Below are 115,343 nucleotides of genomic sequence, written 5' to 3'. Positions count from 1 at the left end.
CAGCCACAAACCACTAGCCCAGTTTTTCATCCTGTGCCAACCGGTTGAAAATAGCTGGGCTTTTTTAAGAAGCCAGCTTGTGTGCCAACGCATTAACGTGTGCTTCGATAGATGATTCTGAAATTTCTTGTATGCCGAGTTCTTCCCACAGGATGGTTGCTTGGTGGTGCACTTCTTGTTGCGCGGAATCTTGTGGGGGTGAAATCACTGCAACTGTGGGAGCCTGTGCAGAAATTTCGACAGCGCCACCATCCTGGATGAGAGTGCCTCCTTTTTCGCGGAGATTCTGTACGTGAAAACTCCACGCATGGGCACGCTCTAGTAGCCGTCGGTGATCAGAGCCTGCGAAATTAAAAGCAGTGCTGAGCTCGTAGGCTGCACCATCTTTGACAATGGCAAAATCTGTGGGTGTATTCAATGGGCCGAAGTACGTGGTGGGTTTGACCAAAAGATTGCGAGTAATCTCTTCATGCGCGCCATATGCTGCACGCAGCCTTCCCCTAAGGCGTGTTAATCCTTGCTGGCGTTGTGGTGAGCGGGGGAGGACAAATGTTTCGAAAAGGTGCTGAGTGGCTTCGTGGAGTGAATTCTGGGCGGACATCAATCGGGCGGGTTCGACGCTGATTGCATTGTTCCAGTGGTTTGTCAGCAGCGAAATGGTGGAGCTGAAGTCTTGTGGCCGATTGTTTTCCACGGTGTTGTTTACGCCACGCGGCAAAGCGTCGAGGGTATCTCGGAGAATGCGTAGCATAGCTTGGGTGGTTCGATAATCGCCGGAAATGTAGCTTTGGCGGGATAGCTGTTGAACGTTGATGATCCGGAAATCGAAAGTATTCGTTGCAGTATCTTCAGCTACGACACCAATGCCGAAGCGATTGATGCAGGTCGGGTGGGGTGACAAAGCAATTGTCCAATAGCGGACTCTCATGATTCACCTCCTGTGATGTTCGTCCCTGATGTGCTCACGTTTGCGATAATAACCCTCATGAAAGACTCCGACGTTGAGGGACTTAGGTTCGTAGAAACTTCTCGTTTTCTTCCGGGGTACCGATCAGATCTTGTGTGGGGTCTGTGAAGTGACGTGAAATGAGTATTGTGCATGAAAAAGGCTGGTTTCCCCAGTGTTCTCGGGAAAACCAGCCTCGATGAGATTAAGGCTTAAGCCTTCGTTGGGTCAGTCAGATTGAAGCGCTGTGCAGCCTCAACTGCAACACTCTTATCAATCTTGCCCTCACGCGCAAGCGCATTCAACGCAGCAACAACAACCGACTCAGCATCGATGTTGAAGAAACGACGAGCCGCAGCGCGAGTATCGGAGAAACCGAAACCATCCGCACCCAAAGTAGTGTAATCACCAGGCACAAACGCGCGAATCTGCTCCTGCAGGTCAGTCGCGAAGTCCGAAACAGCAATGTATGGGCCGGAACCCTTCTTCAGCTGCTTCGTAGCAAAAGCCTCCTCAACCTGGGCACCAGGATTACGCAGCTGCTCCTTCGCCTTCTTATGGCCATCGCGAGCCAACTCAACCCACGAAGTCACAGAGAAGATATTGGCATCAACATCGAACTGCTCCGCCAAAATCTCCTTCGCGCGAATAGCCTGCTGCATACCAATACCAGAAGCCAAAAGCGAAACCTCAAGGGACTTGCCGCCAGCAGCTTTATCCCACAGGTAAATACCCTTGTGCAGACCCTCAACATCCAAATCTTCAGGCTCAGCAGGCTGAGACACAGGCTCGTTGTAAATCGTGATGTAGTACATCACATCTTCACCACGGCCAGGACCATACATACGATCAATACCCTCACGCAGCAAATGCGCAATCTCGTAAGCAAAGGCAGGATCGTAAGAAATAACAGCAGGGTTGGTCGACGCCAAAATCTGGGAATGACCATCCATGTGCTGCAAACCCTCACCCGTCAGGGTGGTGCGGCCAGCGGTAGCACCCAAGATGAAACCGCGAGCCATCTGGTCACCAGCAGCCCAGAAAGAATCACCGGTGCGCTGGAAACCGAACATCGAATAGAAGATGTACAGCGGGATCATCGGCTCGCCATGAGTAGCGTACGAAGTACCAGCAGCAATAAACGCGGCGGTCGAACCAGCCTCGTTAATGCCCTCATGCATGATCTGGCCATCCACGGCCTCCTTGTAGGAGAGCATCAAATCGTGGTCAACCGGCACATAGTTCTGGCCATGAGGGTTGTAAATACCCATGGTTGGGAACCAGGAGTCCATGCCGAAGGTACGAGCCTCATCAGGGATGATCGGCACGAAACGCTTACCCAGCTCCTTATCGCGCATCAGCTCCTTGAAGCCACGCACAACAGCCATGGTGGTCGCAATCTGCTGCTTACCGGAACCCTTACGCAAGCTCTTGAGCTTATCCAAACCAGGAACCTCAAGCGGGGTGTACTCCTCGCGACGCTCAGGCACAAAACCACCAAGCTCACGGCGACGCTCCAACATGTACTTCAACTCAGGGGAATCCTCACCTGGGTGGTAGTACGGAGGCAAGTAAGGATCCTTCTCCAGTTCCTCATCGGAAATAGGAATGCCCTGCTTGTCGCGGAACTTCTTCAGATCGTCAAGGGTCAGCTTCTTCATCTGGTGGGTCGCGTTGCGGCCCTCGAAGTTGTGGCCCAAACCGTAGCCCTTAATGGTGTGAGCAAGGATAACCGTTGGGCGGTCCTTGATCTCCAATGCACGCTTGTAGGCAGCGTAAATCTTGCGGTAGTCGTGGCCACCGCGAGGCAGACGCCAAATCTCTTCATCCGTCCAATCCTCAACCAACTTAGCGGTGCGAGGATCGCGGTTGAAGAAGTGCTCACGCACATACGCGCCGTCGTTTGCCTTGAAGGTCTGGAAGTCACCGTCAGGGGTGGTGTTCATCAACTCAACGAGAGCACCATCCTTGTCAGCTTCAAACAGCTGATCCCACTCGCGACCCCACACAACCTTGATCACAGACCAGCCAGCGCCGCGGAAGAAGGCTTCCAACTCCTGAATGATCTTGGTGTTACCACGCACAGGGCCATCGAGGCGCTGCAGGTTACAGTTGATCACGAAGGTCAGGTTATCCAGGTTGTTCAGCGCAGCCATCTGGATCAGGCCACGAGACTCTGGCTCATCCATTTCGCCGTCGCCAAGGAATGCCCATACGTGCTGATCGGAGGTGTCCTTGATGCCACGGTTATGCAGGTAGCGGTTGAAACGTGCCTGGTAAATAGCATCCATTGGGCCCAAGCCCATCGACACGGTTGGGAACTCCCAGAAATCACGCATGCCATGAGGGTGTGGGTAGGAAGGCAGACCACCCTGAGGGCGGGATACTTCCTGGCGGAAGCCATCGAGGTCATCCTCGGTCAGGCGACCCTCCATGAATGCGCGGGCATACACACCTGGGGAGGCGTGGCCCTGGAAGAAGATTTGGTCGCCGCCACCTGGGTGGTTCTTGCCACGGAAGAAGTGGTTAAAGCCCACCTCATACAGTGGGGCAGCACCAGCATAGGTGGAAATGTGGCCGCCGACGCCAATGCCGGGGCGCTGAGCGCGGTGCACCATGATAGCCGCATTCCAGCGGATCCAGCGACGGTAACGCTTCTCCATCTCCTCATCACCAGGGAACTCAGGTTCCATGGTGGTAGGGATGGTGTTGACATAGTCGGTGGAGATCATTGGTGGCAGTGGTACGCGCTTGGCCGAAGCGCGCTCCAGAAGACGCAGCATAAGGTAGCGAGCGCGTTCTGGGCTGGACTCCTCCAGCAGACCGTCGAGGGATTCCATCCACTCGTGGGTCTCCTCTGGGTCAGAGTCATTTAGGTAAGACGCAACACCATCGCGGATTAATGCGAAGTTGGTGTCTTCCGTGTGCTTCCCGAAATTCGGGTCAGCCATTCCACACCTCCAAGGGGGTTATAGAGAATTTTTCGCCAGCTACACACGGCAAAGTCCAACAGCGGACTAGGCACAGTGCGAGCGACACTACCCCTCATACTTTACGTGGTGAATGGCACATTTTGTTTGTTGGGGCAAAGATCAGTGTTTTATCCTGCGAAAAAGGGGGAATAATGCCCACACATTGAGGGGGATGTGTGAGAAAGTATTTGCTCGGTTTCTCTGTACAATTCCCAAATTCCTTGTATCCTTATGCGTTGATGAACGTTCAAGAATCTATGGAGAACAACGCTGTCACCTTCGCTGCCCGCTTGGGCTTGGCTGAAGGCATGGCGGTTCAAGAAATTGGCTGGGATGACGATTGCTTTACCGAACTCAGTGAGGCAATCGAAGACATTATTGACGCCGAACTTCTCGATGAAGACACCGATGAAATTTGCGACGTCGTACTGCTGTGGTGGCGCGAAGACGATGGGGATCTCGTTGACGCGCTTGTCGACGCCGTGCGCCCACTGTCCGGTTCCGGCCGGGTGTGGCTGCTCACCCCGGGTGCTGGAAAGCCAGGGGCACTCGAACCTGGTGTGATCCCAGAATCCGCCCAACTTGCCGGCATGGTGCAAACCAAAGCTGAGCGTTTGGGCACATGGCAGGGTTCATGCTTGGTACCACGCGCAAAATAGGGCACTGAACTGCTGTTTTGTGTTCTGGTGGGGATTGCTGTTATTGTTATTTCTCGTTGCAGCAAGCAACACCACAAAGCGCCTTTAGCTCAGCTGGGAGAGCAGCTGGTTTACACCCAGCAGGTCGGGGGTTCGAGCCCCTCAGGGCGCACAATGGTATAAGGTTGGCGGTCATGTCTTTAGCAATTATTGCGGGCATGGCCGCTGATCGCGTTCTGGGGGATCCGGGGGGATCATGTCATCCTGTTGCCCTGTTTGGGCGCTATGCCGCATGGCTGGAAAAGCACATGTATTCGGCGTCGAAAAGCGCGGGCGTAATCTATGTTGCTGCGTGTGTGCTCCCGCCTGTTGCCGCCAGTGTGCTGTGTGCACGCAGGTATCCGAAGGCATCGTTGGGAGTGTCGCTGTGTGTGGCGTTGGGGGGATCCACGCTGGAGACAATCGGTGAGCGCATGGCAACGCGCCTTGAACGCGGCGATGTTGAGGCAGCACGGGAATTGGTGCCGTGGTTGTGTTCGCGCGACCCGAAGCTGCTCGATGCCGATGGTATTGCGCGCGCTACGGTGGAATCATTGGCGGAAAACACCTCTGATGCGGCGATCGCGCCGATCGTCTGGGCGCTTGGTGGTGCGCCAGGGGTGGTGCTGCATCGCACGGTGAATACTTTGGATGCCATGGTGGGTTACCGCAACGAACGCTATGAGCAATTCGGGTGGGCGGCAGCGAAATTCGACGATGTTCTCGCCTATATTCCTGCGCGAGTCACTGCTGTAGCTCATGTAGTGCTGGCGCGTGGCCGATGGCGGGAAGCAGTGCGTGCGTGGCGTGAGGATGCGTGCGCACACCCTTCTCCTAACGCAGGCCCGGTGGAAGCAACCGCAGCGGCCGCATTGGGGGTGCAGCTGGGTGGGAAAACGCAGTACGCGCACGGGGTGGAGATGCGCCCAGTGTTAGGCATTGGTGCGACGCCAACGGTTGCCGATGTGCGTAAGGCAGTGCGGCTTTCGCGCAATACTCAATTTTTGGTTGCCACAGCGGTCAGTACCGTGCGCTGGGTTGTTGTAACCAGCCTGCGTCGTACCACACGTTCAAGCGCAGGCTGATGTGTGCTCCCCGTGAACAACCACGGGAGCGCATATGCTTTTAAGAGCCTTTGGTGAAATAGTTTTTGTGCTGGTTGCCGTAGCGCGAACGCATTTTCAGCTCTGGTTCTGGGTCTGGTCCTGCGCCAGATTCAACATGGGCAGCCATTTGCTCTTCTTCTTCCCTTGCCCGGCGGCGTTCCTTCGACTCGGAATAAATCATGTAGCCCAACCCCAGTGGAGCCATGATGCCGAAAGCAATCCATTGGAAACCGTAGGAGAGGTGGTTGCCGCGATCGAGTTTCGGAATAGGGATGTAGTTGACCTGGCCCGGCTGGTCCTGGGCTAGTTGAGCGTAGTCGGTGGAAAGATCAAGCTGGGTGAGTGAGGCAATCTGCTCGGTATTGATCCCGTACACCTGCACCGGTTGGGTGGTGGTCATGGGTGCGGTTTGAGGGGTGGGCTCGTTTACCCGGGCATGCGCAATCAGGGTGACTTCCTCCTGCGGTGCGGCAGGCATGTGCAGTTCTTGACCGGCAACACTGGGTTCAAAACCACGGTTAATCACAATGATTTCCCCGCTGCTGAGCTTAAAAGGGGTCAGTGCATGGTACGCGGGCGTCGATTCCACGGGGCGCAGGCGCAAAATCACTTCCTGATCGGCCAGATAGTGGCCGGTGAGTTGGATGCGCATCCATTCTTGATTGCCACGAATTTTCCCCTGGGCATCAAAAACTTCACTGTATGACTTGGGGTTGTCTTTGAATGCGTTTTCGATATGCTCGTTGCGCTCAACAATCTGTGCGTCTTTATTCAACTGCCACGGTGACAAAATCATAAACGCTGAATAAGAAAATGCGACAACGAGCAGGATGGTGATTATCCAACCAGGGCGCACAAAAGCTTTGACACCGGTGGTGGTTTTCTTCGAACGCATTTATCCTCGTTCCTTGAGGTTGAGAGCGGTGGTAATCCATTCCATAATGCCCGGCACTGCTGCCTCAATGTGGACTCGGGTTACTTCAAAGTCAGACGCGTAACCGTAGTAGGGGTCTTCGACATCGTCGCTGGTAGCCAAGGGGTCGAAGCTGCGCAGAAGCCGGATTTTGGTGGCTGGAATGCCGTAGCGCAACAAAGCTTGTTCATGTCCACGATCCATGGCGATGATCAGGTCGGCGGATGCGTGGTCGTCGCACAGCTGGGCCGCGCGGTGCGCGCTGCCGTCGTAGCCGGCTTTTGCAAGCTCGGTGATGGCGCGGCGGTCAGCTTTTTCACCAACATGCCAGCCCCCGGTGCCGCAGGAATCCACGCTCACAAGGTGGTCGAGTCCGGCTTGGGTGATGGCATGGTTGATGATGACATCACCCATGGGGGAGCGGCAGATATTGCCGGTGCACACTACTGTGATCCGAAGTGTCATGGGATCAGTCCTCTCAAATCCGCAACGGTGGGGGCGAAGGCTTCGCCACAGCTCCACTCATTAGCATTACCATAACCCCAGCCGACAACAATAGTGGGAATGCTGTGGCTGCGTGCCCCCTCAACATCATGCAGACGATCCCCGATCATCACCGTGGTGTCGTGGCGGGTCAGTTGACTAAGCACATCACCAATGATCGCCGCTTTTGAATTCAACGTCGGCGTTGTCCCACCGATATGGGAAAAGTGGTGCTTGATATCGAAGTGGTCCAGCGCTAAATGCGCGGTGGTGAGTTGTTTGTTGCTGGCTGTGGCAAGCGTGTGTCCGGCGTCGACAAGCTCAGCGAGCAGCTCAGCAATGCCGGGGTAGAGGCGGGCTTGGCTTATCCCGTTTTTCACGTAGTGCTCACGGTAGTGCGCAACAGCATCCGCGCCGAGGCCGAGACTTGCGAAAGTGTGCTCAATCTTCGGGCCCAAGACGCTGCGAAACCAGTCCGGCTCAGGGTGGGGGATGGAATATGCAGAAAGTGTGCGCCGAATACTAGCTTCGATGCCGGGCTGGGAGTCGATGAGGGTGCCATCGATGTCGAAGATGAGCAATGCCATGCATTCTATCCTGCCATGAAACAGTAGACTTAACCGCATGCTTTCGAGAATCCATGGCGATGTTGATGCTGCTGGTGCGCGTATAGATTTCGCCGTCAATGTAGTCCAAACCCAACCCTCCTGGCTTCTCGACGCCCTCGTCCACGCCCTCCCCACACTCACGGCATACCCCTCTGCCGCGCAGTTAGAGACAGTGCAGCAGATGATTGCGCACAAACATGAGCTCCCAGCAGATCATGTGCTGGTGCTGTGCGGGGCTGCGGAGGGGTTTTCCCTGCTGCCAAAGCTTGCCCCGCAGCATCCTGTTGTGATTCACCCCGGTTTTTCCGAACCTGACATTGCGCTTGTCGACGCCGGATATAAGGTCGAACGAATTGTTCTCGACCCGCCGTTTCACCAACTTCCACCTATCCCGACGTCGTGCGACCTGGTGGTAATCGGTAATCCTACAAACCCCACGGGGGTTTTATGGACAATCACGCAACTGGGTGAATTGCGCGCGCCGGGCCGGATCGTGGTGGTCGATGAGGCGTTTTTAGATGTCTCAGGTGAGGAAGAATCCATGGCGCAGCAGGTGGTTGACAAAGATGTTGTGGTGGTGCGTTCGTTGACCAAAAGCTATGGTCTAGCGGGGCTGCGCGTGGGATATCTGTTGGCTGCCCCTGAGCTTATTGAGGTCTTAGCGCACGGGCGTGCCCACTGGGCGGTAGGGACACTGCAGATGGCGGCGATTGAAGCTGTGTGTTCTTGTGGTCAGCCAGAAAAGTTGCGAGAAAAGATTGCGCGCGACCGAGACATCATGCAGCGGATGTTAGCGGAGGTGGGCCTTCAGGTGGCAACGGAGTCGAAGGCACCGTTTGTACTGGTTACAGGTGGTAATGAGCGGGTACGGCAGGCGTTGCTGAAGGAGGGGATTGCGGTGCGTCGATGTGATACTTTCCCCGGTTTGGGTAGTGAATACTGGCGGTTGGCGGTGCGTGATCAGCAACAGGTTGCAGCCTTGAGTGAGGCGTATAAAAGAATCTGCTGTGAATTGTCTCAGGATTGATGTTTTTGCTGGGGAGCTTCGCTAACGTGAAAGTGATCGAACATTCATACCAATAAGGAGTAAGCCCCAATGTCGCGTACATTCAGCGCCACCACTGTATTCGATGATTCCGGACTTGATATCGCTCTTGCGCCAGGATTAGGGGTTGAAGGGGTGGAGGTTTCACCGAGTTTTTTCCACGGTTTTGCCACACACCCTCAAGTTTTGGCGCGTGGGTTGGTTACCTTGGCGGATATTACTGCCACGCGTTATTTCAATTATGTTCCCACCAATGAGCGTGATCCTATTCTTTCCGCTCATGGTGATCGCCTGCGTGCTGAGTGCTTTTCTGCGTGTAATGGGGTTTATGCCTGCTTGGAAATCAACGAGAAGGGCCTCGATGGTGGTGAGATTGGCCGCGGCACCACGAACGTGGATTTGAGCCCAGCGTCGCGGGCGGTTTTGTCGGCTATCCCAGCACGTTCCTTGCTGCATGTTGATGTGGGTGCGGAGGGTCTTACGGCTTCCACCTTGGAAGAATCGCTTACAGAACGCCCCGTGGAGATGCCGGAGCGTTGGGTGCGTGCTTTAGGCAATGCTTCTAGCATGCATAGGGAGTTTCACGAGGTGTTCAGTGTTCCGCAGTCGGGTGCGCGGGCTTTCTTAGCAAGCCTGCCTTCGGCAACCGGTACAGGTAAAGCGGGGTGGCTGACCAATCAACGTGGCATGGTGAAGGTGTCGGCTAGGAAAACTCCTAGTGCGGTGTATGTTCAAGGCCTCCACCGATTGAGTGCGATGAAACGCCTGCTTACCCACGTGCAAAGTATGAGTTTCCACGCCCCGGTGGAATCGAATTCTACGGCTGGCGCGATGGTTTCTTTGGAGCTGCCAGGGGCACGTTTAACCTTGGGGCTTACCGATGAGGAGTGGCGTGGGCATTCGGGTGAGGGCTCACTTTTGGTTGATTTGGCACAACCGCAAGTAAAAGAAGATGCGGCGTTGCTCAGTGCGTTGTTGTCGTTTGAGCCAATTATTGATGTGGATCGTCTTGCCCGCGAGGCGGCGTTAAGTCCGAAGCGGGTGGAGGCTGCTCTCGCGGTGCTGGCGGCCTCTGGTCGTGTTGGGTGGGATATTCACGATCACGCGTATTTCCACCGTGAGCTTCCCGATAATCCGGATGCTATTGAGAAGGCGAATCCTCGTTTGGTGTCTGCGCGGAAGTTGGTGGCTGATAATGCGTTGCGGCCTTTGGAGGGTTCGCCACGGACGTGGATTGTGCGTTCGGGCGATGCGGAATATCAGACCACCTTGGGGGAAAATCCTGAGGTTCCTGAGGATGGTGCACGGTGCACCTGTTCGTGGTATCTCGCACACGCAGGTAATCGTGGTCCGTGTAAGCATGTGTTGGCTGCCAGCATGATTTCCTCGGGCTCTGATATTCAGCCGGAGAAGCACTCTCTTACGCTCACAGGTTCAGAAGCGGCGAAAGCTTAAATCCTGTCGCATTTGATTCCTTCTTCCACCTGCCTGTGCAGGAAGTGGTTTCGAGGGATAAGGATTGTACGACGAAGGAAAATGATTGCACGAAAAGGCTGACCGCCAACAGGTGCCTGATCGCTATGAGTTAAGAGCTACTGTAACGGCTTGCTTCAACGCGAAAACCACAGAGATGGAACTGGCGTGTTAAGGGCAGGTGAGAACGTGAAAAACTGTGAAGCCGCACAACATAACGCGAAAAGGAGAGCATAATGGTTTCCACAACGCCCACCCTGGAAGATTTTGAGCAGGTAGACCAGCAACTAGTAGCCCTCGGGTGGAAGGAAGCTACCTATTCCAACGCTGGTGAGTTGCCATTGGGTACAAAAAAGTTCAGCGCTCAAGTGTGCTCGTTGCTTTTTTCGGGTGCTGAGATTCCCGAAGATTTCCTCAACCCCAACCACGATTTCCGGACGATCTATGCCACCCGTGCCGGCGCCTCCCCGAAACGGTTTCACACCCTGACATATGAAGGACCGCCGGAAGTTTTATGTGCTGCAGTAAAAGAACGTGGGACGAAATTTGCGCTCACATGCATGAACACCCGAGAGTCACGGTTCGGTGATTCTTTTTGTTGCACCTTTCCCGATGGTCCACTAGTAGCCGTAATCCTGGCTATCTGCGACCCGGAGTTTCACTGCCCCATCCCGCGAAAGGCCGACTATCTTGTGGATTGGGCGGCCATGGTCGCAGACCTAGTGGTCAAAATTGACACCATTCGGTGGACCGCACGGCATAAATACCTTCACGTTATAAGCCCAGAACTGCTCGAAACCCGCTTGGAGGAGCATCTTAACACCGCCATTGAGGAAAACATTTCACTGGTCGGACCCTTAGGGTTTGTGCTGGTGCACCGCGCACTCAACAACCGCTTCGACCGTGATCGGCTGATCGCTATGATCATCGCCGAAATGGAAATAGTGCCCAGGCGCAGAGATCGCCAACAGATGGTCACACTCCTGATGGAAACCCTTGGTTTAAGCGATGCAGATTTATTAGCCCAGAAAACCCAACTAGGCCCATTATTGAGCACTGGCGAGCCGAGCGTTATTGAGGCCATTGGCACGCGGCTGATCCCACTAGTCGCAGACGTTGATCTTGTCGATGTGGCTCTTGGGGCGTTGTACACCAAAACGAACAAAGCACTCAAGCAGGTTCTTCACGCTTTAGCTCAGCGACACACACCGGCCCTTGAGATCGTTGAAGAATTCGCCCCAGCTCTTGTGCCCCTGTTAGATTCCACCGATAGTCACGTGCTGCAGTATGCACGCGAACTGATGCAAGCATGGGGTATTGAGGCGGCGTCGACAAGCGACAAACCAGAAGCGCAGATGTGGCAGGAAACCCCACCGCTGTGGGAAGTACCACGCTACGATGCGGGGAGCGTAAGCGTAGAGTCAGTGATGGAAGCACTTGGCAAATTGCCCAAGGAAAACTTCTATTCCGATGTGGACGTGGAGATATTCTTAAGCCGCTACTTCGCGCTGGTCCACCACGATCCCGACATGGCACAACGCGCCGTCCAAGGTGCGCCCTACGGTGCCCGCCAGTGGCTATTCCCCAATTACTTCAACGGGGATATGGACACCTACATGTGGCTATACGAGAAAAAATACATCGTGGCGAGCCGCGACGCCACCGTCGTGGTGCATGCAGCGCAGATGCCGAGCATCCTGTCCGAACCTTCTTATATTGACCTGCGCATCACTGTTGATGACTTTGTCCAACGATTAGAAAAGTACCACCAATGCGGTGCACCCGTGTATGAACCCGACTTCGTACTTGCGTTGCTGCGGTTGGATCTTTCCGGCATAGATCAACGCAGTGTACAGAAACGCCTCAGCGAGTTCACCATGCCAGTGCACACATGGCAAGGCGAGGCACTCGAACAGAATGCAGGACAGATAGCGGCAGCCTATATCGCTCACCCCTATGCGGAGCCAGCACTAGAGCCACATTTTGGCAGGTGGTTCCCGATGGCGTTGCAAGCCCCGCCTGCGCTGAAGCACCTGCCGCGACGCTTCACGCCCTCTGCTTGGCATGACGAAACAATTGACCCCGCAACCGTACCTAGCTGGGGTGATGGTGCATGGACGCTACTTCGGCGGGAATCATCGAGCAAAGGGCCCACGCTGGGACGCATCGCTGCACAAGCAGCCCGCTCGCAACGCCCCTTCGGGCCAGGGTTAGCCATCAACATGCTGAACATTCAGCGCCCGACCACCGCTGGTGAGTTGGAAGGAGTCTACGAGGCGCTCATGCATTCGTGGGAGCGCGGCCTCTTGCGCCCCGGGGTGGCAGATGTGCGCTACTTAGGTTGGAAAGATGACCTCACCAGCTGCCGTGGCATTGCGCAGACATGGGAGCAGTTAGCCCGTGAAGGTTTGCTCTCTGTAATTTGGCCGCTTTACGACGCCCTCCTTGCGCAGGCTTTTATCCGCAAGACCACCCCAGCTGGTGTTAGTGAAGTGGCTGCGTCGATGGCAAGGCTCGCCCCGCATGTTCTGGCCGCAGTTTCGGCTGGGCGCGCACCGAAATCCGCGCTTATGGCACTGGGGGCACGGGCGTGGGCTGAACGCACGGGGACGTCGAAAGTGATTGAGGCGGCCCAAGAAATCGTGGCGGTTTTAGGAGAGTGCGAAGCTTCTGCTGAGCAGCTCACCAGCGGAGCTCAAGGGAATAATTCCTTAAGCTCTGAGGAATTCCAAGCATTATGGTGTTTGCCCAAGCCCGCCCCAGGGGTTGTGTTAGACACTACGTCGGTGAGAATTTTACGTGGTGAAACCCCTCTGGTGGCGCACCAGATATGGACTGAGTTCCAGCTACGCGACTACCCTGGGCGCAGTTTCCTTCTAGCAGAGCCCAGTTGTCTTCGAGACTGGATTTTCCACGATCGGTGCACCATTATTGAACGCACTGAAACACCCCTTCGGATTAGTCATGCTCCACGACGATTCATGTATTGGAATGGGGAAAAGTTCGTTATTGAGGATTATGACCCGAACTATAGGTCGAAAAAAAGGCCCTCCAGACTACCCGATGTGGCAATAGTGGCAATGTTTGCTGGACTGCAGAATACACACAATGACGAGTATGGGTCCGCGTGTTATGCGGTGAAGAATCTCTTAAGCTCTATGCTGGTTGATCCTGATTCAACCCACTCTGCCATGCAGGTGCTGCTCAATCACACTGATCTATTTAGCCCCGGTAAAGTGATCGGTTTTGTTACCAAAAACCCAGCCTCGCTTCCTTCTCTGTGGCCTTTCATTACCGATTCTTTAAGCTTCGCGGCGAAGCAAGAAAAAAATCCACACTGGCTCAACCGGGTTCTCGATGCTGCGCTTGCGCATACTGACTTGCTCAGATATGGCATTGAGCATGGATTTATTCATCCTGAAGACTTCGCGGCACTTGATAGTATCGCAGGCCAAGCCAAGGCGAGTGCAGCGCGAAAGAAAGCACGAGAATTACACGCTATCCTCAACCTTGCATCAGGCCCGAAGGAAGATTTCCTGCGCTGAACATGCCACAGTCAAAGCTGTCAACCCACCCCAAGCACAACAAATTCTGGTGAGAAAACTTCACGAAATCCTGGGAAGAAAATTGTGTGTTCAGTCATTGAGATTTTCTCATCGGGGAAATGCGTATGAAACGCTAACCAGTGGTTATGGGGGTTTGGTGGGTGGAACGTCAACAGAAAGCACGCGGGGTTCCAAGTTCAGAATGGTTTTTGAAAAGGAAAATCAAACTGAAAGGAACACCGCGTGCTTGCGTTTTTGCTTCACTTTTTCTCACCCATCACCACTGCATGTACCATCAGCGCTTGGTGTCACACTCATCGCCGTCGACATGACCTTCGCCCCCTATACCCCAAGACCATCACACCCATCGCAAAAGCTGCTTTAGTCGTTCTACACCTTGGCCACAAAATACTCTGGTGAGAAAACCTCATTGAGTATCAAAACTATCTGAAGCGAAAATCACGGTATGAGCTTGTTACCCTGAAGCGATGTCCTTTTCCGTCGTTGCATAAGGCCTGTGATTGTATCAACGTCATTGGGTCGCATCCCTAGTTCTCGACACTTTACTCGTACTTGTTCTACAGTAACGGGTGCCCATCGGTCTGGGCGATTCATCATGTCGGCCTTGAGTTTTTCTTCCTCGTCCCATTTCAATCCGCTGGAATAACCTTGTGTCCAATGGGCGAGATATTCTAGGAACTCTTTTATGTCTTTTGGAAAGGGTTCAAGATTGAGGTTTTCTCACCCGCCCTAGTGAAAAATGGGGTGGTTAAGGTGGCGGTGGCGGACTTATGCCACCGCCATAGGTGTTATTTGTCGCGTTCGTGGCGGGGTTTGAAGACGTCTGCGCCGATGACGCGGGGGACTACTTTGGGTGCTTCGCCTAGAAGGTCGAGGAGGTTTTTATCGCGTTCTGCTTGTTGGAGTACTCCTTTAACCGCTGTGCGTCGTGTCCGGTTGGTTGTACGCTTGCGATTATTCGCTTGCTGCCCACCACCAGCACCGCCTGCACCACCCATGGGTGCCCCGCCTGCCATCGTTGATCCACGACCACCAGAACCACCAGCACCGCCAGAACCAGCACCAGTATTGGGATTGTTTCCTGTGCCTTGTCCGTTGTTGTAGGGGCTGTGACCCCGATGGGACCCACCACCCGAACCCGAACCAGTGCCAGAGCCGGTGCCTGTGCCTGTGCCGGTTGGGTTATGTCCCCTCCCGGTGTGTGAGCCACCCGAGCGATGAGAACCACCAGCACCAGCACCTGCACCATAGCCACCAACACCAGCACCATACCCACCTGCACCTGCACCTGTGCCTCTGCCACCACCGGTGCCGGTGCCGGTGGTGGTGTTGGTTCCTCCAACATGGTTGCTACCAGATTGGTGCGGCATCGTATGCGACACCCTATGATGCTGCGTGTTTCCACCGGTAATGTGTGACTGTGCTGTGCCACCAGCATAAGATCCACCACCATAGCCTGCACCTGCGCCTGCACCCCAACCAGTAGCATTACCAACACCACCATGTGTGGTTGGGTGTTGATGGGCATTAAGTGGGTTAATAGTTGCAGGATCAAGCCCTAGCGCGGATTGCTGGGTTGCTACCTGATCTAACACCCGTTCAGCAAGTTCGTGGGGTTCAAGGTCAAGCTCCCTAGCTGCTTGTTGGGTATTCTGTACCCAGTTGGTGGTAGTGATTGTGCTGGTTGCTTCGTTTGTGCTTCCTCCGCCTGCGCCTGCGGGTGCAGGTTCCATCAGTGGCGTGTTACAGGCATTGCTGCTGTTGCTGCGGTTGCAAGGGCTGTACGGAAGCCTTGGAGGAAAAGTTGTTCTGCTTGTTGGGCAACAACGATGCCTCCTTGGGTGGTGCGGAGTGCGTTGACTTTAGCAACTGCTGCTGTCACCTGTGGGGCAAACCCTGGTGCGATTGCTGATAGCGCGGTGGTAGATTGTGCCATCAGCGCAGCATTCTGAGCGAAGTTCATGCCCGATTGCGCCATGGTAGTAATAGCGGTGTTTGCTTTTTCAAAGGGGGTGCCTTTGTTTGCTGCGATCAGTTCACTGGCCACGCTGTTTAACCGGTCACTGATCGCAGTGGCATCACGTGCCAAAGTAGCCCAGAGGTCTGCAGCTTCTATCGCTGCAGCGTTGTTGGTGGAAGCAAGAGCTGAAGCGAGTTGTTCTAAGCTTGCTGCTTGATTCACAACTGGTGGTGGGAAGTTGAATCCTTCGAATCCTAGGTCAGGGCGGGTAGGGAAATAGACCCTGGGAAACATTGGGACTCCGGTTTCTTCCAGGATGCGATCGAACTCATCGGTGGCAAACCGGTTCATGCCTGAAAGTGAGTAGTAGTTGGCATAGAGGTTTTCTTCCAACCATTTCACCTGACGTTCAAAGGCTGTGAGCATATCAAAAGCACTCCCAGCCCCACCATGAAGAACCCGACCGTGTTGTTCCCCGAGCTGGTCTAAACCACTCACCGAAGAAAAACCACCATCAAGTGGATTTCGTGCAGAGTACAAAGCAGCATTGCCAGATTCTTTGCTGAGTTGTTCAAGGGTGTGAACGCTGTCGATGATTTGTTGTTTATCCATGAATAGGGTCATTGGAATCCTCCTTTGGTACGTAGTTTTTCAAGGGTTTCATACGCCTTCCAACACAACTCATCCTTCGTTGGTGTGGCTTTACCAGTGTGTGAAAAAGCGATACTGATTCGCCCATGGGGCGTGCTAATAGCAGCATCACAGTATTTGTCATCATCAACTTGAGGCAGGTTGCTGAAGTAGATGCGCTCATCAATACCGGGGAAAGTCGCATCAATAACCAACCCGTGATCACGCATCCAGGAATAGCGCGCAAAATGGGTTGATACACTGAAGGCTCCATGGATGCCGTCGGTTGTATGAATTTCGCTCATGCCACAATCAATCATCGGAGTTGAGTCTCTCCTCGTCATCGAGATTTTCTTTAATCCGATTTCTGCGAGTTCTTCTGGGGTGAGTGTGTCGCACAGATCGTACAGTGTGTTGTTGGGGTCAAACTTGTCGAAGGCCTCAACATATTCCCTGTCTGGTGGCAGGGGGATCATGCTGGGTTTGGGTGGTGACTCCCAGGTTTCAAAAGGATAGGTTTCTTCTGTAGTAGTGGTGTGGGCAGCCCCGGTGTCCTGTGGTGGTGCGCAGCCAGATACCGCCACACCACAGGCAACGAGTGCTGTGAGAATACGTGTGCGCATAAAGTCCTCTCTTAAAACACATGTGCTGGGGTAGGGTTTTATTCCCTTATATATAAAGACTGGAAAATCAGGGTGTGCGTTCCCAAAATTTTTTCCACCCCACGCTCTCCACCCCTATGCGGGGGTAAATGATGGTTGGCGCTGAGGGTTTTAGGTGAAGTTGCCTTTGGTGAGTAGTTTTTCAAGGGTTTCATACGCCTTCCAACACAACTCATCCTTCGTTGCTTTCGCTTTACCTGTGTGCCCGAACGTGACACTGATTCGTCCGTGCTGAAGCCAGCTTCAGTAACATAATTTCTTGTACCCAACACGTTGCGGCCCGTTGAAGCGTACGACGGTCGTGGCGTTTGCGGTGGGTGAGGCCATGTGCTGATGGTACGTACAGTAGAAATTGGGGCGAAAAAGTGTGGTACAAACGCAAGTACGCGGGAGTTCCTTTCAGTCTGATTTTCCTTTTCAAAAACCATTCTGAGTAAGGACCCCACGTGCTTTGCGTTGACGTTCCACCCATCACGCCGCTTAAACCACAGGTCAGAGTTTGATACGTATTTCCCCGGTGAGAAACCTCATCGTCAAACCGCAATTTCACCGCGTATGTGTGCAGCCACGAGCGGAGGTACACAACCGCCCTTGGGGTGGGTGTTTATCTTGGATCGCCACCGGTGGTTCGAGGGATGTTTTTGGTATAAATCTATCGCGGTTAACAGAGGAAAATTGTGCTGTGGTGAATACGGTTTCCGGGGTGAAAAGTGGAAGAAAAATGGGCGAAGGGGGTATGCGTTGATCCTTGCGGAGCGGTGATTGTGTGGTTTAGACGGGGGATGACCAATGGTGTTGGTGGGAGTGTCTGGACGACCTAGGGTTGGAGGAAAAGTGCACTCAGCTGCAGAATGTGTGCAGAATTACATTCTTCATTTTCATTTCATTTTCATTTCATAACCGCCGGTCATGGGGTTGGAGGCGAGATGGATAAAAAAGCTGAGATTATTTTGACAACTGCATAAATGTGCAGATCAAGCTTGGTGAATCCGCAATCTATTTCATGAGGGGGATCGAGCAGTTTTTCATTATCGCCCAGCGCTTATTTGCAGGCCAGCAAAAAATCTACCTAAGCTGAAAAAGATACGTAAGTAGGGATAAAACAAAACAACAAATTTGCATTTTTTCTCTTTTCTCTTTCCCTTGCCCATAAGTGGTCAAGGATATTTTAGGTAAGGCTTAATACCATGACTATCACCCCGACACGGGTGCTGATGTACAGCCATGATTCGCAAGGGCTAGGGCACGTCCGCCGAAATTTGGCACTCGCACACCACATCGCGCAAGCGATCCCGAATGTTTCCGGCCTGCTCTTGTCTGGGCTTACGCCCACCAATCTGTTTACCTTGCCGGCAGGTTTCGATTGGGTTGCAGTACCTGGCATTGCTAAAGGTGAGGGCGGCTACCAAGCCCGCAACCTCAACGAAGATACCCCGCATCTGATCCAGCTGCGCTCAGCTATCATCGCATCCACCTTGCTGAGCTACCAGCCAGATATCGTCGTGATCGACCGTCATATTTTTGGCGTGTGGGAAGAACTCAAAGAGCCTTTGATCGCGCTGAAGCAAGAACACCCCCATACCCATATCGTGCTGGGTTTGCGTGAAGTACTCGACTCGCCGGAGGTGGCCCGCGCGGAATGGGATCGACTCGGCGATATCACTTTGATCCATGATCTGGTGGATTCCATCTGGGTGTATGGGGATCGAAATATTCACGATCCCATCGCAACTGGTGAAATACCAGTTGAGTTGGCCGATAAAATTAAATACACCGGCTATCTTTCCACGGGGCGACAGATTATCGACCGCAAAGCAGACATAGCACCGTCGCCTTTTATTCTCACCACCGTGGGTGGGGGCGAAGATGGATTCGATCTTGCCCGTATAGCAGTGGACATGAAAGTGCCAGCCGGGCATCGGCATGTGATTGTGGCGGGGCCACAACTTGATGATTACCGCTTCCAGGTTTTATCCCGCGCCGCTAATATGCGTCGGGATGTCGAGGTAATCAAGTCCTGGCCGGGGCTGGCCAGCCAAATTGCGCGCGCTGCTGCGGTGATCTCCATGGGTGGCTACAACACCACTGCTGAAATTCTTGCAACCGATACCCCCGCAATGATTGTTCCCCGTGAAGTACCACGGCGCGAACAGCTAATCCGGGCGCGCTCGCTGGCTGCGGTCGGGATGGTGGAATACACCCGAATGCAGGATTTAAGTAGTCAGGTATTAGGCCGATGGGCGGCGCGGGCGGTGGGGAAGAAGATTAACCGTGCTCCGATTGCCCGACATGGTTTAGCAACGGTTGCCCAGTTTGCTTTAGATTGTGTGCGCGATGCACGGATTGAGGTGCTGTCATGAATACTCGAATTGGTTATATTCTTAAGGTTTATCCGCGCTTTTCGGAAACGTTTATTGTGACGGAAATTTTAGCGCGCGAAGCGATTGGCGATGAGCTGACAATTTTTGCTCTGCGCCCCACCACCGATGCGCGTTTCCACCCTGAATTAGCGAGAGTGCGTGCTGAGGTGAAGTGGATCGGACGTCCTTTTGGGGCGGAAGATTTGTGGCAACGAATCACTGGCATTGTAGAAGAGAGCGAAATCGTGAAAAATTTCGCCGCTATTTTGCCGGAGCTTTCCACCTTGGGACATACCGAAGTAGCACAAGGCTTGGAGCTGGCACTGAAAGCTAAACACGAAGGCATCACCCACTTCCATGCCCATTTCGCTGCACTGTCAGGTCGGATGGCGTGGGTGGCCTCGAAGCTGACGGGCATTCCCTACACCGTGACCACACATGCGAAGGATATCTTTCACAACAGTGTTGATATGCAGTGGCTGCGCCGGATTTGTGGTGATGCTACGCGCGTGATTGCTATTAGCCAGTACAACTACAACTATCTGCAGCAGGTTTTGTCTGGTACAGGGGCAAATATTAGCTTGCAGTATAACGCCTTGGAGCTTGAGCGCTTCCCGTATCACAAGCCCCCAACGTTAAGTGAGCCGCTTGAAATTGCGGCGGTGGGCAGGCTGGTGCCGAAAAAGGGATTTGGTGCTCTGATCGAAGCGGTTGCGATTGTCAAAGCAAAAGGTATTCCGGTGAAGGTTTCGCTTGGCGGTGCTGGTGAACTCAAAGAGGAGCTTGAGCAAAAGATCTCCGATCTTGATCTCGACGATACTGTCACCATGCTAGGCCCGCTGAACCAAGAGGAAGTACGTGAGCTACTGCGTCGCAGCCATGTATTTGTTGCCCCCTGCGTACCTGGGGCGGATGGCAACGTTGATGGTTTGCCCACGGTGATTTTAGAGGCCATGGCCTGTGGAACCCCAGTGATTGCAACTTCGGTGACCGGAATCCCTGAGGTGATTCGTCATGACGACACCGGCATTTTGCTTGAACCTGGACATGTACCCGCCCTTGCCCAAGCACTGGAAAACTTTGCCCGTGGAACCATCGATGGCCTCAGCTTGAGCAGAAACGCCCGGAAGTTCGTCGAAAAGCACTTCGATAGCTTGAGCCAGGCCCGCACATTGTCAGGGTGGGAATCCGCCCAAGGAGTGTAAAAAGTGAAAATTGCCTATGTTTGTGTCGACCCCGGCATTCCCGTCTTTGGTACCAAAGGCGCAAGCGTGCACATCCAAGAAGTGATCCGGGAAATGCGTGCGCACGGACACGACGTCACCGTCTTTGCCACCAGGCGGGGCAAGGACGTACCCGCTGATCTTGCAACGCTGAATGTTGTGGAAATCCCCGTGGGACAAGGGCCTGCCGCTGTGCGCGAGCAGGAACAAATCAAGGCCAGTCAACGTATCAGTGAATTGATTGCTGAGGGTGACTTCGAGTGCATTTATGAACGATACTCGCTGTTTAGTGAGGTGATCGCAGATTCTGCGCTGCCAGCGATCCTCGAAGTGAATGCGCCGCTGATCGATGAGCAGCGCACACATCGCGAACTCGTCGCCGAAGACTACGCCTACCGCGCTTTATCGCGCCAAGTCACCGCCGCTTTAGCCACCGTTTGTGTGTCTGAGCCGGTGCGTGAGTGGGTAATTGCGCTAACTGGTGCCACAACCGTGCACACCGTGGCTAATGGGGTTAATGTGCATCGCATCACCCCGCAACCGGTGGATGAGCACGCCGCACCACTCGTGGTGTTCGTGGGCACCCTCAAGCCTTGGCATGGGGTCGATGTTTTGATTGAGGCTTATGCGCATGCGCAAAGCCAGTGGCGTCTGCGCATCATCGGGGACGGCCCGCAGCGCGAGAACTTAGAGCGCACAGCCGCACAGTTGGGGCTGGACGTGGAGTTTGTCGGTGCCGTGGCGCCGGAAGAAATCCCAGCTCACCTTGCCGGTGCCAGCATTGGGGTTGCCCCTTATCCGCACGATCAGGCGTATTTTTCACCGCTGAAGGTCTACGAGTACATGGCAGCAGGGCTTGCTGTAGTGGCTTCAGAAATCGGGCAAATCCCCAACGTGCTTGCCGACGTCGGCATCCTCGTTCCCCCATCGGATCGGCAGGCATTGGCCACGGCGATTGACCAGCTTGCCACCAACCCAACCACCTGCGCTGAATTAGGGGCGCGGGCTCGGGCACGGGCGGTGGAAAAGCACAGCTGGTCGAGTGTTGTTTCCACCATGTTTGCGTTGGCTGGTCTGTCAAAGGCAGGCCGCTGATGCCGAAACGAATGAAGAAAATTGCGATTAAGCGCACGTTAAAACTCATCGCACCAGATGTGAAACCCCAACGAAAACTGATCGTCGGTGGAGTGACAGTGCTGCTGCTCGAAGTGGTTTTTCGTGTGTTAGAGCCGTGGCCGCTGAAATTTGTTATCGATGCATTGTCGGTGTCCATCGGTGCAGATATTGCTGAAGCCCCAGCTTCGTTGCGCTTGCTGCTGATTTGTGGTGCTGCCTTTTTGCTCGTGGTGGCCATGCGGGCACTGTGTAACTATCTTGCCACTGTGGCTTTCGCCTTGGTGGGTTCGCGGGCATCGACATTGTTGCGTGCCCGAATTTTCCAACACGTCCAGGGGCTCAGCCAGCAATTCCACTCAAAAAATCGCAGCGCGGATACTGTGCAGCGCCTAGTGTCTGATGTCAACCGCATGCAAGAAGTCGCGGTGACAGCCGGCCTGCCACTATTAGCTAATGTGATCACACTGGTGGTCATGCTCATCATTATGGTGGTGCTCGACCCCCTCCTATCTTTGGTGGTGGTAGCAGCCATGCTTGTGTTCATGGTGACCTCACGCGGGGCTTCACACAAGATTGCTGTGGCTGCACGCACTACCCGTAAAGCGGAGGGGCAGCTGGCAAATACGGCACAAGAATCACTGTCCTCAATCAAAATTGTTCAGGCCTACGGCTTGGAATCGTTGATCTCCGACCGCTTTGTTGGTGCAAACACCACCTCATTAAAAGCGGGTGTGAAAAGTAGGCGCCTTGCTGCCCGATTAGAGCGCAGCACCGATGTGCTGGTGGGTTTGGCGCAAGCAGCCGTGCTGGTTGGTGGCGGGCTGCGGGTGCTCGAAGGGGAAATGACCTTAGGTGATCTCGTGCTGTTTACCACCTATTTGCGCACCACCATGAAACCTTTGCGAGATATGGCGAAATATACCGGGCGTATCGCCCGCGCCACCGCCTCCGGTGAACGTGTCGCTGATCTGATGGAACTGCAATCCGATATTGCTTCGCCTCACAACCCCACCCCACTCGGTGATGATGTGACTGGTTTAGTCACCTTCGAGAATGTGCACACCAACTACGAATCAACAAAGGTGCTGCGCGGGCTCAACCTCACCATTAACCCTGGGGAAACAGTAGCAATTATCGGCCCATCCGGGGCGGGTAAATCCACCCTAGTCTCCCTGTTAGTGCGTGCCCTCGACCCCACACATGGGACCGTGAGCATCGATGGTATCCCACTGACCAGTGTGGATCTTGCCGATCTGCGCTCCCATGTCTCACTTGTGCACCAAGAGGCCATCCTGTTTAGCGGAACCATCCGTGAAAACATCCGCTACGGGCGATTCGATGCCACCGACGCCGAAATCGAAGCAGCCACCAAGGCCGCCAACGCGCATGATTTCATCACCGCCATGCCCAAAGGCTACGACACCGTTGTCGGGGAACGCGGCGGAACATTATCCGGCGGGCAACGCCAACGCGTGGCCATCGCCCGCGCCTTGCTCCGCGACACCCCTATTGTGATTCTCGACGAAGCAACCTCCGGACTCGACCCTGAATCCGCAGGTCTGGTGCTCGAAGCGATCGAGAAACTCGTCGAAGGCCGCACCACACTTGCTGTCACCCACGATGCTGAGGTAGCCCTGCGCGCTGATCGCGTGGTGTGGCTGGAAAACGGCCGCGTGCAACTCAACGGCGCCCCCTCAGACCTGTATTCCACCAGTGAAGAATTTAGAAACTGGGTCAATTCCAAAGAGGAGTTCGCCTCATGACCAACACAACCGCAACCTATATCGACCACCTCACCGACCCCAACTGGCTCTATGATCACCTCGGTAGTCACGTCACCGCCGAATGGATCCGGATCAAACCCGACACCTCCCTGATCGCCTCGATCACAGATGCCACAACGGGTATCACTGTTGGTTGGCTGCGACTGTTGTGGCCGAAAAGCCACATTAAGGCTACGAAGCTTCAACGCATTGCCCACAAAGCACAGATGAATGTGCGAACCCAGCAACTGAGTGAAAATATCATTCTCCAAACCGGCGATGTGATCAGTGACCCCAAACTGTTTACGCATTTAAGGCTGCTGCCGGAAGAAGTCACCACCGGTACATTGCTTCGCTATAACCCAGCGCGCCGAGTGATTTTTAGGGTGGGGGATCAGGTGTGGCGTGTCAGTAGGAAGAGTGTGCCTTCGCCGAAGGTGCATGAGTTGATGTCGGCGGTGGTTCCTATGCAGGCGCGTGTGGATGATGGTTCGAATCCGCATGTCAGTGTGATGGAGTTTGTGGGCGATACTGATTTGGCGCGTAGCCCTGATGTGGGTGCTGTGGCCCGGGTGGGTGGTTTGCTTGCTCGGTTGCATGGGGCTCGTTCGTTGGTGGATGGGGGCTGTGCGGTCAAGCGGCGGGATGTGCGTCGGCAGTTGAAGGCGCATGTGCGTATTTTGAGTGCTGTGGATCCTTCGCTTGCTGCTGCGGCGGCTGGTTTGGATGTGCCTGAGTATGAGGATTCGCGTGAGGTTGTGGTCCATGGTGATTTCACTCCGGATCAGGTGTTGTGTGATCACAGGCATGAAAAGGTGTGGTTGAGTGATTTTGATCGGGTGCATTTAGGTCCTGCTGCTAGTGATCTTGGCTCTTTTGTGTCTGCGTTGAATCCTTCCCACCAGGATGCGTTTTTGTGTGGGTATGCGCAGGTTGCCCCGTTGCCTTCGGATGCTGATATTCGCTGTGCGCAGGTTCATGCCCAGTTGTTGCGTTTGATGGAGCCGGTGCGTGCGGGTTCGCCGACGTGGCGTGATGATATCGCTGCGCGTATTGCGCAGGTGGGGCAGGTGGGGTGATGAGGGTGCGTGAGGTTTTATTTTCGTTGCCTTCTGTTGTGCGTGCGTGGCCGCAGCTGAAAACGAACAGTGTGGTTTTTGAGCAGATTATTGATGGTCAGTTGCGTGCTGGTGCGATTGATGCTGATGGTGTGGTGCGCCTTGTTCCTTTTGGTTGCGATGAGGCGTTGCCTGAGTTGGCGCCGCATGAGGGTTTGGTGGTGCACCGGTTGAATAAGCGTGCGGTTGTTGTTAATCGCGCTGCTGGTGTGGTGGTCAAGCATGTGCGCAAGGGTGTTGGTCCGGATTATTCTGCTCTGGCTAAGGCTGCGGGTTTTCGTGCAGCTTCTGTTGTGCGTTCTGCTGCTTCGGTGGTGGAGTATGAGCTTCTTCCCGGTGATACGTTGTGTGCCTTAGGTGATGCGTCGGTGCCGGGATGGGAGCGGTTTGTTGAGTTGTGGCCGAAGTTTGCGCGTGGTGCTGGTGTGGGCCTGTCGTCGCACGATGCCGGTGATGAGCTTGGTGTGCTGCGACACTGGCTGAATCAGGTTGAGCATTTTGGGATGCTCGATGCGCATTCGTGTCAGCGGCTTGCTCGTAGTGTGGATGCGCTTGCTGGTGAGTTGTTGAAACCTGCTGATCCTTGTGTGGTGTTGCATCGGGATTTGCATGATAAGCAGCTTTTGTGGGACGGGTCGCAGCTGAGTGTGTTGGATTTGGACACTGTTGCTTTTGGTGAGGCGGCTTTGGATGTGGGCAATGTGCTTGCGCATGTGGAATTGCGTGGGTTTCAGAAGGTGTATTCGGACAGTGTTCAGGCGCGCATTTCGCAGGCTGTAAGGGAGCTTGCGGATTCTTTAGTTATTTCGCCTAGCCGTTTGCAGGCCTATACCCAGGCTGCGCGGTTGCGGTTGTGTTGTGTGTATGCGTTTCGCCCGAGTGCACAACCTTTTATTAATCAGTGGATTTCCCATTCTGTGAAGGAGTGAAAAATTATGAAGATTTCTGTGATTGGCTGCGGCTATCTTGGTGCCGTGCATGCTGCGTGTATGGCCTCGTTGGGCCATGATGTGATTGGTGTCGACATTGATGCTGATAAGGTGGCTGTGTTGAATCGGGGGGATGTGCCGTTTTTTGAGCCTGGGCTTGAGCAGATTTTGCAGCAGAGCTTGGCGTCGGGCAGGTTGCGTTTTGCGGTTGCTCCTGCCACGGATGAGCTTGTCGACGTCGACGTCCACTTCGTTACTGTGGGTACTCCACAATCGGCTACCAGCGGTGCGGCGGATTTGAGTTTCGTGAACTCGGCTTTTGACATGATTGAAGCTGCAGTTAAGTCTTCCACGAAAAAACCTGTGGTGGTGGGTAAATCTACTGTTCCGGTGGGTACTGCCCACGCGTTGGCGAAGCGCATTGCCCCGCTGGGTTTGACCTTAGTGTGGAATCCTGAGTTTTTGCGCGAAAGTTTCGCGGTGGAGGACACGTTGCGCCCGGATCGGCTTGTTTATGGGCTTTCTGATGATCCCGCGCATGCTGTCCATGGGCAATCGGTGCTCGATGAGATTTATGCCTCCATGCTGGCGGCGGGGATTCCGCGGCTGGTGATGAACTATCCCACCGCTGAGTTGGTGAAAGTGGCGGCGAACTCGTTTTTGGCCACCAAAATCAGTTTCATCAACGCAATGGCTGAGCTGTGTGAGGCAACCGGGGGCGATGTAGTGGAGCTTGCCCACGCACTCGGCCACGATGTGCGCATTGGCAATCGCTTTTTAAGCGCCGGCGTTGGCTTTGGCGGCGGCTGTTTGCCGAAGGATATTCGTGCGTTTGTCTCCCGCGCGGAGGAGCTCGGTGTGGAGGATGCGGTCGGCTTCCTGCGTGAGGTTGATGAGATTAATCAGCGCCGCCGCGACCGTGTGGTGGATCTTTCCTTCGCCGCACTGGGGGGTGCGGTGGCAGGGAAGAAGATTACTGTTTTGGGTGCTGCTTTTAAACCGAATAGTGACGATATTCGCGATTCGCCCGCCTTGGATGTTGCCTTGCGCCTTCATGAGCATGGTGCGCAGGTGACGGTCACTGACCCTGAGGCGCTGGGCGCGGTGGAGAAGCGTTTGCCACAACTGCGCACGCAGGTAGAGACAATGGCGGCACTGAAGGGTGCGGACCTCGTGCTTTTGCTGACTGAGTGGGATGAATATAAGAATCTCGACCCTGCTGTTGTGCGGGGCATTGTGGCACATCCGAAAATCATTGATGGCCGCAACGTGTTAGATGCGCAAGCCTGGAAGGCTGCTGGCTGGGGCTACCGCGGCTTGGGCAGGCACTAGCATTGCTTGTCGACGCCGTTTCATCACCGCTTTTTCGGAAATGTCCAGCGCGAACAGCGCTCCTAGTAGCCCGCCTGTTAACTGAGGTGGTGTGATACTTCAGTAAACGGGCGGTAAAAACTGCACACACTTCCATTGATCCTCATTGCAAATAGGAAGCGTGTTTTATCAATTGCAGAAGAACATAAAATGACTGAAGTGGCGTGTCAGGCTTCCACCACGGCTGCAGACTGATGGGCGATTTTGTTGCACAGTGTGGAGAAAGTGCCTTCTACAGGGGTAAAGACTATTCTTTCCAATTCAAGGCTTAGCTTGATTGTTGTATACTCACGGCGATGTATTTTGACTTGCCCTAAGGATAAATTGGGCGTAACGAGCGGGTCGAAATTAGTAGACAATATCACGGAGAGAATACCTAGTGGCGAAGAAGCCGACCAAGAAGAATGAGCAAACCCTGGAGCAAAAGCTGTGGGCTACAGCCGACAAACTGCGTGGTAACCAGGAGCCAGGCCAATATAAACATGTCGTGCTTGGATTGATCTTCTTGAAGTACATCTCCGACCGCTTTGAAGAGCGTCGAGCAGAACTCAAGGAAAGTCTGTCCAACCCAGACAGTGATGGCTATATTCCCAACGAGGAGCGCCGCCTCAAGTTTCTAGAGGATCGCGACGAGTATCAAAAGCGCAATGTGTTCTGGGTGCCTGCCAATGCGCGTTGGCAGCAGATTCAGAACCAGGCCAAAAGCCCTGAAGTTGGCATCATTATTGATAACGCGATGGACGTTATTGAGAAGGAAAACCCTTCACTCAAAGGCGTGCTGCCTAAGGACTACGCGCGTGACGGCCTGGATAAGGAACGCCTCGGCGGGTTAGTGGATCTGATTGGTTCCATTGGCTTTGGTGAGAAGGACGACCACGGCTCCGATGACGTACTCGGTAGCGTCTATGAATACTTCCTTGGCCAGTTTGCCGGCAAAGAATCTGGTAAGGATGCCGGTGCTTTTTACACGCCCCGTTCCATTGTTCGCCTGTTGGTTGAGATGCTCGAACCTTATAAAGGTCGCGTTTACGATCCGGCTTGTGGTTCCGGCGGTATGTTCGTCCAAAGTTCCAAGTTTGTCGAAGCACATGGGGGCAACCTCAACGACATTTCTGTTTACGGCCAAGAGTTCACCGATACTACCTGGAAACTAGCCAAGATGAACTTGGCGCTTCGCGGTATTGAAGCCGACTTAGGTGCAAAGTCCGCCGATTCCTTTACCCAAGATCAGCACAAGGATCTGCGCGCAGACTTTATCTTGGCTAATCCGCCGTTCAATGTCTCTGATTGGTGGAGCCCGACGCTTGACGACGACCCTCGCTGGAAGTACGGCACTCCTCCGCAGGGTAATGCCAACTTTGCGTGGGTACAACACTTTATCCATCACTTGAGTCCAAAGGGTACGGCTGGTTTTGTTCTGGCCAATGGTTCCCTGAGTTCTAATAGCGGTGGTGAAGGGGAGATCCGGAAGAGGTTGATCGAGGAGGAACTGGTCGACTGTATTGTTGCCTTGCCTGACAAACTATTTTTCAACACGGGTATTCCTGCGTGTTTGTGGTTTGTGTCGAAGAATCGTTTTGGTAATGGCCATCGTGCTCGCGATGGGGAAGTGTTGTTTATTGATGCCCGCAAGATGGGCGCGTTGAAGACTCGACGCCTGCGCGAGTTCTCGGACGAGGATATCGCCAAGATCGCCGACACTTACCATGCGTGGCGCAACCATGACGGAAACTACGAAGATATCGCCGGATTCGTAAAATCCGCCAGCTTCGAGGAGATCGAGAAGAATAACTTCGTGCTCACCCCTGGCCGCTATGTGGGCCTTGAGGAAGCAGAGCTTGACGACGAGCCAGTCGAGGACAAGATCAAGCGTTTGACGAGCGAGCTGCTTAAGGAGTTTGAGCGCGGGCGGGAGCTGGAAGAGGAAATCTCGACTCAGATTGGAAATTTCTGTGGCTAGTTTTGGTGATTTGGTCGATATTGTTAAAGACACTGTAAAGCCGTCCGAATTGGGGCCGGACGAAAAGTATCTCGCATATGAACATATAGAACCTAGTGCCTTGAGAGTATCTAGGTTTGAGAGTGTCGATGGAATCACCAGTCAGAAAAGTCGCTTTAGCAAAGACCAGATCATATACGGAAGGCTCCGTCCATATTTCCGAAAGGTAATTTTTACTGGCGAGAATGAGGGGATTTGTTCATCTGACTTCTGGGTTTTTCGAGCGAAATCGGGCGTGCACCCCCGCTTTGCTTTCTATGTCGCGGCATTGAAAGAGTTTTCAGATATGGCAGCCTCCTCAAGTACCGGAACTCGGATGCCTCGTGCTTCTTGGGATGTTGTTAAGAACTTCGAAGTTCCTGATTTTTCATTTAAAGAGCAGCAAGAAATTGGACGAAAACTGGGACTTCTCGACGATAAGATCGAATCGAATCAACGAATGCTGAGGGCGAATTACGATTTAGTTGGGTTGTATTTTAGGGAACTCACCTCAAGAGTCCCAGTCAAGCGAATTCCTCTGAGTAATCTCGTGGAGATCACTAAGGGAGTATCTTACAAAAGTTCTGAACTTCAAGATTCCGATTGTGCTTTAGTTACGATTAAGTCGTTTGATCGTAATGGTGGATATAAGTCGGACGGGCTGAAAGCTTACACAGGCCATTACAAAGAGGGACAGTTAGTGGGGCGTGGTGAACTTATCGTCGCTCAGACGGACCTAACTCAGAACGCTGAGGTCGTCGGACGAGTGGTACGTCTTCCGGATATTACTGACTATAATCATATTGTTGCTTCACTCGATCTTCTAGTGATTAGGCCGTCTGACCCCCAGATATCTAACTCCTATCTTTACGGCATCCTATCTAGCAACGAGTTTCGGCAGTGGTGTCGCAATAGGGTTAATGGAACTACAGTCTTACATTTAGCGAAGGACGCAGTGCCAACTTTTGAAGCCCCTGTGATTCCCCGAGCGTATCGCCGAGAATTTGAGGCAGTGGTCTCAAAGATTTTTCAGAAGTCTGATTCCTTACGGCGTGAGAACGAACTACTCACTGAGCTCCGCGACACCCTCCTCCCAGAACTTTTGTCTAGGCGTATCACTTCTGAACAATTGGAGGCTGGCTTATGAGTAACAAACCTCGCCAGGTAGGGATTTCGTCGACAGGTCCGCTGTTGACATTCACCTCAGCTGATCTCGAACATGATTTATTGGTGCGATTCGATGAAGGCACAATCTGGTTGACGCAGGCGCTCATGGGTGAGCTGTTTGGCGTCGATAAGCGAACAGTGAGCGAGCACCTGACAAACATCTTTGCCTCCAGTGAACTGGAAGAGGATTCAGTTGTCCGGAAATTCCGGACAACTGCCGCTGATGGCAAAAACTACCAAGTAAAACACTACAATCTCGACGCAATTATCTCCGTCGGCTATCGAGTGAACTCCAAACGGGCAACGCAGTTCCGTATCTGGGCAACCAAGGTGCTGAGGGACTTTACACTTCGTGGGTTTGTCGTGGATAAGCAGCGCATGGCCCAAGGCGAAATTTTTGGTGAAGACTACTTTGAACAGCTGCTTCAAGAGATCCGGGAAATCCGCTTATCGGAGCGCCGGTTCTACCAAAAAGTAACAGATATTTACGCCACGGCCACGGACTATGACCGGGATGCACCGATAACCAAAACTTTCTTTGCCACCGTGCAAAACAAACTGCATTATGCAGTGCACGGACATACTGCTGCCGAACTTATTCGGAATAGAGCATCGGCGGACAAACCACACATGGGGTTGACCACTTGGGCTAAAGGCCCAGAAGGCAAGGTGTTGGCAGGTGATGTGACCGTCGGCAAGAACTACCTATCCAAAACGGAACTTAATGATCTCGGACGTCTGGTGGAAACATTCTTGAACTTGGCAGAAAGCCGAGCCGAGCGGCACATCCCTACAACGATGGAGCAGTGGGCCAGCTTGCTGGATCAGGTTTTGGCGATCGATGGACGTGAGTTGCTACAAAATGCGGGCAAGATTTCAAAGAAGCTTGCAGACAAGTTCGCGCTTGAGGAATACTCCAAGTTTCGGGTGGAGCAAGACAGGATGTTCACGTCGGATTTCGATGCATTCATGGAAGAAGGCGAGCATGTGATCGAAACCGCCAAGGAGGATCACGATGACTAACGCCAGCGCCAGCTTTAATGAGAACATTGTGGAGCTCGCCGCGCTGGACTATTTCGCGCAACTTGGTTACCAAACGGTCAGTGGTGCTTTCATCGCGCCGGGTGAACCGGCTGCAGAGCGCGAGGACTACTCCCAAGTGATTCTGTGGGATCGGTTGCGTGAGGCAGCAGCGCGGATCAATCCTAGGGTAAGCAGGCGCCAGATTGAACAAGCGATTGTAAAGCTGCAGCGGGCGGAATCCCAAAGTCTGATCGACGAAAACCTACGAGTACATGACCTACTGACCAAGGGCATCTCGGTGGAAAAACGTGAACGTGATGGCCGGTTGAGTTACGAGCATGTCTGGTTTATTGACTTTGGTAATCCAGACAACAACGACTGGGCTGCGATCAACCAGTTCACGATTATTGAGAACAAGAATCGCCGTCCGGATGTTCTAGTCTATGTCAACGGGTTGCCATTGGCGCTGCTCGAGTTGAAGAACCCAGTGACAGAAAATGCGACTCTAAGGTCGGCGTGGAATCAGATTCAGACATATCGGCGAGATATCCCATCAGTATTTATCACCAACGTGATGACGGTCATTTCGGATGGTACGTCAGCCGCGATGAGTTCATTCTCAGGTGCCTTTGAACATTATGCGCCGTGGAAAACTATTGACGGCCGAGATGTGGTGACTAACCGTCCGGCACTTGAGGTGTTGATCAAAGGCGTGTTTAACAAGCAGCGCTTCCTTGATTTGTTCCTCAACTTCACAGTGTTCTCCGAAGAGACCGTAACAGATAAGAAAACCAAGGAGAAATCTTTGGTCTTGATCAAGCGGATTGCCAAGTATCACCAGTACTGGGCGGTGAACGCAGCGATTGAATCCACAGTGATGGCCGCCGGTCCTGATGGGGATCGTCGTGGTGGTGTGGTCTGGCACACGCAAGGTTCGGGCAAGAGCTTTGAGATGGTGTTTTACGCCGCCAAGATCATGCGCGATCCACGGATGGCCAACCCGACCTTGGTGTTTATTACCGACCGTAATGATCTGGACGATCAGTTGTTCGCGGAAGTCTTTGCCCCAGCAAAGATATTGCCGGAGGTGCCGGTTCAAGCTGAGTCCCGAGAAGATTTGCGTGAGAAGCTGAAGCGCCGTTCAGGTGGGATCATCTTTACCACGCTGCAGAAGTTTGCCCCACCACTAGATGAAGAGAAAAACTTCCAGCTGTCGGGGCGAAGCAACGTGATCGTGGTTGCTGACGAGGCACATCGTTCCCAGTATGGATTGAAGCAGAAGTTAGACAAAGACGGCAAACTGAAGTCTGGCCTAGCCAAGCACATGCGCGATGTATTGCCGCAGGCTACGTTCCTTGGGTTTACTGGTACCCCGATTGAGTCAGGTGATAAGTCCACCCGCTTTGTCTTCGGTGATTATATTGATGTTTACGACCTGACCCGTGCGGTGGAAGACGGCGCTACAGTCAAGATCTTCTATGAATCACGGCTCGCCCGAGTGGCACTGTCTGAAGATGAATACGCCTCGTTGGACATGCTGGCTGATGAGATTACGGAGCAGGTCGAAGAGGCGGAAGCTTCAGCAGCTAAGTCTCGCTGGTCTCGCTTGGAAGCGATTGTAGGTGCCGATGAGCGCTTGAACTTGGTGGCCGAAGACATTATTCAGCACTGGGAGAAGCGCAAGGAAACGATGGTCGGTAAGGCGATGATTGTGACTATGTCGCGCCGGATCGCGGTGGAACTCTACAACAAGATTGTTGCACTCAGACCCCAGTGGCACTCTGATGACCATATGAAGGGAAAACTCAAGGTGATCATGACCGGATCGGCAGCTGATCCGGAGATTTTCCAGCCTCATATCTTGAATAAGGATCAGCAACGAGATATTAAAGCGCGGGCAAAAGATCCAGAAGATGAACTGGAGCTAGTGATTGTCCGAGATATGTGGCTGACTGGCTTTGATGCCCCAAGCCTGAACACTATGTATGTGGATAAGACCATGAAGGGTGCAGGATTGATGCAGGCGATTGCCCGTGTCAATCGGAAATTCCGCGACAAACCGGGTGGTCTGATCGTCGACTACATTGGCTTATTTTCCAACCTCCAGGAAGCGTTGGGGGAATATTCCCCATCTGACCAAAGCCAGGTTGGTGTCCCAATCGAGCAGCTGCTTGACGTGATGCTGGAGAAGTACGACGTGGTGAGAGGTATCGTCCACGGCGTGAAGTTTAATAGTTCGCCGGACTTATCCCCTTCGGAGCGTTTGGGGGAGTACGCCAAAGTATTAGATTATGTGATGGATGATCCGGATCGGACTAAGCGCTATCTGGATCAGGTATTGGCGCTGGTGAAGGTGTTCGCCTTGGTTGGTGGGCAGCCTCAAGCTCAACGAATTAGCAATGACGTGCGTCTGTTTACTGATGTGCGCTCAGCATTGCTGAAGATCCAATCGCCAGGATCTGGTTCGGGTGGCTTAGGATCAGTCGAAGTAGATACAGCACTGAGCCAACTCATTAATGAAGCTGTCACCGCTGACAAGGTCGTCGACATCTACGAGATGGCGGGTGTTACAACACCAGAAATTTCGTTGTTGTCCGATGAGTTCTTGGATTCCCTCGCGGTAAAGGAGAAACCGAATTTGCAGATGGGTTTGCTGCGTCGCTTGCTCAATGACGAGATCAAGACCATTTCGCGTGAGAATATTGTTCAGGGGCGGAAGTTTTCTGAGCAGCTGGAAGAAGCAGTCAACCGCTACACCAACCGCTCGCTCTCGACTGCGGAGATCGTGGCCGAACTTGTCCGTTTAGCTAAGGAAGTGCGCGATGAGTATCGCCGGTGTGAGGAAATGGAGCTGTCATATGCTGAGGTGGCGATCTACGACGCCTTAGCCCATCACGATACCGCAGTCCTCGAGATGGGGGACGAGACTCTGAAGAAGATCACGATTGACCTCGTCCATGCGGTGCGTGGCTCAGTAACCATTGACTGGAACGTCAAAAAGAGCGTCCAGTCTGAAATGCGCTCGAAAATCAAGCGGCTACTGGCCAAATACGATTATCCTCCGGACCAGGAAGAAATAGCAGTAGAGCTAGTGATTGCACAGGCCGAATTGTGGGCGAACACAGTTTCACTGACGGAGTAGGCTCATTAGCACTCGTCCAGCTCTTGAACGTGGGCATGATTGGTCGCGTTTTGCGACTATGCAATTGCCCACCGTGCCGCATGCGAAAAATCTGAGGTCATTGATGTTAATCATCGCAGGTCACAGGGATGGCATCATTCCCCGGCTAACCAGTGTGTAGTGCACTTTTGCTCACCGATGTAGGCAAAGTGCTAGGTGCTGGCAACATTTACTTCACGAGCACAGTGCACAAATAAGCGGGCGGTGAGTGGGCGTCGAAAAGCAAGCGCTAGGACAAATCTTGGCCAATTTTTTACTCAAAGCGTGATTATTTTTTCCTAATAATTAAGCTGTGTGTTGTCTCGGCGAACGCTTCTATCAATCAGAAAATTGGGGCACTGGGGGTGCCACTTAAGCGCAGGTTGCGTGCTTTTTGGCACAACCTTTGGGGCGCAAAACTGGATATGCGTGCGTCTTCATCGACGTTTAAGACTCGATTGATCCGAAACAAAAACGCTCGGAAGCAGCACGAAAACGGACTAGGGTAAAACAGGAGAATACTTCCATTTTCTTTGAACAAAAGCAGGTGTCTGATGCCCACTTTTTCTTCCCGCCCAGCCTTTTCCTTGATTTTCGCAAGCGTGCTGATGGTTGGGGTCAGTCCCGTTGTTTCTGCGCAGGAGTCGGCGGGTGCGATATTACAGCCCACGGTGCTGGTGTTGGACTCATCAGGCTCCATGCTGGAAATCGATGTTGATGGTCGCTCACGAATGGACGCGGCGAAACAGGCAGTCGGTGAATTTATCGACCACGTTCCACATGGTGCCCCACTCGGTTTAGTCACCTACGGAACCGGTACGGGTAGCAGTGAGGAAGAAAAAGACGCAGGGTGTCAAGATATTTCCGTCATCGCACGCCCCGGCGAAAAGGACAAGCAAGCATTAAAAGATGCGGTGGCACGTTTCGAACCGCGCGGATACACGCCGATTGGAAACTCGCTGCGTAAAGCCACCGAGCTGTTGCCGAAGGAAGGAGCACGCTCTGTTGTTTTAGTTTCTGATGGCATCGATACTTGCGCACCGCCGCCGGTGTGTGAAGTAGCGCAAGAACTGAAAAATCAAGGAACGGACCTCGTGGTGCACACCGTGGGTTTCAAAGTTGATGAGGCAGCACGCGCCGAACTGGAGTGCATTGCCCACGTTACGGGTGGTACCTATGCGGATGCATCAAGCGCGGAAAGCCTGAAAGCTTCCCTGACCACCGTCACCACCCGCACCGCAGTGGGCTACCAACTTCCCAGCACACGAGTAGAATTCAGTGCCGACAAGAAGCAGGCACCCACTCTGGATGTGGGTACTGTGGACACACCTGCCCGCTACCACGTGATAGCACCAACAACGGAGAAGGAACCAGCACACTTCACAATTGATGTGCCGGAAAACCACACGCTGCACATTGGGATGAGTACAGTACCGCCAGTGGGGACCAAAAAATTCCTTGAGGGGCATTACGGGATGACCATTTTTGCCGAAAGTTGCTCTGGTGAAACCATGGCAGCCAGCGACACAACCGCCGACATGCCCGCATCGGGGTATTTCATCGCTCAGGACTGCACCGGTGAACAAAGCTTCAATCTCCATCTCACCGGCTCACCAGTAAAAGACGTCGATTTCACCGTGGTGGCGGTCCCCAAGCCGACCGACCTTGGGGACGATTTCAACAAATCTCCCTCCACAGGACGCAGTGCGGAGGATCTCAGCCAGCCCGCACCAAGCGAAAACCCGCAGAACGTCACCCCAGCTTCGCAACCCGATGAGTCCGCACCGCTTATCAACGGAACAGTGGAAGCCGAGATTGTGGAAGGCGAAACCCAGTTTTTCGCCGTCCCCATTGAGTGGGGTCAAGCCCTCGACGTGACCGCCGAGGTTCTAGAGGACACCCTCACAGAAAGCGATAACTTCGCCACAAGTCTTCAGCGAAGCCTCGACGTTACTTTCAGCAATGCTATCCACGAAAAGATCGCGAGTGAAAGCTCAGGACCGCTGTTCACTAAGGATATTGGTAAGCCAGTAGTGATAGGCACGAAATTCCCCATCGCATACGCGAATGCGAGCGAAGCGGAATACCCAGGCCACTCGTCGTGGCTTGGTGGCACCCACTACGTGCAGGTCAGTGCCCGAAGCCATGGGCGCGACAGCAACACAGATGCCACCACGGAACTTAAACCCATAAAGTACCGACTGACCGCAAGCCCAGTAGGCCAAGCAGTAAAGGGGCCAACGTTCCCGAAAGCTTCTACCCAAACCCCCACAGTATCTTCGACCACCGCGAATGCAGCTGACTCTAATCAAGCTGCACCAGAAGAGAAAGAAAGCAACTGGCTAATTCCAGGTTTTATCATCGCCTTGGTCATCGCAGCCTTTGGCGCCGCAGGATATTCTCTGCAACGAAAGAAGTAACCACACTTCTGACTTAACGCCCCCGTCGCAGAAAACTCTCACATCATCACAGTTGAAGGCGCACGGTGACAGCCCACATTTCAGTTGAAGAAGCTCGCAAGACCATACGTGAAAATAACCGGTCTTATCGCCGTCGCCTGGCCATAACCAGTGCATTCTTATTTATAGTAGGTATCCTGTCAGGTTTCATTGCGATCCTTCTTCTAGCTTCCAGTACACTAACCCCGCTCATCCTCATCCCTGCGGGAATTGCGAATTTCGAAGGAGTACGTGGACTTATCCAAGCACAACACGTGCACGTTTAAACGAGAACTGCGTACATTGCAAAACTCATCTAAAAGTTTTCGGGCGGTGCTACTGAAGTGGGAGCGTTGACAAAAGTCACAGTGTCAGTGCGGTGAAGGGAACTACCGCAATATTATCTTCGATGCGGCGGTAGCCGAACCCGCCCGAGGTAATAATCATCTTTGATACATCATCGCGATTGAGCTTGTTTGCAAATCTATTCAATGATCGTGCAGCCTGTTCAACCACCGCATCGTTTTGCCCAAGCTTCACTTCTACTAACAGTAGTTTTCCATCGGGGTAGTCGATAATGGCGTCAACTTCTGCGCCAGAGTTGTCGCGTGCATGGAACACTGGCTGTCCACTGAGCACCCTTAAGTCGTGAACAACCTGCGATTCAAAAAGCTGACCAGTGTATTCCAACTGTTCAAGAAGGGTAGTAGGCGTTGCGGACAATGCTGCGACCGCTAAGGAGGGGTCAGCCAGATGCAGTTTTGGGGTTTTGCGCAGTTGTGCACGCGAACGCAAGTGTGAAGACCATGCCGGTTGTTCTTCAACAATGAACAGCTGGCGCAACACATCAAGGTACAGATTGGTCGATTTGTGGCCCGCACCTATATCACTGGCAATGGTGGACACATTCATTTCAGTTCCAATAGCCCTACCAAGGGATGTGAGTAACCGGCGCATTTTAACGCTGTTGCGCAAATTGAAATTTTGAACCTCAGCGAATGCGATGGTTTCAACGTAATCTTTGTTCATCTCCAGTGCGTCTTCGGTGTTGAGCGTAAGGTTCCCAGGCCACCCACCCACCGCGATACGAGTGATTAAGGTGTGGAAGTCTATGTGTTTATCACTCATCGCTTGGATCGGAGCATTATCGAGCACGTCGTGCAAGCTGATTTCTTCGGACGAGTGACCAGTCTCCACAAAAGTCATAGTTCTCATCGTAAGCCGAGCGAATCGGCCCGCCCCGCTATGGCGTGATTCTTCAGCTTGCGGGGCAGTGGAACCGGTGAGAATGAATTGGCCTGGTGTTTTTCGATCGTCTACAGCCCGCTTAACGTAATTCCAGATCTCAGGGTGGATTTGCCATTCATCAATAAGCCGTGGAGTGGGGCCCACAAGGAGTAAATGAGGATCAATGCTCATGAGACGGGATGCTTGGGGGTTAGTATCCATAGTGATAACAGAACCGGCCACTTGGAGTGCTGTTTCAGTTTTGCCACAGGCTTTAGCGCCCTGGATGAGCACAGCTCCGGCACGGTTGAGAGTGCTGTGAAGTTCTTGGTCGACTATCCGCTTGCGATATGATGCGCTCATTACATTTCCCCTGTTCAACCCGAAATTTTATTAAACTGCACATGTACTATGTCTAAAATTGTAAGTCCGCTACAGCAAAAATTATAAACTCGCTACGATCAAAATTGTAAGTCTGCTACGACCAAAAATGTAAATGGGGAGACTGAGCGCCGTCACGTCAAGTTACTGTCCTTTCAGTAGTCTTGGGGTCTTTTCCGCAGGGAATCGTGAATAACTGTGAACTGAGGCACTTCCGAATGTGGGGTAATGGCAGTAAAAGCCATCGGAAGATCCTCAAAAAGGGGCACCGTGGCAACTAAAAGTTCCAAGAAAAACAGTGTGAGAATTCAAAACCATCACGAAACAACGAACACGCCCGGGAGGCTGAAATATGGATTGGACAGGTGTGGGCGTCGGCAAGCTTAGAAGCGCAGAAGAAACCCTATAAATAACGCTGCCGCAGGACTACTGTGAATTCTTGACTGCCCCACACAATGCCAACCGTGAGATCGTGGCACTATTCTGCGCGCCGGGCAATGTCGACTGGTCGCAGGTTTTCCCTTCACCGCGAATACCCCTGTGTGCTGAGACCCGCTCACGGAAAATTTCGCCGCGTGGGAGGATAACGCCTTAACCCGGATTTTTCATGGGGCGTTAGGGTTTTCGTTTCTTTCTGCCTATATATTGACTTCAAAACATCACTATTCTAGCAGGTCAAGAAGCACTTGCTTTACTTTTTGTTCACTCCACATTCATGAAAAATCTGGGTTAGGTAAGTGGGTTGCGTTGACAAAAATCAAAGTGTCAACGCGGTGAAGGGCACCACCGCACTATTGTCCTGGAAGGAATAATGGTGGCGGAGGTTTCGGGCAAGCGGATGTGCACGAAACAGCGCTGTTTCGTGACTCGCAATCAGGTGAGTGGTTCCCGCAGGAGCAAGCAGTAGGGAAGCGGGGGGCAAAGGTGACTATGTTTTTCCTTGTGCGGGGCAAGAGGGTCAAGATTAGTGAAGAGCTGGTACGAAATGGCCAGTGTGCGACGTTTTCTGCTCAGTGAGAAATAAGAGAATCGAAGAAAAGAACGGCGCTGCATTTCACTGTACTTTTGGGCAAATCGTACAAATCGTACAAGCGGTCTGAAATCGTACAAATCGTACAAGCAGTGTGAAATCGTACAGGCACTAGCCTTGACGTGGGTTGATATAATGGCGGGCATGGTTGCTAACCCGTTTCGTCCAACTTTTGGGATAAGCCCCAGCGTTGTCGCTGGGCGAAAAAGCATTTTGCTTCACGTTGAGTACGCTCTGCGCGCAGGGGTTGGTTCTGCTGAGCGATTTAGTCTCGTCAGCGGCTTAAGGGGGTCAGGAAAAACCGTTTTTCTCAATGAAGCAGAGGCCACAGCCAAGCGTGTGGGGTGGGAAGTGGTGCAGGCAAGCGCGTCGAAAAGCATGATTGACAAACTGGAGCAGACCGCGCTTCCGGAACTGTTGCGTCGCATCGACCCAAGCGGCACCGCCGTTAAAATTAAACAGATAAACATTGGCAGGCTTGGCTCAGTGGGGATTGACAGCACGGAAAAATATGAGGTGAAGCACGACCTTCAGTCGATGCTGCAGTATGCTTGCGAAATTCTCACCGCGAGCAACAGCGGCGTTTTTATCACGATGGATGAAGTGCAGTCGGCATCGCCTGAGCAGTTACGGCAGCTGAGTGAAGCTATTCAGCATGTAGCACGTAAGAATCTCAACATTGCGCTATGTTTTGCTGGACTGCCCCACGAAATCAACGTACTTTTAGAACACCCCGGAACCACGTTCCTGCGCCGCGCTGTTCCACTTTATTGCGAAGAGCTTTCCGACGACGATGTTGCTGAAACACTGCAAGCAACAGCGAACTTGGGGGATAAAACATTCACCCCAGATGCACTGGCCCGCGCCACACAGTTATGTCACGGTTATGCCTATCTCATCCAGCTCATCGGATCCGTGGCGTGGCTTCTCGCTGAAACAAATGAGATCACAACCGAGACGGTTGATGCGGGCGTTCCCTTGATTATCGAACGGATGGGTACCCAAGTTCATATTCCCGCATTGCGCAGCGTCCCTGAACGTGAACTTGAGTTTCTCGTTGCGATGGCACAGCAGAAAGCAGAGATCACCTTCAATGCAGTAGTGGAGTCGATGGGTAAACCGGCTAATCAACTTTCCACTTACCGGCGCAGGCTGATCAACCGCGGGCTGATTAAACCTGTACGTCACGGGGTTCTTGATTTCACAATCCCGTTCATGCGGGAACATATCCGTGCACACCTGCACCGTTACCAGCCGTAAACTGTGTGTCTTGAGGTTTTCGCACGAGTGAATCTACCCACCGTTTGGGTACGAGTCGTTGAACGAGGGGAGTGTGGTGTGTTGCTGTGGTAGATTCCCCGTTTTCGGTCGCGAATTTTGATGGTTGGTGACACCGGATATGCTGCAGGTAGCAGCCTTTATTGAGGCTAACCAAAGAATGCGTTGAATTCACGAAAGATTGTTGTTTTTGTGCGGGAGCTTTACAAACGTGAAAGCGATCGAATATCCATTGCAATAAAGAGCGCTCCCCAACGGTTAATCGTCTTGATAAAGGCCATGTGCCTGACAAAGTCACAGAGTTAATGTGGCAAGCAACCCAGACAGGGAAGACGAAATCTTAAGGTATTTTGAACTCAATTTGTCTAGGCAGTGCTTCACGCACAGTAAACACGCAGTGAACGTGAGGTTATAATTCTGGTGTGGAGGTGAGCAATGAGCATTCGAGTGCCGATCAAACGACAACTCCTTGAATGGGCAATCGGAAAAACTGGTATGTCCACTTCCGAGCTCTCGAAGGTGCCAGAATTCAAGAGAATCACTTCGTGGCTTGATGGATCCCAGCAGCCTACACTTCGCCAAGCAGAAGCACTGGCAGCTAAAGCAGGTACTCTTTTCCCTTACTTGCTTCTCGATGAACCAATTGAAGAAAAAGTTGATCTTCCAGATTTTCGCACCGTAGGAAGTGTAGGACTTAAGAACCCAAGCTCCGACCTTAAACAAGTTATTGAAGACTGCCGTAGTCGGCTTGATTGGTATGTGGAGTACGCCCAAGAATTCGATGTTCAACAAGATAAACCGCTTCCGACGTACACTCTAGAATCAAACCCAGAACAAGCAGCCAAAGAAGTGCGCAACCACTTGGGATGGGAACCAGGGCACTATGCTTTGGGTGAAAAAGCGGTGGCACAACTTTCTAGACTTATTGAGAACACAGGCGTGCTCGTCATGCGAAGCTCTGTAGTTCGTAATAACACCCATCGCCCGCTTGACCCGGAGGAATTTCGAGGCTTTACCCTCATAGATCGCGGGTTCTCGCTGATTTTTGTCAATGCGCAGGACACCAAAAGTGCGCAGCTGTTCAGCTTGGCCCACGAGCTTGGGCATGTGCTCCTAGGGGAGCCCGGTGTGTCAGGGGAAGAAATAGACGGCGCTCCCGACATTGAACGGTGGTGCAATCGTTTTGCGGCGGAGTTTTTGATTCCAGCCAGCTACTTTAAGCACGTGTGGAAAAAATTTCCTCATCAACATCAAAAGGATGCAATTGCCACGATTGCACACAGGCTTGGGGTAAGCCCCGCAGCCACAGTATGGCGTGGAGTCGACCTTAAGCTGATCAACCGAGAAGATGCTCACGAGCTAATCGAGGAATGTAGTTATTTTGGGCCCATCAAAAAAACGAGTGGTGGGAACGGGATCAACAATATTCGTCCCAGAATCGGTGAGCGGTTCCTTTCGGCTGCTGCTGATGCTGTGGGGACGGATCTTTTGCCACTGAGGGATGCCATGTACTACCTAGGTGTAAAGAAGGAAGAGTCTGCACGTAGCCTCTTGGATTCTGTCAGAAAGGCTGCTGCCTAATGTATCTGATAGATGCGAATGTGCTTATGACAGCAGCGGATACTCACTATCCTGAAGATGTTGTTCCCAGTTTTTGGTTACAGATTCTCGATCTCCTGAACTCCGGTGAAGCCAAAATTCCCCAAGCCGTTTACAACGAACTGATTGCTTATCAACAAAAATGGCTATTTCAATGGGTAAAAAACAATGTTATTAGCGATAAGCATGTGCTTACAGAAGACCTTAATCAGATACTGAATCTGGCCAAAGTAACTGAGTGGGTAACGAACCAAAGAAAGCCCGAATACAGGATTCATCACCGAGAAAAATTCCTAGCAGGAGCTGATCCGAGAATTATTGCCGCTGCAATGTCTGAGAGGGCGCAAATCGTGACCTATGAGAAAGCCGCGAGTGACCCGAATAGCAGGAAAGTGAAGATCCCTGAGGTTGCAGCTGAGTTCAACGTTACATGTATTAGCCCCATCGAAATGCTGCGAGCCTGCAACAGAAGGCTATAGTTTCAGCTTTCTATAACCTCCTGTGCGTGGTGAACAACCTCCGCGTTCCCCGTCCGTGCTGCAAGCGCGTGGCGACCAGACTGGGCGCGTGCTGAATCAGGGACGTGGGGGAGATATGCATCGATAGCATCCACAGTAAGGATCAGGTGAGGGGGTAGTGAATACAGTGCAGCCTGCTCAAGCGAAGGCATACCGTGAGCGACCGCGTTGGGCAGCAAGTGCCCGAACGTCCCAACGGAGTAAAAAACCACGTGGAAAAACTCGACCAACCGGGCGCTTATTGTGCAAGAAATTTTTAGTTATTTCTCACGTACTTGGTTTGTGAGCCGCTACCTACTTTTTTTCGCGCTCCCCATCTCTATCAGCTCATTGAGTGCACGAATAGTTATGGCACGACTGATCCCTGCCAACGTTGCAATCTCAGAGCGGGATCGAGGGGTAATTGTGTCGAGGGTAGCTAATACCTTGGCTTGGTTCTCGTTTAGTGAATGCTGGTCTGAAAAAACAGGCAGGGTGATCGTGATCGCGGAATCGTATATGTCAAAGGCGGGTTGGACAACACTTGCTTGGTATAGGTGCTTAATCCTCGCGATTCCTGTACCAAAATTCTCAATATATCCAAGCCGAAAAAAGACCATTCCCACAATTGGATTTCGTAAAAGTGAAAAATGACCATTGACATAATCGTCCGCGGATACTCCGGGAGGCAACCCGCCAGGAGACGTTACAACTATTTTGTCAGGGTGCATGCTGACCTTGATCGGTGCCCTCACATCCCACACGCGGTGGACGAGTGCGTTTGCTAGTGATTCACGAAATGCTTCCGTGGGAATTGTCTCGACAGTTTGCCTCACAGTGCCTTCGATTTTCTCATAGACGTAATTGTGGTTGAAGATGTTGAGTGCTTCATGGAACTGTTTCAAGATAGAAACGCCCGTGAGATCATACCGCCCGTGAATTTCGTTGATAGTTGATCCGAAACGTGCCATGTCGATTCTAGCCCAGATTTTTCATGGGGTGGGTTTGGTGGTGGTGGGTTGGGGTGGTGTGTTTGTGGGGTTGGTTGGTTCACCTTCGCCCTTTGATTCGTGGTTTTTAGGGCAAGGTGTGCGTCCATAAAGTTGTGTGGGGTTTGGGGGTTGGGGTGTGCCTGCAGTGTGGCTGCCAGATCGCGTGTGTGGGCCTAGGGGTGTTAGGGTTTTCGTTTCTTCCAGCGTGGCTGTAGAAGGCTCTGGGTGTAGCCAATAAGCGTGACCAGTGTGTGGGTGTGGGGGTTGTGCTGGTCAAGCTGGAGGATGATGCGTCTGCTGCTTGTGGTGATTTTTGATGCAACCGCAACAAACCTTACACGGATAGTCTTCGGCACCCATGTCCACCAAGGCTTGCTTGTTTCTTGGTGTGAATGATCCTTGTGGTGGCAGGCGTCGATGAGTTTCGTCCAGGTAAGAAGTTGGTGGGATAGTGCAACGATCAAACACCAGATTTGGTTCGCCCCGAATTGTTTAAACGGCAGTTTACTAAGGCCTTGGTCTTTGGTGTCTTTGATGTGTTGTTCACATAAAGACCGATTACGGTAGCAGTAGTCAATGTGTTGAATATTCCCAATAAGGTTCGTTACGCACAGTTGGGCGCGAACACCATGTTGGTTGAAAAGACTGTGTTGGCACCCTGGGTGGGGTGGTTCGATTCGTGCGATAACACGCATATCCTCGGGGTAGTCAGCTAGAAGATTCACCAAAGGTTGGTGCTCATCTATATTTGCGGTGCGCAGTAGTCCGGTGATGTCTTCAAGGAAATGGTTCTCATCACAAACCAGATCCCCTGAAGCACGCACAATCGGCACCCGAGTATCCCACCGATCACAGTCTTTGCCTGTGTGAGCACTGGTTCCCAAGTGTTGTGTATCAGCGTTGGTTGTTTGTTGGGATTGAAGGTGATGGTCAAGGGTGATGCGCGCTGTCGGCGGGGCGGAATAACCCAGAACATACCCAAGGTTGTGATCGTTGAGGAAACTGATGAATTTCTTTGTCCCACCAGCACTGTCAGCACGGATGACTAATCGTTTGCCCCAGGGTTGACCATCACTGTGATCAGGCAGGGTGGCAAGAATCTCGTCAACAAGCTGGCAGTGATCACGAATTGTGTTTGCCCCGGCATTTCCTGGTCGAAGCAGGCAGTTAAGAAACTCCCCACCAGGCAGACCGATGCTGGTGTAATCAATAAAGGCACATAACGGGTGGAAACCAAAGCCTTTCTTATAGGTAGGCGTCGCGTTTTCCTTATCGGAATGTGCGGTAATCAACGTGGCATCAATATCGATAACCAGTGGTTGTTCAACTGTTGCCACCCGATGCGGAGCGTGATCACCTAACAAATCCCACACCCTAGTGCGAGCTTGTTTCGCTGCGTGGATAAACCCTTCTCGCACATGCTCGCTGGTATCTGCATATTCTGTGATCCGCCGCCATGCGGTTGTCACTGACGGTAACGATTTTGATGCTAACGCGGTTGAAACAGAAGAAAGCAAGGTGATGTCGTGGACATCATCCCCACCAGCAATCAACGATAAAGCCAGATTCACCCACACATCCCCTAACGTGTGCGTGAGCCCAGAACGCGGCAAAGCGGAATCAAGGCAGTCACTTATTCCCACCAATTCGGCTACGTGAGCAAACGGTAACACCCCCGCACCGGATACAAGATGAGAACAGCTAGCAACCCGTGGAATGTATGTGGTAGTCTTCACCTTGAAAGTGTTTCTTTCTGCCTAGATTATTGACTTCAAAACATCTCTATTCTAGCAGGTCAAGAAGCACTTTCTTTACTTTTTGCTCACCTTTTCACCCCACACCCATGAAAAATCCGGGCTAGGAAAATCGTTGGTATCGGCAAGTAATTCAGCTGCTTTGTTATATACGCCGTCTGGTGACAGTAATTGCAGCGTTTTCAAAATATCTGGGGAAAGTTCTTTGATCGAGTGTTTTTCTACGAGTTCGTCTTCCAAGATGGAAAACCTAAGATCCTAAACTGGAGCGGGTAGTGCCTCATAATCAAGACCAGATCCACCAAGGATAAGACGGTTTAACTCAAGATGATCGACTTCAACGGTCGATGTATCTGCTCGTTTGAATGCTTTGCCGCGATACTTGTAAGGCTTAAATAGTCCTTCTTTTACTGTCAAAATGATGACGTTGTCATCGGTTAAATCAAGCTGATAGTTCGGCTGGGGTTTGATAGTGGAGTTTATTTTATTTTCTATAGTGAGTAAATATTCTTCTGGATTCTTGATGTCGATAGTTTTTCCGTCATCGGTGATGCCGAAATAGATTTTCCCACCGGAATAGTTGGCAAATGCGCTGACGCTTTTAAGGAATGAATCTGAGATCTGTTCCTTAAATTCAACGGTGCGTGTTTCTCGGGTGACATGATGCTCATTCATGAGTTAATTCTGGCTATCGTTCCAATCGTTGTGCAACGATAGCGTCTATCGTTGCAATCGTCCTGTAACGATAGTGCCTATCGTTTCAATCGTTGTGTGACGATGGTGGCGATAGCTTGTATGGATTTCGTTTGCATGGTGGGAAATGGCAGTTCACAGTAACTCTGCTGGGATGAGTGTGAGTGTTTTTCGTGCAGCCTTGGTGGTGTTATTGGATTGTGGCTGGGCTGCATAGTGCTGCACACCGGGAAGCTTTAGCTGATTCGCATCAGCCTCACCACTAACAACAGCATGAATAACGGAAGGTACGAGTGAGAGAATTGCTTCCGCTATTTCCGATGTTCCGGCGGGGGATTTCGGTGCCTTCATCGTCCACTGAAGCAACGGGTCAAGGACGGGCCACACCAGCGATAACAATCCTTCATGTGCTAACTGTTCAAGAGTTTTTCCAAGCCCCTTAAGCTTCGTTGGTGAAACCGCCCATTCCACCAAAGTGGCATCCGCCACCCCCGGTATAAGAAGGCCACGATCCCAGGCATCGAAAAGCGCGCTTGCAGTTTTCTCGTGTACAGGTAGCGGTCCCGGTTGCTGGAGCGCGAGGAGATTCATCACAAACCCTGCCCCAAGCGGTTGTCGCGACCTGGCAAGCTGCGTAACATCGCAGGCGATTTCTGCAGCAGTCCAACGGCTTTTGCCGATCGACGAACGCACAAGGCGGGTTGTGGGTGCAACCCGCCACGCGGGAAACAGGCCTACGGGAATGCCTTTTTCTAAAGTGTAAATTCGTGAGAGTCGGTTTGGTAGATTCCTGATCGAACGTGGATACAACGGTGCGTCGGGTGCGTACGTATTACAACCTGTTGTCAATTCCCGAAAACTAGTTTCATCAAGTGGCGGCTCGGGCAGCGGATCACGGATATAAGCGGCAATGATGTCGCCCGCGGACTTTCGAGCTAGGCTCAAGTGCGTGCGCAGCACACGAACGGGAACAGTGCATTCCAAGGCAAGTTCGGGGTCGGCGGTATCAAGGTTGAGGCGAAACAGCGCTAATTGCAGGTCCGGTTCCATCGCTTCGACCCCAGCGGCCTGGTACTGGGCAAGGCGTTGCATGAGATCTGTGAAGTCGATCGAAAGGTCCTGATACGTGGGTTCGGACAAAAGCACGGGGATGGTTCCTAAATTATCCGCGATCGCCACGGCGCGTGCCTGCATCACTCCAAGCCGGCGCGCACTACCTCGCAGTATTTCCTCCCCGCGCGCCCACTGCTGGAACTCGTAGCATGTGCTTGTCGACGCCGCCCGCCGCGCCACCCCCATATCATCGTTGGCGAGTGCAACCAGCAGTGCGTCGCGCTTTTCAGAATGAATATCGACCCGCAAAGGGGTAAGTTGGCGCTCGGCGTCAATAAATCCTTCCAGCGTGACAGGGCCCTTATCAAATTTTGGGCAATTCCACAGCGGTGGGGTGGCCTGCCACGGAAGAAGCTCAGTGACTGCGTGTGGAGCTTGGCAGTGAAGATTCCAATGCTCAAGAAGTTTCCCCGCAAGCTTTGCCACGGTGGAGTTTCGGGAGCCTGCAAGTTCTCGGATTCGAGGCTCAAGCGTAGCGATCGTCTCTTGTGTAGGCACAGGTTTGTCAAGCAAGCTTTTAAGAGTCTTGTGCTGTCCGGTAGCGGTGGTCAAATGCAGGGGACCGATAGCGGCGTCGACAAGCTTAGGCTCAGGGGCAAGCGCTATAACTTTGGGGCCGAAAGCACTGCAATAAGTAGCATCGCTCGTGGCCAGTGCTGCGATGAATAAGTCGAGGTGGGCAAGCATTTCTGCGTCTGTTATGGCGAGATCAGTAACCAAATACTCCACCATGCGGTGACGTTCCACTGGGCGTTGGGCAGTTTCGAGGCGCTGCATAAGCAACGTCAACACCTCATCGCGTTCAAGAAGTCCCAGCAGTGCCCCAGCAACGAGGACTTTACCGAAGCTTCCCAGTATTGAAACATTGGTGGCAATGCCTTTTTCAACATGCTCACGGAACAGAGGCGCACATGTCTGAAAACTAATGTCTTCGTACATGTGCCACGGCTTAGACATCCAGTCAGTATCAGTAGGATCTAAGTGTTCAGGCAGGAGCGAAACCATAAAAGTGGACCAATCCTGAATGTAGCCCGCAACTGCCGGAACAGGCACAGAAAAACCGCCGAGACCAGCAACGAGACGAATACACGTTGTGTGATGTTCAAAGCTGGTATAAAAATCACTAGGTCGAGGCACACGGGTGCCGTATACAGCTTTGATGAATTGGGTGGCGAATTTCTCACCACGCTGCGCAATAAGAGGGAAAAGCACCGAAGCGGGATAACTGCGCACATGCTGATTCAGCAAAGAGACAGTCCGCGGTGCTGATACACCCATGCGGATTGCAAACAGTGCCAATTTCTGTAACTTCACCCCGGCGTGGTTGTAGGGGCGACGCAGATTCTCATCCCAAGTTTCCCACGCACCCGATTTCAACCCAGCAACCGCAACCGCACGCTGCTCACTCGTTCCGGTGGGCAATTCCATGAGGTTCTTCCTTGTTACTTCATTCCATCCGAGTTTGTGAAAAACCTTCACGGCGGCTTGAAGGTTGGGATTAACAGGCACTGTGGCAATCTCCTCAGTTATCACATGAGTGTGCGAATAATTGCATGTGAGTTTACACCTCATGGGTGTGTCGTACGTTACAAATCGAATAAAAAATCGCTGAAAAACGGTGAACTAGTAGCGGGATATTGAAGCATGGGAGCATTCGGCTCTTGCACATCGAGGCAGCCGCCCAAATGCAAGATGCACAGGACACGACGATGGCTCGTTGAAACTACCACAAACTTTTCGCTCGAACTCCACTTCCCGATGCACTCCTTTGGAGGATCACTGCAACATCTCCATCACTTCCACTGGCGGAGGTGAACGCAGAAAATCGAAACGCTTGAGCAGGGGAGATAAATCGGATAAGCTTCAGGTTTGCTGTTATTTATTTTAGGTGTGGGTTTTTGACTGAGGGCGCACGTTCTAAAACCTCACATTTTCAAGGGGTTCTTCGTATGCTTCCTCCGCGCCACTACAATCCAGCATCGAGCAGCGCGTGTGCCACCTTTTTCCCTTGTCTTGTACGTTAATCGGAGTTGTGTGTTTCGTGTTTAGTTGGCGTGGTGCGCGGCTGTATTATGTGGGGGAGGAAAGATTTTAACCCAGATTTTTCATGGGGTGGGTTTGGTGGTGGTGGGTTGGGGTGGTGTGTTTGTGGGGTTGGTTGGGGCACCTTCGCCTTTGGTTGTGGTTTTCAATGGCAAGGTGTACGTCCGTGTTTTTGTGGTGGGGTTTTGTGGTGGGGTGCCTGCGGTTGGCTGCCGGTGGTGGGGTCTGCTGCGTGTTGTGGTTGAGGGGGTTAGGTTTTTCGTTTTTTAAGGGGGCGTAGGAGGTTTTGGGTGTATTCCATAAGTGTCACCAGTGTGGGGGTGTGTGTGCTTTGTTGATCGAGGTGGAGGTATATGCGCCTGCTGCTTGTCGTGATTTTTGCAGAGATTGCAATAAACCTTGCTCGAATGGTTTTTGGTGCCCATGTCCACCACGGGTTGTCGGATTGATTTCGTTTCTTGTTGTTGCCGCTGTTGTGGTTGTTGTAGTGATGGTCGAGTAGTTTTGTCCAGGTGAGAAGTTGGTGGGCTAAGGTTATGATGAGACACCAGATTTGGTTAGCTTTGAACTGGCAAAACGGTAGTTTTGCAAGGCCTTGATCTTTGGCGTCTTTGATGTGTTGTTCGCATAGTGATCTTTGGCGATAGTACTGGTCAATGCGTTGAATATTGCAGTTGAGGTTTGTTGCGCATAATTGGGTGCGTATGCCGAGTTGATTGAAAATGCTGTGTTGGCACCCTGCGTGGGGGGGATTCTATCCGTGCGATCACGCGCATCGTGGTGGGGTAATCAGTAAGAAGGTTCACCAGTGGTTTGTCATCTTCTAGGTGTGCGGTTTGTAGTAGTCCGGTGATGTCTTCAAGGAAGTGTTGGTCATCAAAGGGCGCGACCCCCGAAAAGTAGACACATTTAAGCGGTGATTGCTGAGATAGATTTTAGCGCAAATGCTTGCGCTTCAAAAGTGTTGGGGGCGCAGTATTTCAAGTAACTGTGCCGACGTGTGGTGTTGTACCTGACACACCAAGAAAACACTTCTTTTCGACATTGGAGCATGGTGTCAAAGACCTTCCGATCTTGAAGGACTTCACGTTTTAATGTGGCATTAAACGACTCTGCAAGCGCGTTATCCGCACTCGTGCCAACACCACCCATGGACTGGGTCACTCCAAGAGATTTACATTGCTGTTGGAAAACCTGTGAGGTGTACACACTTCCATGATCTGAATGGAAAATCGCACCTTTTAGTGACCCACGCTGGTCTTTTGCCATGGCGAGTGCTTCACCAATAAGATCAGTGCGCATGTGATCAGCTAACGCAAACCCGGTGAGTTTACGGGAGAAACAATCAATAACTGTGGCCAGATACATATTCCCACCACCTTTAATCGGTAGGTAGGTGATATCACCCACATACACTTTATTCGGGCGATCAGCAGTGAAATTACGCGTGACCAGATCCGGGAAAACACTGCGATCTTTCCTGGAAATAGTGGTTTTGACCTTGCGTTTTTTGCTGTACCCACGCAGATTCATCGATGCCATCAACCTAGCAACACGTTTATGATTAACAGGCTCATACTGATCGGAAATTTCAGCCGCGATACGTTTCGCCCCGTAACAGCCATTGAACTGGTTGAACACAGAAAGAATACGCACCGCCAACAACGAGTCCTCGCACGTTTTAGTGTTACGAACAGCACGAGCTTTGCGCCACTTGTAAAACGATGAGGCATTAAGTTTCAGCACCTCACACATCCGCTTGACCGAATAATCGGTTCGATGGTCTTCGACAAACTGGAAGCGGATCACCAATTTGTCTCTTCCGCGAAATATTTAACAGCCTTACGCAAAATATCACGCTCTTCAGTCATTTTACGCAGCTCACGCTCAAGCTCACGGATACGTTCAGCTTCAGAAATTGCCTGAGCTTGCCGCTTTTGCACCGCAACACGAGAACGCTTACCAGTGCCCAAATCCTTGACCCACGTATGCAGAGATTGCCGATTAATCCCCAAATCAGCAGCGGCCTTCGCTAGAGACAGTTCCGAGTTCTCATAAAACGCAACAGCGTCACGCTTGAACTCATCTGAATAAAACCTTGGCATAAAACTACAGTACCTTCCTCCCACCTCATACAAGCGGGAAATCAGGTGTCTACCAAACGGGGGTCAGGTCCAAAGCTGATATCCCCATTGCCACGCACAATTGGCACACGGGTGTTACGTAATGATCGATAATCTGTGTGACTAGTTGCTTCGTTACCGGATCTGATGTGCTCATTGAGGAGGATACTTGCTGTAGGTGAGGGTGAAAAGCCAACAACATAACCGAGGTCATGGTCGTCTAAGGAGCTAAGGAATTGTTTTGTCCCACCAGCACTGTCAGCACGGATAACAAGTCGTTTGCCCCAAGGTTTGCCATCGCTGTGATCGGGGAGAGCGGTCAGGATTTCTTTGACAAGCTGGCAATGATCATTAGCGGTGTTTGCTCCCGCGTTACCTGGGCGAAGCAGACAGGTTAAAAATTCCCCACCAGTTAACCCTACGCTGGTGTAGTCGATAAAAGCACATAATGGGTGGAAACCAAACCCCTTCTTATAGGTAGGTGCGGCTTTTTCCTTGCCAGAATGCGCACAGATCAGTGTCGCATCAATATCTACTATCAGGGGTTTGTCTACTGTAGCGAGCTTATGTGGGGCTTGATCGCCCAGCAGGTTCCATAGTGTGCTACGGGCGTATTTGATCGCGTGAAGGAATTCTTCACGTATTTTATCGCTGGTGTCTTTATGCTCTGTCAGTCGCCGCCACAGGGTTGATACCGACGGCAATGGCTGAGACGATAATGCTGTCGAAACAGAATCTAACAAGTTGATGTCTTTAACATCGTCACCACCAGCAATTAACGATAACGCTAACCCAGTACACGCATCACCAAAAGTATGTGTTAACCGTTGCCGTGAGAAACACGATCAAGGCTGGCACCAATCCCGACTAATTGAGCTACATGAGCAAAGGGTAACACCCCCGCGCGGGAAACAAGACGGGTGCAGCTGGCCATCATAGGGGTGTATGTAGTAGTCTTCACCATGAAAGTGCTCCTTTTCTGCTTGGAATAAAGGCTTAACAACATCTCTATTCTAGCAGGTCAAGAAGCACTTTCTTTACTTTTTACACACCTTTTAAGCCCCACCCCATGAAAAATCCGGGTTAATGATAAACCAGAAGGGTACGTGCTGCGGAAAACCCAAGATTTGTCCATTTACATGTTCTATTACGCGTGGATACCGGGTGCTTTGGGGATTCTATTTGCCATCATAGCGGTAGCAAAGATTAAAAACTATCGGCCCCGACGGAGGCGTGGCATCAAACTTATCATTGGTGCAAGCCTTTCCATCGCCACCGTCTTTTACTACATCTACCTTCATTTTACCTACCTTGACCAGGGTAAACCCTGTGCAAATTATAGGGGTCTTGAGCGGGCTTACTGCCTCGACTTCCATGAAGCGGAAGAGAGGCACACTCGGTCATTGTGGAACTAGCGCCACGGTGCTTGATTGTTACAGCCGTAGGTGGTGGGGTTTCAGAAGAAATCTACCCAAATATGGGAGCTGAACTGTTTGTTCCTCAGTGCTTGGTGGTAGACACTGTAGAATAACGGGGAGGTTTTGGCTCGCACAACCCCCATTCCTGGATCATCACCATGTGCACAGTGATCATTGTTGGCTCCAGTACGTTCACTCACCACGGTTTTTCCTCACCGCGGGGCGAATATTCATTGGTTTATGCAGCGTAGTTTTTAAGGGAGAAAAATCTGTGCCAGCCAAAGAAATAGATATGAATAATGAATCTTCAAACCAAAGGAGCAAGGTGAGCGGAGTAACCGTTGGGGATGTAGTAAAGGTAATGGATCGGGCTTACCCACCCTATCTTGCCGAAAAATGGGATGCTGTGGGTTTGATCTGCGGCGACCCACTAGCCGCAGTGAAAAAGGTTGTGCTTGCCCTTGATTGCACCCTTGAAGTGGCGGAAAAAGCTGTGGCCATGGGCGCTGACATGCTCATCGTTCACCACCCGCTTTTGCTGCGTGGAGTGACCTCGGTTGCCGCAAATACGCCCAAGGGCAAGGTGATTCACACCCTTATTACTGGTGGGTGTGCGCTTTTTGCAGCGCATACCAATGCTGATTCCGCACGCCCAGGAGTCAACGATAAACTTGCTGAACTCGTCGGCATTGTTCCCGGTCGGCCAGTCGAACCCAAACTTTTCGGCCTGGATAAGTGGGGTTTTCACGTTCCAGCTGAGCATGCAGAAGAAGTGAAGAACGCTCTTTTCGCCTTAGGCGCAGGTGCCATTGGTGACTACAGTGAGTGCGCGTTTGAGATACACGGGCGCGGACAGTTTAAGCCGTCGACAAGCGCAACACCGTTTGTGGGGGAAGCCGGAAAGCGCGAATACGTGGACGAACTCAGGGTTGAGTTTGTGGCGCAACGCGGGCTACGGCAAAAAATTATGGGCACGCTGCGCGAAACACACCCCTATGAGGAACCAGCCTTCGATATCGTCGCTCTCGAGCCCACCGAAAAGCTCGACACAGCTTTTGGTTTAGGGCGCGTAGGTGAGCTTCCCGAGCCCATGACGCTGCGCGAGTTTGCCCAACAAGTAGCCAACGCACTGCCGGAAACAGAGTGGGGAATCCGCGCAGCCGGCGACCCCGACGCACTGGTGAAAACAGTGGCAGTGAGCTCAGGAAGCGGTGATAGTTTCCTTCAATCAGCACGCAAACTTGGTGTCGACGTGTACGTCACCAGTGATCTTCGCCACCACCCAGTCGATGAGCACTTGCGTGAAGGCAAACCCTACATCGTCGATACCGCACACTGGGCGAGCGAATATCCATGGACCGAGCAGGCGAAAGAAATTCTTGACCAGGGTTTAACTGGGGTTACTGTGGAGGTTCTGCGCATCCGCACCGACCCGTGGACAATCTCAGCGCATAAATGCGACAATAACTAACCCCTGGCTGCTACACAGTACTGTTATGTAGCGACCCACCCCACCCCACGTTAGATAAAAGGGAAATAAACTGTGAAACTCACACCTGAACTTCAGGATGCATTGCTCGAACTCGCCACCGCCGAACGTGTTGCAGCCACGGGTGTTGCGCCCAAAGAATCAGCAGAGAAAAAAGCACTCGCCACAGCCATCGCTGAGCGCGACCGCATGCGCAGTGCCCTATCCGCAGCACAGATGGCTGTCGACGACATGGAGTTGGAAATCCTGCGCATCCAGGAGGATGAGCGGAAACTACGACGCCGCAAAGATGATTCCACCCAGCAGCTCAAAGCAACCAGCGACCCTGAGCTGCGCAAAGACTTAGAAAAAGACCGCTATTCGGCAAAGTCACGCATCGCAGATTTGATGAGCGAACTCGCCGAAGCACACAACGAGATTCACGCGCTGCGCAATAACGCGGACCTGCACCGCCAGCGTCTCGCCGAGCTGGAAACCAAGGTCACCGCTGCACGTAACGCAGTGGAGGCACTGCCGGAAGACACCACCGACGCAGACCGCGCTGACCGTATCAACCAGCTGCGCGATGCGTTGCCTGCCGATGTGATCGAGGAATACGAGGCACAGCGCGCCGAAAATGAAGTTGGTGCAGCCATGTTCAACGGACGCTCCTGCGGCGGTTGCTTCATCGTGCTCCCACCTGCGGATATCTCCCTGATTCGCCGTGCGCCGAAAGATGAGTTGCCACAGTGCCCTGACTGCGGCTCCTACCTCATTAGAAAAGGTTAAGGAAGGGTTGTAAGTGCGATGAAGGTCATCATTGAAGCAGATGGGGGTTCCCGCGGAAACCCCGGTGTCGCCGGTTCCGGCACAGTTATTTACGACGCAAACAACAAAATTCTGCGCGAAATCAGCTACATCGTGGGTGAGGCAACAAATAACGTTGCTGAATACTACGGTCTGCTCAATGGTTTAGCCCAAGCGAAAAAGCTCGGCGCAACCGACGTGAGTGTGCGCATGGACTCCAAACTGGTTGTCGAGCAAATGTCAGGGCGGTGGAAAATCAAGCACCCTGACATGAAAGAGCTTGCACTCGAATGCCAAAAAATCATGCGCACATTCAACACGGTGGAGTTTGAGTGGATTCCCCGCAACAAAAACGCCGCCGCCGACGCGCTGGCAAACAAAGCGATGGATGCGCGGGAACAAGGCGCCGAACCCGGCTTCCTTGAGCGTGACGACGCCGACACCACGCCCGCTGGCAGCAGCAACGCATCCGATAACGCGGCAGGTACAGCAGGAGTTGAGCAAAGTTCGGCAAAGACGTGCCCCACCAGCTGGAATGGGGCGACAAGCCAAGCAACGCGCCTAATTTTGCTCAGGCATGGGCAAACACCCTATTCCGCAAAACGCCTCTACAGTGGGCTCAGCGACCCCGAACTGACCGACCTTGGGCTGTGGCAAGCTGAGCAAGCAGCCCGCCGTCTTGGGGAAAAAGGTGGGGTAGCAGCAGTTATCTCCTCCCCACTGCGCCGCTGTACCCAAACAGCCGAGGCGTGTGCACGCGCCCTAGGGGTTGAAGTAGTAACTGATTCTGGTTTGGTGGAAATGGACTTCGGCGACTGGGATGGGCTGAGCTTTAGCCAAGCATTTGAATCCGACCCGCAGCTGCACTCCCAATGGCTCAAAGACGTGCACACGGCTCCACCAGGTGGGGAATCACTGGTGAGCGCCCACAAACGGATTAAGAAGTGCCTCAATGAGCTTTTGCGCACCTATCAGGGCCAAACAATTGTGCTTGTCAGCCACGTCACCCCTATCAAGTCGATCCTCCGAGTGGCTTTGGACGGCAACGCAAGCATGGTGCACCGCATGCACCTTGACCTCGCGTCAATGAGCATTGCCGAGTTCTATTCCGACGGGCCTACCTGCGTGCGATTGCTCAATGATACTTCTCACCTGAAAGTGCGGTAAGGTTGGGTTCGCGAAATGAGCCAGCTGGGTGATCGCGGCGTACCGAACCACACATGAATGTGTTGGCGGGGTGTCGAGGAAAGTCCGGACTCCACAGAAAGCACGGTGGTTGCTAACGGCAACCCAGGGTGACCTGAGGGAATAGTGCAACAGAAAGTAAACCGCCACCTTTTTCTATGGTGGTAAGGGTGAAACGGTGTGGTAAGAGCGCACCAGCACCTGCGGTGACGCAGGTGGCTATGTAAACCCCACCAGGAGCAAGGCAAGAGGACGCACCTTGAAAGGTGTGTCTGCCGCGGACGTTTGAGGTTGCTTTCTGCCGATGTTCGCGGGGTAGCTGCTTGAGACCACCAGCAATGGTGGCCCCAGATGGATGATCGCCCCCTGATTTATTAGGGACAGAATCCGGCTTATAGGCTGGCTCATTTCGCGCCCTTTTTTGTGCGCATCAAAGCAGGAAACAATCCCGCTTCACGCGAGTGGGATTCGTTATTCCCAGAAGGTTGCGTAGCAGAGCAATACTAAACCAGTTTTTTCAATTCCCTCCGCCACTTTCGCCCAATAAGGGCTGGTGGTATTGCCATAAATGTGCTTCATATCGGCAACTACACCGGCAACGTTGAGGCCACAGTCGGGTAGACGTCGAAAAGCAAGCGTGCTCGCGCCCATACCCAGCAGTTTCAGACCATATTTTTTCGTTAATCGCTCGATAATGGTGACGTTGTGGAAGGGCGATAAATCGGCCGAGAAATACCCATTGGGCAGGCATGCAAGAAAATCCGTGGGATTATGGGTGGGGATTGCAAGGACGATATGTACAGGGTCGCAGAGCTCATCAAGATTGTCGTAAATACGCGCAAGGGTGGCAACGTCCTCATCAGTCGCAGGCAATCCTTCGTGCAGCTCATCCCAAGCCACCGTATGAGCGGGATCTGAAAAAGCTTTTTGTGCATTGTGGTAACACCACAGATCGTAGGCATCATCGTCATGCTCGTGAGCTGCCTTAAAGTTTCGATCAAAGCCGTTGTAATCTACCGCATGCCCAGAGGTGTAGAGCATTTGCGGCAAAAATTCGAGGGTGAGATAGCTGGTTCCGAACCTTTTCTGCTGCGCAGCGATAGTATCGAACGCTTGGAGCAGCTCGTTGAAACTTGGCGTATCCACAATAGCGTGCGTTTCCATAGCATTAACTCTGGCGATATTTTTATCAGGCAACGTGACAATCGTCATTATAAGAAAACCTTTCACTTCCATCACTGTGTGAACGTAAAAAACCTGCCCACTGCAAAAACACTAGGAACCATGCCATCATCACAAAGACAACAGGTGCTCAATCATTCCGCAGGAGAGGGGATAAGGCGTTGGCACAGTGGATGCTGTTAGGCGATGCGTTCGACGCGAGATTTTTCCAATAGCGGAGTTTCCGCCCGGTACTTGTCGGTGCAGTCGCACATGCTGTGAAAATCGGTGCCATAAAAGTATAAAGCGGTTTCTTTAGGGCCCTCCCAGTGCGACATAATGCGCCCATGTGGGCTCATCAATTCGTTCATATTTTCCACAATTTCGGCAAGATTAGCGGTTTCATACACCTCAACAGGAAGATCGGTACCGTTTAAATACAGTGCCATCCCCTCCAAGTGGCCAACCTCGTGAGTGTGTCGAGTACCGTTTTCTTCCCACACCACACGAGAACCTTTGGGCACCCACGGCAGATGAGAGATCATAGTGAGCGCCGCAGAAATTTTCTCAGGGCTCGGATTTTCCATGACAAAGTTAATATCGCAGCTCAAAAATTCGCCCTCAGAATTTAATAAGGTGCCACCGCCGTCGAGAACCCCAAGTTTGCTGGACGTAAGCTGTGATTCGAGATCATCCTCGAAATCGTGGCGGACATAGGGCTGGAGGCGGGCATTAAGGTTGAGCGTGAAGTATATGTGCTGCCCAGCAGGCGCTGTGTGTTCAGCACTATGCGGTGCGGGAGCTTTACTTTTTCTCTTGAAAAACATTGTCACCTTATTTCCTAGGGGAGTAGAAAGTGGGCAAAGTTATTGTTCAACATACACGGTGGTGTGTCCTTGTGGCAGAAAATCAAGCATCAGCAGTACACCTTTCCACAACGTGCAGGTAGATTGCGGGTAGTAGAGGGTTAAAACGCGACGCTAAAAATCACGTGCTGCGACTCCTGAGCGGCGAGGCCATAAAACGCCCGCAATTTTTCCAACCAACCCAACGCAGACGCACATTCCTGTGGGCCGTATTCGGGGTTGCGAAGATCAGTAGGCATTGCATTATAGGCGCGAGTAAATTGCTCATTGTTTAGCCCATCTAAGAAAGTATGCACTTCTTTCACCTGCGCGGGATCTAGGTGAGTAATCCAGCCCAATTGAACATCATCAAGCAGGCAGCGCGCCCCACTCACTACTCCCTTTGCGCCGAGCGGTTCATCCTCTTCGAAAGGGTTGAGCGAACAGTGAATAGGATCCCAAGCCTTATCCACTTCGCAGGCGAAATTCCAATACTGCTCCTCCAATTCACTGACGAACTGGACAAGTTCCTCCCCAGAACCTAAAAAGTTGAGCAGTGGGCCGACTTCATCGTCGCTGAGACGAAAAAATAAACCACGTGACATAGGTATCCTCTTCTCTTTAGTCCCACCAAAATGACCATACGGTATCGTCAACCTGCGCGACATATGCGGGGAAATCTGCACCACTTTGCTCGATATTGTCGGGGCAGAAGAAATAGTGTTCAAGGGCAATGGTGTGCTTTTTTCCAGTTGAGAAATTATGTTCGGGGAGAACTACAGTGAGTTCATCAAAATTCAGAATGGCTAAAAGCGCGCCGAATCTATCCTCCCAATTGCGCAGAACCGCACTAATCTCAGCGCCCGAATAGTCGTAATTGGCTGCACCATCCCATCCTAAAAGCGCAGGAGCGTCGGCGGGGCGAGCAACTGGAAGTACCACTACCGCATGCCCGTCATTCAGTGCCCACTCGGGTAATAAGACTTGGGTGTTTACTGTGTCATTGAGACTGGTGAAAAACTCCTGCTTCAAAGCATCTGTGAGTGGTGGGAACTTCAATTCGGCTAAGCGTTGAGCGGTTTCGTCATCCTCATCAAGGTTGAGATATGTCGCAATTGCTTGGTCAAAAAATTCGTGGGCTGAACCAATTTCACTCGTGGGCTCGAAAAGTTCATCTTCTAACCACGGTCGACCAAGCTCGCCTCGTAGCCCTGTGGTTTGTAGTGGCCACCAAGAAGTATCGGGGTAAGCATGTAAAAGCTTGTCATATACCTGATCCAAGCCCGATTGTGGTGCGAGAAAAAATCCCAACACTTGATCAGGGTTCGGGGCTTCTTCCGAACGAATAGGAGTAAATTCCATTCCGGCTGTGGATAGGAAGTGCTCAAGTTTCTTCATCGAATCAGCCGATTTCACATGGTGCGAGTTCATAGAACAATCGTAGGGTGATTGCACCTATCCTCAAGAGGAAAATTGGAGAAAACTTACCAACTTTTCAGATGGCTCTTCAAGAAGATGAGCAGCTTGATGCACTGTTCGAAAGATACATACTCTCCTAGCTGATGTTCTGCGAAATAGACGATGAAAAGTAAGCATGACTTCTGGTTGGGCTAGGGGCAGTTGTGGTCCCTAGACCATGGCTGGGGTCTCCACCCCCCCATGAGCGCCGTGAAAAGCGTTAGTGCCGTGGCTGAGGCAGAAAACAATACGCTAGTGATTTTTGTTTGATGCGTGATGATTTTGGCAGATCTTTCCTATTTATTCGTGAGAAAATGACTGCCATGGAATTACTGCAACGCCTTGTTGGGAAACAATTGGACAATGTGATCATTCCCGGCTACATGGAGCACAACTTCTTTCACCCCGAGCATTTCGCTTTGTGGATCAGTGTGTGGGACGGGCCGACTATTCGCCTCGGCTGGAAACTCGAAGAGATTCAGTATTCGGAAGTATCCACCATTTCCTATGAGTTTGATATTGACGCAGTAGTATGTGCCTTCGCTGACGCATTCACCATCGAGTTAGGGGTGATCGAAGAAGTTGAAAGCGAAGTGGATAGGGCGGAATTAAAAATCCGCACAACCCGTGGCGTACTTACCATCGATGCGAGACACCTCGAAGGTTTTCACTACTATTTCATTCCCTACTGCTAACCACCTGCGAGCGTCGAAGCAGGAATGATCTATAGCTGGCTTTTCACCACTGCGAAAACGTCGGCACATGAATAAGTGGAGGGTGCCACACATGTGTGCGGCACCCCTAGGTAAGTGCAGTGAAAGAAGGGCTTTTAAACCAGCGCAGCGCGGGCGTTGCGTGCGGCGGTGACAAGAACTTTCAGGCTTGCCTCCACCTCAGGCCACTTCCTGGTTTTCAGGCCGCAGTCAGGGTTGATCCACAACAAGGCGGGGTCAACGTTGTTGACTGCTGCGCTGACAAGATCATCTACTTCCTGTTGGGATGGCACACGTGGGGAGTGAATGTCCCACACGCCAGGGCCAACACCGAGGTGGAAACCGGACTGCTTCAACGCGGCGAGCACGCCCATGCCGTTGCGGGCTGCTTCGATGCTGGTGACGTCAGCGTCGAGATCGATGACGGTATCGATGAGCTCGTTGAAAGAGGAGTAGCACATGTGGGTGTGGATTTGCGTGGAATCCTTCACCCCGGCGGTGGCGAGGCGGAAGGAACCGACCGCCCACTCAAGGTATTCGGCGTGATCCTGCTTGCGTAGTGGCAGCAGTTCGCGGATCGCTGGCTCATCGACTTGGATGATGCGGGCACCGGCTTTCTCGAGGTCTAAGATTTCTTCACGTAGTGCTTCGGCGACCTGGTCGGCGGTGACGGCAAGGGGCTGGTCGTTGCGCACGAACGACCACGCAAGCATGGTCACAGGTCCGGTCAGCATGCCCTTGACTGGTTTGTCGGTGAGTTTTTGTGCGGCTTCGTACCAGCGCACAGTCATGGGTGCGGGGCGGGATACATCGCCGAAGAGAATGGGTGGGCGTACGCAGCGCGAACCGTAGGATTGCACCCATCCGTTGCTGGTGGCGTGGTAGCCTTCCAGCTGTTCCGAGAAGTACTGGACCATGTCGTTGCGTTCTGGCTCACCGTGCACCAGCACATCGAGGCCGAGGGCTTCTTGACGTGCGATGACGTCTTCGATTTCGGCGAGCATGCGCGCGTCGTACGCGTCAGCGGTGATCTCTCCGCGAACAAGTTGTGCGCGGGCGCGACGAATTTCTGGGGTTTGAGGGAAGGAGCCGATCGTGGTGGTTGGCAGAGGTGGCAGCCCCAAATCTTCCTGGGCTTGACGACGTCGTTCAAGCGGGGTGCGGTTGCGTCCCAGTGTGCTGCGGGTTGCGGTTGCATCAGTGGCAGTTTCGAGCGCCGGCAGGTCGGTGCCCTCCTTCAGCGCCTGGGCAAGTGTTGCCACCTCGGCGATTTTCTCAGCGCCGAAAGCCAGACGGGAACGCAGGTGCTCGTCGAGCTGTTCATTCTCTAGGGAATAAGGAACGTGCAGCAAGGAGCAGGAGGTGCTCACGCCCACAGGCCCACGGGCAGCAAGGCTGCGGAGGAGCTTTAAGGCCTGGTGAAGATCGGTGCGCCACACGTTACGGCCATCGACCACGCCAGCCAGCAGGAATTCCTCACCAGTCCATGCAGGTAGTTCAGAAGGGCTGGTCACGAGGTCAGCGATGAAGCCCTTCACACCAGTGCCGCTGAGTGCCTCGATAGCACGGTTTGCGCAGCCGAAGTAGGTAGCAACCACGAGGTTCGCGTGCTCAGCGAGGGTGGTGTAGGTTTCGCGGACGAGATTGAAACGATCAAAGTCGGTGACCAGAATCGGCTCATCCAGCTGAACATAATCCACGCCTTCTGTACGTGCGAGGCGAGAAATCAGGCGCGCATAGGCTTGGGTAAGTTCGGGCAAAAGATCGAACAGATCGGATCCATCGATACTCTTGGACAATGCAAGGAAAGTCACAGGGCCGATCAACACTGGACGCAGACCTGGGTTGCGCACACCCTGTTCGCGAATATCCGCCAGGTATTCGTAACCAACTTTAAACACGGTATCGCGGGAAAGCTCAGGCACGATGTAGTGGTAGTTTGTGTCGAACCACTTGGTCATTGCGGATGCTGCCACCTCAGCGGTGCCGCGGGCGGTAGCGAAATAGCGATCAATATCAGCCGGAAGCCCATCGTTGGGGTGGCTAGGGATGTTTTGCACACGCTCAGGTAGGACATCGAAGATGGAACACAGGTCCAAAATTTGGTCGTAGTAGCTGCGACCTAGGGTGGGGAAAGAATCACAACCGGCGGCAACCAGTGCGTCAGTGTACTGGTTGTGTAGTCGGGTAGCGGTGGTGGCTAGTTCACGAGCCGATGTGGAATCATTCCAGTAGCCTTCGAGGGCTTTTTTCAATTCACGGTTCGGGCCAATACGTGGCACAGAAGTAACAGTTGCGGAAATCATTTTTATGCTCCCAATGCGAGGATAAACGGACGGTAAAAAGCATGGTCAAAGATTTTTACCAAGAACAGTTGCGTCCGGGGCTCCAGGCAAAGCTGTTGGTGAAAACAAGCCAATCATAGACAGCTTGGTCTAGCAACCGTAGGGGAAGTGTGAAAATATTTACACAGCTCACACGGGGTTTATTCGATGAATAAAATTGTGCGCAACCTAGTTTTGGGGGTGGGTGTTTTCACTAAGCGGGGCAATTGGAAGGAGCTTTCACTGTTCCCATACCGCTTGGTATAGTTCCCTCTCCAAAGCGGATCAGGAGCGTGAAAGGCACATGAGTTATGCGCGCAGCGGGCACGGAATTGATCGACAACAGCTTGTTCTGTATCCCACAAAGAACCCTCAACAATCACCACCTAACACACGTCAGGTGTTTCCATGACCCCTAGAATCAGCCGCGAGAAGAAGGTATAAAAAATCCCCCTTGCGCACGATGTGGGGTCAGGCGTAAGGGGGGGGGGAGAAGAAAACTAGTTCGAATCGGAGTCGTCGACTGTAGCGGGCACACCGAAATCGAGCGGGGCAACACCAAAGCCGTCGTGAGCTAAATCGGCGCAGAAATTCTTAAACTTTAACTCCGGCACAAAAGCAACCACAGTAGAAGAAACCCCAGCAAAAGCAGCACGGGCAGCTACCGCGCCACGGCTTAAGCACAACGAGGCAACCTCACGGTCAACACCTGCTAAGCCAAGGAGGGAAAACAGTAAATCTTGGGATTGATTGATCGCCGGAAAAACATCCGTGACCTTACGCGAACGCACAGCTTGAGTAACCAACTGCACTAAAGCTAATTCCTTCGACTGGAACTCCATCCACGCGCGTGCCTGATCCACAGGGGGTAACTCCATATCCAACCCCGCCTGGTGCACAGCCTTAAGCCAATCAATCACCCTCGTGCTGGCGTCGGGAAGCAAACGCAAGGATTCGGCACCGAACGCACGAGTCGCTTCCTCCACAAAATGCTGCCGCGCAGCCAACGCGGCAACATCAGCACCACTGTGTGGCGGAATAATAGCCACAGCTTTCGATTTCGTCGACCCCGACAGTGGATGTGAGGCCTGAGTGATGGAAAAATCAGCGTAATCAATGATATTGATCACCCCTTCACGCCCCCGCAAAATCGCCGTATAACGGGCACGCAAAGGCCAGTCACCATCACCATGGCAGGCCGCTTGGAAGCACACATCAGCAAGTTTTGCCTTCATTGGAGGGGAGTCGAGATCATCCACCTTGGCAGCCAACGCTAAACCACAGGCCACCTCAATTGCTGCATCGCCACCCAACCCTGAAGTGGGAGGAATCTCAGAGACAACCGTGATGTCCACGCCTTTAGTCTCCCGCGAGAGCATTTGGCGCGACATCATCGTTGCCACTAAGCCGGCAAGCTGCTGTGCGCGCGTCTCGCAGTGCGCGTGCACCAAGGCACCAACGGGGGCACTACTAGTCGAGTGCTGCGATAAAACGCCACGATCGTCTACTACATATTCACACACCTTCACCTGCGAATCCGGCCGCGGGCTCACCGCAACCCAAGCGCGCAGCTGCAGTAGCGTCATGAGAACAACACCACCTGCATAATCTGAGTGCTCACCGATTAATGACCACGTCCCAGGGGCACTAGCCACCGCCGAAGGCGTACTCCCAGCCCACTTAAGGTGAATGGTACGGACTTGATCACTAGGGTTACTATCGTCGCCGAAACGTGCAGACCACACAGACATCGCTTAAGGGTCACTCTCCTTACACACATTCATTTCCCCCAATACGTGAAGGGAAACACTCAAACTCTAAGTTAAGCAGGTTTAACCGCCCACACGCCACCGCTGAAGCTTCGGTACCCTTAAAAACCAGAAACAACCTTCAAACCCCAACCGCACCTCACCGCTTCCCACAGCACTGTGGCCAAGATGAGTGCGGGCGGACACCGTGAAGGCACCGAGCAATCCACTCTTGGGAGGAAACATCATGCAAGAAGAAGACCTCAAATGGTATTTCAACACCAAAACTGGGGAAGTAGAGCAAGGTAAATGCACCAATTTCGAGCACCGCATGGGCCCCTACGACACGAAAGAACAAGCGCTACATGCACTCGACATTGCGCGCGAACGAAACCGCCAAGCAGACGCCTTCGATGAAGAAGACGACAACTGGGACAAGAACTAGCACGGAGTAAAAAATCGACGCGCTAGGGGGGGCGACAAGTAAACACCCACCTCACAGTGCAAAAGCGAGGTGGGTGTAACGCTTTCGATCCCACTACATCTTCCGGTATGCCTTTTCCACATCCGCAAAGGCATCCGTGTATTCACTTAACGCCTTCATACCGAGTTGATGCTCAAGGGCGAACAACACACCATAAGGGAAAGTATCTTCGCCTCTTCGGTGCGCGGCTTCTGCATATTTGTGCAAACGCTCGCGGGCGGTGACGCTATCTTGGAACTCACCCAACACCTCCTGCAGTTCTTTGCAAGCTTTGTACAGTTTGGTGGTGTCAAGGTACGCAGAATCGCCAATTGCTTCTGCCGCATAGCGCACCTTCTTTGCAGATTTACGCATGTTGTGGAAACCAGCTTCACGCTCAACCAGAGGGATATCGAGCTCGAAAGCAGATTCTAATGCCTGAACGTGGCGCTGCTTCATCTGCTCATAGGCGAGATCAAGATGCTTACGCAGGAGCACCAATGCCGGTGGAAGCTCGGGACGGGAATCCTTCTTCTTATCCTTCTTGGACTTGTTCTTGGCATCCTTGTGGCGCTTCTTGTCCTTCTTTTTCTCCGACTTGTCATCCTTATCATCGAAGTCGGTTGGGATAGGGAGAGTGGCGACCTCGGAAAACTCAGGATGTGCTATGAAATCATCGAGCTCGTCGAGTAGCTCGAGGTAGCGGTCGTCATCAAGTGCGCGAATAGCCCGCTGGAAAGCTGCCTCGTAATCCTCCTTGACTTTGCTGCGCAGGTGCTCTTTCAATTCATCGGTCACGATGCCGGTGATTTCCAAGGTGAAAAGTTTGTCAAAGCGCTCGGCAATAACCTCAAGATCCCGAACATCGCCTAGGATCTGGGCGAGCTTTTTAAGCTTGAGTTCGAGAGCCTTTGGTTTCTCGCCTATCACAATGCCATCGAAGGTGCGCAGGTGACTGCGCATTTCCCGCGTAGCTACCCGCATTTGGTGAACCGCGTCCGGCTCATCGCGACGTACCTTGGGGTCGAAACGTACGATCTTGTCCCGGTTACGCACCACGGCCTGAAGCACAACACCGGCGGGAGAGGAGGGGTCGACATCATGGATAGTGCTTGGCATTGGGGCAAGATCAACTGCACCGCCAAGGGCGGAGAGCAGCTTCGACGGGATGGACGATTTCTTTGCCCCTGCTCTAACCAGCACCTGGGTTGCGGAGCGAAGTAATTCGTCGGCGATACCTTGTTCCTGGGCGTAGGCGGTGACTTCGGTTTCCCATTCGCGCCACACTTTATGATCCCCACCGGTGAGGAAACACCACGAGGTGACATGATCGTCACACAATTCCAGAATTGTTTGCCCAGTGCCGTCTAAAAGCTGGGTTTCAAAACGGTCATTATCGATCTGAACCACGGGTACTAGTTCGTGGTGGCGAATCAGCGACCGCACAGGGGTGAGCAATTCGGCTGGGATCTCACCGCGGGTTTCGCACGGCACGTGCATTTCAATACGCCCACCCTCAGCGGGGAGTTTCAGATGCCACCCTGGATCGTTGCCCCCTTCACGGTGGCGCAAGGTAATTTTCGCCCGCGTTAACCGAAGGTCTTCGGTGTCAAAATAAATGGCCGACATGGTGTGAATTTCTGTCGACTTTGACCCCTGTACAAACTTGATCGCCGCTATATCTGGGGCCTCAATATCTGTATCAACACTGAACTTTGTTTCTACTTCTAATTGACTCTTGATATCCATAGTCCCAGTGTAGCGACCGAAAAGTATTTCGGAGGAAAACAATTTTTCGCCCACACGGTTCAACAGTTACGCAATGAGCCGATGTGGTTTCGCCACTACCTTCCGCTGCGTGCTTTCTGCAGTCTTTTCCCCATCGTGGGTGGACACAGACCGAGGCGTGGAAGAATCCTCAACGTGGAGCTTCTGCTCGCCTAAATCAGCTGCAGGTTGCGCACTTCCTGCCAGGCAGTCGCCCTTGTTGCTGCTGAATACATGGACCGTCCCAAGGCTAAATAGGGGTGTTTTAAGCTGCGGGAATATTTCTGAAACATAATCACGAACCTCAGCCTGAGTACGGGTGATGAACGTTGTGAACTTGCCATCGCGACACTGCACTCGTACTTGGACGACGGCGTCGACAAGCTCGCGGGCAACACCTGACAAGCGCAGGCACGGCTGCGTGCCACTCTCATTGGTGCACAGCCTGCGAAGAAACAGCATCAACTGCGTAACATGATGAAGATCACTTACTCGACCTACCAAACTCACGATCCCGCAGTCGTGCATGCGCACGCATACGACGTCGTGGCTGTGCGCAATCGCGCTCAGCAGCACCTGCTCCTCAGCAACGCAGGATCGATCGAGCATGAAACGCACACAGCGCACCTGCTCACTTGTGATCGCCCCGATGGTGCGAAGTCGCTGAGTGTGTCGACGCCGCTCCGCCTGGGCCAGTAAAGCCACGCAACGAGCCCCCACACCGGCAGCTTCAGCGCGCGACCACAGGGCTGAGATTTGGTGAAAATCCCAGCGCTGTTCTGGGCTGAGCACTTTCATGGGGCGAACCCACGGGCCATCGCTGAGCGGGGAAAGCTGGGCGGCGATTGCCTGCTGCAACGCGGCGAGTGCTGAACTTTTCACGGGAACATCCACCGAATCGACCGCTGCGGATAGCCAGGCGGGATAGGCCCAGGAAATATCGCGGACGTGCGGTGCGATTTCGCGCGCGAGCCACCACAGCACCTGCTGATGATTGCTTCCGCACAATTGGAGAAGGTCAGTGGGTGTCCATCCGGCGCGGGCTGCTGCGGTGAGTTGTTCAATTGAGTCGCTAAAGCGCTGGTGAAAATGGACAACCGCACCAGTATGAGCGCTTTCGTCTGCTTTTATCGGTGATGGAGTGGTCGTGTCCACGGTGGTGGGGATATCGACCGCCTGTGTGTGGGGCGTGTAGGGATCGTGCATTTTTTCTTCATCCTCTCTTGTAGCGCACACCGCAGCACCAGCTTCAGTGTGCAAACACAAACTTTTGTTTCGCCACGTACCTGGTGTGCACGTGTGCACCGGGTACGCGCGAGTTGTCAATCAATGGGAACATGCGCCCCGAACATAACCGCAGCCATTTGTCGAACATGTGTTCTGTATTTGATGGTGGTGTATCTGCGTCAATACAACCACCATTTCACCCCGCAACCACACCCCACAGACGTATGAGACGATCACTGCCACTAAAGTAAGCCCTATGGATTCACAACAGGAATATGTGCTGCGCACCATCGAAGAGCGAGACATTCGAGTAGTCCGCCTTTGGTTTACCGATATCCTCGGCTCGCTGAAGTCCGTTGCTGTCGCCCCCGCTGAGCTCGAATCAGCATTCAGCGAAGGCATCGGCTTCGACGGCTCCGCAATCGAAGGGTTCTCCCGCATCTCAGAATCCGACACCATCGCCATGCCCGACCCCTCCACATTCCAACTACTGCCGGTTGATCACGACGATTCCCCACAGCAGTCCGCGCGCATGTTCTGCGACATCATGAATCCCGACGGGCATGCCTCTTATTCCGACCCACGGCAAGTGCTGCGCCGCCAAGTGCAAGACGCCGCTGATGAAGGATTCACCTGCATGGTGTCGCCCGAAATCGAATTCTTCCTCGTCGAAGACCTCCAAACCGGCGGGCAACAGCCCAAACCCACCGATAATGGCGGCTACTTTGACCAAGCCAGTTACAACATCGCCCCACATTTCCGCCGCGATGCGATGCTCGCACTGGAAGACATGGGCATTCCTGTGGAGTTTTCCCACCATGAAACAGCTCCCGGCCAGCAAGAAATCGACCTTCGCCATGCCGATGCTCTCACCATGGCCGACCATGTGATGACTTTCCGTTATCTGATGAAACTCATCGCGCAGCGCAACGGTGTGGGGGCAACGTTTATGCCCAAACCTTTCCAAGACTTCGCCGGCTCAGCGATGCACACCCACATGTCGCTGTTTGAGGGTGATCTCAACGCCTTCCACGACCCCGACGATGAGTTCAGCCTTTCCCGCACTGCTAAACAGTTTGTTGCGGGTATCTTGACCCACGCTAATGAAATCTCCGCTATCACCAATCAGTGGACGAATTCGTACAAGCGCATCCTTTTTGGCAACGAAGCACCCACCTGCGCAACGTGGGGTGTGTCTAACCGTTCTGCCATGGTTCGTGTGCCCACCTATCGTCTGGCGAAGGAGCAGTCGCGCCGGGTTGAGGTGCGTTCGCCGGATTCGGCGTGTAATCCTTATCTCGCGTTGGCTGTGTTGTTGGGGGCTGGGTTGAAGGGGATTCGGGGTGGCTATGAGCTGCCTGATCCTGCTGAGGATGATATTGCTTCGCTGACTCGTCGGGAGCGTCGCGCTTTGGGTTACACGGACTTGCCGGGTTCGTTGGATCAGGCGTTGCGGGAGATGGAGAAGTCGGAGTTTGTTGCGGAGATTTTAGGCGAGCATGTTTTTGAGTTTTTCTTACGCAATAAGTGGCGGGAGTGGCATGATTATCAGCAGCAGATTACAAGCTGGGAGCTGCAGAATAATCTGAATTTTTAGGTGGATTGTAACTTCGCTTGTCGACGTCGCCTCCACGTTTCCTGTTTTTTACAGCGTCGCTTAACCCAGATTTTTCATGGGGTGGGTTTGGTGGTGGTGGGTTGGGGTGGTGTGTTTGTGGGGTTGGTTGGTTCACCTTCGCCCTTTGATTCGTGGTTTTTAGGGCAAGGTGTGCGTCCATAAAGTTGTGTGGGGTTTGGGGGTTGGGGTGTGCCTGCAGTGTGGCTGCCAGATCGCGTGTGTGGGCCTAGGGGTGTTAGGGTTTTCGTTTCTTCCAGCGTGGCTGTAGAAGGCTCTGGGTGTAGCCAATAAGCGTGACCAGTGTGTGGGTGTGGGGGTTGTGCTGGTCAAGCTGGAGGATGATGCGTCTGCTGCTTGTGGTGATTTTTGATGCAACCGCAACAAACCTTACACGGATAGTCTTCGGCACCCATGTCCACCAAGGCTTGCTTGTTTCTTGGTGTGAATGATCCTTGTGGTGGCAGGCGTCGATGAGTTTCGTCCAGGTAAGAAGTTGGTGGGATAGTGCAACGATCAAACACCAGATTTGGTTCGCCCCGAATTGTTTAAACGGCAGTTTACTAAGGCCTTGGTCTTTGGTGTCTTTGATGTGTTGTTCACATAAAGACCGATTACGGTAGCAGTAGTCAATGTGTTGAATATTCCCAATAAGGTTCGTTACGCACAGTTGGGCGCGAACACCATGTTGGTTGAAAAGACTGTGTTGGCACCCTGGGTGGGGTGGTTCGATTCGTGCGATAACACGCATATCCTCGGGGTAGTCAGCTAGAAGATTCACCAAAGGTTGGTGCTCATCTATATTTGCGGTGCGCAGTAGTCCGGTGATGTCTTCAAGGAAATGGTTCTCATCACAAACCAGATCCCCTGAAGCACGCACAATCGGCACCCGAGTATCCCACCGATCACAGTCTTTGCCTGTGTGAGCACTGGTTCCCAAGTGTTGTGTATCAGCGTTGGTTGTTTGTTGGGATTGAAGGTGATGGTCAAGGGTGATGCGCGCTGTCGGCGGGGCGGAATAACCCAGAACATACCCAAGGTTGTGATCGTTGAGGAAACTGATGAATTTCTTTGTCCCACCAGCACTGTCAGCACGGATGACTAATCGTTTGCCCCAGGGTTGACCATCACTGTGATCAGGCAGGGTGGCAAGAATCTCGTCAACAAGCTGGCAGTGATCACGAATTGTGTTTGCCCCGGCATTTCCTGGTCGAAGCAGGCAGTTAAGAAACTCCCCACCAGGCAGACCGATGCTGGTGTAATCAATAAAGGCACATAACGGGTGGAAACCAAAGCCTTTCTTATAGGTAGGCGTCGCGTTTTCCTTATCGGAATGTGCGGTAATCAACGTGGCATCAATATCGATAACCAGTGGTTGTTCAACTGTTGCCACCCGATGCGGAGCGTGATCACCTAACAAATCCCACACCCTAGTGCGAGCTTGTTTCGCTGCGTGGATAAACCCTTCTCGCACATGCTCGCTGGTATCTGCATATTCTGTGATCCGCCGCCATGCGGTTGTCACTGACGGTAACGATTTTGATGCTAACGCGGTTGAAACAGAAGAAAGCAAGGTGATGTCGTGGACATCATCCCCACCAGCAATTAACGATAAAGCCAGATTCACCCACACATCCCCTAACGTGTGCGTGAGCCCAGAACGCGGCAAAGCGGAATCAAGGCAGTCACTTATTCCCACCAATTCGGCTACGTGAGCAAACGGTAACACCCCCGCACCGGATACAAGATGAGAACAGCTAGCAACCCGTGGAATGTATGTGGTAGTCTTCACCTTGAAAGTGTTTCTTTCTGCCTAGATTATTGACTTCAAAACATCTCTATTCTAGCAGGTCAAGAAGCACTTTCTTTACTTTTTGCTCACCTTTTCACCCCACACCCATGAAAAATCCGGGTTAAGCTTCCGTGCCTGGCTATAGTTTTGGCGAAAGGTGTGGGGTGTGAAAAAACCATGGGTTCTCGTTGTGTGGTGGAAACGAGAACCCATGGTTGTTCATGCGTGTGCCTGAGGCAGCCGATGCGCTTAGCGCAGCTTACTACTGTTTTTTTAAGAAAGTAGTGCGGGGGATTAGCCCGGGGCGTTTTCGCAGGCTACTGGGTTAATAGCTGGTGCGGTGATGGTCTCAGTGTGGGTTACGGAGAACCATGGGAAGGAGGAGCCTGGGCTGAGTGTTGGGAACAGGGAGCGGGTCACGGTGTAGGTTGCCTCAATATTGCCGATACCGGTGTCGATATCGTTTACCGCTACCTCACGGCCATTGGAGCGCACCACCTGCGAGCCGGTTGTGCCGGTGGTGGTGTTCTTCCAGGTCACTTCGGCGGAGTTGAATGGCAGGAAGCTGTAGATCAGGTTCTGCTTGGGGTCGGCATCCTTGTCCATGGCGCTGACGAAGAAACGCTGCTCGACTGGGCTATTGCCCTTACCGCCTGGCCAGTGGCAGACGGTGTTGCCGTGGAAGTTGACAGTGTGTGTGCCACCAAGTGGGAATGGCATCTTTACATCCTTGGCAAGGGCGGCTGGCTGGGCGCTGAATGCAAGACCTGCGGCGATCGCAACGGCTGCGATCTTACGTGCGAAAGTCATGGCACTATTCCTTTCTGTCAGAGAATCTCTTCTTTTAGAACATCGGCCACTTTCTGATCGGCGTTACGTTAAATTAGCTAGAGGGAAATAAATTCGTGCTATGTATAGTCTTTCGAAAAATCTCGGTGAGAATTGAAAAATTTTCAAAAAAGCATTGACGTGAACCAGATCACCTTATATGATGAGACGTATAAACTCATAGATAAACCTTAAATGGTTACTTTGGGTGTGGATATTTGAAAGGTGCACTATTTTAAGGAGAGAGCATGTACCGTAGAAATAAAGCTTTTTCAGCATCTCTGATAGCGCTGGCTTTTCTGGCTTCTTCATTTTTTGGTTTCGAAGCACGTGCCGATGATCGCGTGGAAGCTAATATTACTAGCGAAAAAGAAACCTCGCTCCAGTTGCAGTCGGGTGATTCGGTAATGATTGATGTGGCTGAAAATGAAGCGGATTCTATTAATGGGATCTTCATTGTTACGGCAGAACCGAAAAGTGGAACTGCATTCCGTTCTGGAAACACTGCGCCGTATTGTGTTCGAGCAGTCCGCGAATGGGGAGCAATTCAGGTATACAACGACTGTCCAAGCTGGGTTCGTGTCAAGGTGATTGTCACTTCGCCTGTCGGAGCTTTTGATTCACAATGTAAGTCTGTTGAGCCTGGTACTCGAACTAACATCCGCTGGATTTTAGCTCACGAACGAATTGATCGGGTGGTGAACTGCTGATGGCTCGCATGAAGAAAGCGTCGACTGTCGTCTTGGTATTTTTCTCCATGATTGGTTTAAATTCACCTGTCGCAGTTGCGCAAGATAAAAACGAATTCGGCATGATAACTGTTAAATGTCATGCTGTTCGAAATGGTCCCGGAAATCCAATTGTTGGGTATGTAGTTGGAAATCATGTGAGCAGTTTGAGTAATGCGAAAAAGGATGCGGATTTGTATCTGAGTGTATTCAGCTTCAGTGCACGCAAGAGGCATTGCAAAGCTCAAAGGAAGTATCTTCCCTCAGGTGCTTATGACACGAGGATGAATCCTCTATGAGTGTAGATTTTGCCACGCTTGTAACGACCTATTTTATTGAACGCGAAGAAAACCTCGTGAAAGCGCAGGCGCGTTATCTTGAACGCGTGGAGGCTGTGCGCGATATTACGAAGGTTCTGTGGGTTTCTGAGCACATTACTCAAGAAGATATTCCCTTGATCAAAGAGCATTTGATCGTTGATCTTAACGAAGATCGTCACGCTATCGGGTTGGGGTCGGCTGAGGAAGAACACTGGAATCTTTATAGCTTTGCCACCATTGTCGAACCAGTGGAAGAACGAGCCGGCCCAGACACGGATGCATCACGCCTGTGGTTTGATCTGCGCTTGGCAGATGAAGAAGAATACGCTCGATCGTTTATTAGCTGGACGAGGCTTCAAGAATTATCAACAACGGGACGGAAGTTGCCTAACGGGGTGGTTGGTTACTGAAAACCTCAGCAAATACCGTCAATCCTGCAGGTACTTTGCACCTTGTGTTAACTTTTCCCTTGTATAACTCACCTTGGATGAAAGAGGCGGTGATTGATCCGTATGCGAAAGAGTATGAAAATTGGCCTCGCCGGTGTGTCGGTTGCTGCAGTAGGTTATGCAGCAGTTGCGGTGAGCTCACTTATTCCCTTCGAGTCCAACAATTTGAGTGAACCTATGTATGGTGAAAATCGCGCAGATACGGGTATGTTCACTATCAGCTGTCAGGTATTAGCCGATGAGAAAACGCACCCTTTGCGTGGTTATATTTTCGGAAACAGCGAAGTAGGGCTCCATGGCGCTGAGGAAGATGCCGAGCTTTACTTGAGCAAATTTGGTTTCGATGTGGATAAACACAATTGCCAACCTCACGATAGCTACCACCCCTCAGGGGCTTATGATGCGAGGATGAACCCCTTATGAGCACAGGATTCACAGCACTGATCACTACGTATGTCATCTCACAGTGGGAAAATTTAGAAACAGTGCAGCAGCGTTATTTCCAACGTGTGGATGCGGTAGCAAAAACTGCAAAGGTAGTGTGGGTTTCTGAAAATATCACGAGAGAAGAGGATCAGCCTTTGCTCGACCAGCTATTTCGTGAGTTAAGCGAAGCAGTCAGTAGTGAAGAAACAGCCCACCTTCTTGAGTCGGATTGGCATTTGTTGAGCTTTGCCACTCTTGTTGAAACAGAAACAGTACTCACAACGCCAGGCGAGTGCCCAGAGTCTCTTTTAAATCAGCTGCGTCTCGAACGTGAAGGTGAACAACCACGACTTTTCTTGAGTCGAACCCGTGCCCAAGTCCTGTCAGCTACAGGCAGTGCCTTGCCCCTCGGGAAAGTATTTAGCTAGTTCGGATTTTTATAGCCTAGGGATTTCAACGCGGTCAACAGTTATGAAAGTGTTTCTTGACCTGTAAGGATAACGCTGCCTTCACCTTCACAATCCCAGCAGTACAGGAGCACTTTCGTTGTTGTTGACTATCGCCAGCGCCACTATGGTGGTGAGCGTCTCCCATTTTCCCGTTCTTAAGCAATGAGGTTTTCTCACCAGAAAAGCGCTTGTGAAACCCCGACCTGCGGTTATGCTGACGTGGCTGGCGGAACGCCGAAGCTACGCACGCGGGAGTGATGGGGAATTTTCAGAGTGGTTGGGTGCAAAACTATCGCGCTGATCTTAAACACGTGCGTGCTTGTGTGTTCTGCCGCATTGAGTAACCCTTGAAGTTTCGATCAACAAGATCACAGTCGCACGGGGTGAAGACGCCAGTGCTTCACAGATGCTTTGAAAAGGTTAGGTGACCATTGCTGCCGTGGTGACAAACTAGGACTGCTTACCTGGCTTGCAGCTTGGCGAGCTCAACCATCGACCTCACACCCCTTTGGGCGCGGACGTTGGATTGTCACGCAAGCACGTGGCGTTGAGCGTCTCTGTGATCGTATGGGCATATCTAGCACTGTTCTTGGTAGGCGCATGAGAGCTTTTCGATGTATAAGGGAAATATTGATTCGACATAGAGCAAGTGCTACCTGTAAAACCGCAGGTCAATTTTTCACTTGTGTGCTGAAAGTCGAATCAGTATTTTTGAATCAATCCTCGTATATTCATAGGTATATTTTTCGGCCGGAGTGCACAGGGCTTTTCCTGCCCAATCATGTCGATCATGCTTCAGGATACTGTTGGCTCCCGAGCCTTCTTTTCACATTGCAGTTTCCTGGCAAGAAAACCTCAATTTCTCGTTGCGCACGTAGCGTAACTAGTCAAGATTGGTGCCAGCGTGATCCAGTCCTTACACTGCTATGGAAAGTGCACGCTTGATGCAATACGCGCTGGGATGGTCACCCCAAAGAAACTGAGGATCTTACACCCATTCGATTGTGGTTCTTGAACACCTACGGCAGTCAATCGCGTAGGTGCATCCCAGCTCGTCAATCTCTGCACCATTGTGGGCGTTGAAAAATCCACAGTATAGCTACGATCGTGTCTCGCCAACGCGAACCCGAACTGGCCTTATACAACCTTGTCGTAGCTAAGCCCCATGGTTAACGGGGCTACGTGTTATCTCAGTGTGTGCTGCGCGGGGGTAGGGTGTGCAGGGTGCGATGTTAGTTGTGGGTATTAAAGTAGTACCCGAAGCTCTTTTCCCTCCTTGAAGCACCGTGTGGTGTGAGTGGTTTCATCGCTGTGTGGCGATGTGAATATCCCACGCATCAAGCTGCTGAAAGCATAAGGGGGGAGGCTACAACTTCTCGATTCTTCGGTGCGCGTAAGGCGCGTGAGCAACGTCAATGAATGGGACATAATTGTGAGTTCTGCAGCCACACCAACCCCACCTACTCGGCCAGTACGTAGCGCCATGCCCACCCTGGCGGCCTTAAGTCTCAGTGGGCCGTATGCCCAACGTGATCTTGAAAGCTTAGGTTGGTGGAATGAATCAAGCGCAGACATCTTGCGCACCCTCGCCGGTGCGGCGGATGCTGACCTCGCGCTCAACTTGCTCATCCGACTCCACACAGCACTTGGTGATGAAAACCCGACGGAAGCAGAAGAATTCCTCGTAGCACTTCGCACACACGAAGCGCTACGGGTGCGCATGTTTGCACTTCTCGGGGCATCCAGTGTGCTCGGCGATCACTTGGTTGCACACCCCCACCAGTGGCGAGTGATCAACCAGCCACTGCCTCAACGGGAGGAAATGTTTCGCACACTCCTTGAAGCAATCGATGCACAACCGGCTACTTTTACTATGGAAGAAGCTCAGGATTCCGCACACTCGGATGGGGCAGGTGGTGTGAGGGACGGCGTCGATAAGCACACACGCACCGACACCGCCTGCACAGACTTGACATGCCCTGGCACCTACCGCGCCGGAATTGCCGCGGCAGCAGCCGAAGCTGTGTTACGCAGCACCTACCGCACACTCTTGATGCGCATTGCCGCACTTGACCTGGCCGGCACATTCCCCGAATCACCCAAGCGTGAAAGCCAGCCCGGCTTAAGCTTTAGAGAAGTCACCGCCGCGCTGTCCGATCTAGCCGACGCCGCACTCACCGCCGCCCTCGCCGTTGCAGTGCGCAGCGTCTACGGCGATGCTGAAGTCGACAGCCAGCTCGCAATTATCGCCATGGGCAAATGCGGGGCTAAAGAACTAAACTACATTTCCGACGTTGACGTCATCTTTGTTGCCGAACCCGCCAGCCCCAAAGCCACCCGTGTTGCCAGCGAATTCATCCGCACCGGCTGCCGCAGCTTCTTTGAAGTCGACGCCGCACTGCGCCCCGAAGGCAAACGCGGGGCGCTCGTGCGCAGCCTCGACTCACACGTGACCTACTACAAACGATGGGCGCACACCTGGGAGTTTCAAGCGCTACTCAAACACCGACCCTTGACAGGGGCAATGGCGCTCGGCGAAGCCTACAGCGCCGCACTCTCGCCCATGGTGTGGGAAGCAAGCCAGCGCGAAGACTTCGTCGGCGACGTCCAAGCAATGCGCCGCCGCGTGCTCGAAAACGTGCCCGAACAGCTTAAACAGCGCGAACTCAAGCTGGGGGAAGGCGGCTTGCGCGACGTGGAGTTCGCCGTGCAGCTACTCCAGCTCGTGCACGGGCGCGGGGATGAAAGCCTGCGCACCTTAGCCACCGTCGACGCGCTCGCCGCACTGGTTGCCGCGGGATATGTGGGGCGTGAAGACGGCGCGGTGCTGATTGGATGCTACGAATTCTTGCGACTGCTCGAACATCGCCTGCAACTGCACAAGGTCAAACGCACCCACACACTGCCAGAAGAAACAGATCAGAAAAACCTCCGCTGGTTGGCCAGATCAGCAGGCTTCTCCTCAGCAATGGCGCGCACCAGCGTGGAAGCTATGGGTGAAGAACTGCGGAAAGTGCGGCGTGCGATTTCAAGCCTGCACCACAAACTCTTCTACCGACCCCTGCTCGATTCCGTTGTCAACTTAAGCGTGGATCAAATCAAGCTCTCCCCGCAGGGGGCAAAACTGCAGCTACGCGCCCTCGGCTACAAATTCCCCGACCGCGCCTTCGAACACCTCACCGCACTGGCGGCAGGGGCAAGCCGCAAAGCAAAAATTCAGGCCATGCTGCTGCCCACCTTGATGGAATGGCTCTCAGACACCGCAGACCCCGACGCCGGGCTTTTGAACTACCGCAAGCTTTCCGACGCCGCCTACGACCGCGTCTGGTTCTTGCGCATGCTCCGCGACGAAGGGATCGTAGGAAAACGCCTCATGCGGATCTTAGGCAATTCGCCCTTCACAGCCGACCTTATTATTGCCGCCCCAGATTCCATCAAACAGCTCGGCGACGGCGCAACAGGTCCGAAACTGCTGGAAACGAAACCAGATACAGTATCCACCTCGCTCGTGCGGGCAGCATCACGCCACGACGACCCCGATCGTGCAATCCAAGTGGCACGCTCACTGCGCCGCGTCGAACTAGCCCGCATTGCTGCCGCTGACCTGCTCAACCTCATGAGTGTGCAGGAAGTGTGCCGATCCTTGTCACTGGTATGGGACGCAGTATTGGAGGCTGCACTACAGGCAGAAATCAGCGCCAGCGTGCGCGCGGAATCCTTAGAGCAAGCACCAGCGACCATTGCCGTCATCGGCATGGGCCGACTTGGCGGTGCGGAACTAGGTTATGGCTCCGATGCCGATGTGATGTTTGTCTGCCAACCCGCCGAAGGAGTCGAAGACACAACCGCAGTGCGCTGGGCAATCGGGGTATGCGATCGCATGCGCGCCCGATTGAGCAAACCCTCAGGCGACCCACCACTTGACGTTGATTTAGGTCTCCGCCCTGAAGGGCGCTCCGGGGCGGCAGTGCGCACCCTGGAAAGCTACCGCCAGTACTACCAACGCTGGGGTGAAACCTGGGAAATTCAAGCATTGCTGCGCGCCGCCTGGATTGCCGGCGACAAACAGCTCGGCCACGATTTCTTAGACATGGTCGACCAGTTCCGATACCCCGACGGTGGGGTCGATGAAAAGGTCATCCGTGAGGTGCGCCGCATGAAAGCACGCGTGGATAATGAACGTCTGCCTCGCGGCGCGGACCGCAATACCCACACGAAACTGGGGCGCGGTGCCCTCACCGATATTGAGTGGACCGCCCAACTGCTCACACTGATGCACGCCCACACACACCCTGAGCTTAAATCGCCCTCCACGCTCGAAGTATTATCCGTGGTTGCTGAGAAAGGTCTCGTTCCACGCGCCAAAGTGGACATGCTTATCGACGCCTGGCTCATGGCCACCCGCGCCCGCAACGCCATCGTGCTAGTGAAAGGAAAACGCACCGATCAGCTGCCACAACCTGGCCCACAACTAGCCCAAGTTGCCGGTGCCGCGGGGTGGGGGCCGGAAGACTCGCAGGAATTCTTGGAAGAATACTTACGCCTCACGCGCCGGGCCCGCGGGGTGGTTGATGAAGTGTTCTGGGGTGAAGTGTTAAGCGAACATTCGGATTTTGCCTAACCTGGCATTCGTAGTTCTTTTCATACCTCGCGTCTGGATATACCGCTTCGGGTGGTATTCTGGGCGCGATTTGTGGGATGTGAAACATAAAAGTAGCACAATAAATACTGTGAACAGTAGGTTTGTGCTTGTTGTTCGATAGGGTGAGCTGAAAATCAACCATACGGTTGATGTTAGGTGAGGGGAGCCTAAGTTAAACTAAGCTACTATAAAAGCCTGAGGAAAATACTTGCGAGCCCAACCGTCGGGAAGCAACACAAGTAATGGAAGTGGAGTTTTTACTCCACGAATTATTTTTGTGTCCAACGCCTGCTCAACGGGATTGTGGGTTTTCTTACAGTACAACACTATTGACTAAACGTAAGGGAGCATCCATGCTGACTACCGCCACTCCATTGTCTGCTGAGCTGAAGTCGTCTACCGCTGAAGCGCATGAGCGCGCCGAGCACTCCACCTTCATGGACGAATTGCTTGGGGGCAAGCTGGACACTGCAGCGTTTGTCGCTTTGCAGCAACAGTCTTGGTTGTTCTACGCAGCACTGGAAGAGGCAGCGGATGCTGTCCGCGAATCCGGCTACGCCACCGACCTGCTTGATCCAGTACTCAACCGCAAGCCAAAGCTGGAGGCTGATCTCAAGGAGCTGACCGGCGCTGATTGGCAATCAAAGATCACCGCACTTCCTGCAACCCAGGCCTATGTTGATCGCCTGAACGATATTCGCGACACCGTTGATGGCCCTCGTTTGGTTGCACACCACTACGTTCGTTACCTGGGTGACCTTTCCGGCGGCCAGGTTATCGGCCGCATGATGGAGCGCCACTACAATGTCTCCCCAGACGCCTTGAGCTTCTACGCTTTCCCTGAGATTGAGAAGCTGAAGCCATACAAAGATGAGTACCGCGCGAAGCTGGATGCGCTGGAGCTTTCTGAAGATGAGCACGCTCGTTTGATCGCTGAAGCATCTGATGCGTTCATCTTCAACCACAACCTGTTTGCTGATCTGGGCAAGTAAATACTTAGTCGCAGACACTCTTTCTCGCGTCAACGCCGACACCCTGTGTGTATCCTCCCCGCTAACCTGCTGCGGCGAGTGTACGTGCAGGGTGTTTTGCTGTTCAAGGCCAAGGAAAACGTTGGTGGCCCTCATGCTTGCCGTGAGCTTTGCATTCAAGGTTAATGGTGAACTCGACCTTTTGTCTCCTGAGCAGGTGTAGTGGGCACTGAAATTTGTTAAAGGTCGAGTTGCTGGCACAGGGTTGCGGACAACTAAGCGAAACAACAGGCCACTGCACGCCCTGAGCACACAGCAAAAAACCTTAAGGGGGAAAATCAGGGGAAAACCCTATGGCTGTATCAACAACAAATGATTAGGGTGGAAATAACGTCGTATTTTTTAAGCCACCCGCTACGAGGCGAGGAGGATGAACAACGACACAGTTAGCACACACTAAGGAGACGAACACACCATGTCCCTCGAATTTACACTCGACCTCAACAACTGCTCCTACCGGCAACTGTCCGCATTCGTCCGCGCACTTGAGGTGGCGGGAATGAAAGGGCACGATCACCTCACACTCAACGAAGGCCGACTCGTTGCTACAGTGACAGAGCCGACAGTGGGGGAGAAGGCGTCGACAAGCTTTATCGACCCAGTCAGCGTCGGCGATGCCACCCTCAACACCATCATCGACGCACTACGCAACAAACTCACCTAAACAGCAATCAGGGTCGACATCATGTACATCACCGCGCTGCGCTACGATTCGACAAGCACACTCGACAGCTACGCCAAACAACTCCCCGTCACCCAGCACCTCAAACGGCTAGGGCGCTGGGAACTACGCTCACCCATCACCATCATCGTGGGCGAAAACGGCAGCGGAAAATCGACACTGATCGAAGCAATCGCCATGAGCATGGGAGTCAACGCCGAAGGCGGTACGAAAAAGCGCATGAACTTCTCCTACGCCGGCACCGAATCCGACCTCCACAACGCGCTCGTGATCAGTCGCGCACACAACCCACCCAACGTAGTCTTTCTACGCGCCGAAACATTCTTCAACTACGCCAGCGAACACGACCGCACCGTGATCATGGAAGCACCCCTGCACCCGAAATCACACGGCGAAGCAGTCACCAGCTTTCTTACCCGCAACCTGGGTAAACCCGCACTATTCCTCTTCGACGAACCCGAAGCAGGACTCTCACCCGCGCGACAAATCAAACTCATCGCCGACATCCATCGCGCCGCCGAGCAAGGTGCGCAATTTATCATCGCCACCCACTCCGCACTTTTACCCGCCATTCCCGGTGCACACATCATCGAAATCTCTCACGACGCAATTAGCGAATGCACCTACGATGAATGCTTGCCCGTGCGCGACACCCTCGCTTTTCTTGCCGACGCCGAAGAAATCACCGCACACATCTGCGACACACCCCACCACAACGCCGAAAACACACCATAACTGTGGCGCAGCCTAAAAACTGCGCTCAGGATGCGGCCGCGGACGTCGGCGCACCTTCCACATCGCCACCGCAAAACCACCCATCCCCACAGCCCACGTAGCAGTCACCGCCCACCATGCGAACGCAAAATCATCCCAGCCATAACCTTCAGAAACGCTCAACAATGCCCCCACCAACTGGGCAGCGATCATCGTGGACACAAAACCGCCCATATTAGCCAACCCCGTGGCAGCGGCAATAACCTTTACATCCACATTTTCGCGGACAGTATCGAAACCAAACCCAGAACCTGTAATAAAAAACGCCAACAACCCCACGAAAATGCACAGCGCCACAATGCCGCGCGGCGCGGAAGCTATAAAAAACCAGATACTTACACCACCCGCAATCAATCCGGCACCAACCGAATACCACTCACGATTGCGGCCCAAACGCTGCGAAATCACCCCATGAATCGGGCCCGATAACACCGTGATAACAGACGACACACTAAAAATCATGCCCACCTCAGCTGGGCTTAAACCCAACGCCAACTTCATCAACGGGGCACCCCACAACAGCGAAAACACCACCAAAACCACCATCGACGTCCAATGCGTGAAAAACGCCTGCCACACAAACGGATCGCGAACAATAATCCGCAAGGATTCTGTTACCCGCAAATCAGACTTCGCCAACGTCACAGGAGAATCAGCAATCACCAACCACGCTGCACCAGCCACTAGGACACCAACCGCCCCCAAACTCACAAAAGCCCACGTCCAACCCCAAGAATTAAGGAAAAACAGGAAAGGAACAGCGGAAAGAAACTGCCCCAACTGGCCAATAGTGCCCGTAATCTGCCCAAAAAACGGGGCTTTTTTCAGCGGGAACCACAGCGGAAGTAGACGCATGACGGATAAGAATGCGGTGGCGTCGCCAAGCCCAATGAGCACACGCGCTGCAATCGCGACACCATAGTTCGTAGTCAGCCCCAAAATGATCTGGCCTAATGCCATGATCAGTGCCCCATAAAACAGCATCTTTTTCGGCCCTAAACGATCAATCAGCACACCCATCGGAACCTGCGCGAAGGCATACACACCCACCTGGACTGAGGTAAAGACCGCCAGCGCCGAAGCATCCACCGAAAACCGCTCAATTGCAGCCACCCCAGCCACACCGAACGATGTGCGGCCAGTAAAAGCAGTAACGTACACCACACAGCCCGTAAGCCACACTGCGAGCGCCCGTGCCGAAACTTTCTCAATCTTCGGTGCCGCTGGGGCAAGGCGACGGGGAATAGATGTCGGGCAACACTGGCTGCTGTGATCGGGATCGTGTGGGCTCATGAATAGATAAATTACGCCCAGCCAATGAAAGCAGGCAGATGACGCGGGTGAAATGGGGGTGAACGCAAGACGCATAATATTGCCCCACATGAATAACAAAAAAGACTATCAACCCACTAATCTAGAACGCATGCACTACATTTCCACCCGCGATGCGAACTCAACCCCAGCGAAATTCAGCGACATCCTCCTCGGCGGACTCGCCCCTGACGGGGGCCTCTACCTGCCTGAAGAATACCCACGCATCAGCTCTGAGACCCTTGATCAGTGGCGCAGTTTGCTCACTGAGCAAGGTTATGCAGCTCTCGCTGCCGAAGTGCTGAAACTGTTTATCGACGATATTCCCGCAGCGGATATCGAAGCGATCGCTGCCCGGGCCTATACCTTCCCGAAGTTCTCTTCGGAAGAAATCGTGCCGGTCACCCCACTGGAAGATGGGCTGTATATCGGGCATCTCTCCGAAGGGCCGACCGCCGCGTTTAAAGATATGGCCATGCAGCTGCTCGGCGAATTCTTCGAATACGAACTCGCACGCCGCGGCGAAACGCTCAACATTTTAGGCGCTACCTCCGGCGATACCGGCTCCGCAGCCGAATACGCCATGCGCGGACGCACAGGCATCACGGTGTTCATGCTCACCCCAGCTGGCCGCATGACGCCTTTCCAGCAGGCGCAAATGTTCGGGCTGGACGACCCTAATATCTTCAACATCGCCCTCGATGGTGTATTCGATGACTGCCAAGACGTGGTCAAGGCAGTGTCTGCCGACGCCGACTTTAAAGCTGACAAGCGCATCGGTGCCGTGAACTCGATTAACTGGGCTCGACTCATGGCACAGGTGGTGTATTACATTTCTAGCTACCTGAAGATCACCGATTCCAATGAGCAGAAGGTGTCTTTCTGCGTCCCGACCGGCAACTTCGGTGATATTTGCGCAGGCCATGTGGCGAAGCAAATGGGCTTGCCGATCGACCGATTGATCGTGGCTACCAACGAAAACGATGTGCTGGATGAGTTCTTCCGCACCGGCGACTACCGTGTGCGCTCGTCTGCCGACACGTTTGAAACATCCTCCCCGTCGATGGATATTTCCCGCGCTTCCAACTTCGAGCGTTTCATCTTCGATCTTTTGGGTCGCGATGCAAACAGGGTTGCGGACTTGTTTGGCACCCAGGTGAAGCAGGGCGGTTTCTCGCTTGTCGACGACCCCGCCTTCGCGCAAGCTGCATCTGAGTACGGTTTCTGCTCTGGGCGTTCCACCCACGCTGACCGTGTGGAGACTATTCGCGATTGTTATAGCCGTTTAGGGGTTGTGCTTGATCCCCACACCGCCGATGGTGTGAAAGTTGCACGCGAGTGGGCCAAGGAGGTTGATTCCCCGATCGTGTGCTTGGAAACGGCGTTGCCAGTGAAGTTTGCGGATACCATCCGCGAGGCTACGGGCAAGGACCCAGAAGTACCTGAGCGTTTCCGTGGCATTATGGAAGCCGAACGCCACGTGGTGGATCTTCCAAACGATGCTGAGGTGGTCAAGCGTTTTATTGCTGAGAATATTGCAGGTGCTGCACAGTCTTAAGCGTGTGCAGTAGTTGAATACTCGTTTCACCCACGTGCATATCCGCTATCTTTCCTGCCTCATCACCACAGTTTGTGTGGTGATAAAGCAGGGGAGAGGGCTTGGCGGTGGGCATGTTTTTTAAGGTTTGTACCAAGGATTTAAGGAATAAGGTGTTTTATGGCACTGGAGCGTACCGCACCACAGGAATATTTCACTGAATTTGATCCCGAAAAGTTTGCTGCACAGTTTCTTTCGAAGATCGCTGAAACTTCCAAAGACGCTGACGATGAAAAGGACAGCGGCACGGGAGTAGAAAGCGGGCAAGGCTAGTGGCAACACCAGAATTCATTGTTGAGCTGCGTGAAAAAATTGGGCACGCCCCACTGTGGTTACCAGGTGCTACAGCGGTGATTATCAAAGATGTTCCGCCAGGAGCACCATTGACCGCTGTGCCGGAAGTGCTTCTGATCAAGCGTGCCGATAATGGCGAGTGGACACCTGTGACTGGCATTTGTGATCCAGGTGAAGAACCGCATGTGACGGCAGTGCGTGAAGCTAAGGAAGAAATCGGTGTGGATATCCATGTTGAGGCATTGTTGGGTGTGGGGGCGGTAGGGCCTGTTGAATACGCCAATGGTGATGTGGTCAGCTACATGGACACCGCTATGCGATGCAGCGTGATTGGTGATGCAAGCCCTGAGTCTTTCGTTCTTGACCGGGATGAAGTGGAAGAAGCAGGCTGGTTTTCGGTGATGCAGATGCCACCGATGCGTCCACGGTTCAGGTTGATCGTGGGTGACGCGGTGGCGCAGTTGCGTCGCCCCGAAGGTTTCCGCCCCCGCATGGGGTATGTGAAGCGGGAGCGCACCCGCTAGAGAGTTTCAGTAAAATTCACCCCCGCAGCTACCTCCACGTTAGAGAAATCACAGCGTGTATTTTCAGGTGCGCTGTTGGGGGTGTTGAGGCTGGTAGTGCAGTTCCGCTCATTGGGTGGGGTGGTACTAAAGTAGGGTTGGGGCTGGGAGTTTGGGGTTTTAGCCATGTTCGTTTCCGGATAGTAGCAAATCTGGGGGTGGGGTGCCGTGGATTTCTGGCTGCGACCGCAGGTTGTTTTTGGGTAGTGAAATATATTGGGTGAAGTGCTGAAATAACATTGGTGCTGGGGTATATTATGCACCATGAATGCTGTACTCATCGCTGTCGTGGTCATGCTGGTGCTTGCCGTTGCACGTGTCCACGTTGTACTCGCACTTTTCATTGGTGCACTCGTTGGTGGCTTGCTCTCTGGGATTGGCCTTGATGCCACCATGGTGGCTTTCCAAGAAGGTTTGTCGGGGGGTGCGAAAATTGCGTTGAGTTATGCGTTGCTGGGTGCCTTTGCCATGGCTGTGGCTAGTTCCGGTCTGCCTACTTTGCTGGCGTTGTCGATTATGAAGAAGATTGGTACGGAAGACCAGGGGCTGCAGATGCGTGCTGTGGCTGTGACGAAGTGGCTGATGGTTGCCGGTATTTTGGCTCTAGCTATTATGAGTCAGAACTTGATTCCGGTGCATATTGCATTCATTCCGTTGATTATCCCGCCGTTGCTGGCAGTGATGAACCGTATGCAGCTGGATCGACGCCTGGTGGCGTGTGTGCTGACCTTCGGCCTTGTTACTACCTACATGTGGATTCCTGTGGGTTTCGGTTCGATCTTCTTAAATGACATTTTGCTGGGCAATATTTCCCAGGCGGGCATGGATACCTCTGGCATTAATATCATGCAGGTGATGGGCATTCCGGCCGCCGGTATGGTGGTGGGTTTGCTGATCGCTATTTTTGTCACTTATCGCAAGCCGCGCACGTATGCGTCGGCGGAGGTTGTGCAGTCGCATGGGCAGGTGGAGCAGATTTCGCGCTACAAGATCGTGGTTGCGGTGATTGCTATTGTGGCAACTTTCGTGGTGCAGGTTGTGATGCAGGCTGTGGGAACGAAGGCGGATTCCTTGCTCATTGGCGCGCTGACTGGTTTGGCTGTTTTCTTGCTCACGGGTGCTGTGAACTGGCGTGAGGCTGATGATGTGTTTACTTCTGGCATGAAGATGATGGCACTGATTGGTTTCATCATGATTACTGCCCAGGGCTTTGCTTCGGTGATGAAGGCAACAGGTGAGGTGGAGTCGCTTGTGAGCACTTCGGCTGAGATGTTTGGTGATAACCGTGCTATGGGTGCGCTGGTGATGTTGCTGGTGGGCTTGATTGTGACGATGGGTATCGGGTCGAGTTTCTCAACCTTGCCGATTATCGCCACTATTTATGTGCCGTTGTGCGCTGCGATGGGCTTTAGCCCCGCTGCGACGGTGGCGATTATTGGTGCTTCTGGTGCGCTTGGCGACGCCGGCTCCCCGGCCTCTGATTCCACTCTTGGTCCGACAGCGGGCTTGAATGCGGATGGGCAGCACGATCATATTCGCGATTCGGTGATCCCGACGTTTGTGCACTACAACATTCCACTTATTCTTTCAGGTTGGGTTGCGGCGATGGTGCTGTAGTTACATGTGCTACTAGGACACTGAATAGGGGCGGATTTTTCCGCCCCATTTTCGGTTCGCCCGACATGGGCATGTTCTTAAGGGTGTGAGTCCCTGATAGTGAAGGTGGTTTAACTATGTAGCTGATGGCAACTGCAGCATCGTGAGGTGTTGTGGGGAGGAAGCTTCAAGCGAAATCCTGCACCGAGGTATACGAATCACATATAAGGCGCGCTGATCTGGGTAAGGCTGCCGAAGAAGTCGAAGCCTGTTCCATCGAAGTGGTTAGTGTGTAGATGTGGCGGTTGTAGGAGGAAAGAGCATGTTCTTAATCGGGGAGGCCTGTCACAGACTGTGCCAAGTAGGTGTGGTAAGCCCTGTTGTGGGTTGGTGTGGTAGGAGTCAGCCGAGGTCATAGTACTCGTGGGAGACACCGCGGTCCGCGGTAGCCCTTATGGTGGGTGAGCGAGGAAGGACTGAACTTTACATTGTTGAGTATGGAACCTGGATTGTAGTTATGCATAACGGTGAAAGCTGCCAACCACGTGTGTGTGGGCATTATGGGGAGGATAGGGTGAATCCCGACGATAGCCATGGTGTGCTTAGTTGTGTGTCTGCCGATGTAGGGGAAGTGTCAACTGGTGCGGGTGCTGATCTGTGGAATCAAGTCTTTTCAGGTGGCAATCTCCGCACTGCATTAGAGCGGGTTAAGACGAATAAGGGTGCTGCTGGTGTGGACGGGGTAGGTGTTGAGGATATTGACGTTTATCTGCGCGAACACTGGAGTGGCATTCGTGAGCGTCTTGACGCGGGAACGTATAAGCCGTTGCCGGTTCGTGAGGTGATGATCCTAAAGCCTTCGGGTGGTTGGCGTATGCTTGGTGTTCCGACTGTTGTTGATCGTGTGATTTGTCAGGCGATCGCGCAGGTACTTACGCCTATCTTTGATGTGGGGTTTGTGCCTGTGTCTTTTGGTTTCAGGCCTCAACGTAGCGCACATATGGCGTTAAAGACCGCACGTGGGTTTCTTAACGAGGGGTATGTGTGGGTTGTTGAGGTTGATTTGTCGAAGTATTTCGACACGGTTAATCACGACATGTTGATGTCGAGGGTGGCTCGTAAGGTTGACGATAAGCGCGTGTTGAAGCTTATTCGGGCGTATTTAAACGCTGGGATTATGGCTGATGGTGTTGTTCGGTGTAGTGATGCAGGGACTCCGCAGGGGTCACCGTTATCGCCGTTGTTGAGCAATATCATGTTGGATGATTTTGATCATTATCTTGCATCTAAGGGCACGAAGTTTGTTCGTTATGCTGATGATATTCGGGTCTTTGTTCGTTCCAAGCGTGCTGCGCAGCGTGCGCTTGCCCAGTCTGGGAAGTTTCTGGAGGGGAAGTTAAAGCTGCGGGTTAATCAGGAGAAGTCCACTATTTGTCATGCGATTAAGGCGGAGCTTTTAGGCTATGGGTTCTATCTGGTTCGTGGTGATCAGTATCGGTTTCGACTTACTAAGGCCACGAAGGTGAGGGTTTTAGCCCGAGTGAAAGAGCTTACGGCAAGATCGTGGTCGGTGTCGATGGAGTATCGCATTGACCGGTTAAACAAATATTTGCGTGGATGGCTTGGTTATTTCGCGTTGGCGGATGCGAAGGTGTTTCTTAACCGGCTGGATGAGCATCTTCGTCGTCGACTGCGGATGTGCGTATGGAAGCAGTGGAAACGTATCCGAACGCGGATACGGAACCTCTGCCGCTTGGGTGTGGATAAACAAAAGGCCTATGAGTGGGCTAATACCAGTAAGTCCTACTGGCGTATCGCTGGCTCGTGGGTGCTTACAACCACGCTTACTAATGCGTATTGGAATGACCAGAACCTCGTATCAGCCGTGGCGTATTGGAACTATAAGCACAGTCAATACTCTGTATTGGTGTAAGGAACCGCCGTATGCGATGAACCGCACGTACGGTGGTGTGAGAGGGCTGCCGGGAAACCCGGCACCCTACTCGATTGTGTATGGCCAGCTAGAAGGGGATATTGACCTGCTCAAGAACTGCGATAGGGTTCTGTGTTTAATAAAACGGCTGTTCGAATTGGATTTTCTGGCGGGTGAGTTGTAGGATTCATCATAAGTTAACAGTTTTCACATTCGTCACAGGAGTGTTGGTTACAGTGGTGAATCCTCGTAGAATCTTCAGCCGCACAAGCGCAATTGGTGTCGCGCTCACCCTGGCGCTTAGCACTGTGTGTGCACCTGCGGCCACAGCCTTCGAAGATGACATTCGCGTACACGTCACCATGGATTCGGGTGAGCATCAACGCTGCATTTTTCATGTCGACCCCGATACACCGGAATCCGTGGCTGCGCTTGGCGAAAACGTGCGCGGGGCCGCGACAGGTGCGCTGACTGATTTCTCCGAACGCATCGAATTTTCGCGCGAGGTTATTGAGGATTTCGCCGCTCATCCCGACGATCCTGCCCGGGTGGCGCAGATGAATCAGCGTTTTTCTGAGCGGGGTTTAAGTCCTGAGCAGGTTCGGGCGCTTTTCGACGCCCTACAGGATGTTTCCCGTACCTCACGGGCATCCGACGCTGCGATTGCGCAGGTGGCGCATGAGCGTCGTCAAGCGGTACTAGCTGGGGTTAACACCCCGCAGGAGGCGCAAGCCCGCGTGCTGGAACAGGAGGAAGCGCTCGGCCGCTGGCATGCCACGATCAATGGGGCTGGCGATGATCCGCTGCGCGGGGATAAAGCGTTAGTGTATGCCACGCCGTTGAATCGTTTCCGCTTTGAGCGCGAAGAAGATGCGAAGCGACAAAGCTTGGAGGCTTTAAAAAGCTGTGCCCGCAATGGCGGACTTTCAGCACAGGCACCAGGCAGTACGGAAGCACAGCCGATCAAGCCTGAGGTGGCAGCAGGTATTGCCATTGGTGCGGTTGCTCTCGTTGCTACCGTCGCGCTGGTATCAGCGCACCAATCTGGGCACCTGCGGTAAGCGATAACAAACACAGGGCCCTAGAATCTAGGGCCCTGTGTTTGTGTATGAGAAGAGGATTTAAGCCTTCTTCACCACGGAGGATTTCAGCTGCATCGCGCCGAAACCGTCGATGCGGCACTCGATGTCATGATCGCCCACACCTTGAACGAGGCGGATGCCACGCACTTTGGTGCCGGTTTTGATTGGCTGCGACGCGCCTTTGACTTTGAGGGTCTTAATCACGGTGACGTCGTCACCGTCATTGAGGATGTTCCCAACTGCGTCTTTAATCACCTTTGCTTCAGCCTCAGCGGCTTCAGCTTCGGCTGACCATTCGTGGGCGCATTCAGGGCACACGAGCAGCGGTGGCATTTCATAGGTGTATTCGCTGGCGCATTCTGGGCAGGGAGGCAATGCAATAGTCATGCTTAAAAATTTAGTCGATACCTACCACCCAATACCAAGTGCACAGTGCCAGAAGTGCGCAGCTAGAAGCACGTTTTGGCAATGATGTTCAATAGGGTCAGTAAAAGAGCCAAACGCCTAGCTAGCTAAGCGAAACAACATGCTGAATTGCTGCTATGGAGCCCTCAGGGTTCCCCCTAGATCTACTCACGAGACCACGGTCGTATGTATCTCAAAGGCTAAGGAAGCCGGAACGTTCTTGGGGTGTGTGATGTTGAGTGAGTCTTATCAGATTTCACTTGTTCATCGGTGGCGCTTTTGATGGTGGGGTGCGGGGGCTTTGCGAAGTGTAAGCGAAATAGTGATTCGACATAGAGCAAATGCTACTTGTGAAACCGCAGGTCAATTTTAAGCAAGTGTGCTGAAAGTCGAATCAGTATTTTTAAATCAATTAACGAGTATTAATAGGTATATTTTGGCGACGGTGCATGGGCTTTTCCGACTTATAATTTCGCACAATCCATATGAAGTTGCGTGGGCTACATGTTCGTTTTAGTGCTGATGATCTGCAAAATCGTGCTGGTTCTGCTGCTCTTTGCTGGCATAGCTGCTCATATTTTGGCATCCTAGGTGGCAAAGAGAAGTTACGCGCCTTTTCATGGTGCAACCGCAAAACCTCAATATTTCACGATCCGCAATCCCTTGCGTAATTACACGATGGGAAGGAATGAAGATGCAAACTCAAAGGAAATTTCACCCACATCAGCTCTATAGTGCTGCAGTTGTCCTTTTGGGAACCGGAGTTTCGTGGTTCGTGGCATCGCTTGTTCGACACTCCAATGGTGATGCAGGAACGTGGGGCAACTGCCTTCTTGCCGGAGTAGGCCTGGGTTGTGGCTTCGCGGTGGCATATTACGCTGCCGTTGTGGATAAAACTGAATACCCGCTGCGGTGGATCCGATTGTTGGCGATAGCACTTGCTGTGGTGTCCTCCTTCGGGATTACTGTCGCCACGGCTTTGTACGTTGACCTCCTATAAACACGCCAGTTCTTTGCTTTCAGTAGGGGGCATAGGTAGCCATTGTCAAGCTTCTAATCGCGAATCCACTTTGTGATGCTACCAAGAAGAACAGTCACCCAGACGTTTCTGCGAATACAGTGGTGATGCGTAAAAAACTGACAACAGTAATGCCGTGCCAACCGCAAGCGATCTGGGGGAGTAGGGGAGGGCGTCGACACGCAAAAAAGTAGCCCCCATAAGCGAAAACCTATGGGGGCTGAGTGCTGAAATTTTAGCAGTCGAAGTACAGCTCGAACTCCTGCGGGGTTGGGCGCAGGCGAACAGGGTTGATCTCGTGATCGTACTTCAGTTTGATATAAGTATCGATTAGATCCTCAGTGAACACACCGGTATCGGTCAGGAACTCATGACCATCCTCTAGCGCCTTCAACGAAGCCTCAAGCGACGTCGGTGCCTGCGGGATGGACGCAGCTTCCTCCGGTGGCAGCTCATACAAATCCTTATCCACAGGAGCATGAGGCTCAATGCGGTTCTTAATGCCGTCCAAACCAGCCAGCATCATCGCAGCAAAACCGAAGTAAGGGTTGCCCGAAGGATCCGGTGCACGGAACTCAATACGCTTCGCCTTCGGATTCGAACCCGTAATAGGAATACGGATCGCCGCAGAACGGTTACGCTGCGAGTACACCAAGTTAATTGGAGCCTCAAAACCTGGCACCAAACGGTGGTAGGAGTTCAAGGTTGGGTTGGTAAACGCCAACACCGCGCCAGCGTGGTGCAAAATACCACCAATGTAGTAGCGTGCAATGTCGGACAGGCCAGCATAGCCAGCCTCATCGTGGAACAGTGGCTTGCCGTCCTTCCACAACGACTGGTGCGCGTGCATACCCGAACCATTATCGCCAGCCAAAGGCTTAGGCATGAACGTTGCCGTCTTATTGTTGCGGAACGCCACATTCTTAATGATGTACTTGAAGGTCTGCAGATCATCAGCCGCATGCAACAAAGTGTTAAAGCGGTAGTTGATTTCCTGCTGGCCGCCGGTGCCCACCTCATGGTGGAAACGCTCAATATTGAAACCAGACTGGGCCAACACCTGGGTCATCTCATCGCGGATGTCCTGAGTCTGATCGTACGGTGGAACAGGGAAGTAGCCACCCTTCAGGCGGTTCTTATAGCCGCGGTTCAACGAACCATCAAGGTTGGTTTCAACACCACGGTTCCACCAACCCTCATCGGAATCCAGCTCATAGAAACCAGCGTTCGTGGAGGTGGAATAACGCACCGAATCAAAGAGGTAGAACTCAGCCTCAGCACCAAAGAAACAGGTGTCGGCAATGCCGGTGGAAGCCAAATACTCTTCCGCCTTCAACGCCACGGTCCGTGGGTCCCGGGAGAACGGCTCCTGGGTAAAGGGGTCGACCACGAAGAACTTCATGTTTAAGGTTTTCACCGCGCGGAAAGGGTCAATCTGGGCGGTAGCAAGATCCGGCATGAGGTTCATGTCGGACTCGTCGATGCTGGTAAAGCCACGGATCGAAGAGCCGTCGAAGGCTAAGCCCTCCGCCATGGCGTCCTCGTCCAAGATGTGGGCGGGGATGGTGAAGTGTTGTTCCATACCTGGCACGTCGGTAAAACGAATATCGATGAACTCGACCTTTTCGTCCTGGACGAACTTCAGTAACTCTTCTGCTGAGTTAAAAGCCACTGGGGGTACTCCTCTGTGAAGGGATTGTGAAAGTGAGGGCTTGTGTCGCGCCAACATCCACCACGGTAGCGAAACCACTGTGGGTGCGGTGATATGTGCTTGAGTGGGGAGGCTCGCTGTAGATTTGTGCCGAACTGACGTGGTACGACAGTTGAACAAAGTTAATTCTAACGTCGTTTCTATCGTATGACCAAAAATGTTTCGGGCATTTTCCCGCCACCTTTGGTGGGATGAGGGTAGTGTTCCAACTTTCGGATGCCTAATCGCGGGCAGTTTCCGCTACATTAGTACTCATGGCTAATAGAAAGCGCAGCTGGCTGGACGGCCCTGAGATCCCCGCAGAATACAACGAATTAGGTGAATCGAGGTGGCCCGGTGAAAAACTCGGCCTACCCAAAGACGGCCCTGGTGCGTTGGCGTCGGTCGCCCGCCGAAGCGGGGGAGTGTTCATCGACTGGATTATTTGCTGGATCGTGGCCAGCTTCATCACCATGTTCACCCACGTATTTGGGGGTACCTCCACTCTCACCCTGATGCTATTCGTGGTGCTCGGAGTGGTCAGCGTCTTTTTCTTCGCCCGCACACCAGGCCAAGCATTCCTCGGCATGGGTGTTGCGCGTATCGACGACCGCACCGCGCGAGTCGGCTTCGTGCGGGCACTGGCGCGAACTGTGTTCACCATTTTCGTCCTGCCAGCCGCCATGGTAGATACTGACGGCCGAGGCATGCACGACCGTGCAACCGGCACCGCTGTTGTTTTGGGCTAACTTACACCCAAGCCTCAAGCTCGTCGCAAAGTTTCTCTCACTTCCTTGCATTACCAAGATCCCTTGGTGGTGTAAGGAAGTTTCTTTTTTCCTTCCCATTGCCACACCTAAACAGTGGTCTGGTGCTGTGGGGTGAAGAGAAGAAAAGAAGAGTTCACGATATATGAAATTAGGGTTCACGATAGAGGAGAGAAAAAATCCTCGTGTGAGCACACGAGGAAAACACCTGAGAAAAAGTACACCCCCTGTATGAAAATGCATACAGGGGGGAACTTCACTGCGAAGCAAAAAGCTTATTTGCCCTTTTCGCTGCGCTCAGCGTGGCGACGTGCACGGCGATTCATGCCAGACATCTTGCCGCCCTTGGGCAGCGGGCCCTTAGGCAAACCAGGGTTCTGCGAACGATCAGCAGCATCCATAGCCTCAATACGGGCAGCGATCTCGTAGACTTCATTCTTGTTGTACACACGCTTCAAGCGCACCAGGTGAGACTGCAGCTTACGCAAAGGAACACGACCCTCACCCTCGCCAACAATAACTTCAGTGACAGGAACACCAGGAGCGAGGCGATTCATACGCTTCTTCTGCTGCGCAAACAGGGGCTTTAAGCGGTGCGGCTCACCTTCACCGACCAGAACAATGCCACACACACCCACCGTGCGGTGCACAAAATCCATCTGTGTGGTCGAAGCAACGGCAGACTTCGAACGCCACGCAACGCCAAAACCGCCGCGCAGATTCTCCAAAGCCCAACCAGCAGAACCAGGCTGCTCAGAGGCGCGATCGTACACATTGTTCTGCAAACGGCGCGAGAATACCCACATCGCCACAGCAATACCCACAATGAGGCCGGAGACCAGCATGAACCACTGGCCGCGCCACAACAATCCGATGAGGAAGAAAACTAGGCCGGTGCCGAAAATCGACAACAGCATCAAAGGGATCAGCGCTTTATCCTGCTTGCGCTGCATATTAAACGCTTGCCATACCTGCGACCAGGTTTGGCGGCGTCGAGCGCGCTTTGCTGCGCGCTGCTCCTTCTTAGAAATCTTCGCATCTGCCATGCACAATAGAATAGCGCTGAAGCGGAAGAAAAAGAATTCATACACACCACAACCACGGGCTGGCCCCACATGTGATGAAGCAAGAGTGCAGGTAGGTAGCCTAAAACGCGCGAGAGCACAAAGGGCAGGGTGTTTCGTGGTGAAACACCCTGCCCGCACAGTTCCCCGCCAGCCCACAACTCATTGGTGGGGGTTGCCAAGCCTCATGGTGGAAGTTTTAGCGGAAAGAACCCACTGGGGTTTCCTTGCTGGGGCCGTACTTCTCCAGCAAGGTCGACGCTTCCTGTGCGGTGGAACCTTCGGCAGTTTCTGCCAAGTGCGCCAAGTTTTCGGGCAAAGATTCGCCGCGGGCTGCCAAAGCCTGCGCATAAAGCTTGCCGGCGCGGTAGGAGGAACGAACCAATGGGCCGGACATGACGGCGCCGAATCCGAGCTCGTATGCGAAATCGCGGTGCTCAATGAACTCTTCAGGCTTCACCCAACGATCAATCGGATGGTACATCGGGCCAGGGCGCAGGTACTGGGTGATGGTGACAATGTCGCAGCCTGCGGAGTGCAGATCGCTCAAGGCTTCACGCACCTCCTCCACAGTCTCACCCATGCCCAAAATCAGGTTCGATTTGGTCACTAGTCCGAAATCGCGGGCCTGGCGGATCACGTCAAGGGAGCGTTCGTAGCGGAACGCTGGGCGAATCCGCTTGAAGATACGAGGAACGGTTTCCAAGTTGTGGGCAAACACCTCGGGGCGGGCCTCAAAAACTTCCTGCAAAAGATCAGCTTTGCCGGAGAAGTCAGGGGTGAGGTTTTCGACACCAGTGTGCGGATTGAGTTCATGAATCTTGCGAACAACCTCCGCGTACAGCCAAGCGCCTTCATCGTCGAGGTCGTCGCGGGTCACACCTGTAATGGTGGAATAGTTCAGTTCCATCTCCCGCACGCTTAAAGCTACGCGGCGTGGTTCGTCGCGGTCGAGTGGTTCAGGTTTGGCGGAATTGATCTGGCAGAAATCGCAGCGGCGGGAGCAGTTAGCACCACCGATGAGGAAGGTGGCTTCACGCGATTCCCAACACTCGTGAATGTTGGGGCAGCCAGCCTCCTGGCACACCGTGTGTAGCCCTGAACCAGACACGCGCTTTTTAATGTCTTGGTACTCAGGGCCGGTTTTCACCGCGGTGCGAATCCACCTCGGTTTTGCTTCGATTGGGGTTTGGGAGTTTCGGGCCTCAACGCGAAGCAGCTTGCGTCCATTAGGTGCTGTAGTCACACCAAGAAATGTACTAGGCAAAACTGCTTGTGTCGAAAACCACTAGAGATCGTTGCCTCACGCACCCCTTGACACTACCGTGCGGGGCGGGGTAACCCTTTGGTGGGGTCGGGTGCGGAATCAAAACTGTGATCAGCAACAATCAGGCGACCGGCGAAGGCGTCGTCAAGCGCTGCAAGTGTTGGCTCAACCATCGAGGCGACGCTGATGTCGCGCCCCAGTTCGGCACTCAGCGTGGTCACAGATGCATCATCGATGCCGCAGGGCACGATGTAATCATAAAATTCCAGCGTATTGTTGCAGTTCAGCGCTAAACCATGCATGGTTACGCCCTTGGTAATGCGAATTCCCAGCGCTGCGACTTTGCGGTGATGATGATCTGAACCTGGAATCCACACCCCGGAACGCCCGTCGACGCGGCCGGCACCAGGGATGCCGCACTGGCGCACAACCTGGATCAGGGCTTCCTCAACACGGCGCACATAATCGACCACATCGATGGGGTCGGCAAGCTTAATAATTGGGTAGATCACCAGCTGCCCTGGGCCGTGCCACGTTATGCGCCCGCCCCTATCGACGTCGATAACAGGCAATCCGTTCGTGGGACGATCGTCGGGTTGCGTGCGTTTACCCGCCGTGTAAATGGAGGGGTGCTCAAGAACAAGGATCGTGTCGGGGATTTCGTCTGCCGCACGCTGGACTGCGAGTTCTGCTTGCAATTCCCACGCGTGTAAATAATCAACCTCCCCGAGCATTCTGACATCGAGCGGTTCGGTTGATTGCCGAATAGATTGATTAGCGGGGAAAAATGGATCGCGTGGTGCGGACAACACAACTCCTTGTAAAAGGCAATAATCAGTGGCGCATTGAAAGGCAATAATCAGTGGCCAAACAGCATCCTGGAGGCCACCAGTGATGTTGGAGGTGGGAATACAACTCGGCCCACGCTACATCCTAACAGCGGTGAGTAGTCTGATTGAAATACCTTCAGTACTACGCCCCTGACAGGGCTTGGGCAGAACAAAGCGTGGTGGCATGAAAGTATGCCACCACGCTTGAATACGTGCACTAATGCGACTATAGCTGCACTGTTTAGGCTTCGACGCCGTTCTTCTCAGCGTATTCCTCGGCAGTCATCAAAGGACCAACTGAAGAAACCTCAACGCTAAACAGCCAGCCAGCACCAAACGGATCGGCGTTGATCACGGAGTAATCATCGTGAACCGCGTTATTGACCTCGACCACGGTGCCAGTCACAGGCGCGTACAGATCGGAAACAGACTTGGTGGACTCCACCTCACCGCAGGTTTCACCAGCTTCCACGGTATCGCCCACCTGAGGCAGCTCAGCGAACACAACCTCACCAAGACGCTCAGTGGCCACAGAAGTGATGCCCACCTTCACAGTGGTGCCCTCAGCGGCATCAGCGACAGCATCGATCCACTCGTGCTCATCGGAATAAGAGAAATTCTTAGGCAAAGACATAATTGGGTAGAAACCTTTCTCGAAAGAGTCCCCACCCCAAGGCCACAAACGGCCTGAGGGTTTAGGAGGGGCGTGACAACAATAGGTTGAAACAATGAAAGAAAAGTGTGTGCAGTGCTCACACACAGTGTAGATCCTTGCGGCTGCACACACTCGCAGCCACAGAGGCATACACAAAAGGTGGAAACTACTTCTTCCTAGAATAGAAAGGCAGTGTGACCACTTCAAAGGGATAGCGCTTACCGCGCACATCCGCCTCAAGCGCGGTCCCTTCTGCAGCATGGGCAACATCCACATAGGCCAACGCAATAGGATGACCCAAAGTTGGGGAAGGCTGCCCAGAGGTGACCTCACCAACCAACTCATCGCCGATAAACAGCTGTGAGTGGGCGCGGGCGGCGCGACGCTGTGATGAGGTCAACCCCACCAACACGCGACCAGCAGGGGCAGCAGACAACAAAACCTGCTTAGCCACAAAGTCTGCTTCCTTCTTTTTGCCCACCAGCACGCCGAGCCCGGCGTCGATAGGCGTAAGGGAAAGGCTGAGCTCATTGCCGTACAAAGGCATGCCCGCCTCCAAGCGCAGGGAATCGCGTGCGGCCAAGCCAGCTGGCTTCAACTCGAAGCCTTCACCAGCCACCAGTAGCTTCTGCCACAAATCCACCGCCTGCGCATTCGGGATGAACAGTTCGAAACCATCCTCGCCGGTGTAGCCCGTGCGGGCAAGTAACACCTCGTGGCCGGCAATTGTTGCAGGAACTGCCGCATAGTAGCCCAGTTGGGTGACAGTCTCAGCAGAATCGGTGAGGGTCAGCAGCAGCGCTTCGGCATTCGGGCCTTGGACGGCAATCAGTGCGGTGTCTTGGGACTCGTTGACCACCGTCACGTCAAAGCCTTCGCTGCGGGAGACCAACTGCTCGAAGACAATCTCAGCGTTGCCTGCGTTTGGCACCACCAAGAATTCTTCTGCGCCTAGGCGGTAGACAATCAAATCGTCAATGATGCCACCTTCTGGCGTGACGATCATGGTGTACTTCGCCTTGCCTTCTTTCACCGCGGAAATATGGGAAATAAGAGCGTAATCCAAGAACGCGGCTGCATCGCGACCGCTGACGCGAACCTCACCCATGTGGGAGAGATCAAACAAGCCGCAGGTGTTGCGGACTGCACGGTGCTCGTCAAGCTCGTTGGCGTATTTCAGTGGCATATTCCACGGGCCGAACGGGGTAAAGGAAGCACCTAGTTTTTCATGCTCAGCATGAAGGGGGGAAAGTCGCAGTTCAGTCACGAACGTTTACATCCTTTCATCAACAGGGAAGAGGGAAACAACACGCCGTGAGCGTGACAAAACGCTCACGAGGGGTGTTTATTCGTCGATCTCGAATGCCTCAGGTGGTGGGCAGGAGCAGGCGAAGTTACGGTCACCGAAGGCTTCATCCAAGCGGCGCACCGGTGGGAAGTATTTTGAACCACGACGCAGCGAGGCCACCGGGAAGGCAGCTTGTTCGCGGCTAAAGGCGTACTCCCAGGTGTCGGTGACCACGCTGTCGGCGGTAAATGGCGCATGGTGCACCACGCAGTCTTCGTAGGCGATTTCGCCGTCGGCTACTTGTTGAATCTCCGCGCGGATAGAACGCATTGCCTCAATGAAACGGTCCAGCTCAGCTTTATCCTCAGATTCCGTGGGCTCGACCATCAAAGTGCCTGCCACTGGGAAGGACAGTGTTGGGGCGTGGAAACCGTAGTCGACCAAACGCTTGGCCACATCGGTGGCGGACACGCCAGTGGCATCCGCCAGTGGGCGCAGATCCAAGATGCACTCGTGCGCAACCAGGCCGTTCTTACCGGTATAGAGAACAGGGAAGGAATCGGCGAGATTCTTCGCTACGTAGTTCGCCCCCAACACTGCCGATGCGGTCGCCTCAGCAAGACCCTGTCCACCCATCATGGCGATGTACGCCCACGAAATAGGAAGGACACCAGCGGAGCCGTGATTCGCCGAAGAAATAGGCACACCTTCGCTCACCGGGGTGGGCTCAAAGGGGTTAGTGTCGGTGGGGTTGGTGGGCAGGAATGGCACGAGGTGTTCAGCGACTGCGACTGGTCCGACACCGGGGCCGCCACCGCCGTGCGGAATGGTGAAAGTCTTGTGCAGGTTTAAATGCGAAACGTCGCCGCCGAACTCACCTGGGCGTGCAATCCCCGCGAGAGCATTGAGGTTAGCGCCATCGATATAGACCTGGCCGCCGGCTGCGTGCACTTTCGCGCACACTTCCCGCACCGTGTCTTCGTACACGCCGTGGGTGGAGGGGTAGGTGATCATGATGCCAGCAATCGTGTCGCCGTGCTTCTCAATCTTGGCGTCGAGGTCAGCGATGTCGATGGAGCCATCCGCAGCGGTAGCCACCACAACAACGCGCATCTTAGCCAAGGTGGCTGATGCGGCGTTCGTGCCGTGCGCGGACTGCGGAATCAAAATGATGTCGCGCTGATCATCCCCGCGAGACAGGTGATAGCGGCGAATCGCCAACAAGCCCGCAAGCTCGCCCTGCGAACCCGCATTCGGCTGCACCGATACCTTGGCGTAGCCGGTGATCTGGGCAAGCCAGCCTTCCAGCTCCTCGATAAGCGCCCTCCACCCCTTCGTGTGGGCGGCCGGTGCATAAGGGTGAATGTTGGCAAACTCAGGCCAGGTAATCGGCTCCATGCCGGTGGTCGGGTTGAGCTTCATCGTGCACGAACCTAGCGGGATCATGCTGCGATCCAGCGCCAAGTCCTTGTCCTTGAGGCTACGCAGGTAGCGCAGCATCTGGGTTTCCGAGTGCACCGAGCTAAACACAGGGTGCGATAAGGTGGCGTCTTCACGCACAAGGCCCGCGGGGTAGGGGCGTGGGTCGGCGTCGACAAGCTCAGCGCCGAAAGCACGAGCAAGCGTTGCGACGTCGTCACGCGTTGCCGATTCGCCAAAAGCGACCGCAACCTGATCATCGCCAACAGGACGCACCAGCACACCTTGTTCCGCGAGGGTATCAGCGATCAGTTGCGCGCGGCCTGGGACGAGCACGGTGACAGTATCGAAGAAGGACGCAGACGCTAGTTCCAGACCCGCCGCCTCAACAGACGCAGCGAACTGCGATGCTAATGCATGGACACGGCGGGCAATAGTTTTTAAGCCCTCAGGGCCATGCCACACCGCATACATCGACGCGGTCACTGCCAACAACGCCTGAGCAGTACAAATATTACTTGTCGCCTTCTCGCGACGAATATGCTGCTCACGGGTCTGCAGCGCCAAACGGTAAGCGGGTTTACCCGAAGCATCCACACTGACACCCACAATGCGACCAGGAAGCTGACGCTTGAGCGCATCAGTACAGCTCATGAACGCTGCGTGCGGGCCACCAAAGAACAACGGAACACCGAAACGCTGGGAAGAACCCACCGCTATATCGACACCCAAAGAACCAGGGGAGGCCAGCTCCTGCAACGCAAGCAAATCGGTGGCAACTGCGGCCAAGCCGCCGCGGGAATGAATATCCTCAATCACCCCGTGGTAGTCCACAACCTCACCCAAGGTGCCAGGGTAAGCCAGAACCACACCGACCAAATCTTCACCCACAAGACCGGATGCGAGGTCAGCAATCTCCACCTCTAAGTCGATGGCGCGGGCGCGTTCGCTGGCAACACCGAGCACCTGCGGATGCAGGCGGGAATCTAAAACAACGCGACGACCTTTTTTGTTCGTACGGCTCATCAAACCGATCGCTTCAGCCACAGCTGAGGCTTCATCGAGCAGTGAAGCATTAGCCACCGGCAGTCCGGTGAGTTCAGAAATCATGGTTTGGAAGTTCAACAGAGCTTCAAGCCGCCCCTGTGAAATTTCTGGCTGGTAGGGGGTGTAGGCGGTGTACCAGCCTGGATCTTCAACAAGATTGCGGCGAATCACCGGTGGGGTGATGGTGTCGTAGAACCCCTGGCCGTAGAACGATTTAGTCACAACATTCTGATCGGCATAGCTGCGCAGTTTGCTCAGTGCCTGTTCTTCACTGAGTGCCTCACCAATCTCTGGGTGGGATTGAGCGCGGATGTCGGAAGGGACTGCGGCCTCGACAAGTGCCTCCAAGGAGGGGTAGCCGATGCTGGTGAGCATCGCCTCCCTCTCCTCATGATTGGGACCGATGTGCCGGTCTAGATAGCTGGCGGAGGAAAGGGAATGCGTCATGTGGATTTAACTACTCCTGATGGGATCAAAACGTTAAAAGTGATCGACGTCATTATACGGGGCAAGTGTGGGGAAAAGATACTTTCTGCCCAACTATCTGCCCCCTCACTGCTTTGTCACACCCCCGAATGCGCACCGTTTGAAAGGGAAGGCGACATGCTGTGCTGCGCACGTTCTAGCAGCCATGATGTGGTGCTTTCTGGTGGCAGGATGCATAGTGGCACGAACGCTACCTTCCTGCGTGGGGGATGCGAGGAAAGATTACGCTGTGGTGTGCTTCAAGGGGGTGGGGGTGTCCACGGTCCTTGTCGATCGTGCAAGGGTGTTGTGAATCCCTTTATGCTGTGGGGATGTGAAGCGGGGGATTAAGGAAAATATCAGCTAGAGATAGAGCATGTGCTTTTTGCAAAACCGCAGGTCAATTTTTTGCATCTGCGCTGAAACTCTAACTCTTACATGTGCATCAATGCGCACGTATGAATAGGTTGTGGACTTGTGCTGTTTTTAAGGCAGGTTTTATCAAGCGAAAAGCATGATCAACCGGAGCCCCTCATTCGATGAGCTTTAAGGTAGAGAGATGCGAAATGGCGGTGCTTCCTCACCATGGAGCACCGCCATATCTAGCGATTCACAGCTTTAAGCTGTGCTGAAAGAGTCCCGCTTAGTTGTCGAGTTCGAGATCCTCGGCGAAGTTCGCGGTTTCCAGACGATCCTTGATGGTCAGGGTGAAGCGGCCCGCATCGGCGCCGTCGACAACCTGGTGGTCGTAGGTGAATGGGATGTAGCACATCTGGCGGATGGAGATTGCATCCACGCCGTCCTCAGTGACAACCACTGGGCGCTTCTGGATTGCCGCAGTGCCCAAGATACCGGCCTGTGGTGGAACCAAGATTGGGGTATCGGACAGTGCGCCTTCGGAACCAATGTTGGTGATGGTGAAGGTTGCGCCCACCAGATCCTGTGGCTTCAGCTTGTTGTTGCGTGCACGATCTGCAATGTCAGCAATGGTCTTAGCGATCTCAGGCAGGGACAGTTCCTGTGCCTTGTGGATCACTGGGGTGAGCAAACCACGTGGGGTGTCCACGGCGATAGCCACGTTCACGTCTGCATGGTAGGTCATTTCCTTGGTCTCAGCGTTGTAGGATGCGTTGACGTTCGGGTGGGAAACCAAAGCCTCAACTGCAGCCTTGACGAAGAATGGCAGGTAGGTGAGGTTTACACCGTGCTTAGCCTGGAATGCTGGCTTCGAAAGCTTGCGCAGCTCAGCAATCTTGGTCATATCAACTTCCTGCAGGTGGGTCAGCTGTGCGGAGATCTGCAGAGCTTCAACCATCTTCGCAGCGGTGATCTCACGGATGCGGTTGACCTTAGCGGTGGTGCCGATCAGTTCAGCCTTGGCAGGATCAACTGCGCGGGTGGACCAGCGTGCACGTGCGTTAGCCTCAGCAGCAACTGGTGCTTCGGCTGCAGCGGTCTCGCCAGCGGCAGCAGCCAGAACATCCTGCTTGCGGATGCGGCCACCAATGCCGGTGCCCTCAATGGTGGTGAGGTCAACACCATGCTTCTGAGCAAGCTTACGAACCAGTGGGGTGACATAAGGCATATCAGCAGCTGCAGCTGGTGCAGGAGCTGGCGCTGGGGCAGCAGCAGGAGCAGGAGTTGGAGCTGGTGCAGGAGCGGCAGCGGGTGCTGGCTCAGCTGCAGGAGCTGGTGCGGCTGCTGGTGCTGGGGTTGGCTCTGGTGCGGCTGCTGGTGCTGGTGCCGAACCTGGTTGGCCGATGCGGACGATAACTTCGCCAACGTCGACGGTGTCGTCTTCCTCGAAGAGGATTTCGAGGATAACACCTGCCACTGGGGAAGGAACTTCGGTGTCGACCTTGTCGGTGGAAACTTCAAGAAGTGCGTCATCGACCTCGACGGTATCGCCCACGGACTTCAGCCACTGGGTAATCGTTCCTTCGGTGACAGATTCGCCCAGTTCTGGCATGCGGACGTCAGTTGCCTGAGCGTTCGATGCTGCCGGTGCTGGAGCGGCAGCGGGTGCTGGCTCAGCTGCAGGAGCTGGTGCGGCTGCTGGTGCTGGGGTTGGCTCTGGTGCGGCTGCTGGTGCTGGTGCCGAACCTGGTTGGCCGATGCGGACGATAACTTCGCCAACGTCGACGGTGTCGTCTTCCTCGAAGAGGATTTCGAGGATAACACCTGCCACTGGGGAAGGAACTTCGGTGTCGACCTTGTCGGTGGAAACTTCGAGAAGTGCGTCATCGACCTCGACGGTATCGCCCACGGACTTCAGCCACTGGGTAATCGTTCCTTCGGTGACAGATTCGCCCAGTTCTGGCATGCGGACGTCAGTTGCCTGAGCGTTCGATGCTGCTGGTGCTGGAGCGGCAGCAGGTGCTGGCTCAGCTGCAGGAGCTGGAGCAGGTGTTTCATCAGCTGCTGGTGCAGGTGCGGCAGCTTCCCCTTCTTCACCGATGATGGCAATGACTTCGCCAACGTCAACGGTATCGTCTTCCTGAGCACGGATCTCGAGGATGACGCCTGCCACTGGGGAAGGAACCTCGGTATCGACCTTGTCGGTAGAAACCTCAAGAAGTGGTTCGTCGACCGCGACAGTATCGCCCACGGACTTCAGCCACTGGGTAATCGTTCCTTCAGTTACAGATTCGCCCAGCTCGGGCATCACAACGGAGTGCGCCATTGTTGTCTTGACTCCTACGATTTTTTAAGGATGGAAAGTCTTAATACCCTACGAGCGTACCTGTTTTGTCGCGAAAATGTGACCTCGAAGACCGCAACACTGAAAATTTCCCCCTACAATTGTCAGTTGTGTTCAATTTGTTCGGCCGCAAAGGCACAAAATCTAACTTAAGACCAGCACGTGGACCGGGAGAAACGGTGCGCGAGGCAGACTTGGCTTACCTCAAACAATGGGCGAAAGACCACGCGCTCGTCGAAGGCTATATAGAACCTGAAACGCTCGTCAACGAAATGAGCGTGTGCCTCGTCGATGCCACAGGTGATTTCACCCGTCGCCGCATTGGCGGTCCTAAGGGAATTGATGTGGTGGCACGCGAATTAAGCATTCCGCTTTTCGACGTCGAAGAAACCGGCTACCCGCAGCGTATGCGGGAAAAAATTGAGCGGGATCGGATATTGCGCAAACGGGAAGAACAGCGTGTACGCCGCGAAAAATTTGAACGCGGCGAGTTTTAAAAACCCGAGCGAGAATTCGCCACCAGAGTGCACAAACCTTGACAATCGGCCGCTGCCCCAAGCATGGAAACCATGTGTGCACCCTTCCAGTACCCGCAGCTCAGGGCAGGGGGTAGGGTGGGGTTGGTGGGGGCGTCGATAAGCAAGCGTCGAAACATCTCACACCTGCGCAGGTGTAAAACATGCCCGCGCGTTGAGGATAGTGAAAAACGCCCCTACCAGCACACAGTGATGTGCGGTAGGGGCGAAAATATAGGCGCGGGGGCTGCAACGGGGGTGGGGGTGTGCAGCCTGGGAAACCTATATTTTAAGAATCCTGTGTGGATTCCTCAGCAGCGGCCTTCAGTTCCTTCTGTGTCTGCTTGTCAACATCACGGAGGAACTTAATAAAGGTGCGCACAGGAACACCCGTTGCGCGGGCAGGCGTGTAGCCGTACGCACTACCAGTATTGAAGGATGGGCCTGCGTTATCCACGTGCGCCCACTGGATGCCTTCGCCGACGAAGTTGCGCAGGAAGCAACCCGCGCTGAGCATGCCGCCCGCACGAGTATTGTCCACGTTGCGCAGGTCAGCGACAGGGGACTTCATGGATTCCACCAGCTCTTCAGGAAGCGGCATTGCCCATGCGTGCTCACCCACCTTGCGTCCGAACTCAGCAAGGCGATTGCGTACCTTCTTATCACCCATCACACCGGAGGTGCGGTTGCCCAGTGCGACGATCTGCGCGCCGGTTAAGGTTGCGCAGTCGATGAGAACATCGGGGTTGTCTTCGCTGGCAAGCACGAGCGCGTCGGCGAGCACGAGGCGACCTTCGGCGTCCGTGTTCAGGATCTCAGTTGTCTTACCCCCATAATGGGTGATCACGTCGCCGGGGCGGAAGGCATGGCCATCGGGCATATTTTCAGCCAGCGAAACGGTTGCAGTCACGTTTACGTCAAGGTTCATGCGTGCTGCCGCGATGATGGTGGCGATAACAGCGGCGGAACCACCCATGTCTGAAATCATGTTTTCCATGCTTGCGCCAGGCTTGATCGAGATGCCGCCGGTGTCGAAGGTGATGCCCTTGCCCACGAAGGAGACATGCTTGGTTGCTTGCGGTGCGCGGTAGCGTAGCTGAACAACGAAAGGTTTGCGTGCAGAACCTTGGCCGACAGCGACCACGCCACCGAAGCCTTCGCTAAGGAGGGTGTCGTAATCCTTAACGGTGACCTCTAAGCCGTGCTCTGCGGCCAACGATTCGATGATTGCTGCATAGGAGGCAGGGTAGAGGTGTGAGGATGGGGCATTTACGAGGTCGCGGGTGAGGTTGACTGCTTCCGCTGCGATTACACCGCGCTGGAACTTGCGTTCTGCGCTCTTCTTGGGCGAGTACACAATAACTTCCTGCACTGGTGCGCTGGATTCGGGGTTCTCGCTCTTATGCCCGGTGTAGGAGTAGGCGCCCAGCAGGGTGCCTTCAACGACAGGTTGAATGCCGAAGGTGCCCACGGTGGTCACGACTGTTTTGATTCCCTTGAGGGAGCGGGCGGCGGCAGCGCTGGCCCGGCGTAGGGTGTCGTCGTCAAGCTTTGCGTCTTCGCCGAGGCCCACTGCGAGGATGAAGTCGGTGTCGATGCCGTCGATGGAGGGGATGCGGGTGAGCTCTTCGGCAGCGCCGGTGGCGCCCACAGCGCTGAGCAGTTCCCAGATTGCGATTTCGATGTCTTCTTCGAAGAGGCCGGACGCTGCGAGTTCAAGCCCGTCTTCGCCCTTGAAAACGGGGACGAGCAGTGCGTCGAATTCTTCAGGGAGTGCACGTGCAAGGCGCACGGTGGTGGTGGCGCCGGTTGCGGGGAGTGCGGTTGATGTCACGAAGGATCCTTTCAACGAAGATGAGGAATGACGAAAAAACTTCCCCCGCTACCCCCGCGTTCGTTCACAGGGGCTCACAGTAGGGAAGACGGGCAAGCATAGGTGCTGCACAGGGTGGGTTTAGGGTGTGCATATCAAGGCGCACCGTTAGCCGCGATCTCAAGCCTAACCGATTGTGCACAGGTGGGTGAGGGCACCGATTACGGTCACTGCTGCATATTTCGCTTATCGACGCCCCCAATACGTGGGTGGCTAGGTGCAACGCGGGCATAATACACGTGAAAATTAATAACATTTCTTGGCAGTGGGGGTGTAAGTTTTTAAGACATGACGGCTAACGCAGCAACACTCAACTTTGACATTACTGAGAACCCTAACCGCACCAGCGGTGAAGAACTAGCGAATATCCTCGCAAACCCAGGATTCGGCAAGCACTTTACCGACCACATGGTCACCATCTCGTGGACACAGGAACTCGGCTGGCACGACGCCAAAGTTGAACCCTACGCACCACTGGTCTTCGACCCTTCCACTTCCGTATTCCACTACGGCCAAGCAATTTTCGAAGGCATCAAGGCGTACCGCCACGCCGACGGTTCTATCAAAACCTTCCGCCCTGAGGCGAATGCCGCACGTTTCCAAGCATCGGCCAAGCGCATGGCTATGCCGGAACTACCAACTGAATTGTTTGAGGAATCTCTGCGCCAGCTCGTATCCATCGACCGCGAATGGGTTCCAGCACACGGTGGCGAAGATGCTCTCTACCTGCGCCCCTTCATGGTTGCCACCGAAGCAACCCTTGGTGTGCACCCTTCCGTGTCTTACAAGTATGTGGTTATTGCTTCTCCCGCTGGCGCATATTTCGCCGGCGGTATTAAGCCAGTGAGCGTGTGGCTGTGTGAAGATTACGTCCGTGCCGCCAAGGGTGGTACTGGTGCGGCAAAGTTTGCCGGTAACTATGCTGCTTCTTTGCTGGCCCAAGCACAGGCTGCGGAAAAAGGCTGCGACCAAGTGGTGTGGCTGGATGCTCAGGAACATAAGTATGTTGAGGAAATGGGTGGCATGAACCTCATGTTCGTGTTTGATGGTGAGACTCCCACCATTGTTACCCCTCAGCTTTCCGGTTCCCTCCTGCCAGGTATTACCCGTGCTTCACTGCTGCAGGTGGCTCAAGATATGGGATATACGGTTCACGAGCGTCTGTTTAGCACCGCTGAGTGGGAAGAAGACGCGAAGTCCGGTGCGCTTGCCGAAACCTTCGCTTGTGGCACCGCCGCTGTTATCACACCAGTGGGTACCGTGAAGTCTAGCCATGGAACATTCACCGTGAACAATAACGAACCAGGCCCTGTCACCCTGGCACTGCGCGAGCGCTTGACTGGTATTCAGCGTGGGGTTGTGGAAGACACCCACAATTGGATGAGTACCCTCGTCGAGGCCTAAAGCTCTCGCAATCTCATGCCCATTCCTCATCGTCGAGTTAGACGGTGAGGATTTTTAGTTCGCCCAGCATGGAAATGTTCCTGCGGCTGTATGTCTCTGGAAGTGAAAGTGGTTTAACGTGGGCTTCTTTTGGTGACTGTTTCCATCGTAAGGTGTTGTGAGAAAAACCTAAAGTTATACGTACGTACGTAAGAACATGAGCGCGATATACATAGTGAAAACAGTTGCCTATTTTAGGCAAACACTTGACAATGTGACCCAAGGCACTTATTGTAATAAGTACTTGGCCACGAAATTGGTCGGACAATAATTGTCAGACTACTTGTGAATGGTTTCTAGGAAGGATTCATGAGTATGGAAGTTCATGTTGTGGCTTCGTCGTTTACCCCCGCGCAGCAGCGTGAGATTGCGTTGCGTTATGTCAAGCTACGGCGGGGTGAGAAGACTCCTTATGCTGAAAGTTTAGGGCTGCGTCCGCATGTGATTCGGAAGTGGATTTCTGCGTTGGCTGATGGTGATCTCGACAATGAGCGTTTTCCCCGTAAGACTGGGAGTATGACAAAGCGTGATATTTCAGAGGTACAACGACTCCGAGAGCTTTTAGCCCAGCAGCAAGCCCAAGCCGAGCGGGAACAGGAAAAGTTGGTTCGTAAGCTTGCTGAACATAGCGCTCAAGCTGAGCGTGATCGGAAAGAATTTGCCCGCCAACTTGCATTAAAAGATGCTGAGGCTAGTAAGTGGGAAAAGGCTGCTGATGCGTTGGGAAAAGCTATTGCCGTCTTGCACGATCTTGGCGAGCCACACGGCAAGGCGGAAAAATCCTCACAGTAGAACAACAAGAACGTTTCGATGCGTTCGTAACCGAAGATCTTTCCTTGTTCTACGCTTTGGTTGATTTGACCATACCGAAAACACGGTGCCACAAGCTTACTGGGCTTGCGCCTTCTAGCCTGCATGAACGCCTTCATCCAGGCTATCGACGCAAGCACAACCCCACCCCGCATCGGTTGCGGCGTAAAGACGTGATGCTCACAGACCAGGAACGTACACTGATCTGCAAACAAATTGATGCCGCACCAAAGGTACCCATCCAACAGGTGTACTACCAGCAGTGGGATCACGGGCAGGTCTTGGCAAGTTTAAGCAGGGGCGCGACCCCCGAAAAGTAGACACATTTAAGCGGTGATTGCTGAGATAGATTTTAGCGCAAATGCTTGCGCTTCAAAAGTGTTGGGGGCGCAGTATTTCAAGTAACTGTGCCGACGTGTGGTGTTGTACCTGACACACCAAGAAAACACTTCTTTTCGACATTGGAGCATGGTGTCAAAGACCTTCCGATCTTGAAGGACTTCACGTTTTAATGTGGCATTAAACGACTCTGCAAGCGCGTTATCCGCACTCGTGCCAACACCACCCATGGACTGGGTCACTCCAAGAGATTTACATTGCTGTTGGAAAACCTGTGAGGTGTACACACTTCCATGATCTGAATGGAAAATCGCACCTTTTAGTGACCCACGCTGGTCTTTTGCCATGGCGAGTGCTTCACCAATAAGATCAGTGCGCATGTGATCAGCTAACGCAAACCCGGTGAGTTTACGGGAGAAACAATCAATAACTGTGGCCAGATACATATTCCCACCACCTTTAATCGGTAGGTAGGTGATATCACCCACATACACTTTATTCGGGCGATCAGCAGTGAAATTACGCGTGACCAGATCCGGGAAAACACTGCGATCTTTCCTGGAAATAGTGGTTTTGACCTTGCGTTTTTTGCTGTACCCACGCAGATTCATCGATGCCATCAACCTAGCAACACGTTTATGATTAACAGGCTCATACTGATCGGAAATTTCAGCCGCGATACGTTTCGCCCCGTAACAGCCATTGAACTGGTTGAACACAGAAAGAATACGCACCGCCAACAACGAGTCCTCGCACGTTTTAGTGTTACGAACAGCACGAGCTTTGCGCCACTTGTAAAACGATGAGGCATTAAGTTTCAGCACCTCACACATCCGCTTGACCGAATAATCGGTTCGATGGTCTTCGACAAACTGGAAGCGGATCACCAATTTGTCTCTTCCGCGAAATATTTAACAGCCTTACGCAAAATATCACGCTCTTCAGTCATTTTACGCAGCTCACGCTCAAGCTCACGGATACGTTCAGCTTCAGAAATTGCCTGAGCTTGCCGCTTTTGCACCGCAACACGAGAACGCTTACCAGTGCCCAAATCCTTGACCCACGTATGCAGAGATTGCCGATTAATCCCCAAATCAGCAGCGGCCTTCGCTAGAGACAGTTCCGAGTTCTCATAAAACGCAACAGCGTCACGCTTGAACTCATCTGAATAAAACCTTGGCATAAAACTACAGTACCTTCCTCCCACCTCATACAAGCGGGAAATCAGGTGTCTACCAAACGGGGGTCAGGTCCCAGCTACTACCGTATGTCAAAGACACCTACGTGTGTCAGCCGTGGACCTAAAACCACCACTGCTGTGCGTGTGAGTAAAACACCGCGGACAACCCCGCCACAGCTTGTTGCGACCAAACCGTATCAAACCCTGGTGTGGGATATCACCACACTGCCACTACTTACACGAGGGCACAATACGTATCTGCACTGTGTTGTGGACCTGTATTCACGCGCCATCGTCGGATGGGGTATTGATGACCAGCCCAACACCACTGTCGCCGAAGAAATCTTCACCCAGATCATCGCCACTGCTACCAAACAAGGCCATCAGGTTGAAATGATCCATTCCGATAACGGGACTTCAATGAAATCAAGAAAAATGCAGCAATTCTGCCAAACCCATGGCATTGTTCGATCACATTCACGCCCACGCATCAGTGACGATAACCCCCACGTGGAATCATCCTTTGCCACCTTGAAAAACGATCCCACCTACCCGAAAGTTTTCGAGGATAAAAACCACGCCCGAAACTGGATACGCACCTGGGTAGACTACTACAACACCACACGCGCGCATTCAGCACTCGAGTTTTTCACCCCACACCAAATACTAACCAACACCTGGAAAGGAACCTGGGCAATACGCAACTCCGCCAAACAACGACTTTACGAACAAAACCCCACACGATTTAGACACCAACGCCCACGCGTACGCACGCCCGAACCTGAGGTCTACTTCAATCTCACCAACACCCCCGAGCACCAAGGAAACACAACCCTCATCAACGAATTAATGCAATAAAAAACACCTACAAAACACCCCCAACTACCCCCAATTTTCACAAGTAATTGACAATAAGCGGATCACTCAAGGAACCAAGCGCCAACAGTTGGCGGATCGGATCACCGAACGAGACTATAATGTCTCCCAAGCAACATCAGGAGTCGACATGATAAGAATGCGCACCGTCACCGCTTCCTTGATTGCAGCAACGACGATGGCACTGAATGTAACAGCATCCGCAGACACCCCTAAATTGTCGCCCCAATACACTATCTTAACTGTAGATGAAATGGGAAATCCAACCTCAGGAGTCGTCACTTTCAGTACTGAAAGTATACCGGATGAACTTAACGCACCCAAAGTTTTCAGTTTTCCAGGAACTACAAACGAATCTGTAGGAGGTGGGGACTGGAGTTACGGATGGCGATGGGTAAATCTAACAACAAAGGAATGCTTCTCCAATTATATGCACCGATCATCATCGCATACGGCTACAGCAACCATGGGAAGCGAAACCAACACAGCTACCGCACGTAGTGGAAATTGGGCAAAAGCGTTAGTTAAAGGTGGCGTTACCAGTGGCACTTGTAACGCATACTGGTCCACTCAGTAGGGTTTTTTAACAAAAAATGCGAGTGAAATGCTGATCTGCGGTTATGCAGGTTTAGCAGCTGGAACTAAAACACATAGCACGCGGGGTTCTTGCTCAGAATGGTTTTTGACTAAGAAAACTATTATGAGAGGAACTCCCGCGTGCTTGCGTTTCTGCCACACTTGACGTGCCAATTTCTACTGCACGTACTATCAGCACAAGCACCGCATCGACACATTGCTACTTGAACTGATCAGTATAAGCTTTCGGTATACTTCTACATCCTTCTTGTTAACGGGTTTTCCTATCAACAAAAATCATGACACTTCAACCCAACAACGTAATGGGAAGAATTTGGCAGATGATGTGTGCAAGTACAATCGTCGTCTTAATGGTTTACGAGCATCCCCAGAACGAGCAAACGCGACGCTCAAACAACTCAAAGCACTACGGCGCGTAACCCTATGCCCGAAGACCATTACAGACATCGCAAAAAGCTGCTTTAGTTGTCTTTCACCTAGGCCACAAAATACTCTGGTGAGAAAACCTCTGTACCCCACGCGGGAAACAAGATGGGGATCGTTCGCCAACATGGGCTGTATGTGGTAGCCAATACTCAAGAAAGTGACTTCTTTTGCTTGGATCATAAGCTCTGAAACATCTCTATTTTAGCATTTCAAGAAGCATTTTCGTTATTTTTGCCCATTTCAAGCTTGGCTTTATGAAAAATCTGGGTTAGCTTTTTGAGCCAGTTCTCCGTCTAGGACGTCGGCGATATCAAGAAGGGAGCTTCTCTCTTCGAAAAAAAACCGTGTTCCCATCCCTTCCCAATTCGAAACAGCATCTCCGTCAAGAGCATCGATATTCTCTAAGAATAAGGCTATCTCTCGTAACTGATGTGCTGCATTGCGGGCATAAGTGGCAATAGCGTTAAAGTCGATCTCTTTATCCATGAGCTCAATACTATCTCAGATTGTGGTGTTCTCGCCGAGGAAATGTGGTTTTGGGGGTTTGGTGGGAGGGGCGTCAACATTAGGCACGCGGGGTTCTTGCTCAGAATGGTTTTTGACTAAGAAAACTATTGTGAGAGGAACTACCGCGTGCTTGCGTTTCTTCCACACTTAACGTGCCAATTTCTACTGCACGTACTATCAGACCTTGGCTTCAAGCTCATCGCAAACGCCATGACCTTCGCATACATCAGCGTGCTGCAACGTGTTGGGTACAGGCAATTATGCTTCTACACTGGCTTTATGAAGCAACTAGTATCGCTGCTGCTGCTCGTGATGCACGTGTTTCACAAGGCATAAGGCTACCGCTATATTCTTGAAGCGCTGAAAGTTGTTTCCCTAAAAAACTCCCACCCTCATAGACGCATTACGCCATGCTAACCCAGATTTTTCATGGGGTGGGTTTGGTGGTGGTGGGTTGGGGTGGTGTGTTTGTGGGGTTGGTTGGTTCACCTTCGCCCTTTGATTCGTGGTTTTTAGGGCAAGGTGTGCGTCCATAAAGTTGTGTGGGGTTTGGGGGTTGGGGTGTGCCTGCAGTGTGGCTGCCAGATCGCGTGTGTGGGCCTAGGGGTGTTAGGGTTTTCGTTTCTTCCAGCGTGGCTGTAGAAGGCTCTGGGTGTAGCCAATAAGCGTGACCAGTGTGTGGGTGTGGGGGTTGTGCTGGTCAAGCTGGAGGATGATGCGTCTGCTGCTTGTGGTGATTTTTGATGCAACCGCAACAAACCTTACACGGATAGTCTTCGGCACCCATGTCCACCAAGGCTTGCTTGTTTCTTGGTGTGAATGATCCTTGTGGTGGCAGGCGTCGATGAGTTTCGTCCAGGTAAGAAGTTGGTGGGATAGTGCAACGATCAAACACCAGATTTGGTTCGCCCCGAATTGTTTAAACGGCAGTTTACTAAGGCCTTGGTCTTTGGTGTCTTTGATGTGTTGTTCACATAAAGACCGATTACGGTAGCAGTAGTCAATGTGTTGAATATTCCCAATAAGGTTCGTTACGCACAGTTGGGCGCGAACACCATGTTGGTTGAAAAGACTGTGTTGGCACCCTGGGTGGGGTGGTTCGATTCGTGCGATAACACGCATATCCTCGGGGTAGTCAGCTAGAAGATTCACCAAAGGTTGGTGCTCATCTATATTTGCGGTGCGCAGTAGTCCGGTGATGTCTTCAAGGAAATGGTTCTCATCACAAACCAGATCCCCTGAAGCACGCACAATCGGCACCCGAGTATCCCACCGATCACAGTCTTTGCCTGTGTGAGCACTGGTTCCCAAGTGTTGTGTATCAGCGTTGGTTGTTTGTTGGGATTGAAGGTGATGGTCAAGGGTGATGCGCGCTGTCGGCGGGGCGGAATAACCCAGAACATACCCAAGGTTGTGATCGTTGAGGAAACTGATGAATTTCTTTGTCCCACCAGCACTGTCAGCACGGATGACTAATCGTTTGCCCCAGGGTTGACCATCACTGTGATCAGGCAGGGTGGCAAGAATCTCGTCAACAAGCTGGCAGTGATCACGAATTGTGTTTGCCCCGGCATTTCCTGGTCGAAGCAGGCAGTTAAGAAACTCCCCACCAGGCAGACCGATGCTGGTGTAATCAATAAAGGCACATAACGGGTGGAAACCAAAGCCTTTCTTATAGGTAGGCGTCGCGTTTTCCTTATCGGAATGTGCGGTAATCAACGTGGCATCAATATCGATAACCAGTGGTTGTTCAACTGTTGCCACCCGATGCGGAGCGTGATCACCTAACAAATCCCACACCCTAGTGCGAGCTTGTTTCGCTGCGTGGATAAACCCTTCTCGCACATGCTCGCTGGTATCTGCATATTCTGTGATCCGCCGCCATGCGGTTGTCACTGACGGTAACGATTTTGATGCTAACGCGGTTGAAACAGAAGAAAGCAAGGTGATGTCGTGGACATCATCCCCACCAGCAATCAACGATAAAGCCAGATTCACCCACACATCCCCTAACGTGTGCGTGAGCCCAGAACGCGGCAAAGCGGAAT

General features: G+C 53.1%; 91 protein-coding genes, 1 tRNA gene and 1 other RNA gene (1 of these 93 only partly in view). 50 read left to right on the top strand and 43 right to left on the bottom strand.

Going from position 1 to position 115,343, the window contains the following annotated elements; genetic code table 11:
• Positions 1–64 precede the first annotated feature (64 nt).
• Positions 65–928 (bottom strand): hypothetical protein, encoded by an 864-nt coding sequence (locus tag CFELI_RS09530; RefSeq protein WP_277104863.1) that lies wholly within the window; start codon positions 926–928, stop codon positions 65–67.
• A 230-nt stretch (positions 929–1,158) separates the two neighbouring features.
• Positions 1,159–3,897 carry a pyruvate dehydrogenase (acetyl-transferring), homodimeric type gene (gene aceE, locus CFELI_RS09525; protein WP_277104864.1) on the bottom strand — a complete coding sequence of 913 codons (2,739 nt, stop codon included), beginning with the start codon at positions 3,895–3,897 and terminating at the stop codon, positions 1,159–1,161.
• Between the two features lie 260 nt (positions 3,898–4,157).
• On the opposite strand from aceE, the gene CFELI_RS09520 reads away from it, so the two are divergent.
• From CFELI_RS09520 to cbiB, 3 genes are all read left to right on the top strand, one after another.
• A complete protein-coding gene (locus CFELI_RS09520) occupies positions 4,158–4,577 on the top strand; it encodes a DUF3052 domain-containing protein (RefSeq protein WP_277104874.1) in 420 nt (139 codons plus the stop codon).
• A 78-nt stretch (positions 4,578–4,655) separates the two neighbouring features.
• A tRNA-Val gene (locus tag CFELI_RS09515) sits at positions 4,656–4,728 on the top strand.
• Between the two features lie 22 nt (positions 4,729–4,750).
• Positions 4,751–5,680 (top strand): adenosylcobinamide-phosphate synthase CbiB, encoded by a 930-nt coding sequence (gene cbiB / locus CFELI_RS09510; RefSeq protein ID WP_277104865.1) that lies wholly within the window; start codon positions 4,751–4,753, stop codon positions 5,678–5,680.
• 40 nt (positions 5,681–5,720) lie between these two features.
• On the opposite strand, the gene CFELI_RS09505 is transcribed toward cbiB, so the two are convergent.
• From CFELI_RS09505 to CFELI_RS09495, 3 genes are read right to left on the bottom strand one after another with little or no spacing between them, the layout of a single operon-like run.
• Positions 5,721–6,596, bottom strand: coding sequence for an SURF1 family cytochrome oxidase biogenesis protein (locus CFELI_RS09505; protein ID WP_277104866.1), 876 nt, complete (start codon positions 6,594–6,596; stop codon positions 5,721–5,723).
• Positions 6,597–7,079 carry a low molecular weight protein-tyrosine-phosphatase gene (locus CFELI_RS09500; protein ID WP_277104867.1) on the bottom strand — a complete coding sequence of 161 codons (483 nt, stop codon included), beginning with the start codon at positions 7,077–7,079 and terminating at the stop codon, positions 6,597–6,599.
• A complete protein-coding gene (locus CFELI_RS09495; protein WP_277104868.1) occupies positions 7,076–7,684 on the bottom strand; it encodes an HAD-IA family hydrolase in 609 nt (202 codons plus the stop codon). The genes CFELI_RS09500 and CFELI_RS09495 overlap by 4 nt, the downstream gene beginning before the upstream one ends.
• A gap of 37 nt (positions 7,685–7,721) precedes the next feature.
• Between CFELI_RS09495 and cobC the strand changes: the two genes are divergently transcribed.
• The 3 genes from cobC to CFELI_RS09480 all read left to right on the top strand — a co-directional run bounded on the left by cobC (position 7,722) and on the right by CFELI_RS09480 (position 13,768).
• Positions 7,722–8,732 carry an Rv2231c family histidinol phosphate aminotransferase CobC gene (gene cobC, locus CFELI_RS09490; RefSeq protein WP_277104869.1) on the top strand — a complete coding sequence of 337 codons (1,011 nt, stop codon included), beginning with the start codon at positions 7,722–7,724 and terminating at the stop codon, positions 8,730–8,732.
• A gap of 69 nt (positions 8,733–8,801) precedes the next feature.
• Complete coding sequence (locus tag CFELI_RS09485) at positions 8,802–10,205, top strand: SWIM zinc finger family protein (protein WP_277104870.1); 1,404 nt, start codon at positions 8,802–8,804, stop codon at positions 10,203–10,205.
• Between the two features lie 254 nt (positions 10,206–10,459).
• On the top strand, positions 10,460–13,768 hold the full coding sequence (locus CFELI_RS09480) for a hypothetical protein (RefSeq protein WP_277104871.1): 3,309 nt from the start codon (positions 10,460–10,462) through the stop codon (positions 13,766–13,768).
• Positions 13,769–14,577: 809 nt separating this feature from the next.
• Here the strand turns inward: CFELI_RS09480 and CFELI_RS09475 are convergent.
• The 3 genes from CFELI_RS09475 to CFELI_RS09465 are packed head-to-tail and all read right to left on the bottom strand — an operon-like array spanning position 14,578 to position 17,002.
• Positions 14,578–15,522: a hypothetical protein gene (locus tag CFELI_RS09475; protein ID WP_290258987.1), complete on the bottom strand. Its 945-nt coding sequence runs from the start codon at positions 15,520–15,522 to the stop codon at positions 14,578–14,580.
• The gene (locus tag CFELI_RS09470; protein WP_290258986.1) at positions 15,522–16,373 is read right to left on the bottom strand and encodes a hypothetical protein; all 852 of its coding nucleotides are present in this window, start codon (positions 16,371–16,373) and stop codon (positions 15,522–15,524) included. Before CFELI_RS09470 ends, CFELI_RS09475 begins: the two co-directional genes overlap by 1 nt.
• Positions 16,370–17,002 (bottom strand): hypothetical protein, encoded by a 633-nt coding sequence (locus CFELI_RS09465; protein WP_277104334.1) that lies wholly within the window; start codon positions 17,000–17,002, stop codon positions 16,370–16,372. The genes CFELI_RS09470 and CFELI_RS09465 overlap by 4 nt, the downstream gene beginning before the upstream one ends.
• 1,226 nt (positions 17,003–18,228) lie before the next feature.
• On the opposite strand from CFELI_RS09465, the gene CFELI_RS09460 reads away from it, so the two are divergent.
• From CFELI_RS09460 to CFELI_RS09405, 12 genes are all read left to right on the top strand, one after another.
• The gene (locus CFELI_RS09460) at positions 18,229–19,401 is read left to right on the top strand and encodes a glycosyltransferase family protein (RefSeq protein WP_277104335.1); all 1,173 of its coding nucleotides are present in this window, start codon (positions 18,229–18,231) and stop codon (positions 19,399–19,401) included.
• A complete protein-coding gene (locus CFELI_RS09455) occupies positions 19,398–20,606 on the top strand; it encodes a glycosyltransferase family 4 protein (RefSeq protein WP_277104336.1) in 1,209 nt (402 codons plus the stop codon). The genes CFELI_RS09460 and CFELI_RS09455 overlap by 4 nt, the downstream gene beginning before the upstream one ends.
• A 3-nt stretch (positions 20,607–20,609) precedes the next feature.
• A complete protein-coding gene (locus CFELI_RS09450; protein WP_277104337.1) occupies positions 20,610–21,719 on the top strand; it encodes a glycosyltransferase family 4 protein in 1,110 nt (369 codons plus the stop codon).
• Entirely contained in the window at positions 21,719–23,503 is a 1,785-nt protein-coding gene (locus CFELI_RS09445; protein WP_277104338.1) for an ABC transporter ATP-binding protein, read from the top strand. The genes CFELI_RS09450 and CFELI_RS09445 overlap by 1 nt, the downstream gene beginning before the upstream one ends.
• The gene (locus tag CFELI_RS09440) at positions 23,500–24,582 is read left to right on the top strand and encodes a phosphotransferase (protein WP_277104339.1); all 1,083 of its coding nucleotides are present in this window, start codon (positions 23,500–23,502) and stop codon (positions 24,580–24,582) included. The genes CFELI_RS09445 and CFELI_RS09440 overlap by 4 nt, the downstream gene beginning before the upstream one ends.
• Positions 24,583–24,587: 5 nt before the next feature.
• Entirely contained in the window at positions 24,588–25,550 is a 963-nt protein-coding gene (locus CFELI_RS09435; RefSeq protein WP_277104340.1) for a phosphotransferase family protein, read from the top strand.
• A 6-nt stretch (positions 25,551–25,556) separates the two neighbouring features.
• Complete coding sequence (locus CFELI_RS09430) at positions 25,557–26,882, top strand: UDP-glucose dehydrogenase family protein (protein ID WP_277104341.1); 1,326 nt, start codon at positions 25,557–25,559, stop codon at positions 26,880–26,882.
• A 418-nt stretch (positions 26,883–27,300) separates the two neighbouring features.
• Positions 27,301–28,881 (top strand): class I SAM-dependent DNA methyltransferase, encoded by a 1,581-nt coding sequence (locus CFELI_RS09425; RefSeq protein WP_277104342.1) that lies wholly within the window; start codon positions 27,301–27,303, stop codon positions 28,879–28,881.
• On the top strand, positions 28,862–30,046 hold the full coding sequence (locus CFELI_RS09420) for a restriction endonuclease subunit S (RefSeq protein WP_277104343.1): 1,185 nt from the start codon (positions 28,862–28,864) through the stop codon (positions 30,044–30,046). The genes CFELI_RS09425 and CFELI_RS09420 overlap by 20 nt, the downstream gene beginning before the upstream one ends.
• The gene (locus CFELI_RS09415) at positions 30,043–31,089 is read left to right on the top strand and encodes a virulence RhuM family protein (protein WP_277104344.1); all 1,047 of its coding nucleotides are present in this window, start codon (positions 30,043–30,045) and stop codon (positions 31,087–31,089) included. Before CFELI_RS09420 ends, CFELI_RS09415 begins: the two co-directional genes overlap by 4 nt.
• Complete coding sequence (locus tag CFELI_RS09410; protein ID WP_277104345.1) at positions 31,082–34,231, top strand: type I restriction endonuclease subunit R; 3,150 nt, start codon at positions 31,082–31,084, stop codon at positions 34,229–34,231. The genes CFELI_RS09415 and CFELI_RS09410 overlap by 8 nt, the downstream gene beginning before the upstream one ends.
• A 572-nt stretch (positions 34,232–34,803) precedes the next feature.
• Positions 34,804–36,669: a vWA domain-containing protein gene (locus tag CFELI_RS09405; protein ID WP_277104346.1), complete on the top strand. Its 1,866-nt coding sequence runs from the start codon at positions 34,804–34,806 to the stop codon at positions 36,667–36,669.
• A gap of 381 nt (positions 36,670–37,050) precedes the next feature.
• Here CFELI_RS09405 and CFELI_RS09400 read toward each other — a convergent pair whose 3' ends face one another.
• Complete coding sequence (locus tag CFELI_RS09400; protein ID WP_277104347.1) at positions 37,051–38,277, bottom strand: ATP-binding protein; 1,227 nt, start codon at positions 38,275–38,277, stop codon at positions 37,051–37,053.
• A 1,165-nt stretch (positions 38,278–39,442) separates the two neighbouring features.
• Here CFELI_RS09400 and CFELI_RS09395 point away from each other — a divergent pair.
• The 3 genes from CFELI_RS09395 (at position 39,443) to CFELI_RS09385 (ending at position 42,681) form a co-directional block, all read left to right on the top strand.
• The gene (locus CFELI_RS09395; RefSeq protein ID WP_290258985.1) at positions 39,443–40,585 is read left to right on the top strand and encodes an ATP-binding protein; all 1,143 of its coding nucleotides are present in this window, start codon (positions 39,443–39,445) and stop codon (positions 40,583–40,585) included.
• Positions 40,586–41,038: 453 nt separating this feature from the next.
• Positions 41,039–42,184 carry an ImmA/IrrE family metallo-endopeptidase gene (locus tag CFELI_RS09390; RefSeq protein WP_290258984.1) on the top strand — a complete coding sequence of 382 codons (1,146 nt, stop codon included), beginning with the start codon at positions 41,039–41,041 and terminating at the stop codon, positions 42,182–42,184.
• Positions 42,184–42,681, top strand: a complete 498-nt coding sequence (locus CFELI_RS09385) for a DUF4411 family protein (RefSeq protein ID WP_277104350.1) — start codon at positions 42,184–42,186, stop codon at positions 42,679–42,681. The genes CFELI_RS09390 and CFELI_RS09385 overlap by 1 nt, the downstream gene beginning before the upstream one ends.
• A gap of 2 nt (positions 42,682–42,683) precedes the next feature.
• Here CFELI_RS09385 and CFELI_RS09380 read toward each other — a convergent pair whose 3' ends face one another.
• The 9 genes from CFELI_RS09380 to CFELI_RS09345 form a co-directional block, all read right to left on the bottom strand.
• Positions 42,684–42,932 (bottom strand): hypothetical protein, encoded by a 249-nt coding sequence (locus tag CFELI_RS09380; RefSeq protein ID WP_277104351.1) that lies wholly within the window; start codon positions 42,930–42,932, stop codon positions 42,684–42,686.
• A gap of 78 nt (positions 42,933–43,010) precedes the next feature.
• Positions 43,011–43,670 carry an ATP-binding protein gene (locus CFELI_RS09375; protein ID WP_277104352.1) on the bottom strand — a complete coding sequence of 220 codons (660 nt, stop codon included), beginning with the start codon at positions 43,668–43,670 and terminating at the stop codon, positions 43,011–43,013.
• Positions 43,671–43,873: 203 nt separating this feature from the next.
• A complete protein-coding gene (locus tag CFELI_RS09370; RefSeq protein ID WP_290258967.1) occupies positions 43,874–45,427 on the bottom strand; it encodes an IS1380 family transposase in 1,554 nt (517 codons plus the stop codon).
• Positions 45,428–45,502: 75 nt separating this feature from the next.
• Positions 45,503–45,685: a hypothetical protein gene (locus tag CFELI_RS09365; RefSeq protein ID WP_277105251.1), complete on the bottom strand. Its 183-nt coding sequence runs from the start codon at positions 45,683–45,685 to the stop codon at positions 45,503–45,505.
• A gap of 18 nt (positions 45,686–45,703) precedes the next feature.
• Positions 45,704–46,120 (bottom strand): AlbA family DNA-binding domain-containing protein, encoded by a 417-nt coding sequence (locus CFELI_RS09360; RefSeq protein ID WP_277105252.1) that lies wholly within the window; start codon positions 46,118–46,120, stop codon positions 45,704–45,706.
• A gap of 153 nt (positions 46,121–46,273) precedes the next feature.
• Complete coding sequence (locus CFELI_RS09355) at positions 46,274–48,760, bottom strand: DUF7824 domain-containing protein (protein ID WP_277105253.1); 2,487 nt, start codon at positions 48,758–48,760, stop codon at positions 46,274–46,276.
• A 784-nt stretch (positions 48,761–49,544) separates the two neighbouring features.
• A complete protein-coding gene (locus tag CFELI_RS13640; protein ID WP_353959550.1) occupies positions 49,545–50,000 on the bottom strand; it encodes a transposase in 456 nt (151 codons plus the stop codon).
• A gap of 203 nt (positions 50,001–50,203) precedes the next feature.
• Positions 50,204–51,399, bottom strand: a protein-coding gene (locus CFELI_RS09350) for an IS3 family transposase (RefSeq protein WP_374724700.1) whose coding sequence is annotated in 2 segments (ribosomal slippage) — positions 50,204–51,114 and positions 51,114–51,399 — 1,197 coding nt in all. Because the reading frame shifts where the segments join, the coding sequence is not laid out codon by codon here.
• A 41-nt stretch (positions 51,400–51,440) separates the two neighbouring features.
• Positions 51,441–52,193, bottom strand: a complete 753-nt coding sequence (locus CFELI_RS09345) for a transposase (protein ID WP_290260066.1) — start codon at positions 52,191–52,193, stop codon at positions 51,441–51,443.
• Between the two features lie 934 nt (positions 52,194–53,127).
• Between CFELI_RS09345 and CFELI_RS09340 the strand changes: the two genes are divergently transcribed.
• The 4 genes from CFELI_RS09340 to rnpB all read left to right on the top strand — a co-directional run bounded on the left by CFELI_RS09340 (position 53,128) and on the right by rnpB (position 56,706).
• A complete protein-coding gene (locus tag CFELI_RS09340) occupies positions 53,128–54,306 on the top strand; it encodes a Nif3-like dinuclear metal center hexameric protein (protein WP_277103725.1) in 1,179 nt (392 codons plus the stop codon).
• Positions 54,307–54,378: 72 nt separating this feature from the next.
• On the top strand, positions 54,379–55,092 hold the full coding sequence (locus CFELI_RS09335; RefSeq protein WP_277103726.1) for a zinc ribbon domain-containing protein: 714 nt from the start codon (positions 54,379–54,381) through the stop codon (positions 55,090–55,092).
• An 18-nt stretch (positions 55,093–55,110) separates the two neighbouring features.
• Positions 55,111–56,277, top strand: a complete 1,167-nt coding sequence (locus CFELI_RS09330; protein ID WP_277103727.1) for a bifunctional RNase H/acid phosphatase — start codon at positions 55,111–55,113, stop codon at positions 56,275–56,277.
• Positions 56,278–56,293: 16 nt separating this feature from the next.
• An RNA gene (rnpB, locus tag CFELI_RS09325) (RNase P RNA component class A) lies at positions 56,294–56,706 on the top strand.
• A 60-nt stretch (positions 56,707–56,766) separates the two neighbouring features.
• Here the strand turns inward: rnpB and CFELI_RS09320 are convergent.
• The 4 genes from CFELI_RS09320 to CFELI_RS09305 all read right to left on the bottom strand — a co-directional run bounded on the left by CFELI_RS09320 (position 56,767) and on the right by CFELI_RS09305 (position 59,732).
• The gene (locus tag CFELI_RS09320) at positions 56,767–57,507 is read right to left on the bottom strand and encodes a hypothetical protein (protein ID WP_277103728.1); all 741 of its coding nucleotides are present in this window, start codon (positions 57,505–57,507) and stop codon (positions 56,767–56,769) included.
• A gap of 149 nt (positions 57,508–57,656) precedes the next feature.
• Complete coding sequence (locus CFELI_RS09315; RefSeq protein WP_277103729.1) at positions 57,657–58,283, bottom strand: hypothetical protein; 627 nt, start codon at positions 58,281–58,283, stop codon at positions 57,657–57,659.
• Between the two features lie 140 nt (positions 58,284–58,423).
• Entirely contained in the window at positions 58,424–58,906 is a 483-nt protein-coding gene (locus CFELI_RS09310) for a DUF1877 family protein (protein WP_277103730.1), read from the bottom strand.
• Between the two features lie 16 nt (positions 58,907–58,922).
• Complete coding sequence (locus CFELI_RS09305) at positions 58,923–59,732, bottom strand: DUF4253 domain-containing protein (protein ID WP_277103731.1); 810 nt, start codon at positions 59,730–59,732, stop codon at positions 58,923–58,925.
• 296 nt (positions 59,733–60,028) lie between these two features.
• Here CFELI_RS09305 and CFELI_RS09300 point away from each other — a divergent pair, with 296 nt between their 5' ends.
• Complete coding sequence (locus CFELI_RS09300) at positions 60,029–60,454, top strand: hypothetical protein (RefSeq protein ID WP_290258982.1); 426 nt, start codon at positions 60,029–60,031, stop codon at positions 60,452–60,454.
• 134 nt (positions 60,455–60,588) lie between these two features.
• Here CFELI_RS09300 and metE read toward each other — a convergent pair whose 3' ends face one another.
• Both metE and CFELI_RS09290 read right to left on the bottom strand, forming a co-directional pair.
• Positions 60,589–62,778, bottom strand: coding sequence for a 5-methyltetrahydropteroyltriglutamate--homocysteine S-methyltransferase (gene metE, locus CFELI_RS09295; RefSeq protein ID WP_277103733.1), 2,190 nt, complete (start codon positions 62,776–62,778; stop codon positions 60,589–60,591).
• A 518-nt stretch (positions 62,779–63,296) separates the two neighbouring features.
• Complete coding sequence (locus CFELI_RS09290) at positions 63,297–64,547, bottom strand: galactokinase family protein (protein ID WP_277103734.1); 1,251 nt, start codon at positions 64,545–64,547, stop codon at positions 63,297–63,299.
• Positions 64,548–64,791: 244 nt separating this feature from the next.
• Here CFELI_RS09290 and CFELI_RS09285 point away from each other — a divergent pair, with 244 nt between their 5' ends.
• Positions 64,792–64,989, top strand: coding sequence for a hypothetical protein (locus CFELI_RS09285; RefSeq protein WP_277103735.1), 198 nt, complete (start codon positions 64,792–64,794; stop codon positions 64,987–64,989).
• 93 nt (positions 64,990–65,082) lie between these two features.
• Here the strand turns inward: CFELI_RS09285 and CFELI_RS09280 are convergent, their stop codons facing one another.
• Positions 65,083–66,756, bottom strand: coding sequence for a CYTH and CHAD domain-containing protein (locus CFELI_RS09280; protein ID WP_277103736.1), 1,674 nt, complete (start codon positions 66,754–66,756; stop codon positions 65,083–65,085).
• Positions 66,757–66,822: 66 nt separating this feature from the next.
• Complete coding sequence (locus tag CFELI_RS09275; protein WP_277103737.1) at positions 66,823–67,980, bottom strand: hypothetical protein; 1,158 nt, start codon at positions 67,978–67,980, stop codon at positions 66,823–66,825.
• 277 nt (positions 67,981–68,257) lie between these two features.
• Here CFELI_RS09275 and CFELI_RS09270 point away from each other — a divergent pair, with 277 nt between their 5' ends.
• The gene (locus CFELI_RS09270; protein WP_277103738.1) at positions 68,258–69,598 is read left to right on the top strand and encodes a glutamine synthetase family protein; all 1,341 of its coding nucleotides are present in this window, start codon (positions 68,258–68,260) and stop codon (positions 69,596–69,598) included.
• 256 nt (positions 69,599–69,854) lie between these two features.
• On the opposite strand, the gene CFELI_RS09265 is transcribed toward CFELI_RS09270, so the two are convergent.
• Complete coding sequence (locus tag CFELI_RS09265) at positions 69,855–71,408, bottom strand: IS1380 family transposase (protein ID WP_290258967.1); 1,554 nt, start codon at positions 71,406–71,408, stop codon at positions 69,855–69,857.
• A 294-nt stretch (positions 71,409–71,702) separates the two neighbouring features.
• Complete coding sequence (locus CFELI_RS09260; protein ID WP_277104682.1) at positions 71,703–72,218, bottom strand: hypothetical protein; 516 nt, start codon at positions 72,216–72,218, stop codon at positions 71,703–71,705.
• Between the two features lie 266 nt (positions 72,219–72,484).
• Between CFELI_RS09260 and CFELI_RS09255 the strand changes: the two genes are divergently transcribed.
• From CFELI_RS09255 to CFELI_RS09220, 8 genes are all read left to right on the top strand, one after another.
• Positions 72,485–72,946 carry an alpha-amylase inhibitor gene (locus CFELI_RS09255; protein ID WP_277104681.1) on the top strand — a complete coding sequence of 154 codons (462 nt, stop codon included), beginning with the start codon at positions 72,485–72,487 and terminating at the stop codon, positions 72,944–72,946.
• Positions 72,947–73,259: 313 nt separating this feature from the next.
• Complete coding sequence (locus tag CFELI_RS09250) at positions 73,260–73,694, top strand: hypothetical protein (RefSeq protein ID WP_277104680.1); 435 nt, start codon at positions 73,260–73,262, stop codon at positions 73,692–73,694.
• Between the two features lie 114 nt (positions 73,695–73,808).
• The gene (locus CFELI_RS09245; protein ID WP_277104679.1) at positions 73,809–74,156 is read left to right on the top strand and encodes a hypothetical protein; all 348 of its coding nucleotides are present in this window, start codon (positions 73,809–73,811) and stop codon (positions 74,154–74,156) included.
• Entirely contained in the window at positions 74,153–74,587 is a 435-nt protein-coding gene (locus CFELI_RS09240) for a hypothetical protein (RefSeq protein ID WP_277104678.1), read from the top strand. The genes CFELI_RS09245 and CFELI_RS09240 overlap by 4 nt, the downstream gene beginning before the upstream one ends.
• 1,504 nt (positions 74,588–76,091) lie before the next feature.
• Positions 76,092–79,229 carry a bifunctional [glutamine synthetase] adenylyltransferase/[glutamine synthetase]-adenylyl-L-tyrosine phosphorylase gene (locus tag CFELI_RS09235; protein WP_277104685.1) on the top strand — a complete coding sequence of 1,046 codons (3,138 nt, stop codon included), beginning with the start codon at positions 76,092–76,094 and terminating at the stop codon, positions 79,227–79,229.
• Between the two features lie 377 nt (positions 79,230–79,606).
• Complete coding sequence (locus CFELI_RS09230) at positions 79,607–80,242, top strand: biliverdin-producing heme oxygenase (RefSeq protein ID WP_277104684.1); 636 nt, start codon at positions 79,607–79,609, stop codon at positions 80,240–80,242.
• 454 nt (positions 80,243–80,696) lie between these two features.
• Positions 80,697–80,945 (top strand): hypothetical protein, encoded by a 249-nt coding sequence (locus CFELI_RS09225; protein WP_277104677.1) that lies wholly within the window; start codon positions 80,697–80,699, stop codon positions 80,943–80,945.
• A 21-nt stretch (positions 80,946–80,966) separates the two neighbouring features.
• The gene (locus CFELI_RS09220) at positions 80,967–81,698 is read left to right on the top strand and encodes an AAA family ATPase (protein ID WP_277104676.1); all 732 of its coding nucleotides are present in this window, start codon (positions 80,967–80,969) and stop codon (positions 81,696–81,698) included.
• A 12-nt stretch (positions 81,699–81,710) separates the two neighbouring features.
• Here CFELI_RS09220 and CFELI_RS09215 read toward each other — a convergent pair whose 3' ends face one another.
• The gene (locus CFELI_RS09215) at positions 81,711–83,030 is read right to left on the bottom strand and encodes an MFS transporter (RefSeq protein ID WP_277104675.1); all 1,320 of its coding nucleotides are present in this window, start codon (positions 83,028–83,030) and stop codon (positions 81,711–81,713) included.
• Between the two features lie 130 nt (positions 83,031–83,160).
• Here CFELI_RS09215 and thrC point away from each other — a divergent pair, with 130 nt between their 5' ends.
• The 6 genes from thrC to CFELI_RS09185 all read left to right on the top strand — a co-directional run bounded on the left by thrC (position 83,161) and on the right by CFELI_RS09185 (position 90,092).
• Positions 83,161–84,606, top strand: coding sequence for a threonine synthase (thrC, locus tag CFELI_RS09210; RefSeq protein WP_277104683.1), 1,446 nt, complete (start codon positions 83,161–83,163; stop codon positions 84,604–84,606).
• 159 nt (positions 84,607–84,765) lie between these two features.
• Positions 84,766–84,918, top strand: a complete 153-nt coding sequence (locus CFELI_RS09205) for a hypothetical protein (RefSeq protein WP_277104674.1) — start codon at positions 84,766–84,768, stop codon at positions 84,916–84,918.
• Positions 84,918–85,463 (top strand): NUDIX hydrolase, encoded by a 546-nt coding sequence (locus CFELI_RS09200; RefSeq protein ID WP_277104673.1) that lies wholly within the window; start codon positions 84,918–84,920, stop codon positions 85,461–85,463. Before CFELI_RS09205 ends, CFELI_RS09200 begins: the two co-directional genes overlap by 1 nt.
• Before the next feature lie 303 nt (positions 85,464–85,766).
• Positions 85,767–87,119 (top strand): Na+/H+ antiporter family protein, encoded by a 1,353-nt coding sequence (locus CFELI_RS09195; protein ID WP_277104672.1) that lies wholly within the window; start codon positions 85,767–85,769, stop codon positions 87,117–87,119.
• 589 nt (positions 87,120–87,708) lie between these two features.
• Positions 87,709–89,031, top strand: coding sequence for a group II intron reverse transcriptase/maturase (gene ltrA / locus CFELI_RS09190; protein ID WP_290258958.1), 1,323 nt, complete (start codon positions 87,709–87,711; stop codon positions 89,029–89,031).
• 239 nt (positions 89,032–89,270) lie between these two features.
• Complete coding sequence (locus CFELI_RS09185) at positions 89,271–90,092, top strand: hypothetical protein (RefSeq protein ID WP_277104017.1); 822 nt, start codon at positions 89,271–89,273, stop codon at positions 90,090–90,092.
• Between the two features lie 60 nt (positions 90,093–90,152).
• Here the strand turns inward: CFELI_RS09185 and CFELI_RS09180 are convergent, their stop codons facing one another.
• Positions 90,153–90,500 carry a zinc ribbon domain-containing protein YjdM gene (locus tag CFELI_RS09180; RefSeq protein WP_277104018.1) on the bottom strand — a complete coding sequence of 116 codons (348 nt, stop codon included), beginning with the start codon at positions 90,498–90,500 and terminating at the stop codon, positions 90,153–90,155.
• 793 nt (positions 90,501–91,293) lie between these two features.
• On the opposite strand from CFELI_RS09180, the gene CFELI_RS09175 reads away from it, so the two are divergent.
• The gene (locus tag CFELI_RS09175; protein WP_277104019.1) at positions 91,294–91,518 is read left to right on the top strand and encodes a hypothetical protein; all 225 of its coding nucleotides are present in this window, start codon (positions 91,294–91,296) and stop codon (positions 91,516–91,518) included.
• A gap of 253 nt (positions 91,519–91,771) precedes the next feature.
• Here the strand turns inward: CFELI_RS09175 and glnA are convergent, their stop codons facing one another.
• Positions 91,772–93,208, bottom strand: a complete 1,437-nt coding sequence (gene glnA / locus CFELI_RS09170) for a type I glutamate--ammonia ligase (protein ID WP_277104020.1) — start codon at positions 93,206–93,208, stop codon at positions 91,772–91,774.
• A gap of 293 nt (positions 93,209–93,501) precedes the next feature.
• Here glnA and CFELI_RS09165 point away from each other — a divergent pair, with 293 nt between their 5' ends.
• Entirely contained in the window at positions 93,502–93,975 is a 474-nt protein-coding gene (locus CFELI_RS09165; RefSeq protein WP_277104021.1) for an RDD family protein, read from the top strand.
• 293 nt (positions 93,976–94,268) lie between these two features.
• Here the strand turns inward: CFELI_RS09165 and CFELI_RS09160 are convergent, their stop codons facing one another.
• The 7 genes from CFELI_RS09160 to sucB form a co-directional block, all read right to left on the bottom strand.
• Positions 94,269–95,039, bottom strand: coding sequence for a DUF4191 domain-containing protein (locus tag CFELI_RS09160; RefSeq protein WP_277104022.1), 771 nt, complete (start codon positions 95,037–95,039; stop codon positions 94,269–94,271).
• 217 nt (positions 95,040–95,256) lie between these two features.
• Positions 95,257–96,303: a lipoyl synthase gene (lipA, locus tag CFELI_RS09155; protein WP_277104023.1), complete on the bottom strand. Its 1,047-nt coding sequence runs from the start codon at positions 96,301–96,303 to the stop codon at positions 95,257–95,259.
• 74 nt (positions 96,304–96,377) lie between these two features.
• Positions 96,378–97,133, bottom strand: a complete 756-nt coding sequence (lipB, locus tag CFELI_RS09150; protein WP_277104024.1) for a lipoyl(octanoyl) transferase LipB — start codon at positions 97,131–97,133, stop codon at positions 96,378–96,380.
• A gap of 262 nt (positions 97,134–97,395) precedes the next feature.
• Entirely contained in the window at positions 97,396–97,788 is a 393-nt protein-coding gene (gcvH, locus tag CFELI_RS09145; RefSeq protein ID WP_374724741.1) for a glycine cleavage system protein GcvH, read from the bottom strand.
• A 187-nt stretch (positions 97,789–97,975) separates the two neighbouring features.
• Positions 97,976–99,076 carry a glycine cleavage system aminomethyltransferase GcvT gene (gcvT, locus tag CFELI_RS09140; RefSeq protein WP_277104025.1) on the bottom strand — a complete coding sequence of 367 codons (1,101 nt, stop codon included), beginning with the start codon at positions 99,074–99,076 and terminating at the stop codon, positions 97,976–97,978.
• 78 nt (positions 99,077–99,154) lie between these two features.
• Positions 99,155–102,010 carry an aminomethyl-transferring glycine dehydrogenase gene (gcvP, locus tag CFELI_RS09135; RefSeq protein ID WP_277104026.1) on the bottom strand — a complete coding sequence of 952 codons (2,856 nt, stop codon included), beginning with the start codon at positions 102,008–102,010 and terminating at the stop codon, positions 99,155–99,157.
• A gap of 661 nt (positions 102,011–102,671) precedes the next feature.
• Complete coding sequence (sucB, locus tag CFELI_RS09130; protein ID WP_277104027.1) at positions 102,672–104,711, bottom strand: 2-oxoglutarate dehydrogenase, E2 component, dihydrolipoamide succinyltransferase; 2,040 nt, start codon at positions 104,709–104,711, stop codon at positions 102,672–102,674.
• A gap of 128 nt (positions 104,712–104,839) precedes the next feature.
• On the opposite strand from sucB, the gene CFELI_RS09125 reads away from it, so the two are divergent.
• The gene (locus tag CFELI_RS09125; RefSeq protein ID WP_277104028.1) at positions 104,840–105,226 is read left to right on the top strand and encodes an oxidoreductase; all 387 of its coding nucleotides are present in this window, start codon (positions 104,840–104,842) and stop codon (positions 105,224–105,226) included.
• Between the two features lie 307 nt (positions 105,227–105,533).
• Here CFELI_RS09125 and CFELI_RS09120 read toward each other — a convergent pair whose 3' ends face one another.
• Entirely contained in the window at positions 105,534–107,078 is a 1,545-nt protein-coding gene (locus CFELI_RS09120; RefSeq protein ID WP_277104029.1) for a leucyl aminopeptidase, read from the bottom strand.
• Positions 107,079–107,405: 327 nt separating this feature from the next.
• On the opposite strand from CFELI_RS09120, the gene CFELI_RS09115 reads away from it, so the two are divergent.
• From CFELI_RS09115 to CFELI_RS09105, 3 genes are all read left to right on the top strand, one after another.
• Positions 107,406–108,521 (top strand): branched-chain amino acid aminotransferase, encoded by a 1,116-nt coding sequence (locus CFELI_RS09115; RefSeq protein ID WP_277104030.1) that lies wholly within the window; start codon positions 107,406–107,408, stop codon positions 108,519–108,521.
• Positions 108,522–108,869: 348 nt separating this feature from the next.
• Complete coding sequence (locus CFELI_RS09110) at positions 108,870–109,352, top strand: hypothetical protein (protein ID WP_290258973.1); 483 nt, start codon at positions 108,870–108,872, stop codon at positions 109,350–109,352.
• A gap of 44 nt (positions 109,353–109,396) precedes the next feature.
• Complete coding sequence (locus CFELI_RS09105; protein WP_290258981.1) at positions 109,397–109,690, top strand: hypothetical protein; 294 nt, start codon at positions 109,397–109,399, stop codon at positions 109,688–109,690.
• Between the two features lie 6 nt (positions 109,691–109,696).
• On the opposite strand, the gene CFELI_RS09100 is transcribed toward CFELI_RS09105, so the two are convergent.
• Positions 109,697–110,892, bottom strand: a protein-coding gene (locus tag CFELI_RS09100; RefSeq protein WP_374724700.1) for an IS3 family transposase whose coding sequence is annotated in 2 segments (ribosomal slippage) — positions 109,697–110,607 and positions 110,607–110,892 — 1,197 coding nt in all. Because the reading frame shifts where the segments join, the coding sequence is not laid out codon by codon here.
• A 141-nt stretch (positions 110,893–111,033) separates the two neighbouring features.
• Here CFELI_RS09100 and CFELI_RS09095 point away from each other — a divergent pair.
• A complete protein-coding gene (locus CFELI_RS09095) occupies positions 111,034–111,747 on the top strand; it encodes a DDE-type integrase/transposase/recombinase (RefSeq protein ID WP_290258979.1) in 714 nt (237 codons plus the stop codon).
• Between the two features lie 114 nt (positions 111,748–111,861).
• Here the strand turns inward: CFELI_RS09095 and CFELI_RS09090 are convergent, their stop codons facing one another.
• Positions 111,862–111,999, bottom strand: a complete 138-nt coding sequence (locus tag CFELI_RS09090; RefSeq protein ID WP_277104670.1) for a hypothetical protein — start codon at positions 111,997–111,999, stop codon at positions 111,862–111,864.
• Between CFELI_RS09090 and CFELI_RS13635 the strand changes: the two genes are divergently transcribed.
• Positions 111,944–112,342: a lactococcin 972 family bacteriocin gene (locus CFELI_RS13635; RefSeq protein WP_353959549.1), complete on the top strand. Its 399-nt coding sequence runs from the start codon at positions 111,944–111,946 to the stop codon at positions 112,340–112,342. The genes CFELI_RS09090 and CFELI_RS13635 overlap by 56 nt on opposite strands.
• A gap of 698 nt (positions 112,343–113,040) precedes the next feature.
• Here CFELI_RS13635 and CFELI_RS09085 read toward each other — a convergent pair.
• Positions 113,041–113,274: a hypothetical protein gene (locus CFELI_RS09085; protein ID WP_277104669.1), complete on the bottom strand. Its 234-nt coding sequence runs from the start codon at positions 113,272–113,274 to the stop codon at positions 113,041–113,043.
• Between the two features lie 630 nt (positions 113,275–113,904).
• On the bottom strand, positions 113,905–115,343 hold the 3' portion of the coding sequence (locus CFELI_RS09080) for an IS1380 family transposase (RefSeq protein WP_290258967.1). 115 nt of this gene lie beyond the right edge of the window; 1,439 of the gene's 1,554 nt are visible here — the last part of the coding sequence; its start codon lies off the right edge, out of view; its stop codon occupies positions 113,905–113,907.

Source organism: Corynebacterium felinum, assembly GCF_030408755.1.
GTDB lineage: Bacteria > Actinomycetota > Actinomycetes > Mycobacteriales > Mycobacteriaceae > Corynebacterium > Corynebacterium felinum.
Note: the sequence above shows the minus strand (reverse complement) of the source record. Positions and strands in the feature narration are given on the sequence as shown.

Excerpts from the sequence above, each read along its gene's own strand:
- CFELI_RS09530 (WP_277104863.1), bottom strand. The coding sequence starts at position 928 with ATGAGAGTCCGCTATTGGACAATTGCTTTGTCACCCCACCCGACCTGC.
- aceE (WP_277104864.1), bottom strand. The coding sequence starts at position 3,897 with ATGGCTGACCCGAATTTCGGGAAGCACACGGAAGACACCAACTTCGCA.
- CFELI_RS09520 (WP_277104874.1), top strand. The coding sequence starts at position 4,158 with ATGAACGTTCAAGAATCTATGGAGAACAACGCTGTCACCTTCGCTGCC.
- cbiB (WP_277104865.1), top strand. The coding sequence starts at position 4,751 with ATGTCTTTAGCAATTATTGCGGGCATGGCCGCTGATCGCGTTCTGGGG.
- CFELI_RS09505 (WP_277104866.1), bottom strand. The coding sequence starts at position 6,596 with ATGCGTTCGAAGAAAACCACCACCGGTGTCAAAGCTTTTGTGCGCCCT.
- CFELI_RS09500 (WP_277104867.1), bottom strand. The coding sequence starts at position 7,079 with ATGACACTTCGGATCACAGTAGTGTGCACCGGCAATATCTGCCGCTCC.
- CFELI_RS09495 (WP_277104868.1), bottom strand. The coding sequence starts at position 7,684 with ATGGCATTGCTCATCTTCGACATCGATGGCACCCTCATCGACTCCCAG.
- cobC (WP_277104869.1), top strand. The coding sequence starts at position 7,722 with ATGCTTTCGAGAATCCATGGCGATGTTGATGCTGCTGGTGCGCGTATA.
- CFELI_RS09485 (WP_277104870.1), top strand. The coding sequence starts at position 8,802 with ATGTCGCGTACATTCAGCGCCACCACTGTATTCGATGATTCCGGACTT.
- CFELI_RS09480 (WP_277104871.1), top strand. The coding sequence starts at position 10,460 with ATGGTTTCCACAACGCCCACCCTGGAAGATTTTGAGCAGGTAGACCAG.
- CFELI_RS09475 (WP_290258987.1), bottom strand. The coding sequence starts at position 15,522 with ATGGAACCTGCACCCGCAGGCGCAGGCGGAGGAAGCACAAACGAAGCA.
- CFELI_RS09470 (WP_290258986.1), bottom strand. The coding sequence starts at position 16,373 with ATGACCCTATTCATGGATAAACAACAAATCATCGACAGCGTTCACACC.
- CFELI_RS09465 (WP_277104334.1), bottom strand. The coding sequence starts at position 17,002 with ATGCGCACACGTATTCTCACAGCACTCGTTGCCTGTGGTGTGGCGGTA.
- CFELI_RS09460 (WP_277104335.1), top strand. The coding sequence starts at position 18,229 with ATGACTATCACCCCGACACGGGTGCTGATGTACAGCCATGATTCGCAA.
- CFELI_RS09455 (WP_277104336.1), top strand. The coding sequence starts at position 19,398 with ATGAATACTCGAATTGGTTATATTCTTAAGGTTTATCCGCGCTTTTCG.
- CFELI_RS09445 (WP_277104338.1), top strand. The coding sequence starts at position 21,719 with ATGCCGAAACGAATGAAGAAAATTGCGATTAAGCGCACGTTAAAACTC.
- CFELI_RS09440 (WP_277104339.1), top strand. The coding sequence starts at position 23,500 with ATGACCAACACAACCGCAACCTATATCGACCACCTCACCGACCCCAAC.
- CFELI_RS09430 (WP_277104341.1), top strand. The coding sequence starts at position 25,557 with ATGAAGATTTCTGTGATTGGCTGCGGCTATCTTGGTGCCGTGCATGCT.
- CFELI_RS09415 (WP_277104344.1), top strand. The coding sequence starts at position 30,043 with ATGAGTAACAAACCTCGCCAGGTAGGGATTTCGTCGACAGGTCCGCTG.
- CFELI_RS09410 (WP_277104345.1), top strand. The coding sequence starts at position 31,082 with ATGACTAACGCCAGCGCCAGCTTTAATGAGAACATTGTGGAGCTCGCC.
- CFELI_RS09405 (WP_277104346.1), top strand. The coding sequence starts at position 34,804 with ATGCCCACTTTTTCTTCCCGCCCAGCCTTTTCCTTGATTTTCGCAAGC.
- CFELI_RS09400 (WP_277104347.1), bottom strand. The coding sequence starts at position 38,277 with ATGAGCGCATCATATCGCAAGCGGATAGTCGACCAAGAACTTCACAGC.
- CFELI_RS09390 (WP_290258984.1), top strand. The coding sequence starts at position 41,039 with ATGAGCATTCGAGTGCCGATCAAACGACAACTCCTTGAATGGGCAATC.
- CFELI_RS09385 (WP_277104350.1), top strand. The coding sequence starts at position 42,184 with ATGTATCTGATAGATGCGAATGTGCTTATGACAGCAGCGGATACTCAC.
- CFELI_RS09375 (WP_277104352.1), bottom strand. The coding sequence starts at position 43,670 with ATGGCACGTTTCGGATCAACTATCAACGAAATTCACGGGCGGTATGAT.
- CFELI_RS09360 (WP_277105252.1), bottom strand. The coding sequence starts at position 46,120 with ATGAATGAGCATCATGTCACCCGAGAAACACGCACCGTTGAATTTAAG.
- CFELI_RS09340 (WP_277103725.1), top strand. The coding sequence starts at position 53,128 with ATGAATAATGAATCTTCAAACCAAAGGAGCAAGGTGAGCGGAGTAACC.
- CFELI_RS09330 (WP_277103727.1), top strand. The coding sequence starts at position 55,111 with ATGAAGGTCATCATTGAAGCAGATGGGGGTTCCCGCGGAAACCCCGGT.
- CFELI_RS09320 (WP_277103728.1), bottom strand. The coding sequence starts at position 57,507 with ATGACGATTGTCACGTTGCCTGATAAAAATATCGCCAGAGTTAATGCT.
- CFELI_RS09315 (WP_277103729.1), bottom strand. The coding sequence starts at position 58,283 with ATGTTTTTCAAGAGAAAAAGTAAAGCTCCCGCACCGCATAGTGCTGAA.
- CFELI_RS09310 (WP_277103730.1), bottom strand. The coding sequence starts at position 58,906 with ATGTCACGTGGTTTATTTTTTCGTCTCAGCGACGATGAAGTCGGCCCA.
- CFELI_RS09305 (WP_277103731.1), bottom strand. The coding sequence starts at position 59,732 with ATGAACTCGCACCATGTGAAATCGGCTGATTCGATGAAGAAACTTGAG.
- CFELI_RS09300 (WP_290258982.1), top strand. The coding sequence starts at position 60,029 with ATGCGTGATGATTTTGGCAGATCTTTCCTATTTATTCGTGAGAAAATG.
- metE (WP_277103733.1), bottom strand. The coding sequence starts at position 62,778 with ATGATTTCCGCAACTGTTACTTCTGTGCCACGTATTGGCCCGAACCGT.
- CFELI_RS09290 (WP_277103734.1), bottom strand. The coding sequence starts at position 64,547 with ATGTCTGTGTGGTCTGCACGTTTCGGCGACGATAGTAACCCTAGTGAT.
- CFELI_RS09285 (WP_277103735.1), top strand. The coding sequence starts at position 64,792 with ATGCAAGAAGAAGACCTCAAATGGTATTTCAACACCAAAACTGGGGAA.
- CFELI_RS09280 (WP_277103736.1), bottom strand. The coding sequence starts at position 66,756 with ATGGATATCAAGAGTCAATTAGAAGTAGAAACAAAGTTCAGTGTTGAT.
- CFELI_RS09275 (WP_277103737.1), bottom strand. The coding sequence starts at position 67,980 with ATGCACGATCCCTACACGCCCCACACACAGGCGGTCGATATCCCCACC.
- CFELI_RS09270 (WP_277103738.1), top strand. The coding sequence starts at position 68,258 with ATGGATTCACAACAGGAATATGTGCTGCGCACCATCGAAGAGCGAGAC.
- CFELI_RS09260 (WP_277104682.1), bottom strand. The coding sequence starts at position 72,218 with ATGACTTTCGCACGTAAGATCGCAGCCGTTGCGATCGCCGCAGGTCTT.
- CFELI_RS09255 (WP_277104681.1), top strand. The coding sequence starts at position 72,485 with ATGTACCGTAGAAATAAAGCTTTTTCAGCATCTCTGATAGCGCTGGCT.
- CFELI_RS09250 (WP_277104680.1), top strand. The coding sequence starts at position 73,260 with ATGAGTGTAGATTTTGCCACGCTTGTAACGACCTATTTTATTGAACGC.
- CFELI_RS09245 (WP_277104679.1), top strand. The coding sequence starts at position 73,809 with ATGAAAATTGGCCTCGCCGGTGTGTCGGTTGCTGCAGTAGGTTATGCA.
- CFELI_RS09240 (WP_277104678.1), top strand. The coding sequence starts at position 74,153 with ATGAGCACAGGATTCACAGCACTGATCACTACGTATGTCATCTCACAG.
- CFELI_RS09235 (WP_277104685.1), top strand. The coding sequence starts at position 76,092 with ATGCCCACCCTGGCGGCCTTAAGTCTCAGTGGGCCGTATGCCCAACGT.
- CFELI_RS09225 (WP_277104677.1), top strand. The coding sequence starts at position 80,697 with ATGTCCCTCGAATTTACACTCGACCTCAACAACTGCTCCTACCGGCAA.
- CFELI_RS09220 (WP_277104676.1), top strand. The coding sequence starts at position 80,967 with ATGTACATCACCGCGCTGCGCTACGATTCGACAAGCACACTCGACAGC.
- CFELI_RS09215 (WP_277104675.1), bottom strand. The coding sequence starts at position 83,030 with ATGAGCCCACACGATCCCGATCACAGCAGCCAGTGTTGCCCGACATCT.
- thrC (WP_277104683.1), top strand. The coding sequence starts at position 83,161 with ATGCACTACATTTCCACCCGCGATGCGAACTCAACCCCAGCGAAATTC.
- CFELI_RS09205 (WP_277104674.1), top strand. The coding sequence starts at position 84,766 with ATGGCACTGGAGCGTACCGCACCACAGGAATATTTCACTGAATTTGAT.
- CFELI_RS09195 (WP_277104672.1), top strand. The coding sequence starts at position 85,767 with ATGAATGCTGTACTCATCGCTGTCGTGGTCATGCTGGTGCTTGCCGTT.
- CFELI_RS09180 (WP_277104018.1), bottom strand. The coding sequence starts at position 90,500 with ATGACTATTGCATTGCCTCCCTGCCCAGAATGCGCCAGCGAATACACC.
- CFELI_RS09165 (WP_277104021.1), top strand. The coding sequence starts at position 93,502 with ATGGCTAATAGAAAGCGCAGCTGGCTGGACGGCCCTGAGATCCCCGCA.
- CFELI_RS09160 (WP_277104022.1), bottom strand. The coding sequence starts at position 95,039 with ATGGCAGATGCGAAGATTTCTAAGAAGGAGCAGCGCGCAGCAAAGCGC.
- gcvH (WP_374724741.1), bottom strand. The coding sequence starts at position 97,788 with ATGTCTTTGCCTAAGAATTTCTCTTATTCCGATGAGCACGAGTGGATC.
- gcvP (WP_277104026.1), bottom strand. The coding sequence starts at position 102,010 with ATGACGCATTCCCTTTCCTCCGCCAGCTATCTAGACCGGCACATCGGT.
- sucB (WP_277104027.1), bottom strand. The coding sequence starts at position 104,711 with ATGGCGCACTCCGTTGTGATGCCCGAGCTGGGCGAATCTGTAACTGAA.
- CFELI_RS09115 (WP_277104030.1), top strand. The coding sequence starts at position 107,406 with ATGACGGCTAACGCAGCAACACTCAACTTTGACATTACTGAGAACCCT.
- CFELI_RS09110 (WP_290258973.1), top strand. The coding sequence starts at position 108,870 with ATGAGTATGGAAGTTCATGTTGTGGCTTCGTCGTTTACCCCCGCGCAG.
- CFELI_RS13635 (WP_353959549.1), top strand. The coding sequence starts at position 111,944 with ATGGCACTGAATGTAACAGCATCCGCAGACACCCCTAAATTGTCGCCC.
- CFELI_RS09085 (WP_277104669.1), bottom strand. The coding sequence starts at position 113,274 with ATGGATAAAGAGATCGACTTTAACGCTATTGCCACTTATGCCCGCAAT.